88 protein-coding genes and 1 pseudogene are annotated in these 108,438 nt (G+C 64.5%); 39 read left to right on the forward strand and 50 right to left on the reverse strand.

All coding sequences use genetic code 11. From position 1 onward, the window contains the following. Nucleotides 1–251: 251 nt before the first annotated feature. Both Q6A48_RS13245 and Q6A48_RS13250 read left to right on the forward strand, forming a co-directional pair. On the forward strand, nt 252–674 hold the full coding sequence (locus Q6A48_RS13245; protein ID WP_304554557.1) for a phasin family protein: 423 nt from the start codon (nt 252–254) through the stop codon (nt 672–674). 10 nt (nt 675–684) lie between these two features. Beyond that, nucleotides 685–1,587 (forward strand): phasin family protein, encoded by a 903-nt coding sequence (locus Q6A48_RS13250; protein WP_304554558.1) that lies wholly within the window; start codon nt 685–687, stop codon nt 1,585–1,587. A gap of 110 nt (nt 1,588–1,697) precedes the next feature. On the opposite strand, the gene Q6A48_RS13255 is transcribed toward Q6A48_RS13250, so the two are convergent. From Q6A48_RS13255 to Q6A48_RS13300, 10 genes are all read right to left on the reverse strand, one after another. Then, nucleotides 1,698–2,318 carry a TetR/AcrR family transcriptional regulator gene (locus Q6A48_RS13255; protein WP_304554559.1) on the reverse strand — a complete coding sequence of 207 codons (621 nt, stop codon included), beginning with the start codon at nt 2,316–2,318 and terminating at the stop codon, nt 1,698–1,700. 59 nt (nt 2,319–2,377) lie between these two features. Then, the gene (gene phaC, locus Q6A48_RS13260) at nt 2,378–4,060 is read right to left on the reverse strand and encodes a class II poly(R)-hydroxyalkanoic acid synthase (RefSeq protein ID WP_304554560.1); all 1,683 of its coding nucleotides are present in this window, start codon (nt 4,058–4,060) and stop codon (nt 2,378–2,380) included. Between the two features lie 112 nt (nt 4,061–4,172). Then, nucleotides 4,173–5,030 carry a poly(3-hydroxyalkanoate) depolymerase gene (gene phaZ, locus Q6A48_RS13265; RefSeq protein ID WP_042730510.1) on the reverse strand — a complete coding sequence of 286 codons (858 nt, stop codon included), beginning with the start codon at nt 5,028–5,030 and terminating at the stop codon, nt 4,173–4,175. A 260-nt stretch (nt 5,031–5,290) separates the two neighbouring features. Then, entirely contained in the window at nt 5,291–6,970 is a 1,680-nt protein-coding gene (gene phaC, locus Q6A48_RS13270) for a class II poly(R)-hydroxyalkanoic acid synthase (RefSeq protein WP_304554561.1), read from the reverse strand. A 271-nt stretch (nt 6,971–7,241) separates the two neighbouring features. Further along, the gene (locus Q6A48_RS13275; RefSeq protein WP_304554562.1) at nt 7,242–7,619 is read right to left on the reverse strand and encodes a gamma-butyrobetaine hydroxylase family protein; all 378 of its coding nucleotides are present in this window, start codon (nt 7,617–7,619) and stop codon (nt 7,242–7,244) included. A gap of 194 nt (nt 7,620–7,813) precedes the next feature. Then, complete coding sequence (gene hslU / locus Q6A48_RS13280; protein ID WP_047736137.1) at nt 7,814–9,151, reverse strand: ATP-dependent protease ATPase subunit HslU; 1,338 nt, start codon at nt 9,149–9,151, stop codon at nt 7,814–7,816. A 54-nt stretch (nt 9,152–9,205) separates the two neighbouring features. Continuing rightward, nucleotides 9,206–9,736: an ATP-dependent protease subunit HslV gene (gene hslV / locus Q6A48_RS13285; RefSeq protein WP_007968352.1), complete on the reverse strand. Its 531-nt coding sequence runs from the start codon at nt 9,734–9,736 to the stop codon at nt 9,206–9,208. Between the two features lie 282 nt (nt 9,737–10,018). After that, entirely contained in the window at nt 10,019–10,714 is a 696-nt protein-coding gene (locus tag Q6A48_RS13290) for an SPOR domain-containing protein (RefSeq protein ID WP_042731501.1), read from the reverse strand. A gap of 1 nt (nt 10,715) precedes the next feature. Then, a complete protein-coding gene (gene argS, locus Q6A48_RS13295) occupies nt 10,716–12,452 on the reverse strand; it encodes an arginine--tRNA ligase (RefSeq protein ID WP_304554566.1) in 1,737 nt (578 codons plus the stop codon). Nucleotides 12,453–12,659: 207 nt separating this feature from the next. Continuing rightward, nucleotides 12,660–14,879 (reverse strand): primosomal protein N', encoded by a 2,220-nt coding sequence (locus Q6A48_RS13300; RefSeq protein WP_304554567.1) that lies wholly within the window; start codon nt 14,877–14,879, stop codon nt 12,660–12,662. A 291-nt stretch (nt 14,880–15,170) separates the two neighbouring features. On the opposite strand from Q6A48_RS13300, the gene rpmE reads away from it, so the two are divergent. The 3 genes from rpmE (at nt 15,171) to Q6A48_RS13315 (ending at nt 17,669) form a co-directional block, all read left to right on the forward strand. Then, nucleotides 15,171–15,392 carry a 50S ribosomal protein L31 gene (gene rpmE / locus Q6A48_RS13305; protein WP_047225972.1) on the forward strand — a complete coding sequence of 74 codons (222 nt, stop codon included), beginning with the start codon at nt 15,171–15,173 and terminating at the stop codon, nt 15,390–15,392. A gap of 41 nt (nt 15,393–15,433) precedes the next feature. Next, nucleotides 15,434–16,219: a thermonuclease family protein gene (locus tag Q6A48_RS13310; protein WP_304554568.1), complete on the forward strand. Its 786-nt coding sequence runs from the start codon at nt 15,434–15,436 to the stop codon at nt 16,217–16,219. A 181-nt stretch (nt 16,220–16,400) separates the two neighbouring features. Continuing rightward, nucleotides 16,401–17,669, forward strand: coding sequence for a malic enzyme-like NAD(P)-binding protein (locus Q6A48_RS13315; protein WP_042731496.1), 1,269 nt, complete (start codon nt 16,401–16,403; stop codon nt 17,667–17,669). Between the two features lie 298 nt (nt 17,670–17,967). Here Q6A48_RS13315 and Q6A48_RS13320 read toward each other — a convergent pair whose 3' ends face one another. After that, nucleotides 17,968–20,412: a penicillin-binding protein 1A gene (locus Q6A48_RS13320; protein WP_304554635.1), complete on the reverse strand. Its 2,445-nt coding sequence runs from the start codon at nt 20,410–20,412 to the stop codon at nt 17,968–17,970. Nucleotides 20,413–20,619: 207 nt separating this feature from the next. Between Q6A48_RS13320 and Q6A48_RS13325 the strand changes: the two genes are divergently transcribed. From Q6A48_RS13325 to Q6A48_RS13440, 24 genes are all read left to right on the forward strand, one after another. Continuing rightward, nucleotides 20,620–21,684, forward strand: coding sequence for a pilus assembly protein PilM (locus tag Q6A48_RS13325; protein WP_304554569.1), 1,065 nt, complete (start codon nt 20,620–20,622; stop codon nt 21,682–21,684). Then, entirely contained in the window at nt 21,684–22,250 is a 567-nt protein-coding gene (locus Q6A48_RS13330) for a PilN domain-containing protein (RefSeq protein ID WP_304554570.1), read from the forward strand. The genes Q6A48_RS13325 and Q6A48_RS13330 overlap by 1 nt, the downstream gene beginning before the upstream one ends. Continuing rightward, on the forward strand, nt 22,247–22,870 hold the full coding sequence (gene pilO, locus Q6A48_RS13335) for a type 4a pilus biogenesis protein PilO (RefSeq protein WP_304554571.1): 624 nt from the start codon (nt 22,247–22,249) through the stop codon (nt 22,868–22,870). Before Q6A48_RS13330 ends, pilO begins: the two co-directional genes overlap by 4 nt. Further along, nucleotides 22,867–23,412, forward strand: coding sequence for a pilus assembly protein PilP (locus Q6A48_RS13340; protein WP_304554572.1), 546 nt, complete (start codon nt 22,867–22,869; stop codon nt 23,410–23,412). The genes pilO and Q6A48_RS13340 overlap by 4 nt, the downstream gene beginning before the upstream one ends. Continuing rightward, a complete protein-coding gene (locus Q6A48_RS13345) occupies nt 23,409–25,481 on the forward strand; it encodes a type IV pilus secretin PilQ (RefSeq protein WP_304554573.1) in 2,073 nt (690 codons plus the stop codon). The genes Q6A48_RS13340 and Q6A48_RS13345 overlap by 4 nt, the downstream gene beginning before the upstream one ends. A 4-nt stretch (nt 25,482–25,485) precedes the next feature. Continuing rightward, nucleotides 25,486–26,004, forward strand: a complete 519-nt coding sequence (aroK, locus tag Q6A48_RS13350; RefSeq protein ID WP_042731985.1) for a shikimate kinase AroK — start codon at nt 25,486–25,488, stop codon at nt 26,002–26,004. Between the two features lie 144 nt (nt 26,005–26,148). After that, nucleotides 26,149–27,249 (forward strand): 3-dehydroquinate synthase, encoded by a 1,101-nt coding sequence (aroB, locus tag Q6A48_RS13355; protein WP_304554574.1) that lies wholly within the window; start codon nt 26,149–26,151, stop codon nt 27,247–27,249. 10 nt (nt 27,250–27,259) lie between these two features. Further along, a complete protein-coding gene (locus Q6A48_RS13360) occupies nt 27,260–28,849 on the forward strand; it encodes an AAA family ATPase (RefSeq protein WP_304554575.1) in 1,590 nt (529 codons plus the stop codon). A gap of 349 nt (nt 28,850–29,198) precedes the next feature. Further along, a complete protein-coding gene (gene gltB / locus Q6A48_RS13365; protein WP_304554576.1) occupies nt 29,199–33,647 on the forward strand; it encodes a glutamate synthase large subunit in 4,449 nt (1,482 codons plus the stop codon). 33 nt (nt 33,648–33,680) lie between these two features. Next, complete coding sequence (locus Q6A48_RS13370) at nt 33,681–35,099, forward strand: FAD-dependent oxidoreductase (protein WP_304554577.1); 1,419 nt, start codon at nt 33,681–33,683, stop codon at nt 35,097–35,099. 267 nt (nt 35,100–35,366) lie between these two features. Continuing rightward, on the forward strand, nt 35,367–36,434 hold the full coding sequence (hemE, locus tag Q6A48_RS13375; RefSeq protein ID WP_304554578.1) for a uroporphyrinogen decarboxylase: 1,068 nt from the start codon (nt 35,367–35,369) through the stop codon (nt 36,432–36,434). 332 nt (nt 36,435–36,766) lie between these two features. Continuing rightward, nucleotides 36,767–38,230 carry an N-acetylglucosamine-binding protein GbpA gene (gene gbpA, locus Q6A48_RS13380; RefSeq protein WP_304554579.1) on the forward strand — a complete coding sequence of 488 codons (1,464 nt, stop codon included), beginning with the start codon at nt 36,767–36,769 and terminating at the stop codon, nt 38,228–38,230. Nucleotides 38,231–38,297: 67 nt separating this feature from the next. After that, complete coding sequence (locus Q6A48_RS13385) at nt 38,298–38,846, forward strand: cytochrome b (RefSeq protein ID WP_304554580.1); 549 nt, start codon at nt 38,298–38,300, stop codon at nt 38,844–38,846. Beyond that, complete coding sequence (locus tag Q6A48_RS13390; RefSeq protein WP_304554582.1) at nt 38,843–39,367, forward strand: type II secretion system protein N; 525 nt, start codon at nt 38,843–38,845, stop codon at nt 39,365–39,367. The genes Q6A48_RS13385 and Q6A48_RS13390 overlap by 4 nt, the downstream gene beginning before the upstream one ends. A gap of 8 nt (nt 39,368–39,375) precedes the next feature. After that, nucleotides 39,376–41,277: a type II secretion system secretin GspD gene (gene gspD, locus Q6A48_RS13395; protein WP_304554584.1), complete on the forward strand. Its 1,902-nt coding sequence runs from the start codon at nt 39,376–39,378 to the stop codon at nt 41,275–41,277. Then, complete coding sequence (gene gspE / locus Q6A48_RS13400) at nt 41,274–42,746, forward strand: type II secretion system ATPase GspE (RefSeq protein ID WP_304554585.1); 1,473 nt, start codon at nt 41,274–41,276, stop codon at nt 42,744–42,746. Before gspD ends, gspE begins: the two co-directional genes overlap by 4 nt. A gap of 4 nt (nt 42,747–42,750) precedes the next feature. Beyond that, the gene (gene gspF / locus Q6A48_RS13405; protein WP_304554586.1) at nt 42,751–43,959 is read left to right on the forward strand and encodes a type II secretion system inner membrane protein GspF; all 1,209 of its coding nucleotides are present in this window, start codon (nt 42,751–42,753) and stop codon (nt 43,957–43,959) included. Nucleotides 43,960–43,962: 3 nt separating this feature from the next. Continuing rightward, the gene (gspG, locus tag Q6A48_RS13410) at nt 43,963–44,418 is read left to right on the forward strand and encodes a type II secretion system major pseudopilin GspG (RefSeq protein WP_304554587.1); all 456 of its coding nucleotides are present in this window, start codon (nt 43,963–43,965) and stop codon (nt 44,416–44,418) included. Continuing rightward, nucleotides 44,415–44,888: a type II secretion system minor pseudopilin GspH gene (gene gspH, locus Q6A48_RS13415; RefSeq protein ID WP_304554588.1), complete on the forward strand. Its 474-nt coding sequence runs from the start codon at nt 44,415–44,417 to the stop codon at nt 44,886–44,888. The genes gspG and gspH overlap by 4 nt, the downstream gene beginning before the upstream one ends. After that, nucleotides 44,881–45,267: a type II secretion system minor pseudopilin GspI gene (gene gspI / locus Q6A48_RS13420; RefSeq protein WP_304554589.1), complete on the forward strand. Its 387-nt coding sequence runs from the start codon at nt 44,881–44,883 to the stop codon at nt 45,265–45,267. The genes gspH and gspI overlap by 8 nt, the downstream gene beginning before the upstream one ends. Next, entirely contained in the window at nt 45,257–45,793 is a 537-nt protein-coding gene (locus Q6A48_RS13425; RefSeq protein WP_304554590.1) for a type II secretion system protein GspJ, read from the forward strand. The genes gspI and Q6A48_RS13425 overlap by 11 nt, the downstream gene beginning before the upstream one ends. Continuing rightward, nucleotides 45,790–46,638 (forward strand): type II secretion system protein GspK, encoded by an 849-nt coding sequence (locus tag Q6A48_RS13430; RefSeq protein ID WP_304554591.1) that lies wholly within the window; start codon nt 45,790–45,792, stop codon nt 46,636–46,638. The genes Q6A48_RS13425 and Q6A48_RS13430 overlap by 4 nt, the downstream gene beginning before the upstream one ends. Then, nucleotides 46,635–47,741 carry a type II secretion system protein GspL gene (gspL, locus tag Q6A48_RS13435; RefSeq protein WP_304554592.1) on the forward strand — a complete coding sequence of 369 codons (1,107 nt, stop codon included), beginning with the start codon at nt 46,635–46,637 and terminating at the stop codon, nt 47,739–47,741. The genes Q6A48_RS13430 and gspL overlap by 4 nt, the downstream gene beginning before the upstream one ends. Continuing rightward, nucleotides 47,738–48,193 (forward strand): type II secretion system protein M, encoded by a 456-nt coding sequence (locus Q6A48_RS13440; protein WP_304554593.1) that lies wholly within the window; start codon nt 47,738–47,740, stop codon nt 48,191–48,193. The genes gspL and Q6A48_RS13440 overlap by 4 nt, the downstream gene beginning before the upstream one ends. 147 nt (nt 48,194–48,340) lie before the next feature. Here Q6A48_RS13440 and Q6A48_RS13445 read toward each other — a convergent pair whose 3' ends face one another. After that, nucleotides 48,341–49,618, reverse strand: coding sequence for an MFS transporter (locus tag Q6A48_RS13445; RefSeq protein ID WP_369811696.1), 1,278 nt, complete (start codon nt 49,616–49,618; stop codon nt 48,341–48,343). Between the two features lie 119 nt (nt 49,619–49,737). Here Q6A48_RS13445 and Q6A48_RS13450 point away from each other — a divergent pair, with 119 nt between their 5' ends. After that, the gene (locus Q6A48_RS13450) at nt 49,738–50,652 is read left to right on the forward strand and encodes a LysR family transcriptional regulator (protein ID WP_304554594.1); all 915 of its coding nucleotides are present in this window, start codon (nt 49,738–49,740) and stop codon (nt 50,650–50,652) included. Between the two features lie 135 nt (nt 50,653–50,787). On the opposite strand, the gene queC is transcribed toward Q6A48_RS13450, so the two are convergent. From queC to Q6A48_RS13565, 23 genes are all read right to left on the reverse strand, one after another. Beyond that, nucleotides 50,788–51,558 carry a 7-cyano-7-deazaguanine synthase QueC gene (gene queC / locus Q6A48_RS13455; RefSeq protein WP_304554595.1) on the reverse strand — a complete coding sequence of 257 codons (771 nt, stop codon included), beginning with the start codon at nt 51,556–51,558 and terminating at the stop codon, nt 50,788–50,790. 351 nt (nt 51,559–51,909) lie between these two features. Continuing rightward, nucleotides 51,910–55,908 carry a dermonecrotic toxin domain-containing protein gene (locus tag Q6A48_RS13460; protein ID WP_304554596.1) on the reverse strand — a complete coding sequence of 1,333 codons (3,999 nt, stop codon included), beginning with the start codon at nt 55,906–55,908 and terminating at the stop codon, nt 51,910–51,912. A 248-nt stretch (nt 55,909–56,156) separates the two neighbouring features. Further along, entirely contained in the window at nt 56,157–56,603 is a 447-nt protein-coding gene (locus Q6A48_RS13465) for an excinuclease (protein WP_304554597.1), read from the reverse strand. A 41-nt stretch (nt 56,604–56,644) separates the two neighbouring features. Beyond that, the gene (locus tag Q6A48_RS13470; RefSeq protein ID WP_304554598.1) at nt 56,645–57,871 is read right to left on the reverse strand and encodes a beta-ketoacyl-ACP synthase; all 1,227 of its coding nucleotides are present in this window, start codon (nt 57,869–57,871) and stop codon (nt 56,645–56,647) included. Beyond that, entirely contained in the window at nt 57,871–58,599 is a 729-nt protein-coding gene (gene fabG, locus Q6A48_RS13475) for a 3-oxoacyl-ACP reductase FabG (RefSeq protein WP_304554599.1), read from the reverse strand. Before fabG ends, Q6A48_RS13470 begins: the two co-directional genes overlap by 1 nt. Continuing rightward, a complete protein-coding gene (locus Q6A48_RS13480) occupies nt 58,596–59,063 on the reverse strand; it encodes a hotdog family protein (RefSeq protein ID WP_304554600.1) in 468 nt (155 codons plus the stop codon). The genes fabG and Q6A48_RS13480 overlap by 4 nt, the downstream gene beginning before the upstream one ends. Further along, nucleotides 59,060–60,256, reverse strand: coding sequence for a beta-ketoacyl-[acyl-carrier-protein] synthase family protein (locus Q6A48_RS13485; RefSeq protein WP_304554601.1), 1,197 nt, complete (start codon nt 60,254–60,256; stop codon nt 59,060–59,062). The genes Q6A48_RS13480 and Q6A48_RS13485 overlap by 4 nt, the downstream gene beginning before the upstream one ends. After that, nucleotides 60,253–60,747, reverse strand: coding sequence for a DUF3261 domain-containing protein (locus Q6A48_RS13490; RefSeq protein ID WP_369811697.1), 495 nt, complete (start codon nt 60,745–60,747; stop codon nt 60,253–60,255). The genes Q6A48_RS13485 and Q6A48_RS13490 overlap by 4 nt, the downstream gene beginning before the upstream one ends. After that, on the reverse strand, nt 60,744–61,472 hold the full coding sequence (locus tag Q6A48_RS13495) for a class I SAM-dependent methyltransferase (RefSeq protein WP_304554602.1): 729 nt from the start codon (nt 61,470–61,472) through the stop codon (nt 60,744–60,746). The genes Q6A48_RS13490 and Q6A48_RS13495 overlap by 4 nt, the downstream gene beginning before the upstream one ends. Continuing rightward, complete coding sequence (locus tag Q6A48_RS13500; RefSeq protein WP_304554603.1) at nt 61,469–62,716, reverse strand: NAD(P)/FAD-dependent oxidoreductase; 1,248 nt, start codon at nt 62,714–62,716, stop codon at nt 61,469–61,471. The genes Q6A48_RS13495 and Q6A48_RS13500 overlap by 4 nt, the downstream gene beginning before the upstream one ends. Further along, nucleotides 62,703–63,860 (reverse strand): sodium:proton antiporter, encoded by a 1,158-nt coding sequence (locus tag Q6A48_RS13505; RefSeq protein ID WP_304554604.1) that lies wholly within the window; start codon nt 63,858–63,860, stop codon nt 62,703–62,705. Before Q6A48_RS13505 ends, Q6A48_RS13500 begins: the two co-directional genes overlap by 14 nt. Further along, entirely contained in the window at nt 63,857–66,193 is a 2,337-nt protein-coding gene (locus Q6A48_RS13510) for an MMPL family transporter (RefSeq protein ID WP_304554605.1), read from the reverse strand. Before Q6A48_RS13510 ends, Q6A48_RS13505 begins: the two co-directional genes overlap by 4 nt. Further along, nucleotides 66,177–66,770, reverse strand: coding sequence for an outer membrane lipoprotein carrier protein LolA (locus Q6A48_RS13515; protein WP_304554606.1), 594 nt, complete (start codon nt 66,768–66,770; stop codon nt 66,177–66,179). The genes Q6A48_RS13510 and Q6A48_RS13515 overlap by 17 nt, the downstream gene beginning before the upstream one ends. After that, complete coding sequence (locus tag Q6A48_RS13520) at nt 66,767–67,192, reverse strand: acyl-CoA thioesterase (protein ID WP_304554607.1); 426 nt, start codon at nt 67,190–67,192, stop codon at nt 66,767–66,769. The genes Q6A48_RS13515 and Q6A48_RS13520 overlap by 4 nt, the downstream gene beginning before the upstream one ends. After that, the gene (locus Q6A48_RS13525; RefSeq protein WP_304554608.1) at nt 67,185–68,729 is read right to left on the reverse strand and encodes an HAL/PAL/TAL family ammonia-lyase; all 1,545 of its coding nucleotides are present in this window, start codon (nt 68,727–68,729) and stop codon (nt 67,185–67,187) included. The genes Q6A48_RS13520 and Q6A48_RS13525 overlap by 8 nt, the downstream gene beginning before the upstream one ends. Continuing rightward, nucleotides 68,710–69,654 (reverse strand): lysophospholipid acyltransferase family protein, encoded by a 945-nt coding sequence (locus tag Q6A48_RS13530; RefSeq protein WP_304554609.1) that lies wholly within the window; start codon nt 69,652–69,654, stop codon nt 68,710–68,712. The genes Q6A48_RS13525 and Q6A48_RS13530 overlap by 20 nt, the downstream gene beginning before the upstream one ends. Beyond that, a complete protein-coding gene (locus tag Q6A48_RS13535; protein WP_304554610.1) occupies nt 69,651–70,385 on the reverse strand; it encodes a glycosyltransferase family 2 protein in 735 nt (244 codons plus the stop codon). Before Q6A48_RS13535 ends, Q6A48_RS13530 begins: the two co-directional genes overlap by 4 nt. A gap of 161 nt (nt 70,386–70,546) precedes the next feature. Continuing rightward, nucleotides 70,547–72,226, reverse strand: a complete 1,680-nt coding sequence (locus Q6A48_RS13540; protein WP_304554611.1) for an acyl-CoA synthetase family protein — start codon at nt 72,224–72,226, stop codon at nt 70,547–70,549. Beyond that, the gene (locus Q6A48_RS13545; RefSeq protein WP_304554612.1) at nt 72,223–72,768 is read right to left on the reverse strand and encodes a COG4648 family protein; all 546 of its coding nucleotides are present in this window, start codon (nt 72,766–72,768) and stop codon (nt 72,223–72,225) included. The genes Q6A48_RS13540 and Q6A48_RS13545 overlap by 4 nt, the downstream gene beginning before the upstream one ends. Further along, the gene (locus tag Q6A48_RS13550) at nt 72,765–73,019 is read right to left on the reverse strand and encodes an acyl carrier protein (RefSeq protein WP_030140951.1); all 255 of its coding nucleotides are present in this window, start codon (nt 73,017–73,019) and stop codon (nt 72,765–72,767) included. Before Q6A48_RS13550 ends, Q6A48_RS13545 begins: the two co-directional genes overlap by 4 nt. Nucleotides 73,020–73,028: 9 nt before the next feature. Beyond that, nucleotides 73,029–73,286 carry a phosphopantetheine-binding protein gene (locus Q6A48_RS13555; RefSeq protein ID WP_042727925.1) on the reverse strand — a complete coding sequence of 86 codons (258 nt, stop codon included), beginning with the start codon at nt 73,284–73,286 and terminating at the stop codon, nt 73,029–73,031. Then, nucleotides 73,267–74,076, reverse strand: a complete 810-nt coding sequence (locus tag Q6A48_RS13560) for a lysophospholipid acyltransferase family protein (protein WP_304554613.1) — start codon at nt 74,074–74,076, stop codon at nt 73,267–73,269. The genes Q6A48_RS13555 and Q6A48_RS13560 overlap by 20 nt, the downstream gene beginning before the upstream one ends. Then, nucleotides 74,052–74,771, reverse strand: a complete 720-nt coding sequence (locus tag Q6A48_RS13565; protein ID WP_304554614.1) for a beta-ketoacyl synthase chain length factor — start codon at nt 74,769–74,771, stop codon at nt 74,052–74,054. Before Q6A48_RS13565 ends, Q6A48_RS13560 begins: the two co-directional genes overlap by 25 nt. Before the next feature lie 358 nt (nt 74,772–75,129). Here Q6A48_RS13565 and Q6A48_RS13570 point away from each other — a divergent pair, with 358 nt between their 5' ends. Continuing rightward, a complete protein-coding gene (locus Q6A48_RS13570; protein ID WP_304554615.1) occupies nt 75,130–75,900 on the forward strand; it encodes a ParA family protein in 771 nt (256 codons plus the stop codon). 117 nt (nt 75,901–76,017) lie between these two features. Here Q6A48_RS13570 and trxC read toward each other — a convergent pair whose 3' ends face one another. After that, nucleotides 76,018–76,440 carry a thioredoxin TrxC gene (gene trxC, locus Q6A48_RS13575; RefSeq protein WP_304554616.1) on the reverse strand — a complete coding sequence of 141 codons (423 nt, stop codon included), beginning with the start codon at nt 76,438–76,440 and terminating at the stop codon, nt 76,018–76,020. Nucleotides 76,441–76,609: 169 nt separating this feature from the next. Continuing rightward, the gene (gene ycaC / locus Q6A48_RS13580; RefSeq protein ID WP_003186555.1) at nt 76,610–77,236 is read right to left on the reverse strand and encodes an isochorismate family cysteine hydrolase YcaC; all 627 of its coding nucleotides are present in this window, start codon (nt 77,234–77,236) and stop codon (nt 76,610–76,612) included. A 150-nt stretch (nt 77,237–77,386) separates the two neighbouring features. On the opposite strand from ycaC, the gene Q6A48_RS13585 reads away from it, so the two are divergent. Further along, nucleotides 77,387–78,292, forward strand: coding sequence for a LysR family transcriptional regulator (locus tag Q6A48_RS13585; protein ID WP_304554638.1), 906 nt, complete (start codon nt 77,387–77,389; stop codon nt 78,290–78,292). 82 nt (nt 78,293–78,374) lie between these two features. Beyond that, the gene (locus tag Q6A48_RS13590) at nt 78,375–78,656 is read left to right on the forward strand and encodes a hypothetical protein (protein WP_304554617.1); all 282 of its coding nucleotides are present in this window, start codon (nt 78,375–78,377) and stop codon (nt 78,654–78,656) included. Nucleotides 78,657–78,919: 263 nt separating this feature from the next. On the opposite strand, the gene selO is transcribed toward Q6A48_RS13590, so the two are convergent. From selO to Q6A48_RS26090, 5 genes and pseudogenes are all read right to left on the reverse strand, one after another. Further along, nucleotides 78,920–80,383, reverse strand: a complete 1,464-nt coding sequence (selO, locus tag Q6A48_RS13595) for a protein adenylyltransferase SelO (protein ID WP_304554618.1) — start codon at nt 80,381–80,383, stop codon at nt 78,920–78,922. A gap of 37 nt (nt 80,384–80,420) precedes the next feature. Next, complete coding sequence (gene mscK / locus Q6A48_RS13600) at nt 80,421–83,783, reverse strand: mechanosensitive channel MscK (protein WP_304554619.1); 3,363 nt, start codon at nt 83,781–83,783, stop codon at nt 80,421–80,423. A gap of 34 nt (nt 83,784–83,817) precedes the next feature. Next, nucleotides 83,818–85,560 (reverse strand): potassium/proton antiporter, encoded by a 1,743-nt coding sequence (locus Q6A48_RS13605; RefSeq protein ID WP_304554620.1) that lies wholly within the window; start codon nt 85,558–85,560, stop codon nt 83,818–83,820. A gap of 250 nt (nt 85,561–85,810) precedes the next feature. Then, nucleotides 85,811–86,683, reverse strand: coding sequence for a methyl-accepting chemotaxis protein (locus tag Q6A48_RS26085; RefSeq protein WP_369811698.1), 873 nt, complete (start codon nt 86,681–86,683; stop codon nt 85,811–85,813). A 30-nt stretch (nt 86,684–86,713) separates the two neighbouring features. Beyond that, nucleotides 86,714–87,436: pseudogene (locus tag Q6A48_RS26090) on the reverse strand (MCP four helix bundle domain-containing protein); the annotation flags it as partial. Nucleotides 87,437–87,691: 255 nt separating this feature from the next. On the opposite strand from Q6A48_RS26090, the gene Q6A48_RS13615 reads away from it, so the two are divergent. Next, entirely contained in the window at nt 87,692–87,922 is a 231-nt protein-coding gene (locus Q6A48_RS13615) for a hypothetical protein (protein ID WP_304554622.1), read from the forward strand. Beyond that, nucleotides 87,919–88,221 carry a cell division protein ZapA gene (locus Q6A48_RS13620; RefSeq protein WP_304554623.1) on the forward strand — a complete coding sequence of 101 codons (303 nt, stop codon included), beginning with the start codon at nt 87,919–87,921 and terminating at the stop codon, nt 88,219–88,221. The genes Q6A48_RS13615 and Q6A48_RS13620 overlap by 4 nt, the downstream gene beginning before the upstream one ends. Nucleotides 88,222–88,950: 729 nt before the next feature. Here the strand turns inward: Q6A48_RS13620 and Q6A48_RS13625 are convergent. Both Q6A48_RS13625 and putA read right to left on the reverse strand, forming a co-directional pair. After that, nucleotides 88,951–90,753: an acyl-CoA dehydrogenase gene (locus tag Q6A48_RS13625; RefSeq protein ID WP_304554624.1), complete on the reverse strand. Its 1,803-nt coding sequence runs from the start codon at nt 90,751–90,753 to the stop codon at nt 88,951–88,953. Between the two features lie 238 nt (nt 90,754–90,991). Then, a complete protein-coding gene (gene putA / locus Q6A48_RS13630; RefSeq protein ID WP_304554625.1) occupies nt 90,992–94,945 on the reverse strand; it encodes a trifunctional transcriptional regulator/proline dehydrogenase/L-glutamate gamma-semialdehyde dehydrogenase in 3,954 nt (1,317 codons plus the stop codon). Between the two features lie 458 nt (nt 94,946–95,403). On the opposite strand from putA, the gene putP reads away from it, so the two are divergent. The 4 genes from putP (at nt 95,404) to Q6A48_RS13650 (ending at nt 100,797) form a co-directional block, all read left to right on the forward strand. After that, nucleotides 95,404–96,888, forward strand: a complete 1,485-nt coding sequence (gene putP, locus Q6A48_RS13635; RefSeq protein ID WP_304554626.1) for a sodium/proline symporter PutP — start codon at nt 95,404–95,406, stop codon at nt 96,886–96,888. Between the two features lie 232 nt (nt 96,889–97,120). Then, nucleotides 97,121–99,175, forward strand: coding sequence for a type VI secretion system Vgr family protein (locus Q6A48_RS13640; RefSeq protein ID WP_304554627.1), 2,055 nt, complete (start codon nt 97,121–97,123; stop codon nt 99,173–99,175). Beyond that, a complete protein-coding gene (locus tag Q6A48_RS13645; protein WP_304554628.1) occupies nt 99,172–99,909 on the forward strand; it encodes a DUF4123 domain-containing protein in 738 nt (245 codons plus the stop codon). The genes Q6A48_RS13640 and Q6A48_RS13645 overlap by 4 nt, the downstream gene beginning before the upstream one ends. 48 nt (nt 99,910–99,957) lie before the next feature. After that, the gene (locus tag Q6A48_RS13650) at nt 99,958–100,797 is read left to right on the forward strand and encodes a 23S rRNA (adenine(2030)-N(6))-methyltransferase RlmJ (protein WP_304554629.1); all 840 of its coding nucleotides are present in this window, start codon (nt 99,958–99,960) and stop codon (nt 100,795–100,797) included. 98 nt (nt 100,798–100,895) lie between these two features. Here Q6A48_RS13650 and Q6A48_RS13655 read toward each other — a convergent pair whose 3' ends face one another. The 6 genes from Q6A48_RS13655 to Q6A48_RS13680 all read right to left on the reverse strand — a co-directional run. Further along, on the reverse strand, nt 100,896–101,588 hold the full coding sequence (locus Q6A48_RS13655) for an RES family NAD+ phosphorylase (RefSeq protein WP_304554630.1): 693 nt from the start codon (nt 101,586–101,588) through the stop codon (nt 100,896–100,898). Continuing rightward, nucleotides 101,582–101,992: an antitoxin Xre-like helix-turn-helix domain-containing protein gene (locus Q6A48_RS13660; protein WP_304554631.1), complete on the reverse strand. Its 411-nt coding sequence runs from the start codon at nt 101,990–101,992 to the stop codon at nt 101,582–101,584. Before Q6A48_RS13660 ends, Q6A48_RS13655 begins: the two co-directional genes overlap by 7 nt. A 124-nt stretch (nt 101,993–102,116) precedes the next feature. Continuing rightward, nucleotides 102,117–102,779 carry a peptide-methionine (S)-S-oxide reductase MsrA gene (gene msrA, locus Q6A48_RS13665; protein WP_304554639.1) on the reverse strand — a complete coding sequence of 221 codons (663 nt, stop codon included), beginning with the start codon at nt 102,777–102,779 and terminating at the stop codon, nt 102,117–102,119. Between the two features lie 78 nt (nt 102,780–102,857). Then, on the reverse strand, nt 102,858–105,551 hold the full coding sequence (locus Q6A48_RS13670) for a putative bifunctional diguanylate cyclase/phosphodiesterase (protein WP_304554632.1): 2,694 nt from the start codon (nt 105,549–105,551) through the stop codon (nt 102,858–102,860). A 194-nt stretch (nt 105,552–105,745) separates the two neighbouring features. Continuing rightward, the gene (locus Q6A48_RS13675) at nt 105,746–107,137 is read right to left on the reverse strand and encodes an alkaline phosphatase D family protein (RefSeq protein ID WP_304554633.1); all 1,392 of its coding nucleotides are present in this window, start codon (nt 107,135–107,137) and stop codon (nt 105,746–105,748) included. Between the two features lie 312 nt (nt 107,138–107,449). Further along, nucleotides 107,450–108,438: 2-oxo acid dehydrogenase subunit E2 (locus Q6A48_RS13680; RefSeq protein ID WP_304554634.1), on the reverse strand; the 989-nt coding region annotated here is incomplete at its 5' end.

The following is a 108,438-nucleotide window of genomic DNA, read 5'->3' on the forward strand; positions in this document are numbered from 1 at the left end:
GGGCGCCGAAACACAGCCCGCCCCACCGCCGGGGGGGGGGCGGGGGGGGGGGGGGCGGGGGGGGGGGGGGGGGGGGGGGGGGGGCCCCCCCCCCCCCCCCCCCCCCCCCCCCCCCCCCGCTCCCACAGGTGATCACTGCCTTGATCTTGGTCGTTTGTTAGGGTGCCGTTTCTAATTATTGTCACTACTTTGTGCCTGAGCCCGTCCGTGTGCGGGCAGTTCCTCAAATCCGTTTCCGAGTGAGGTGCACCATGGCCAAAGTTATCCTGAAGAAAAAAACCGACATTGAATCTTCCACGCTGGGCGAGGTGAAAACCTATGCCCGCAAGATCTGGCTGGCTGGCCTGGGTGCCTACGCGAAGGTGGGCCAGGAAGGCAGCGAGTACTTCCAGGAGTTAATAAAGGCCGGCGAAGTTATTGAAACAAAAGGCAAAAAGAACGTGGCCGGAAAACTTGAAGCCGCCAACAGCGAGTTGATGGAAGTCAAGTCCGACGTTAATACGTTCAAGGCCAGGGTTGAAGTTCAGCTCGATAAAGTAGAAAAGGTATTCGATGCTCGTGTTGCAAGTGCCTTGAATCGTATCGGCATTCCGTCTAAACATGACGTTGAGGCACTCTCTGTCAAGCTCGACGAGCTGACGGCATTGCTCGAGCGTGTTGCGCGTAAACATTAAGGAGAACGGGATGGCTGGTAAAAAAAGCACAGAAAAAGAAGGCAGCTCGTGGGCCGGGACGATTGAAAAGTATTCCCGCAAAATCTGGCTGGCTGGTTTAGGCGTGTACTCGAAGATCGACTCTGACGGCAGCAAACTCTTCGAGTCCCTGGTAAAGGACGGCGAGAAGGCCGAAAAACTCACCAAGACGGCGGTTGGCAAGCAAGTCGATGCCGCCAAGGGCTCTGCCGAGTCCGCCAAGTCGCGAATCGGCGGCGTGAAGGATCGTGCGCTGGGCAAGTGGGACGAACTGGAAGGGGCTTTCGACAAGCGCCTGAACAGCGCGATCTCCCGTCTGGGCGTGCCGAGCCGCAATGAAGTGAAAGCCTTGCACAGCAAGGTCGACACCCTGACCAAGCAGATCGAAAAACTCACCGGGGCCAAGGTCACCCCAGCGGCCAAGCCTGCGGCGAGCAAGACGGCTGCGGCCAAGCCAGCCAGCAAGACGGCGGCCAAGCCACTGGTCAAGGCCGCGGCCAAGACCGTCGCCAAGCCGGCGGCCAAGGCTGCGGCGAAAACCGCGGCGGCCAAGCCTGCTGCCAAGGCTGCGGCGAAACCGGTAGCGGCAAAGACCACGGCGGCCAAGGCACCCGCCAAGCCAGCGGCTAAAACTGCGGCGGCCAAGCCTGCTGCCGCCAAGGCAACGGCCAAGCCCGCGGCCAAGCCTGCGACCAAGGCGGCAACCAAGCCCGCCGCGGCGAAGAAACCTGCCGTGAAAAAACCGGCCGCAGCCAAAACCGCTGCACCCAAGGCTCCGGCCGCGGCCGCCAAGCCAGCCCCGGTGGCGAGCACGGCGAACTCTGCCTCGGCTCCGACACCGGTGGCCACCCCGACTCCAGCGCCGGCTCCAACGACGCCTACCAGTCAGTCCTGATTGCCAGGGCAATGAAAACGCCCGGCCTGTGAAGGTCGGGCGTTTTTTTATGCCCCTGGCTCGGGTGTGGGAGTGGGCATTTCATAATGGATCTCCCCCACTGCTGGTGGTCAGTCGTGCTCTTCCAGGTAGCGCAACGCCAGTTGCTCGGTCGCCACCTGGATCGCTGGCGGCAAGTGCGGGGCCACCAGCATCATGACCTGGTAGACCACCAGCCGGACCTCGCCCTCGCGGCCCAGGATGCGTTGGTAGTCCAGCGAGAACAGCAGCGTCATGGTGATCTGCTCCACCAGTTGCCCCAGGGCCTGGGTGTCGCTGACCAACAGGCCCTGGGCCTTGAGCTGCGCCAGCAACGAGGCGAGGGTGCGCTTGAGGGCGTTGAGCAACTGGCGAATGCCCTTGGCCAGCTTCGGCAGGCGCCCGGCCAGGTTCGACAGGTCCTGGAACAGAAACCGGTATTGAGCCAGGCGCTCGACGATCAGGTGCAGGAACAGCCAATAGTCCTCCGGCGCCAGTTGCACCTCCGCCGGTGGGTCCAGCAGGGGGGCCAGTTCACCCTGGAAGCGCTCGAACAGCCCGAGCACCAGCGGCTCCTTGCCGTGGAAATGGTAGTAGAGGTTGCCGGGGCTGATGCCCATTTCATTGGCAACCTCCAGGGTGGAAACGTTTGGCTCGCCCTTTTCGTTGAACAATTGCAGGGCGCATTCAAGGATGCGGTCGCGGGTTTTCATCCGGTCTTCTTAATGATCAAGTCGTGCCACGGCCAACGGCCGGCCGTGGCGTCAGGTCCTCAGCGCACGCGAACATAGGTGCCGGGGGCCGCTTCCAGGGGCGGATAGTTCGCGTTGCCCAGGGTCATCAGGGTTTCGCGCTGGGCGCCGGAGCGTTCCTGGATCCAGCCGAGCCATTGCGTCCACCAGCTGCCTTCGACGTGCTGGGCGTCGTAGTACCAGGCCCGGGGATCGCTGCTCAGTTTCGGGCTCTCGATGTAGTTGGCCTTGGGGTTGCCCGGTGGGTTGAGGATGCTCTGGACATGGCCGCTGTTGGACAGCACGAAGCGTCGGTCGCCCCCCAGCAGCAAGGTCGAGCGGTACACCGCATCCCACGGCGTGATGTGGTCGTTGATCCCGCCGACACTGAAGCTGTCCACGGTCACCTTCTGCAGGTCGACGGGCGTGCCGCATACTTCCAGTCCACCGGGACGGGTCAGCGGGTTGTGCTTGAAGAAGTCCAGCAGGTCGCCGTGGTAGGCCGCCGGCAACCGGGTGTGGTCGTTGTTCCAGTAGAGGATGTCGAACGCCGGCGGCTCCTTGCCCAGCAGGTAGTTGTTGATGAAGTAGCTCCAGATCAGGTCGTTGGGGCGCATCCAGGCGAACACCCGGGCCATGTCGCGACCGTCGAGGATGCCGCGCTGATAGGAGCGGCGCTTCGCGGCTTCGAGGGTCTGTTCGTCGATGAACAGCGCGGCCGGGCTGTCCATCTGGCTATCCAGCAAGCTCACCAGGTACGTGGCACTGGCGACCCGGCGCAGCTGGCGCTTGGCTTGCAGGTGGCCTTGCAGGGCGGCGATGGTCATGCCACCGGCACAGGCGCCCATCAGGTTGACCTCGCGGGCGCCGGTGATTGCGCGGCAGACGTTCATTGCTTCTTCCGTGGCCTCGACGTAGCTGGACAGGCCCCATTCCCGGTGGCGGACATCAGGGTTGCGCCAACTGATGATGAACACCTGCAAGCCGTTCTTGAGGGCGTACTGGACGAAGCTGTTGGAGGGGCTCAGGTCGAAGATGTAGAACTTGTTGATCTGCGGCGGCACGATCAGCAACGGCTTGGCGTACTGCTTTTCGCTCATGGGCCGGTACTGGATCAGTTCCAGCAGTTCGTTGCGAAACACCACCGAGCCGGGCGTGGTGGCCAGGGTCTTGCCGACTTCGAAGGCGTGGGGCGTGCTTTGCCGTGGCAAGCCATCGTTGTGCAGCAGGTCGTCCACCAGGTGGCCGATCCCGCGGACCAGGCTGCTGCCGCCGGAGTTGAACAGCTCCTTGATCGCCAGCGGGTTGAGCAAGGTGTTGGAGGGCGATACGGCGTCGTTGAGCAGGGCGAAGGCGAAGTGGGCGCGGGCCTGGTCATCCGGGGCCATGGTGCTTTCGTCGATCCAGCTCTTGACCTGTTTTTGCCAGCTCAGGTACGCCTGCAGGCTGCGCCGGTAGAACGGGTTGAGTTGCCAGGTGGGGTCGGCGAAGCGCGGGTCGTTGGGGTTGGCGGGGTGCAGGGTTTCCCCCAGCAACACGCGTCCCAGCTGGCCACCGAGCCTCAGCGCATGCCGGGCGCTGTGGACCGGGTTGCGCAGGCCGTGTGTGGCCACGCTGCGCAAGGTGGACAGCAGGTCCCTGCCCCGCAAGCCGGTGACCGCGCTTTGGGCGTTGATGAAGCTGGCAGGGGCGGGCATGGAATCCTTTGCCGGCTTGTCGCGCATGAGTCAACTCCTTCGTCATCAGGCTAAAAACTAACGCACCGAACCAGACACCATAGTCGCTGTTGCGGGTAGCTGCGCGATCCGGCGTCCTGCCAGGCGCGAATGGGCGGCGTCAGCCGCCACCCAGCGGCGACGGATGCGGGTGCATCACCGCGCGCTGACGTTCCTCCTGGAGGAATTTCATGATGATCGGCGCCACGGCCTCGGCCCGGGTGATCAGGAACAGGTGGCCGTCGTCGATGATGTGCAACTGGGCATTGGGGATGCGCCAGGCCAGCATGCGCATGTTGATCAGCGGGATCAGCGGGTCGTCGTCGCCGGCCAGCACCAGGGTTGGCTGGTGGATTTTGTGCAACCAGTGGATGCTGGTCCAGCCGAGGCCGGCGAACAGTTGCCAGTAATAACCCAGCTTGCCGGCCGAGCGGACCTTGGCCGCGTGGCTGGCCGCCAGGCCCGGGTCGCGACGGAACGAGCCGCCGTAGATCAGCGGCGCAATGCGCATCACATGGGAGGGCTGGACGTAGCGCCGGGGGCTGGCCATCATCCACAGCACCTTCGGCTTGCCCGGCACCATCACCGCGCCGGCCGCCGTGGCCGCCAACACCAGCTTCTTGCAGCGCTCGGGGTAGTCGTAGGCGAATTGCTGGGCCAGCGCGCCGCCCCAGGACACGCCGATCGCGTTGACCTGGCCATAGTCGAGGTAGTCGAGCATCCGCGCGGTGAGCTTGGCCAGGCCCGGAAAGCGATACGGCCGGCTGGGCGTCGATGACCCGCCGACACCGGGCACGTCGAAGGCGATGACTTCCAGGTCCGGGTCCAGGGCCTGGATGAACGGGAACACCAGTTCGAGGTTGGCGCCGATGCCATTGAAGATCAACAGGGGCGTCAGGTGAGGCTTGCCGGGACGTACCGCGGTGCGCAAGGTCTGGCCATCCAGGTCGACGGTACGGAAGATGTACGGTTGCGGCATGCTTCAAGCCCTGTGGGTTATGTCGCGATCTTTCGATGTATCCCGCTCCCGGGTGGGAGCGAGCTTGCTCGCGATTGCGATGTGTCAGCACATACAGGTGTTGAATGTGCCGCCGTCATCGCGAGCAAGCTCGCTCCCACAAGGGATCTGCTGTGAACATGAGTTTTATGTTCCCCAGCGCTGTGGGCCTTGCATTCAGTGTCGGCTGGCTGGATGTATTCGTGAGCAAGCCCACTCCTGCGCCAGACGAGTTGCATCTCTTACCGCTCATGCACATACGTGCCGGGCGCCGCCTCGCCGGCCACGTACGTCTTGTTGCCCAGCACCGTGGGCGCCTTTTTCAGCTTGCCCGAGCGTTCGGCCTGCCAGGCTTGCCAGTGCAGCCACCAGGAATCGGTGTGCTTGGTGGAGTTTTCCTGCCAGTCCTCGGCCTTGGCTGGCAGGTCTTCGCCGGTCATGTAGCGGGCCTTCGGGTTGCCCGGCGGGTTGAGGATGCTCTGGATGTGGCCGCTGCTCGACAGCACGAATTCCACCTTGCCGCCAAACAACTGCGCCGACTTGTAGCAGGACTTCCAGGGGGTGATGTGGTCGTTGGTGCCGGCCAGGGCGAAGATGTCGGCGCTGACCTGCTTGAGGTCGATGGGTGTGCCGCACACTTCCAGTGCGTTGGGCCGGGTCAGGGGGTTGCTCTTGAACATCTCGATCAGGTCGCCGTGGAACGCCGCCGGCAGCCTCGTGGTGTCGTTGTTCCAGAACAGGATGTCGAACACCGGCGGTTCGTTGCCCAGGAGGTAGTTGTTGACCCAGTAGTTCCAGATCAGGTCGTTGGGGCGCATCCAGGCGAACACCTTGGCCATGTCGCGCCCCTCGAGCACACCGGCCTGGTAGGAGTGGCGCTTGGCCGCTTCCAGGGTCTGCTCGTCGACGAACAGCGCCACGTCGGTGTCCAGGGTGGTGTCGAGCACGCTCACCAACAGGGTCATGGCGTTGACCTTTTTCTCGCCGAGGGCCGCATAGTGGCCCAGCAGCGCCGTGCAGGTGATGCCGCCCGAGCAGGCGCCGAGCATGTTCACGTCCTTGCTGCCGGTGATGGCCGTGACCACGTCCACCGCTTCCTTGAGCGCCTCGATGTAGGTCGACAGGCCCCATTCGCGCTGTTCCTTGGTGGGGTTGCGCCAGCTGATGATGAACGTCTGCACATTGCTGCGCAGGCAGAAGCGCGCCAGGCTCTTGTCCGGGCTCAGGTCGAATACGTAGAACTTGTTGATCTGCGGTGGCACCACCAGCAGCGGTCGCTCGTGGACCTGCTCGGTGATGGGGCGGTACTGGATCAGCTCCAGCACGTCGTTGCGAAACACCACGGCGCCTTCGGTCACGCCCAGGCTCTTGCCGACTTCGAACGCGCCCATGTTGACCTGGCTCGGCATCCCGCCGTTGTGCACCAGGTCCTTGGCCAGGTGGGACAAGCCGTCCAGCAGGCTCTTGCCGCCGGTTTCGAAGAAGCGCTTGACCGCCGCCGGGTTGGCCGCCGAATTGGTCGGCGACATGGCTTCGGTCATCAGGTTGATCACGAAATGCCCGCGGCTGATGTCCTGGGGAGGCAGGTTGCTGTCGTCGATCCAGGCGTGCAATTCCTTGCGCCAGGCCAGGTAGGTTTGCATGTAGCGTTTGTAGAGAGGGTTCTGGCTCCACGCCGGGTCGTTGAAGCGACGGTCGTCGCTGGCCGGTTGCAGCTCGGATTTGCCGAACAGGACGTTCTTGAGCTCGGCCCCGAAATGGGCCACGTGCTTGGCACTGTGCAACGGTTGCCTGAGGGTCTGGGCCAGCACCATTCGAGCAGAGGCCAGCAGGTCTTTCCTGCGCAGGCCGACGACAGGATTCAACCCCAGGGTGTTTTCCGAGGCCTGGTACTTCAGGTCATCGTTGTTCTTGTTGCTCATCTACGACGCTCCATTGTCAGACGAGTACTGGCGCCGTGCCGCAAGCCACACAGCCAATACCAGTACGCTGCTCGGGTGACCGTTAATTCCGCATCGTGACCAATGAGGAAACATGTGCAAGGAACTCGCCCGTTCCTTTGCAGGGAACTTGCCAGTTCCATTGGTTACCCGAGTTTAATTTTTTTCGCAAGCAGGCCAGTCATTGACCTCGCCGGGCGGACATTCAAGCAGATGAGTCTAGAAAATTCCCCCTAAAGCGCCAGCCCTTGGGCTAGAGCATCAGCTTGACGACGGAAGCGCTCGGGTCGCGGGTTTTTCCAGCGGCCTGGAGCTCGGCAAGATAATCGTTCCACAGGTCTTCCTGGCGCACGGCCAACTGGTAGAGGTAGTCCCAGGTGAACAGTCCGCTGTCATGGCCGTCGTCGAAGGTCAGTTTCAGTGCGTACTGGCCGGCGGGCTCGACCTTGGACAGGCCGACGTTGAGCTTGCCATGTTGCAGGATGGGCTTGCCGTGGCCCTGGACCTCGGCGGAAGGCGAATGCACCCGCAGGAATTCGGCGGGCAGGTGGTATTGCTCGTCCGGCGCGTATTTGAGCGTGAGGGTCCTGGAGGCTTTGTGCAGGTTGATGGCGATGGGGAGTTTGGTCATGGCCTGTGATCCGTCTTTGAAGGAAGCCTTGATCTGTAAACGACACAGACTAATGTGGGAGCGGGCTGTGTGGGAGCAAGGCTTGCCCGCGATGGAAACGCCGCGGTCTCTTGAGGGCCGCAGCGCCTGGATCGCGAGCAAGCTTTGCTCCCACACAGCTCGCTCCCACAGGTCCCGGGAAACCTGTCAGTTGGTTACAGGATATACCGCGACAGGTCTTCGTTCTGCGCCAGCTCGCCCAGGTGGCTGTTGACGTACTCGGCGTCGATGAGGATCGGCGCTTCGTCGTGGGTGCTGGCCAGGTCGCCAGCGCTGAACGACACTTCCTCGAGCAAGCGCTCGAGCAGGGTGTGCAGGCGCCGGGCACCGATATTCTCGGTCTTCTCGTTGACCTGCCAGGCGATCTGCGCCAGGCGCTTGATGCCTTCGGGCGTGAACTCGATGTTCAGGCCTTCGGTCTTGAGCAGCGCGCAATACTGTTCGGTCAGGGACGCGTGGGGCTCGCTGAGGATGCGTTCGAAGTCTTCCGGCGACAGCGCCTTGAGTTCGACACGAATCGGCAGGCGGCCTTGCAGTTCCGGCACCAGGTCGCTTGGCTTGCTCAGGTGGAACGCACCGGAGGCGATGAACAGGATGTGGTCGGTCTTGACCATGCCCAGCTTGGTGTTGACCGTGCAGCCCTCGATCAGCGGCAGCAGGTCGCGTTGCACGCCTTCGCGCGATACATCGGCGCCGCCGACATTGCCGCGCTTGGCGACCTTGTCGATCTCGTCGATGAACACGATACCGTGCTGCTCGACGGCCTCCAGGGCCTTGGCCTTCAACTCTTCTTCATTGACCAGGCGGCTGGCCTCTTCTTCGCGCACCAGCTTCAGCGCTTCCTTGACCTTGAGCTTGCGGCTTTTCTTCTTGCCCTTGCCCATGTTGGCGAACAGGCTCTGCAACTGGTTGGTCATCTCTTCCATGCCCGGCGGCGCGGAAATGTCGACGCCGACCATCTCGGCCACTTCGATCTCGATTTCCTTGTCGTCCAACTGGCCCTCGCGCAGGCGCTTGCGGAACAGCTGGCGGGTGTTGGAGTCCTGGGTCGCGGCGGAATCGGCGTTGAAACCCATGCGCGCCGGTGGCAGCAGCGCGTCGAGGATGCGCTCTTCGGCGGCGTCTTCGGCGCGGTGGCGGACCTTGGTGATTTCCTGCTCGCGCAGCAGCTTGATCGCCGCGTCGGCCAGGTCACGGATGATCGATTCGACATCGCGACCGACATAGCCGACTTCGGTGAACTTGGTCGCCTCGACCTTGATGAACGGTGCGTTGGCGAGCTTGGCCAGGCGCCGGGCGATCTCGGTCTTGCCGACGCCGGTCGGGCCGATCATCAGGATGTTCTTGGGCGTCACCTCGACACGCAGCTCTTCAGGCAATTGCATGCGGCGCCAGCGGTTGCGCAGGGCGATGGCGACGGCGCGCTTGGCATCGTCCTGGCCGATGATATGGCGGTTGAGTTCGTGGACGATTTCGCGGGGAGTCATGGACATAATAATTGGCGGTCCTCAAGCAGAAACGAGCCGTGGCGCTGGGCCGGGACAGGCTTATTCCGCGAGATCCTGCTCCTCAATGGTTTGGGTGTGGTTGGTGAAGACACAGATGTCGCCGGCAATGCCCAGGGCAGTCTCGACGATTTCCCGGGCCGACAGGTCGGTTTTTTTCAACAGGGCGCTGGCGGCCGCCTGGGCGTAGGCGCCACCGGAACCCATGGCGATCAGGCCGTCCTCGGGCTCGACGACGTCGCCGTTGCCGGTGATGATCAGCGAGGCGTCCTTGTTGGCGACCGCGAGCATGGCTTCGAGACGGCTCAGGGAACGGTCGGTGCGCCATTCCTTGGCCAGTTCCACGGCGGCACGAATCAGGTGGCCCTGGTGTTTTTCCAGCTGGCCTTCGAAACGCTCGAACAAGGTGAAGGCGTCGGCGGTGGCCCCGGCGAAGCCGGCGATGACCTGGCCGTGATACAGGCGGCGGACTTTCTTCGCGTTGCCTTTCATCACTGTGTTGCCCAGTGAAACCTGGCCGTCGCCGCCCATGACGACTTTGCCATGACGGCGGACTGAAACGATGGTGGTCAAGGGAAGAGTCTCCACGCAGCGGGGCGAAAATGCCCGGATGGAACTCATATGGGGGTGGCGCGGGGTTTTTCAACTGCGGGGTGGGGGAGGGGATGAGTGGTGCGTGGGTGGTGATTGTTGCGCGGCCCTTGTGGTGAGGGGATTTATCCCCGCTGGGCCGCGCAGCAGCCCAAAAAGCTTGATGCATTCGTCCCTGGTGCACCGAGGCGGCAGGTTTTTAGGGCCGCTTCGCGCCCCAGCGGGGATAAATCCCCTCGCCACAAGGGGGGCGTGTCGCCTGGGTCAGCGGCTCTGGCGTTGTTGTAACAACAAATTGCTGAACCCGCTGCCGGCCAACTGCTTCTGCGCCTTGGTCAGTTCTTCCCGGTTGCTGTACGGGCCGACCAATACCCGGTACCAGGTTTCGTCCTTCACGGTCCCCGATTCCACCGATACGGACTGGCCCAGCAGGATGATCTGCGCCCGGACCTTGTCGGCGTCGGCTTCCTTGCGGAACGAGCCGGCTTGCAGGAAGAACTTCGTCACTGGCGCGGCTTTCTGCACGGGCGGGGCCGGTGGCGGCGTGATGCCGGCCAGGGCCGCCTGGGCGCGGGCGGTGTCGATCTTCGCCGCTTCGGCCGGGGTCACCGGCGTGGTCGGTACCTGTGGCGTCGGCAGGGTTTTCTCCGGCACGGCGTCAGGCGGCACGATGACTTCCGATTCCGGCAGCAAGGTGTAGAAGTCGTATTTCGGCTTCACCGGTTGCGTCGGGCTCGGCGGGGTCTTGTTCGCCTCGGCGATGCGCGTGGCCTTCTGCTGTTCCTGCCGGACGCGCTTGACGTCATCGCCCTGGCCCGGCTCCAGCTTCATCAGGAACACGATGAACGCGCCGACGCTCAGGCCGATCGCCATCCACAACCAGCCCGGAATCGGCTTCTTGGCGGGGGGCTGGTAACGACTGGCGCCGCGTTTGGGTGCAGGTTTTTTCTTGGCGGCCAACTTACATGCGCTCCAGGGTTTCCAGGCCGAGCAATTCCAGGCCTTGCTTGAGCGTACGCCCGGTCAGCGCGGCAAGGCGCAGGCGGCTCTGCATTTGCTCCGGGGTTTCGGCGCTCAGGATCGGGCAGTTCTCGTAGAAGCTGGAGAACAGGCCGGCGACATCGTACAGGTAGGCGCACAGCGTATGGGGCGTGCCCTTGTCAGCGACGTTGTTCAGCACTTCGCCGAACTGCGCCAGCTTCGCCGCCAGCTCCTGTTCGTGGGGGGCTTGGAGCACGATGCGACCGTCCACTTCATCGAAGTTTTTACCCAGCTTGCGGAACACACCGGCCACGCGGGTGTAGGCATACAGCAGGTATGGCGCGGTGTTGCCTTCGAAGTTGAGCATCAGGTCGAAGTTGAAGCTGTAGTCGCTGGTGCGGTGCTTGGACAGGTCGGCGTATTTCACCGCGTCGATGCCCACGACCTTGGCGATCTTGCGCAGCTCGTCCTCGGCCAGCTCCGGGTTCTTGCCCTTGACCAGGTTATAGGCGCGGTCCTGGGCTTCGGTCAGCAGGTCGATCAGCTTCACCGTGCCGCCATCGCGGGTCTTGAACGGACGGCCATCGGCGCCGTTCATGGTGCCGAAGCCCATGTGCTCCATGTCCATCGGATGGCTCACGAAGCCGGCCTGGCGTGCCACTTCGAACACCTGCTGGAAGTGCAGGGCCTGGCGCTGGTCGACGAAGTACAGGACCCGATCCGCCTTCAGCACGCCGTTGCGATAACGCACGGCGGCCAAGTCGGTGGTGGCGTAGAGGTAGCCGCCATCGGCCTTGACGATGATCACCGGCAGCGGCTCGCCGTCGGCGGTCTTGAACTGGTCGAGGAACACGCACTGGGCGCCGTTGCTCTCCACCAGCATGCCCTTGGCCTTGAGGTCGTTCACCACGTTGATCAGGTCGTCGTTGTAGGCGCTCTCGCCCATCACGTCGGCCATGGTCAGCTTGACGTTCAGCAGCTCGTAGATTTTCTGGCAGTGGGACAAGGAAATGTCCTTGAACCGGGTCCACAGCGCCAGGCACTCGGCGTCGCCGGCCTGCAACTTGACCACCAGGCCGCGGGCGCGGTCGGCGAACTCCGGTGACTCGTCGAAGCGTTGCTTGGCGGCGCGGTAGAAGTTCTCCAGGTCCGACAACTCGTCGCTGGTGATCGGGTTTTCCTGCAGGTAGGCCATCAGCATGCCGAACTGGGTGCCCCAGTCGCCGACGTGGTTCTGGCGGATCACCGTGTCCCCGAGGAATTCCAGGACCCGGGCCACGCCGTCGCCAATGATGGTCGAGCGCAGGTGGCCGACGTGCATTTCCTTGGCGAGGTTGGGGGCCGACAGGTCGACCACGGTGCGTTGCAGCGGGCCGGCCTTGCGCACGCCGAGGCGTTCGTCGGCCAGGGCCGCGTCCAGGCGCGATGCCAGCGCCTGGGTGTTCTGGAAGAAGTTGATGAAGCCGGGGCCGGCGATGTCGGCCTTGCTGACGTTTTCATCGGCCGGCAGCGCGGCGATGATTTTCTCCGCCAGGTCCCGTGGCTTCATGCCGGCCGGCTTGGCCAGCATCATCGCGATGTTGCTGGCGAAGTCGCCGTGGGTCTTGTCGCGGGTGTTCTCGACCTGAATCGCCGGCGACAGGCCTTCTGGCAGCACACCTTCGATGACGAGTTGGGCGATGGCTTGCTGGATGAGCTGGCGAATGGTGTCTTTCATGGTCTTCTCTTTCAACCGCAGGCGCGGCGGCGCTCGAGGCGCAGGTGGAAAAACTGGGTATTATCCGTGGCCCAGGCGAGCTTGCCAACTATCGCGGGTCGCAAATCACTGTGGGAGCGAGCTTGCTCGCGATGACGGCGTATCAGCCGACATCAATGCAGCGGGCCGAACCGCATCGCGAGCAAGCTCGCTCCCACAGGGACGGTCTCAGTACAAATCCACCGGGTCCACGTCCAGCGACCAACGCACCGCCCGCCCGCTGGGCATCTGCTCCAGCACCAGCAACCAGGCGCTCAACAGGCGGTGCAGTGGCGCCCGGGCGTTGGCCTGCAATAACAGTTGGGCCCGATAGCGCCCGGCCCGCCGTTCCATCGGAGCGGGCACCGGGCCCAATAGTTCGATCCCGCTGAGATTCTGTTGCGCCAGCAAGCGTTCCGCCTCGCTGCACGCCTCGTCGAGAAAACCTTCGGCCTGCCCCGGCTTGTGGGCTTCGGCCCGCAGCAGCGCGAGGTGGGCGAACGGCGGCAGGCCGGCGCTGCGCCGTTCGCTCAAGGCCTGTTCGGCGAAAGCGAAGTAGCCTTGCTCGGTCAGTTGTATCAGCAGCGGATGGTCCGCCAGGTGCGTCTGGATGATGACCTTGCCCGGTTCTTCGGCACGTCCGGCGCGGCCGGCAACTTGGACAATCAGCTGCGCCATGCGCTCGCTGGCGCGAAAGTCCCCGGAAAACAGCCCGCCGTCGGCGTCGAGGATCGACACCAGCGTGACCCTTGGGAAGTGGTGGCCCTTGGCAAGCATCTGCGTGCCCACCAGGATGCACGGCTGGCCCTTCTGGATCGTGGCGAACAGCTGGTTCATCGCGTCCTTGCGCGACGTACTGTCGCGATCCACCCGCAGCACCGGGTAATCGGGAAACAGGATCCCCAGCCGTTCCTCGGCGCGCTCGGTGCCGGCGCCAACCGGACGCAAGTCCACCCGGCCGCACTGCGGACAGTGCCTGGGCACCCGTTCGCAGTGGCCGCAATGGTGGCAGCGCAGCTCGCCGGAGCGCTGATGCACGGTCATGCGCGCGTCGCAGCGTTCACAGCCGGACATCCAGCCGCAGTCGTGGCACAGCAGCGTCGGGGCGAACCCACGGCGATTGAGGAACACCAGGACCTGCTGGCCGGCGGCCAGGGTCTGGCCGATGGCTTGCTGCATGGGCCCGGAAATGCCGCTGTCCAGCGGACGACTCTTCACGTCCAGGCGCAGGAAGCGCGGCTGCTTCGCGCCGCCGGCCCGTTCGTTCAGGCGCAGCAGGCCGTAGCGGCCGGTGTAGGCGTTGTGGAGGCTTTCCAGGGATGGCGTCGCGGAGCCGAGGACGATCGGGATGTTTTCCTGGCGGGCGCGCACCAGTGCCAGGTCGCGGGCGTGGTAGCGCAGGCCTTCCTGCTGTTTATAGGAACCGTCGTGTTCTTCGTCGATGATGATCAGGCCGGGATGTTTCATCGGCGTGAACAGGGCCGAACGGGTGCCGATGATGATGTCGGCCTCGCCATCCCGGGCCGCGAGCCAGGCCTCCAGGCGCTCGCGGTCGTTGACCGCCGAGTGCACCAGGGCGATCCGGGCGTTGAAGCGTTGTTCGAAGCGGGCCAGGGTCTGTGGGCCGAGGTTGATTTCCGGAATCAGCACCAGGGCCTGCTTGCCGGCTTCCAGGGTCTGGCGGATCAGTTGCAGGTAGACCTCGGTCTTGCCACTGCCGGTGACGCCCGCCAGCAGGAACGCGTGATAGCTGTCGAAGCCGGCCCGGATCGCCTCGCAAGCGGCCCGTTGCTCGGCGTTGAGCGGCAGTTCCGGCTGGGCCAGCCAGTGTTCATGGCGCAGCCCCGGGGCGTGCCGGCGAACCTCCACCTGGACCAGGCCCTTGGCCAGCAACAGGTCGAGGCTGTCCTTGCTGAGCATCAGTTTGCTCAGTAATTGATGCGCCACGCCGTGGGGATGCTGGGCCAGGGTCGCCAAGGCCTCGCGCTGGCGCGGGGCGCGGGCGATGCGCGGGTCGTCCAAGGAAGCCCCGGGTGCCACCGACCAGAACCGCTCCTGGCGCGCCTCGGCCGGCTCGCCCTGGCGCAACAGCACCGGCAATGCCCAGCTCAAGGTGTCGCCGAGGCTGTGCTGGTAATACTGGGCGGTCCACAGGCACAGCTTGAACAGCGCCGCCGGCAGCGGCGGCGTGGCGTCGAGCAGCGCCAGGGCCGGCTTGAGCTTGTCGGCCGGTACCTCGCTGTGGTCGGTGACCTCCACCAGGATCCCGATCATCTCCCGCCGGCCGAACGGCACCCGCAGGCGCATGCCCGGCTGCAACTGGGCACGCGGGACCCCGGCCGGGGCGCGGTAGTCGAACAGGCGGCGCAGGGGCGAAGGCAGGGCGAGGCGCAGAATGGCGTTGGGCACGCGGGAGGATCTCGATAGGCGGACAAGTTCGCAAGGCTGAGCACGATTCAATGTGGGAGCGAGCCTGCTCGCGAAGTGGGCGTGTCAGGCGGCATCAATACCGACTGCTCCACCGCTTTCGCGAACAAGCCCGCTCCCACAAGGGATTGCGCATGTGGCCGGGAGCCTAGCAGACGGTTGGTACAAGGCATAGCTTGCGCGATTGGCGATGTCTGGTAGAATCCGCGGCCTAATTACGTGCGGTATTCAACAATCGTGTTGGGTGGCGGCACGCTAGCCTGAGGAAACACCATGAAAACCGATATCCATCCGGAATACCCAGAAATTGCCGTGACCTGCAGCTGCGGCAACAAGTTCGAAACCCGTTCGACCTACGGCAAAGCCCTGTCGATCGACGTTTGCAACGAATGCCACCCGTTCTACACCGGTAAGCAAAAGACTCTGGATACCGGCGGCCGCGTTCAGAAGTTCGCCGATCGTTTCGGCGCTTTCGGCGCTACCAAAAAGGCCTGAGGCTGATCATTTTGGAGGCTCGTCTCGGCGGCTCCAAACTGATGAAAAAGGCGTCCCTCGCGGGCGCCTTTTTTGTGTCCGCGATTTGGCTGGGGCCAGCCCAGGCGTCGTGCCCGGCACCGGTGGGCCTGGCCCAGGCGACGGTCCAGCGCGTGGTCGACGGCGACACCCTGCGCCTGGTCGATGGCCGCAATGTGCGCCTGATCGGCCTCAACAGCCCTGAACTGGGACGCCAGGGGCGTTCCGACGAACCCTTCGCGGTTGCGGCCAGGCGCCGGCTCGAAGCGCTGGTGGCTGCCAGCGATGGGCGCGTGGGCTTGCTGCCCGGCAAGGAAGGCAAGGACCGCTATGGCCGCACCCTGGCCCATGCCTACGGTGCCGATGGCCAGAATCTCGAAGCGCAATTACTCGCCGAAGGCCTGGGTTTCTACGTGGCGGTGGCGCCGAATGTCGATCTCGTGGCGTGCCAGCGAGCGGCCGAGCGCCAGGCGCGTGAGGCGGGACTTGGCCTGTGGAAGCGCTCGCCGGTGCTCAAGGCTCGGCAAATCCAGGCGCCCGGGTTCGCCGTGCTGAGCGGGCGGGTGAGCGAGGTCAGGCGCAATCGCGGCGGTGCCTGGATCGAATTGCAGGACTCGGTCGTGTTGCGCGTTGCACCTCATCTGCTGGGGCAATTCGACGGGGTTCGGCTTGAACGTCTCAAGGGCAGGCAGGTCGAGGCGCGGGGCTGGGTCGTCGATCGGACGCGGCGCGGCGCACGCGAACCGGGTCAGGCTCGCTGGATGCTGCCGCTGACCGATCCCGCGATGTTGAGCGTGACGGCTGAATAAAAAATTGTAGACATTTTTACTGCCGATTGTATGCATCTAGCCCTTGTGTTTCGCGGCTCTTGGCCCAAAGTCGTAGGGCAGGGCGCTTGACAGGGGTGACCGGTCAGTCTTGTGGGGACTTTGCGAGGCGCGTATCCTCGGCGGTCCGTCTGTCCAACACAGTAAAAAGCGGAATGCCCACATGTCTGATCTGAAAACTGCCGCTCTCGAATATCACGCCAATCCTCGTCCAGGGAAGCTGAGTGTCGAGCTCACCAAGGCCACCGCTACTGCCCGCGACCTGTCGCTGGCCTACAGCCCCGGCGTAGCCGAACCAGTGCGCGAAATCGCCCGCGACCCTGAATTGGCCTACAAGTACACCGGCAAGGGCAACCTGGTTGCAGTCATTTCCGATGGCACCGCGATTCTCGGCCTGGGTGACCTGGGCCCACTGGCCTCCAAGCCGGTCATGGAAGGCAAGGGCGTGCTGTTCAAGCGCTTCGCCGGTATCGACGTCTTCGACATCGAAGTCGACTCCGAGAGCCCGCAAGCCTTCATCGACACCGTCAAGCGCATCTCCATCACCTTCGGTGGCATCAACCTGGAAGACATCAAGGCACCCGAGTGCTTCGAGATCGAGCGCACCCTGATCGAACAGTGCGACATCCCGGTGTTCCACGATGACCAGCATGGCACCGCCATCGTCACCGCGGCCGGCATGATCAACGCCCTGGAAATCGCCGGCAAGACCCTGCCGGAAGCCAAGATCGTCTGCCTGGGCGCCGGCGCCGCGGCCATCTCCTGCATGAAGTTGCTGGTGAGCATGGGCGCGAAGATCGAGAACATCTTCATGGTCGACCGTACCGGTGTGATCCACTCCGGCCGTGACGACCTGAACCAGTACAAGGCCGTGTTCGCCCACGCCACCGACAAGCGCACCCTGGCCGAGGCGCTGGACGGTGCCGACGTATTCGTCGGCCTGTCGGGTCCGAACCTGCTGAGCCCGGAAAACCTGCTGCGCATGGCGCCGAACCCGATCGTGTTCGCCTGCTCGAACCCGGATCCGGAAATCTCCCCGGAACTGGCCCACGCGACCCGTAGCGACGTGATCATGGCCACCGGCCGTTCGGACTACCCGAACCAGGTCAACAACGTACTGGGCTTCCCGTTCATCTTCCGTGGTGCCCTGGACGTTCGCGCCAAGCGCATCAACGAAGAAATGAAAGTCGCGGCGGCCAACGCCCTGCGCGAACTGGCCAAGCTGCCGGTGCCCCAGGAAGTGTGCGACGCCTACGGCGGCATCAAGCTGGAATTCGGCCGTGAATACATCATTCCGAAGCCAATGGATGCCCGCCTGATCACCCTGATCTCCGACGCCGTGGCCAAGGCTGCGATCGAGACCGGCGTGGCGACCCTGCCATATCCGAAGAACTACCCGCTCAAGAGCGTGGATGACGTGTTCAACGGCTAAGCCGTTGTAGCGCTTCAACAAAAAGCCCCGGCTCCTGCGAGTCGGGGCTTTTTTGTGCCTGAATTGGTATAGGGGAAACTCTTTCCTGAACAGGCCGAAAACCTGTGGCGAGGGGATTTATCCCCGCTCGGCTGCGCAGCAGTCGTCATCCGGCTGGCGCGGTTCATTTATCCGCGCTGCCTGGATGAGGGGCTGCTGCGCAGCCCAGCGGGGATAAATCCCCTCGCCACAGGGTCCTTGCGCGATATAAAAAAAGCCCCGCGCTTCTCGCGAAGGCGGGGCTTTTGGATGGGGCTGGTCAGAACAGGTCGATCGGCGCCGCTTCGTCCGCCGGCAGCGGGCTGCCTGGTGCGACGCCGTTGCCCAGCTCGTTGACCGACGGCGGCGTGTCTTCGCTCTTGAACAGTTCGAAGTAGGCGCCAGGTGTCCCTGGAGTGGCTGCGCGGCCGCTGACCGGGTCGACGCGCAGGCTGAGGATGCCTTCGGGTTCCGGTTGGGTGTGTGGTGGCTTGTCCTTGAGGGCGGCGCCCATGTAGCTCATCCAGATCGGCAGGGCCACGGTGCCGCCGAACTCGCGGCGCCCGAGGCTTTCCGGTTGGTCGAAACCGGTCCAGACGGTGGTCACGTAGTCGGCGTTATAGCCGGAGAACCAGGCGTCCTTGGATTCGTTGGTGGTGCCTGTCTTGCCCGCCAGGTCGGTGCGGCCCAGGGCCAGGGCGCGACGACCGGTGCCCAGCTTGATCACGTCCTGCAGCATGCTGTTGAGGATGTAGGTGGTGCGGCCGTCGACAATGCGCTCGGCGATGGCCGGTGCTTGTGGCACGCCCGGGGCGGTCGTGGCTTCGCCCGGCAACGGGTTGACCGTGAACGTCCCGGAGGATGGCGCGGCGAGGCCGTCGCTGGCCTGCTCGCCGGTGGGCACCCGCGGCGGGTTGGCGACGAACAGCGTCTCGCCGTTGCGGCTCTCGATCTTGTCGATGATGTACGGCGTGATCTTGTACCCGCCGTTGGCGAAGGTGCTCCAGCCGGTGGCGATTTCCATCGGGGTCAGGGTCGCGGTGCCCAGGGCCAGGGACAGGTTGCGCGGCAGGTCCTGCTTGTTGAAGCCGAACTTGCTGATGTAGTCGATGGTGCGGTCCACGCCGAGCGCCTGCAGCAGGCGGATCGACACCAGGTTGCGCGACTTGTACAGCGCTTCGCGCAGGCGGATCGGGCCGAGGAAGGTGTTGGTGTCGTTCTTTGGCCGCCAGACCTTGTCCAGGTACTCATCGACGAACACGATCGGCGCATCGTTCACCAGGCTGGCGGCGGTGTAGCCATTGTCCAGGGCGGCGCTGTAGACGAACGGCTTGAAGCTCGAACCCGGCTGGCGCTTGGCCTGCAACGCACGGTTGTAGTTGCTCTGCTCGAACGCGAAGCCCCCGACCAGCGAGCGGATGGCGCCGTCCTGCGGATCGAGGGACACCAGCGCGCCCTGGGCGGCCGGGATCTGGCTGAACTTGAGGGCATTGTCCGCCTGGCGTTGCACCCGGATCAGGTCGCCGACCTGGGCCACGTCCGCCGGCTGGCGAGGGTTGGCACCCATGCTGTTGGTATTGAGGAACGGGCGAGCCCATTTCATGCTGTCCCAGGCGACATGCTCTTCCTGCTCGCCGTTGCGCGTCAGCACCTTGAGGCCGTCCTTGTCCACCGAGGTGACGATCGCCGGTTCCAGGCCGCTGATGGTGCGCTGCTTGGTCAGCTCCAGGGCCCAGGCCTCGCGGGTCTTGCCGGGCAGGCGCGATTCAGGGCCGCGGTAGCCGTGGCGCTGGTCGTAGGTCATCAGGCCTTCGTGCAGGGCGGTGTTGGCCATTTCCTGTAGGTTGCTGGGTACCGTGGTGGTGACGCGGAAACCTTCGGTATAGGCGTCGCTGCCATAGCGGCCGACCATTTCGGCGCGGGCCATCTCGGCGATGTAGGGCGCGTTCACCTCGGGGGTCGGTACGTGATAGCTGGCGTTCAGCGGCTCGTTGATCGCGGCGGTGTAGTCGCTCTCGCTGATCTTGCCGAGCTTGTACATGCGCCCCAGGATCCAGTCGCGCCGCTCCTTGCTGCGGGCCGGGTTGGCCAGCGGGTTGAAGCGCGACGGCGCCTTGGGCAGGCCGGCGATCATCGCCATCTGAGCCAGGCTCACATCGCGGATCGACTTGCCGTAGTACACCTGTGCCGCCGCCTCGATACCGTAGGCGCGGTTGCCCAGGTAGATCTTGTTCACGTACAGCTCGAGGATCTCGTCCTTGGTCAGCTGTCGCTCGATCTGCAGGGCCAGGAGGATCTCGGTGGTCTTGCGCGAGAAGCTGCGCTCGCTGGTCAGGAAGAAGTTCTTGGCCACCTGCATGGTGATGGTGCTGCCGCCGGACTGGATGTGCCCGCTCTTGACCAGTTGGCTGGCGGCGCGCATCAGGCTGCCGGGATCGACGCCGTAGTGGTTGGCGAAGTTGTCATCTTCAGCACTTAGTAACGCATTGATGAAATTGGGGGGAATATCGGCGAAACGGATCGGTGTGCGGCGCATTTCGCCAAATTCGGCGATCAATTTGTTGTCGCTGCTGTACACCCGCAGGGGAATCTGCAACTGAATACTTCTCAGAGCCTCCACGGACGGCAAACCCGGACTAAGGTAAAGAAACGCACCGCTCAGACCCAGGAGCAGTCCGCAGAAAACGGCGATGATGGACCATCCGAAAAATTTCAGCAGACGAATCAAGGCTTTTGGATATCCAGGCAAGGAATGAAAAAGGCGCCAGGTGCAGGGAAGGCCCCGTGCTTGCAACAAAGCGAAAAAAACGCTGGGCATTATAAGCATTTTTTTTCGCCAGGAATGCCATCCGGACGTCCGTCGGACCGGAGCGATTGAACGCAACGCATATTAGAGAGTCCGTAACTCACGGATAGTCATAGGGAATTGGTAGTGCTACGACTCTTCAATAAAAAAACCCATGCGCTTCTGGGGATCGACATCAGTTCAACGTCGGTGAAGCTGCTGGAGTTGAGCCGCCAGGGTGACCGCTACCGCGTCGAGTCCTACGCGGTGGAACCGTTGCCGGCCAACGCCGTGGTCGAGAAGAACATCGCCGAGCTCGAAGGGGTGGGCCAGGCGTTGTCGCGGGTGCTGGTCAAGGCCAGGACCCCCTTGCGCAGCGTGGCGGTGGCCGTGGCGGGGTCGGCGGTGATCACCAAGACCATCGAGATGGATGCCGGCCTGTCCGACGACGACATGGAGAACCAGCTCAAGATCGAGGCCGACCAGTACATTCCCTACCCGCTGGATGAAGTGGCCATCGACTTCGAGGTCCAGGGCGTGTCGCCGCGCAGCGACGAGCGGGTCGAGGTGCTGCTGGCGGCCTGTCGCAAGGAAAACGTCGAGGTCCGCGAGGCGGCGCTGGCGCTGGCCGGGCTGACGGCCCGGGTGGTCGATGTGGAAGCCTACGCGCTGGAGCGGTCGTTCGGCCTGCTCGCCACGCAACTGGCCGCCTCCCAGGAGCGCCTGACCGTCGCGGTCGTCGACATCGGCGCGACCATGACCACCCTGAGCGTGCTGCACAACGGGCGCATCATCTATACCCGCGAACAACTGTTCGGCGGCCGCCAGCTCACCGAGGAAATCCAGCGCCGCTATGGCCTGACCCCCGAGCAGGCCGGCCTGGCGAAGAAACAGGGCGGGCTGCCCGACGACTATGTCGGCGAGGTGTTGCAGCCGTTTCGCGAGGCGCTGGTGCAGCAGGTGTCGCGTTCCCTGCAGTTTTTCTTCGCATCGGGCCAGTACAACACGGTGGACCACATCCTGCTCGCCGGCGGCACGGCCTCGGTCACTGGCCTGGACCGGCTGATCGAGCAGCGCCTGGGCACCCCTACCCAGGTGGCCAACCCGTTCACCAACATGGCCCTGAGCAGCAAGGTCAACGCCGGAGCCCTGGCCAGTGACGCGCCGGCCCTCATGATCGCCTGCGGGCTGGCCCTCAGGAGTTTCGACTGATGGCGCGCATCAACCTTCTCCCCTGGCGCGAGGAACTGCGCGAAGAACGGCGCAAGCGCTTCCTGCTGGCGTTGGTCGGCGCGCTGGTCGGCGCGGTCGGCGTGACGCTGATTGCCGTGCAATACATCAACAGCGCCATCGACCGGCAAGTGGCCCGCAACAACCATCTCTCGGAACAGATCGCCGTGCTGGACGAGCGAATCAAGCAGATCGGCGACCTCAAGGCCCGCCGCCAGCAACTGCTGGAGCGCATGCGCATCATCCAGGACCTGCAAGGCAACCGGCCCGTCAGCGGGCGCATCTTCGACCAGTTGACCCGCACCCTGCCGGACGGGGTGTATTTCACCGAAGTGAAGATGGAAGACGGCACGCTCTCCATCAAGGGGGCCGCCGAATCGAACAACCGGGTCTCGGACCTGATGCGCAACCTCGATTCATCGGACCTGTTCGACACCCCCAGCCTGACCGAGGTCAAGGCCACCACGGCGGGGCAGCTTGACCAGGCCAACGTGTTCCAGCTGACCGTGCGCCAGACCCGTCCCGTCGACACGGAGGACGTCCAATGAAGCCTGGGGAGTGGCTGGAAGCCCTGCGCAAGGTCGACTTCCGCGAGCTCGACACCAACAACATCGGCTCCTGGCCGGCGCCGATCAAATGGCTGGCCGGCATACTGCTGGTGGTCCTCGTGCTGGGGTTGGGCTACAACTTTGCCTTGAGCGACCTGGAAAACCAGTTGCAACAGGTGCGCGAGGAAGAAAACACCCTCAAGGCGCAATTCGCCGGCAAGGCCCACATGGCGGCGAACCTGGAGCTCTACACCGAGCAGATGAAACAGATGGAAACGTCGTTCGGCGTGCTCTTGCGGCAGTTGCCCAGCGACACCGAGGTGCCGGGCCTGTTGGAAGACATCACGCGCACCGGCCTGGGCAGCGGCCTGGAGTTCGAGGAAATCAAGCTGCTGCCGGAGGTCACCCAGCCGTTCTACATCGAGTTGCCGATCCAGATCACCGTGACCGGCGGCTACCATGACCTGGCGACATTCGTCAGTGGCGTGGCCGGGTTGCCCAGGATCGTCACCCTGCACGATTTCGAGATCGCGCCCATGGAACCCGAGGCGGGGGCCAAGCTGCGCATGAGCATCCAGGCCAAGACCTATCGCTACAATGAGCAGGAGGCGCAGCCATGAGCCCGGCGTCTCGCGTTTGCCTGCTGGCAGGCCTGCTGGCATTGGCGGGTTGCAACGGCGGCGACGATTTCAGTGACCTGGACGCCTACATGAACGAAGTGCGCCTGCGTCCGCCCGGAAAGATCGAGCCGACGCCGACATTCAAGCCGGCGCAGACCTTCACCTACAGCGCTGCCAACCTGCGCAGCCCATTTTCCCGGCAGGTCCGGGTCGACCAGGCGGGACGCCAGCAGGGGGCGCGTAACGTGCGGCCTGATCCGAACCGGGTCAAGCAGTACCTGGAAGGCTTCAATATCGAGCAATTCGAAATGGTCGGCACGATCGCCAACGCCAGTGGCTCCTTCGCGCTCCTGCGGGGCGCTGGCGGGGTGCACCGGCTCAAGGTCGGTGACTACCTGGGACGCAACGACGGCCGGATCATCGCCATTGGCGCCACCGAGGTCGATGTGATCGAAATCGTTCCCGATGGCGAGGGCGCCTGGCTGGAGCGGCCACGGACCATTCCCTTGAAAGAGCACTCAATCGTGGAAGCCCAACAATGAACAGGATTTTTTCAGCCTTCGGTCTTTCGCTAGGGATAGCGCTGTTGTCACCGATGGTCCATGGGGCCGGCCTGAAGACCCTGGATGTGGCGGCGCTGCCGGGCGACCGCATCGAGCTGAAGCTGACCTTCGACGGGCCGCCGCCAACGCCGCGGGGCTACACCACCGAACAGCCGGCGCGCATTGCCCTGGACCTGCCAGGCGTCACCAACCAATTGGCGAGCAAGAACCATGACCTGGGCGGTGGCAATGCCCGCAGCGCCACCGTGGTCGAAGCGGGGGACCGCACCCGGCTGATCATCGGGCTGACCCAGTTGGCACCCTATGACACCCGCGTCGAGGGCAACAACCTGTTCGTGGTGGTGGGCAAGGGCGCGGCCCCCGCGACTGCCGCGGCGGCGCCCCGCCCAGCGGTGGCCAGCGCGGCGCCGGCGAAGGCCCGCGCCCCGGTGGGCAAGGCGATTCGCGGGGTGGACTTCCAACGCGGCACCCAGGGCGAGGGCAACGTCGTGATCGACTTGTCCGACCCCGCCATCGCCCCGGATATCCAGGAGCGGGAAGGCAAGATCATCCTCAATTTCGCCCGCACGCAACTGCCCGAGCCCCTGCGGGTGCGCCTGGACGTCAAGGATTTCGCCACCCCGGTGCAGTTCGTCAACGCCAGCGCCGGCACCGACCGCGCGACCATCAGCATCGAGCCCAGCGGCACCTACGACTATTCGACCTACCAGACCGACAACAAGCTCACCGTCAGCGTCCGGCCCATGAGCGTCGAGGACCTGCAGAAGCGCAATGCCGATCGCGCCGCCTACAGCGGTGAGAAGCTCTCCCTCAACTTCCAGGACATCGAGGTGCGCTCGGTCCTGCAACTGATTGCCGACTTCACCAACCTGAACCTGGTGGCCAGCGACACGGTGCAGGGCGGCATTACCCTGCGGCTGCAGAACGTGCCATGGGACCAGGCGCTGGACCTGGTGCTCAAGACCAAGGGCCTGGACAAGCGCAAGGTCGGCAACGTGCTGCTGGTGGCGCCGGCCGATGAGATCGCGGCGCGCGAGCGCCAGGAGCTCGAATCCCAGAAGCAGATCGCCGACCTGGCGCCGCTGCGCCGGGAGCTGCTGCAGGTCAACTACGCCAAGGCCGCTGACATCGCCAAGCTGTTCCAGTCGGTGACCAGTGCCGAAGCGAAGGCCGATGAGCGCGGCACGATCACGGTTGACGAGCGTACCAACAACATCATTGCCTACCAGACCCAGGACCGGCTCGACGAACTGCGTCGGATCGTCGCGCAACTGGATATCCCGGTGCGCCAGGTGATGATCGAGGCGCGGATCGTCGAGGCCAACGTCGACTACGACAAGAACCTGGGTGTGCGCTGGGGTGGCTCGCTTCAGAACAAGGGCAACTGGAACTCCTCCGGGGTCACGTCCGGGACGTCCACGACCATTGGCACGCCGGGCAGCACCGGCACCAACCAGCCGTTCGTCGACATGGGGGTGTCGGGCAATACCTCGGGGATCGGCATCGCGTTCATCACCGACAACGTCCTGCTGGACCTGGAGCTGACGGCGATGGAGAAGACCGGCAACGGCGAAATCGTCTCCCAACCCAAGGTCGTGACGTCCGACAAGGAGACGGCGAAGATCCTCAAGGGCACGGAGATCCCCTACCAGGAAGCCAGCTCCAGCGGCGCCACCTCGGTGTCGTTCAAGGAGGCCTCGCTGTCGCTGGAAGTGACCCCGCAGATCACCCCGGACAACCGCATCATCATGGAGGTCAAGGTCACCAAGGATGAGCCTGACTACCTGAACAAGGTCCAGGAGGTGCCGCCGATCAAGAAAAATGAAGTCAACGCCAAGGTGCTGGTCAATGACGGCGAGACCATTGTGATTGGCGGGGTTTTCTCGAATACTCAGAGCAAGGTTGTAGATAAGGTGCCATTTCTTGGCGATGTGCCGTATCTTGGCCGCCTTTTCCGGCGTGATGTGGTCTCGGAGAAAAAATCCGAGCTGCTGGTGTTCCTCACTCCGCGTATCATGAACAACCAGGCGATTGCTGTGAGTCGTTGATTCTGTGCGAAATTTGATTCTTGTAGGGCCGATGGGGGCTGGAAAAAGCACCATCGGCCGTTTGCTGGCCAAAGAGCTGCGCCTGCCGTTCAAAGATTCCGACAAGGAAATTGAATTGCGCACGGGCGCCAATATCCCATGGATCTTCGACAAGGAAGGCGAGCCGGGCTTTCGTGACCGTGAGCAGGCGATGATCGCCGAGCTGTGCGCGTTCGAAGGCGTGGTGCTGGCCACCGGTGGCGGCGCGGTGATGCGCGAAGCCAATCGTCGGGCGCTGCACGCTGGCGGACGGGTGGTCTACCTGCACGCATCGGTGGAACAGCAGGTCGGCCGCACGGCCCGTGACCGGAACCGGCCGTTGCTGCGCACCGCCGATCCGGCCAAGACCCTGCGGGACCTGCTGGAATTGCGTGACCCGCTGTACCGGGAGATCGCCGACCTGGTGGTGGAAACCGATGAACGGCCGCCGCGGATGGTGGTGCTGGACATCCTCGAGCGCCTGCAACAACTACCTCCTCGTTAATGCGCCTGGCGAAATGCGCTATCCTCGACGTCCCGTCCTGGCCTGCCTGTGGCGTGGCAGATGGCCATCGGACGGCGTCGGATCACCGTGGACTTTCGTTAATTGCAGGCAGGACGCCTGCTTCCATCTTCACTGTGGGGACACATGCAGACACTTAAGGTCGACCTGGGCGAGCGCAGCTACCCGATTCACATTGGCGAAGGTTTGCTGGACCAGCCTGAACTGCTGGCCCCGCATATCGCCGGCCGACAAGTGGCGATCATCTCCAACGAAACCGTCGCGCCCCTGTACCTGGAGCGCCTGGCTCGCACCTTGTCGGCCTACTCGGTCATTTCCGTGGTGTTGCCCGACGGCGAAGCGTTCAAGAACTGGGAAACCCTGCAGCTGATCTTCGATGGCCTGTTGACCGCGCGGCACGACCGACGGACCACGGTCGTGGCCCTGGGCGGCGGCGTGATCGGCGACATGGCCGGTTTTGCCGCCGCCTGCTACCAGCGCGGCGTGGATTTCATCCAGATCCCCACCACGCTGCTTTCCCAGGTCGACTCCTCGGTGGGTGGCAAGACCGGCATCAACCATCCGCTGGGCAAGAACATGGTGGGTGCGTTCTACCAGCCCAACGTGGTGCTGATCGATACCGCTACCCTCACTACCCTGCCGGCCCGCGAGCTCTCCGCCGGGCTGGCGGAAGTCATCAAGTACGGGCTGATCTGCGACGAGCCGTTCCTGGGATGGCTGGAAGAGCACGTCGACCGCCTGCGCGCCCTGGATCAAACGGCGCTGACCTATGCCATCGAACGCTCCTGCGCCGCCAAGGCCGCCGTGGTCGGTGCCGATGAACGGGAGTCGGGGGTGCGTGCCACGCTCAACCTCGGCCACACGTTCGGCCACGCCATCGAAACCCATATGGGCTATGGGGTCTGGCTGCATGGCGAGGCGGTGGCGGCGGGCACGGTCATGGCCCTGGAGATGTCCGCGCGGCTGGGCTGGATCAGCGAGCAGGAGCGTGATCGCGGCATTCGCCTGTTCCAGCGCGCCGGGCTGCCGGTGGTCCCGCCCGAGGAGATGACCGAGGCGGATTTCCTCGAACACATGGCAATCGACAAGAAAGTGATCGACGGTCGTCTGCGTCTGGTGCTGCTGCGCCGCATGGGCGAAGCGGTGGTGACCGACGATTATCCGAAAGAGGTTCTACAGGCCACGCTGGGAGCGGACTACCGCGCCCTGGCTCAGCTTAAAGGTTAATAAGATTCCGATGACTAGTTTGCATGCCGACGAGGCTTTCCTCGGCCATTTCCAGTTGAGTCATGACCCTTTTGCACCTCGGGTCCCGGGCTTCAAGTTCTTTCCTGCCCAGCGCAAGCCCGTACTGGGCCAGTTGCATCACCTGGCGCGCTACAGCCAGTTGCTGCTGGTGGTGACCGGTCCCCAGGGCAGCGGCAAGACCCTGCTGCGCCAGGCCCTGGTGGCCAGCACCAACAAGCAGTCGGTGCAGAGCGTGGTGGTGTCGGCCCGCGGCGCCGGAGATGCCGCCGGTGTACTGCGCCAGGTGGCCGAGGCACTGAATGTGGCCCAGGCCGAAATCGGTGCGATTCTCGACCAGATCGTGCAGCTGGCGCTGACCGGTCAGGAAGTCTACCTGCTGGTGGACGATGCCGAGCAGCTCGACGAATCGGCCCTTGAAGCCTTGCTGGCCCTGGCGGCCGGCGCGCCGGAAGGGCGTCCCCATGTGTTCCTGTTCGGCGAGTCGTCGCTGATCGCCGAGCTGGACCAGTTGAGCCTCGAGGAAGAGCGTTTCCACGTCATCGAACTGGCGCCCTACACCGAGGAAGAGACCCGCGAATACCTGGCCCAGCGTCTTGAGGGGGCTGGCCGGGGTATCGAACTTTTCACCGCGGATCAGATCTCTGAGATTCACCAAAGCGCCGAGGGCTGGCCTGGCAACATCAACCAGGTTGCCCGCGATGCCCTGATCGAAGTCATGATCGCCAGCCGCTCCGCGGTGAAGCGTCCAAGTATGGGGTTCAACATGCCGAAGAAACACGTATTGGCGATTTCCGCCGTGGTCGTGGTCGCGGTCGCCGCCGCCTGGCTGATGCCGGGTCGCAACAAGGCACCTGCCACCGGCACGCCTGCCAACGAACAGGCACAACTGCCCCTCGGCCAGGGCACGCCACAACCCAACGGTGGGGCGCCGGCGGTGGAATTCGCCGGCAATACCCAGCCGATGCCGCTGCCGCTGGTCGGCCAGTCGCAACCGGTCATGCGTGGCCCCCTGGCCGAAGCCGCCGGCGGGATTACCGAAGGCGACGATGGCGCCGCACCGCCGATCGACGACAGCAGCGACACGCCGCCGACCGTGACCACCACCGCGCCGCCTGCGGGTGTGCCGGCCGGCCCGGCCCCGACACCTGTGCCGGCTCCGGCCGCCAAGCCGACCCCGGCACCGACCCAGCTGGCCACCGCCAAGCCCGCGCCAATGCCGGTACCGGCGCCTGCAGCCAAGCCCGCCGCTCCGGCGGCCAAGCCTGCCGCCCCGGCCCCGGCCAAGGCCGCCGGTGGCAACTGGTACGCCGGCCAGGCGCCGGGCAACTACGTGGTGCAGATCCTGGGCACCAGCTCGGAAGCCACCGCGCAGAACTTCGTCAAGGAACAGGGCGGCGAGTACCGCTATTTCAAGAAAGTGCTCAACGGCAAGCCGCTGTATGTCATCACCTATGGCAGTTTCGCCAACCGTGATGCCGCCGTTTCCGCCATCAAGGCCTTGCCAGCGAAGGTCCAGGCTGGTAAACCTTGGCCTCGCACTGTCGCCAGCGTCCAACAGGAACTGGCTGCAACTCGCTGATGATTCGGCGGCCTTACCCAGGCCGCCTCTCCCGGCACCTCAACATTTCCACAAGGGCGAGCGACCTTTCGGGCCGCGCGCCTTGTGGTGTCTGCGTCACAGTAGCGTTTGAGTCGTAGCGGTCGAACCCAAAAAAGTTTTGACTAGCACAGCATATAGCTTTAAACCTTTCACAAATGCGACATGAATTTGCGACAGTTCGTCGTCAAATTTGTGGGGCCCTGTGTCGGTGTGTACAATGACCTCCCTTTTGCCCCCGCAAAGCTGGCGTACGTTCGGCGCGGCATGCAACTGGTTGAATTGAAAAGAAATTTGCCTCGGCAAGAGGCAGCCTGGTGAGAAAGTGTCTATGAAAGCAGGTCTGTACCAACCAGATGAATTCAAGGATAACTGCGGTTTCGGCCTGATAGCCCATATGCAGGGCGAGCCCAGTCATACCCTTTTGCAAACGGCCATCGAGGCCCTGACCTGCATGACCCACCGCGGTGGGATCAACGCCGACGGCAAGACCGGTGACGGTTGCGGCTTGCTGATTCAAAAGCCTGACGAGTTCCTGCGTGCCATTGCCCAGGAAACGTTCGGCGTGACCCTGCCCAAGCAATACGCCGTGGGCATGGTGTTCTTCAACCAGGACCCGGTGAAGGCCGAGGCCGCTCGCGAGAACATGAACCGCGAGATCCTGGCTGCCGGCCTGCAACTGGTGGGCTGGCGCAAAGTGCCGATCGACACCCGTGTCCTCGGTAGCCTGGCCCTGGCGCGCTTGCCGCAGATCGAGCAGGTGTTCATCGCCGGCGAAGGCCTGAGCGACCAGGAGATGTCGATCAAGCTGTTCAGCTCCCGTCGTCGTTCGTCCGTGGCCAATGCCGCCGACACCGACCACTACATCTGCAGCTTTTCCCACAAGACCATCATCTACAAGGGCCTGATGATGCCGGCGGACCTTACCGCCTTCTATCCGGACCTGAGCGATGAGCGCCTGAAAACCGCGATCTGCGTGTTCCACCAGCGCTTCTCCACCAACACCTTGCCGAAATGGCCGCTGGCCCAGCCATTCCGCTTCCTCGCCCACAACGGCGAGATCAACACCATCACCGGTAACCGCAACTGGGCCCTGGCCCGTCGCACCAAGTTCGCCAACGACCTGATGCCGGACCTCGAAGAGCTCGGCCCATTGGTCAACCGCGTCGGTTCCGACTCCTCCAGCATGGACAACATGCTGGAGCTGATGGTGACCGGTGGCATCGACCTGTTCCGTGGCGTGCGCATGCTGGTGCCGCCGGCGTGGCAGAACGTCGAGACCATGGACCCGGACCTGCGGGCCTTCTATGAATACAACTCCATGCACATGGAGCCGTGGGACGGTCCGGCCGGGATCGTCATGACCGACGGTCGCTATGCCGTGTGCCTGTTGGACCGCAACGGCCTGCGCCCGGCGCGCTGGGTCACCACCACCAACGGTTTCATCACCCTGGCATCGGAAATCGGCGTCTGGAACTACCAGCCGGCGGACGTGATCGCCAAGGGCCGCGTGGGCCCGGGCCAGATCTTCGCCGTGGACACCGAAACCGGCCAGATCCTCGACACCGACGCCATCGACAACCGGCTCAAGTCCCGTCATCCGTACAAGCAATGGCTGCGCAAGAATGCCCTGCGCATCCAGGCGACCATGGAAGACAACGACCATGGTTCGGCGTTTTACGACGTCGACCAGCTCAAGCAGTACATGAAGATGTACCAGGTGACGTTCGAGGAGCGTGACCAGGTGCTGCGTCCGTTGGGCGAGCAGGGCTACGAGGCGGTCGGCTCCATGGGCGACGACACGCCGATGGCCGTGCTGTCGCAGCGCGTGCGCACCCCGTACGACTATTTCCGCCAGCAGTTCGCCCAGGTCACCAACCCGCCGATCGACCCGCTGCGCGAAGCGATCGTGATGTCGTTGGAAATCTGCCTGGGCGCCGAGCGCAACATCTTCCAGGAGTCGCCGGAGCATGCGTCGCGGGTGATCCTCAGCTCGCCGGTCATTTCCCCGGCCAAATGGCGCTCGCTGACCAACCTCGACCGTCCGGGCTTCGAACGCCAGGTCATCGACCTGAACTACGATGAAAGCGTCGGTCTCGAAGCGGCGATCCGCAATGTGGCCGACCAGGCCGAAGAAGCCGCGCGCGCCGGTCGCACCCAGATTGTGCTAAGCGACCGTCACATCGCCCCGGGCAAGTTGCCGATCCACGCCTCCCTGGCCACCGGTGCGGTGCACCATCGCCTGACCGAGAAAGGCCTGCGCTGCGACTCCAACATCCTGGTGGAAACCGCCACCGCCCGCGACCCGCACCACTTCGCGGTGCTGATCGGTTTCGGCGCCTCGGCGGTGTATCCGTTCCTGGCCTACGAAGTGCTCGGCGACCTGATCCGCACCGGGGAAGTGCTGGGCGACCTCTACGAGGTGTTCAAGAACTATCGCCGGGGCATCACCAAGGGCCTGCTCAAGATCCTCTCGAAGATGGGTATCTCGACCATCGCCTCGTACCGTGGCGCGCAATTGTTCGAGGCCATCGGCCTGTCCGAAGAAGTCTGCGAGCTGAGCTTCCGTGGCGTGCCGAGCCGCATCAAGGGAGCGCGTTTCGTCGACATCGAAGCCGAACAGAAAGCCCTCGCGGCCGAAGCCTGGAGCCCGCGCAAGCCGATCCAGCAGGGCGGTCTGCTGAAGTTCGTCCACGGCGGCGAATACCACGCCTACAACCCGGATGTGGTCAACACCTTGCAAGCGGCCGTGCAACAGGGCGACTACAGCAAGTTCAAGGAATACACCTCGCTGGTGGACAACCGTCCGGTGTCGATGATCCGCGACCTGCTCAAGGTCAAGACGCTCGATGCGCCGCTGGATATCAGCGAAGTGGAGCCGCTGGAGTCGGTGCTCAAGCGCTTCGACTCGGCGGGTATTTCCCTGGGCGCCTTGTCCCCGGAAGCCCACGAAGCCCTTGCCGAAGCCATGAACCGCCTCGGCGCGCGTTCCAACTCCGGCGAAGGCGGCGAAGACCCGGCCCGCTACGGCACCCTCAAGAGTTCGAAGATCAAGCAGGTGGCAACCGGCCGTTTCGGTGTGACGCCGGAATACCTGGTCAACGCCGAAGTGCTGCAGATCAAGGTGGCCCAGGGCGCCAAGCCCGGCGAAGGCGGCCAGTTGCCTGGCGGCAAGGTCAACGGCCTGATCGCCAAGCTGCGTTATGCGGTGCCGGGCGTGACCCTGATCTCGCCTCCGCCCCATCACGACATCTATTCGATCGAAGATTTGTCGCAACTGATCTTCGACCTCAAGCAGGTGAACCCGCAGGCGCTGGTCTCGGTGAAACTGGTGGCGGAAGCCGGCGTCGGCACCATCGCCGCCGGCGTGGCCAAGGCCTATGCCGACCTGATCACCATCTCCGGCTACGATGGCGGCACCGGCGCATCGCCGCTGACCTCGATCAAGTACGCCGGCGCCCCGTGGGAACTGGGCCTGGCTGAAACCCACCAGACCCTGCGCGGCAACGACCTGCGCGGCAAGGTCCGGGTACAGACCGATGGCGGCCTGAAAACCGGCCTGGACGTGATCAAGGCGGCGATCCTCGGCGCCGAGAGCTTCGGCTTCGGCACCGCGCCGATGATCGCCCTGGGCTGCAAGTACCTGCGCATCTGCCACCTGAACAACTGCGCCACCGGCGTGGCGACCCAGAACGACAAGCTGCGCAAGGACCACTACATAGGCACCGTCGACATGGTGGTGAATTTCTTCACCTACGTCGCCGAAGAGACCCGTGAGTGGCTGGCGAAACTGGGCGTGCGTTCGCTTGAAGAGCTGATCGGCCGCACCGACCTGCTGGAAATGATCGAAGGCCAGACCGCCAAGCAGCATCACCTGGACCTGAGCCCGTTGCTGGGCAGCGATCTGATCCCGGCGGACAAGCCGCAGTTCTGCCAGGTCGACCGCAACCCGCCGTTCGACAAGGGTGAACTGGCCGAGAAAATGGTCGAGATGGCCGCCTCGGCGATCAACGACCTGAGCGGGGCCGAGTTCGCCCTGGATATCTGCAACTGCGACCGTTCCATCGGCGCGCGGATCTCCGGCGAGATCGCCCGCAAGCATGGCAACCAGGGCATGGCCAAGGCGCCGGTGACCTTCCGCTTCAAGGGCACCGCCGGCCAGAGCTTCGGCGTCTGGAACGCCGGTGGCCTGAACATGTACCTGGAAGGCGACGCCAACGACTACGTGGGCAAGGGCATGACCGGCGGCAAGCTGGTCATCGTTCCACCCAAGGGCAGCGTCTACAGGACCCAGGACAGTGCCATCATCGGCAACACCTGCCTGTACGGCGCCACCGGCGGCAAGCTGTTCGCCGCCGGCACCGCGGGCGAGCGCTTCGCCGTGCGTAACTCCGGCGCCCACACCGTGGTGGAAGGTACCGGGGATCACTGCTGCGAGTACATGACCGGTGGTTTCGTCTGCGTATTGGGCAAGACCGGCTACAACTTCGGCTCTGGCATGACCGGTGGTTTCGCCTACGTGCTCGACCAGGACAACACCTTCGTTGACCGGGTCAACCACGAACTGGTGGAAATCCAGCGGATCAGCGGCGAGGCGATGGAAGCCTACCGCAGCCACCTGCAACGCGTACTGGACGAGTACGTCGAGGAAACCGACAGCGAATGGGGTCGTGAACTCGCTGAAAACCTCGATGACTACGTGCGTCGCTTCTGGCTGGTCAAGCCCAAGGCGGCCAACCTGAAGTCGTTGCTTTCCAGCACCCGTGCCAACCCGCAGTGATATGCGCCTGAAGAGTTTGATGAGGTTTTAACAATGGCTGAACGTCTGAATAACGACTTCCAGTTCATCGATGTCGGGCGCAAGGATCCGAAGAAGAAACTGTTGCGTCAACGCAAGAAAGAGTTCGTCGAGATCTACGAGCCTTTCAAACCCCAGCAGTCGGCCGACCAGGCCCACCGCTGCCTGGGTTGCGGTAACCCGTATTGCGAATGGAAGTGCCCGGTGCACAACTTCATTCCCAACTGGCTGAAGCTGGTGGCCGAGGGCAACATCCTCCAGGCCGCCGAGCTGTCGCACCAGACCAATACCCTGCCGGAAGTTTGCGGCCGGGTCTGCCCGCAGGACCGCCTGTGCGAGGGTGCCTGCACCCTGAACGACGGCTTTGGCGCAGTGACCATCGGTTCGGTGGAGAAGTACATCACCGACACCGCGTTCGCCATGGGCTGGCGCCCGGACATGTCCAAGGTCAAGCCGACCGGCAAGCGCGTGGCCATCATCGGTGCCGGCCCGGCGGGCCTGGGCTGTGCCGACGTGCTGGTGCGCGGCGGGGTGACGCCGGTGGTGTTCGACAAGAACCCGGAGATCGGTGGCCTGCTGACCTTCGGTATCCCCGAGTTCAAGCTGGAAAAGACCGTGCTGAGCAATCGTCGCGAAGTCTTCACCGGCATGGGCATCGAGTTCCGCCTGAACACCGAGGTGGGCAAGGACGTGACCATGGAGCAACTGCTCGCCGAATACGATGCGGTGTTCATGGGCATGGGCACCTACACCTACATGAAGGGCGGCTTTGCCGGCGAGGACCTGCCGGGCGTGTACGACGCCCTGGATTTCCTCATCGCCAACGTCAATCGCAACCTGGGCTTTGAAAAGTCGCCGGAAGATTTCGTCGACATGAAGGGCAAGAAGGTCGTGGTGCTGGGCGGCGGCGACACGGCGATGGACTGCAACCGCACGTCGATCCGCCAGGGCGCCAAGTCGGTGACCTGCGCCTACCGTCGTGACGAGGCGAACATGCCTGGCTCGCGCAAAGAGGTGAAGAACGCCAAGGAAGAGGGCGTGAAGTTCCTCTACAACCGCCAGCCGATCGCGATTGTCGGTGAAGACAAGGTCGAAGGTGTGAAGGTGGTCGAGACCCGTCTCGGCGAACCCGACGCCCGCGGCCGCCGCAGCCCCGAGCCGATCCCCGGTTCCGAAGAGATCATCCCGGCCGACGCCGTGGTCATCGCCTTCGGCTTCCGTCCAAGCCCGGCGCCGTGGTTCGAACAATTCGAGATCCAGACCGACAGCCAGGGCCGCGTCGTGGCACCTGAGCAGGGCCAGTACAAACACCAGACCAGCAACCCGAAGATCTTCGCCGGTGGCGACATGGTGCGCGGTTCGGATTTGGTGGTGACGGCGATTTTCGAAGGCCGTAATGCGGCGGAAGGAATCCTGGACTACCTGCAAGTCTGATCAGGCAACACAAAAAACTGTGGGAGTGAGCTTTGTGGGAGCAAAGCTTGCTCGCGATCCAGGCGCCTCGGTACCCAAGAGCGCGCGGTGGTTTCATCGCGGGCAAGCCTTGCTCCCACAAAACTGCTCCCACAGTGATGTCGGGTGGTGACGTAAATATTGCGTACACCGCGACAAATTGCCCCGATAGATAAAAGGCACGGCTCTTGCCGTGCCTTTTGCGTCGCGCTCTGAGAAAATGCCCGCACTTTTTTTCCGGATGCCGACATGACTGCCCTGAAGAACGACCGTTTCCTTCGCGCCCTGCTCAAGCAGCCCGTAGACGTCACCCCGGTGTGGATGATGCGCCAGGCGGGTCGCTACCTGCCGGAATACCGCGCCAGTCGCGCCAAGGCCGGCGACTTCATGAGCCTGTGCATGAACCCGCAATTCGCCTGCGAAGTCACGTTGCAGCCGCTGGACCGCTATCCGCAGCTGGACGCGGCGATCCTGTTCTCGGACATCCTGACCATTCCCGACGCCATGGGCCAGGGCCTGTATTTCGAGACCGGCGAAGGCCCGCGCTTCAAGAAAGTCGTCAGCACCCTGGCGGATATCGAGGCGCTGCCGATCCCCGATCCGCAGAAGGACCTGGGCTATGTCATGGACGCGGTCAGCACCATTCGCCGCGAACTCAACGGCCGCGTGCCGCTGATCGGCTTCTCTGGCAGCCCATGGACCCTCGCCACCTACATGGTCGAAGGCGGCTCGTCGAAAGACTTCCGCAAGACCAAGGCCATGCTCTACGACAACCCGCAGGCCATGCACCTGCTGTTGGATAAACTGGCGCAGTCGGTGACGTCCTACCTCAACGGCCAGATCCTGGCCGGCGCGCAAGCGGTGCAGATCTTCGACACCTGGGGCGGCAACCTGTCGGCGGCGGCCTACCAGGAATTTTCCCTGGCCTACATGCGCAAGATCGTCAGCGGCCTGATCCGCGAGCACGAAGGGCGCAAGGTCCCGGTGATCCTGTTCACCAAGAACGGCGGCCTGTGGCTGGAAAGCATTGCCGATGCCGGCGCCGATGCCCTGGGCCTGGACTGGACCTGCGACATCGGCAACGCCCGTGGGCGCGTGGGTCATAAAGTCGCCTTGCAAGGCAACATGGACCCGACCGTGCTGTACGCCAAGCCCGAGGCCATTCGCGCCGAAGTCGGTCGTATCCTCGCCAGCTACGGCAGCGGCAGTGGCCACGTGTTCAACCTTGGCCACGGCATCACGCCGGAAGTCGACCCGGAACACGCCGGCGCCTTCCTGCGGGCGGTGCATGAGTTGTCGGCGCACTATCACTCGTAAATTCGCACCGTGACCCAGCCTGTCCGGACCCGCGCCGGACAGGTTTTTTATTGCCCGTTGTTTATGGGGTCAACATCAAACGCCTCTATGACGGATGTATCTGTTTGTTGGTGTTGGATAACTGTTTCCATGAGTAAGAGTTTTCTTTTGTTGTGTGGGGGGAAATCTATTCAGAGATCATTCCTTCCCCCTTGGGAGATTTGCCCTACATAGCGAGGTTTCGAATTTCTATAAGGTTTCGGCGCTTGCAAGGTGCGGCGCGAAACGATCCGGCGTGCCTTTCAAGATGACGGTTATACGTCCTCAATCTCGATGACTAGTCTGGAACTTATATGAAAAACAACTTCAACAAGCGCAGTGCATTAACGGGGTGTGCTTCGTCTTTGGTTCTACTGTCGGCCCTGGCCGCGTCCCAGGGCGCATTGGCCCACGGTTACCTGGAAGTGCCGCCTTCGCGGGCATTGCTGTGCCAGCAAGGTGTCAACCAGAACTGCGGCGGCGCGCAATACGAGCCACAGAGTACCGGCGAAACCTTCAAGGGGTTCCCCAACGGCGCCGGCGGCGCGCCCTTGCAGGGACCTGTCGATGGCAAGATCGCCAGTGGCGGGGTCGCCCTGTATTCGGCCCTGGATGCCCAGTCCGCCACGCGCTGGCAGTTGACTGAAATCACCGATCGCAACATCGCCTTCAAATGGCAGTACACCGCCGTGCACCCGGCAACCAAGCATGAGTACTTCATCACCCGCGACGGCTGGAACCCGAACGAGCCGCTCAAGCGCGCTTCGTTCGACAGCGCACCGTTCTGCACGGTGGACGGCGGCCATCAGACTCCGGTGGGCGGCACCCCGCATCACTGCGTCATCCCCGACAGCAAGTCCGGCCATCACGTCATCCTGGCCGTCTGGACGGTGGGCGACACCGACAATGCGTTCTACAACCCGGCGGATGTGAACATCCTTGCCGAAGCCGCGCTGCCAGGCGGTTGGTTGCCGGTGGGCAGCATCGCGCCGTCGACCCCATTGCTGGTGGGTGACAAGGTCAAGGCCCGGGCGTTTTCCGCGACCGGCGAGCGCACCGAGTACAGCGTCGAGATCAGCATCGACAACGCCGAAGAAGGCAAGCCCGAGAACTGGTCGTTCAAACTGGCCGAAGCCATCAACCAGGCCCAGCCCCTGATCCGTGCAGGCATTCGTGACGACGCGGGCGACATCACGCCGGTCCAGGGCACCAACAAGCTGTACGCGCAGAAAGAAAGCGGCGTTACCCGCTACGAAGTGCAACTGCAAATGCAGGAAGACGCCAGCGCCAGCCTGGCGATTTCGTCCCTGCAGCCTGAATACGCCCTGGACAAAGGCCGGGTCACCATGACCTTCGCCGCCCAGGCGAATCGCCGGATGAACCTCGAAGCCACCTTGCTGGATGAGAAGAACAAGCAGGTCGGTCTGGTGACGGCCACCGGCGAGGGCACCACCACTTTGAACATGGATGTGCGCAGCGCCCCGGGCGCCCACACCCTGACACTGGTAGGCACTACCGAAGACGGTCGCACCACGCGCCAGGACACCCGCGAAATCACCCTGGGCGGTGAAGGCGCAGGTATCGAGTACGACTTCGTCTTCCCTGAAGGCATCAGTGACTACGCCGCCGGTACGAAAGTGCTGCAGCCGAAAACCGATGAAGTCTTCGAATGCAAGCCATTCCCTGCCTCCGGCTACTGCAAGCAGTACAGCCCGACGTCCAACGGTTTCGAACCGGGTGTCGGTGCTTCCTGGCAGAGCGCCTGGGACAAGCTGTAAGTCCTGACAGGCATGGCCCCAGGCGATCCGAACGGGCTGCCTGGGGCCTTCAAGCGAGAACGCGACGATGCATTGCACTCATTACTCCGGCCGGCGGGTTCTGCTGCACTGGCTGTCCGCCGTCGTCATTCTGTGGGCCTTGGTGTCGGGCTTCTATGTGGCCTATTACCCGGTGTCCGCCGCCACCGAACAGTGGGTCGGTTCGCTCAATGTGTCGCTGACCACGTTGTTCATCCCGTTGTTCGCCTGGCGTCTCTGGTTGTTTGTCGAGGCCCTGGAAGCCCGGCCGCCGGCGCCCTCGCCGATCCACCGGCTGGCCCTGGCCGTGCACGCTTCGATCTACCTGGTCATCGGCGTCGTGCTGGTGACGGGGGTGCTGATGATGAAAAGCGCCATCAGTGTCTTCGGGTTGCTCCAGCTCCCCCAGCCGCTGGACGATCCGGCCTGGATCGAGTGGGCGAACGCGGCCCATGTGCTGTCTTGCGGGGTGCTGTCGGTGCTCATCGCGCTGCATCTCTGCGCCGTGGCCTGGCATGAGTGTTCCGGGCGTCGGGTGGTGCGGCGCATGACATTCCCGCGACAGCCGGGCACACCTGTGCCACGGGGGCCGCGGTGAATCTCCCATCCTGGGCCGGCAGCCGCTGGCCGAGCGCTCTGCTGGTGCTGGTACCGCTGCTGTACGCAGGCTTGCTGGTGGAGCGGGAATGGCGTTTTCGCCAGGACCTGGGTCGGGCTGTGCCAGCGCTGGCGCCGCCGCCCGCTGCCGCCCGGGATTTGCCCAACGTGCAGGCGGTGGCGACCGTGCTCGGCCTCGCCCCTGAAGGTGCTCACGCACCCAGCACGGAACCGCTGACGTTGCAGGCCAGCTTCGTTGTCGACCAAGGCCTGTCGCGGGCGCTGCTGGCTGATGCGACGGGACCGCGTATCTACCAGGTGGGCGAACGCCTGCCCGGTGGCAGCGTGCTGCGTCGGGTCGAGCCCGGCCACGTGATGTTGTGGCGCAACGGCCGCGAAGAACGCCTGGCCCTGCAACCCACGGCCCAGCCCTTGCTGCGCCCGGTGAATGCCGGGCACGCGCGCCAGGCCAAACAGTTTTCCTCGCAATACCTACGCCCTGTAACCGGGCAGACAGAGTGATCGAATTCATGAACAGCTTTATCCGGGGCCCTTTCTCGCGCGTCCTGTTCTGCCTGCTGGCATTTGCCGGTTCGCTGCGGGCCGAGGAGACCCATTGGCAACTGGCGATGAACAATGCCGAGTTGCGCGACGTGGTCGAGGAAATCTCCACGATCCTGGGCAAGACCGTGGTGCTCGATCCCAGGGTGTCCGGGCGGATCACGGTGATGTCGCGCCAGGCCCTGGACCGCGAAGGCGTGCGCCGGTTGTTCTATTCGGTGCTCGATGCCCACAACTTCACGGTGATCGATGAAGGCGAGCGGATCCTGATCACCCCGGTCGCCGACGCCAAGACCCGCGCCGGCGTCAGCGATGCCAGCGGTGCGACGCCTTCACAATTCGTCACCCGGGTGCTCGACCTGCATTCGAGCATTGCCGCCGATGTCGCCGGGCTGGTTCGGCCGCTGGTCTCGGCCAATGGTTACGTCGGGCCTTCGGTTTCTTCCAACGCGCTGGTGGTCACCGACACGGCCGCCAACGTCCAGCGCATCGCCGGGGTCGTGCAGCAACTGGACTCGGGGCGCAATCGCAATCATGTGGTACTGCCCTTGCGCCATGCCCAGGCCGGGGACATCGCGCCGGTCATGGAGGCGGCCGCCGGCAAGCGCGAGGGCGACACCGGCGGCGTGGTGATCGCCGACGCCCGCAGCAATCGCCTGGTGATCATCGGTGCACCGGCGGTGCGCCAGCGCCTGGCGGACCTGGCCCGGACCCTCGACGTACCGGCCGCCGCCACCCAGGGCAACGCACGGGTCATCCGCCTGCGGCACAGCGACGCCAAGCAACTGGCCGAGGTCCTGGAAGCGGTGGGCCAGGACCGGAAAACCACCCCGGCCCTGGCCGGCCAGCGGGAAAGCAGCGCCCACGGTACGTTCATGATCAAGGCCGACGAAAGCCAGAACGCCCTGGTGTTGCTCGCCGAGCCGGCCCAGGTGCGAACGGTGGAAAACATTGTCCGCGAGCTCGATCAACCTCGCGCCCAGGTGCTTATCCACGCGGCCATCGTCGAGGTCACCGGCGACATCGCCGAAGCCCTGGGGGTGCAATGGGACCTCAAGCGCGGCAATGCCACGGGCTTCATCAATTTTCCCGGTACCGACGTCCCGATCTTCGGCGGGCTTGACCCCAACGTGCTGAAGAAGGTCCCGGAAGGCGCGGTCCTGCAGTTGGGCGGCGACCGTTTCAGCGCGCTGGTCTCGGCATTGGCGAGCAATACCCGCAGCAACCTGCTGTCCACCCCCAGCCTGCTGACCCTGGATAACCAGGAGGCGGAAATCATCGTCGGCCAGAACGTCCCGTTCAAGACCGGCTCCTACGCCACCAGCGGCAACGGCGCCGACAATCCGTTCACCACCGTGGAGCGCAAGGACGTCGGCATCAGTCTCAAGGTCAAGCCGTACATCAACGAAGGGTCCACCCTGCGCCTGGAGGTCCAGCAGGAGGTCTCGGACATCGCGCCGTCCGTCTCCGGCGTCGACTCCTCCGACCTGATCACCAACAAGCGGGCCTTGAAGAGCACGATCCTGGCCGCCGACGGCGAGATCATCGTGATCGGCGGCCTGATCCGCGACAGCGTCCGCACCCAGGAAAGCGGGGTGCCGCTGCTACGCAGCATTCCCTACCTGGGCGCGCTGTTTCGCTGGACCCGCGACACCCAGACCAAAAGCAACCTGATGGTGTTCCTGCGGCCCACCATCGTGCGCAACCACGAAGACCTGGCCGACGTCAGCCGGCAGCGCTACGACGCGTTGCGGGAACTGAGCAAGCCCGGTTCGCGCCAGAACAATTCGCTGTTGCTGCCCCGGGACGCTCGGCAGTTGTTCGAGGCGTCGGACGCGGACCTGGCGCCAGCGCCATCGGGTGACTTGTGAGTGACCCGCAGGCCGTCTTGCCGTTTGGCTTCGCCAGGCGTTTCGGCGTGCTGCTGGAAGGCGCGGGCCCGACCTTGAGCCTGGTGATGCGCAACGACGCGCCGCTGACCGCGATCGCCGAGGTGCGGCGCCTGTGCGGGCGGGAACTGCCGATCCAGGTGCTGGAACCGGCGCCCTTCGCGACGCGCCTGGCCGCTGTCTATCGCCAGGGCCAGAGTGCCGCCGAGCAGGTTGCCCAAGGCCTGGACGAGGAACTGGACCTGCTCAGCCTGGCCGACCAGGTGCCGCAGACCACCGACCTGCTGGAGCAGCAGGGCGATGCGCCGATCATCCGCTTGATCAACGCCCTGCTCAGCGAGGCGGTCCGTGAACACGCCTCGGACGTGCACCTGGAAACGTTCGAGCAATACCTGTCGGTGCGCATGCGCATCGACGGCCAGTTGCAGGAAATGCTGCGGCCGCGCCGGGAGTTGGCGAGCCTGTTGGTGTCGCGGATCAAGGTCATGGCCCGGCTGGACATCGCCGAGAAACGCGTGCCCCAGGACGGGCGAATCGCCTTGCGCCTGGCCGGGCACGAAGTCGATGTGCGGGTCTCGACCCTGCCGTCGGCCCACGGCGAGCGGGTGGTGTTGCGCCTGCTCGACAAGCAGGCCGGGCGCCTGGAATTGCAGCGCCTGGGCCTGCCCGACGACACCCTGGCGAGCCTGCGGCAATTGCTCGGCAAACCCCATGGCATCGTCCTGGTCACCGGCCCCACGGGCTCGGGAAAAACCACCAGCTTGTACGCCGCGCTGAGCAGCCTCAACGACCAGAGTCGCAACATCCTCACCGTCGAAGACCCGATCGAATATCACCTGCCGGGCATCGGCCAGATGCCGGTCAACCCGAAGGTCGACATGACCTTCGCCCGTGGCCTGCGGGCGATCCTGCGCCAGGACCCTGACGTGGTGATGATCGGTGAGATCCGCGATCGCGAGACCGCCGAAATTGCCGTCCAGGCGTCCCTGACCGGACACCTGGTGCTTTCGACGCTGCACACCAACACCGCCGTCGGCGCGGTCACGCGGCTGGTGGACATGGGCGTGGACGCCTACCTGCTGGCATCGTCCCTGGCCGGTATCGTCGCCCAGCGCTTGCTGCGCAGGTTGTGCCCGGCCTGCAAGGTGCCTTATGTCGCCGACGCCGCCACTTGCCAGCGGCTGGGCCTGGACGCCGTTGCCGCGCCCGAGCTGTTCAAGGCCCAGGGATGCGAACAATGCCAGAAAGGTTATCGCGGGCGTTTCGGCATTTATGAACTGGTGCCCGTGGGCAACTCGCTGTCGCAACTGATCCACCAGGGGGCCACCGAGCAAGCGCTGGCCCGCGAGGCGCGCAAGCGCTCGCGCAGCTTGTTCCAGGATGGTTGCCAACGGGTCCTGGAAGGCTTGACCAGTGTCGATGAACTGCTGCGCGTCACTCAGGAGGATTAGCCCGATGCCGACCTTCGACTATCGGGCCGAAGATGCCCGGGGCCGGCGCTGCAAGGGCCGGGTGGAAGCCGACAGCGCACGCCAGGCCCGCCAGTTGCTGCGCGAGCGCGGCCTGTTGCCTTGGGAACTGCACGAGGGCGCGGAACAGCGAACCTTGCGCAGCGGCCCGGCGGGGGCGCGCTTGAGCCCGGCCGAGCTGGCCTTGCTGACGTTGCAGTTATCCACCTTGATCCAGGCCGGCCTGCCCCTTGAAGAGTCCCTGGCGGCCGTGGCGCAGCAGAACCAGAAACGCCGCGTCGTCCAGCTGTTGTCGGCGGTGCGCGGCCGGGTGATGGAAGGGCATGCGCTGGCGACCGCCCTGCGCGCGTTTCCCCGGGCGTTTCCCGACCTGTTCTGCGCCACGGTGGCGGCGGGCGAACAATCCGGCCACCTGGGCCAGGTGCTGGAGCAACTGGCGAGCTATACCCAGGCGCGCCAGGCATCGCGCCAGCGTATTCAATTGGCGTTGGTGTACCCGTTGATCCTGCTGCTGGCCTGTGTCGCGATCGTCGCGTTCCTGTTGGGCTACGTGGTGCCGGACGTGGTGAAGATCTTCATCGACAGCGGCCAGCCGTTGCCCTGGCTGACCCAGGCGCTGATCGCCGTGAGCGATGGCTTGCGTCGCCACGGTCAGGGGTTGCTCGTGGCGCTGGCCGGGCTGCTCGTGCTGTGGCGCTGGAGCATGCGCCAACCGGCGTGGCGCCTGCGCTGGCATCGCCTGTTATTGCGCCTGCCGCTGTTGGGCGAAGTATGGCGGGCGATGGAAGCGGCCCGCTTCGCCAGCACCCTGGCGATCCTCAGCAAAAGCGCGGTGCCCCTGGTGGAAGCCCTGCACATCGCCGCGCAAGTGATCGGCAACCTGACGATTCGCGCACGCATGGCCGATGTCGCCCGTTCGGTCCGCGAGGGCGGGACGCTGACCCGTGGCCTGGAGCGCGGCGGCGACATCCCGCCGCTGATGCTGCACATGATCGCCAGCGGCGAACGGGCCGGCGAGCTCGACGCCATGCTGGCCCGCGCCGCCGAGCAACAGGAAGCCAGCCTCGCGGCGCGCATCGCCCTGGTGGTGAGCCTTTTCGAACCGGCCATGTTGGTGCTGATGGGCGGCGTCGTGCTGCTGATCGTCATGGCCATCCTCCTGCCTATCTTGAGCCTCAACCAATTGGTGAATTGACCCATGCATCCTCGACACAACCGACCTGTACGCCTTCAACGCGGCTTCACCCTGATCGAAATCATGGTGGTGGTGGTCATCATCGGCATCCTCGGCGCCATCGTGGTGCCGCAGTTCATGAGCCGGCCCGATCAGGCCAAGGCCACGGCCGCCCGCACCGACATCCAGGCGATCGCCACGGCCCTGGAAATGTATCGGCTCGACAACTTCCAGTACCCCTCGACGCAGCAGGGCCTCGAAGCGCTGACCAAACGTCCGGGGGGCACGCCCGCGCCGCGCAATTGGAACCCCCAGGGGTATCTCAAGAGCCTGCCGATCGATCCGTGGGGCACGCCCTACCAGTACCTCCACCCGGGGCTCAGGTCGCTCGACGGCAGTTATGACCTGTACTCGCTGGGCGCCGATGGGGCGCCGGGTGGCGATGGGCTGGCAGCCGACATCGGCAATTGGGCCGAATGAACCGGGGCGCCCGTTGCCGGGGCTTCACCTTGCTGGAACTGATGGTGGTCATTGTCCTGATGGGCATCGCGGCCGGCATGGTCAGCCTCGCCGTGGGCCCGAACCCGGCCCGGGAAGCCCGGCAGCAGGCCGGGCAATTCATCCGCATGGTGCAACAGTTGCGCGAGCGGGCGGTGCTGGAAAACGAGGAATACGGGCTGCGCATACGCGTGCACGGGTACCAGGCGCTGCGGCTCGATGCCCAGGGCTGGACCCCGGTGGCGACGTTGCAGCGCCTGCCGGACACCCTGACCCTGGGGCTTGAGCAGGACGGCCACGCCGTGGCCCTCGACGACGCGCCCGGCGCGCCGCAGTTGCTGATGCTCAGCAGCGATGAGATCAGCCCGTTCCGGTTGTTTGTCCAGGCCGCCGGCCAGCGCTTGTCCCAGGTCTCCAGCGATGGCCTGGCGGAGCCGACGACCGATGAGTGATGCGCGCAGGTTGGCCGCCGACAGCCGTGGCTTCACCTTGCTGGAGGTCATGATCGCCCTGGCGATTTTTGCGACGGTGGCGGCGGCGGTGCTTTCGGCCAGCCAGTTTGTGCTCAAGCAGGGCGCCGGGCTGGAGGAGCGCCTGTTCGGCGCGTGGCTGGCGGACAATCAGTTGAGCGAGCTGCGCCTGCAACCTGCCCCGGTGCCCGGGCAGCAACGCCTGGACCTGCGCCTGGACCGCCGCGACTGGACGCTGCAGCAGCGCATTGTTCCGGCCCATGACCCGCGCCTGCTCCAGGTCGAGATCCAGGTCAGCCGTGCCGGCGACGCGTCGCTTGTGCACCGCACCCTGGGATGGATCCGCCAGCGTGACGAATAGACAGTCGGGCTTCACCTTGTTGGAGCTGGTCATCGCCATCGCCATTTTCGCCTTGCTCGGCCTGGCCAGTTGGCGGTTGTTCGACGGCGTCTTGCGCGTCCAGCAGGGCAGCGCCCGGCACGAGCAGGAGATCCGTACCTTGCAACGTGCGGTGGGGGTGATCGAGCGCGATGCCTGGCAAGCCGTCCTCGGTTCGGTCGTGCTCGCGCCGACCGGCCTCCAGTTGCAGCGCAGCCATTGGCGCAACCCCCAGGACCAACCGCGCAGCGAGCGCCAGGCGGTGACTTATCGACTCGAAGGCTCGGTGCTCTGGCGCGACAGCCGCGCCGAGGGAAGCACCGTCGTGCAGCAGCAGAAATTGCTCGATGACGTGCGCGCCCTGAGCTGGCGAGTGTTCGATGCGCAGCGCGGCTGGCACGGCGAAACCGTCCGCGACGGTGCGCCGCTGGCGCTGGAACTGGTGGTGTCCGCCGGGCGTTTCGAACAGATCCGCCGCGTGCTGCTGTTGCCGGGGGCGTGGCCATGAGTCGACAACGGGGCGTGGCGCTGATCAGTGTGTTGCTGGTGCTGAGCCTGGCGTTGCTGGTGATTGGCGGCATGTTGCACAGCCATCGGCTGTTGTTGCACAGCAGCGCGCAGCCGTTGCAGCAGGTCCAGCTGCGTCAATTGGGGTTGGCCGGCGAGGCCTGGGCGCAAGCGCGGCTGGAAGAGAGCCTGGCCGCGCCCTCCGGACCGGTGGACCTGAGCCAGGACTGGGCCCGGCGCGAACCGCCCTGGGTGCTGGAAGACGCCGAGGTCCATGTGGCGATCGAAGACCTGTCCGCGCGGCTGAACCTCACCCCCTTGCTGGCCCAGGGGCAGGTCGATCAGGTCACCCTCGGTCGATGGGCCCGTCTGCTTGCCTTGCTGGAGTTACCGGCGATGTCGTTGCCCCAGGTCGGCGTGGTGCATGAGTTAAGCCAGCTGCGCCTGTTGCCCGGCATCGATGGCCCTACGTTGCGGCGCCTGGAGCCCTGGGTGGCGCTGCTGCCCAAGGACGCCCGGCTGAATGTCAACACCGCGCCGCCACTGCTGTTGATGACCCTGGAGGGCATGGAGGCTGAGCCAGCAAGGGCGGTGGCCGAGCAGCGTCGGCAAGCCCCCTACGCCAGTGTGCAGGCGTTTACCGATGATCCGCTGTTGTCCGGCTTGGGCCTCAGCAGCCATGGTCTGGGCGTGACCAGTCGCTGGTTCCGTATCACCGTGAGCGTGACGCGTGCCGGCCACCGTCTGCGCCTGGCCTCCGACCTCGAACGAGACGCCGCTAGCGGACGCTGGACTGTACGCCAGCGTCGTTTCCTACCCTTCAGCCCTGATGAGCTTGCTCGATGAAAAACTGGCTTTACCTGACAGCCGAAGGCCTGGATGCGCCCTCTGCCCACTGGCCCTGCTGCGTCTGGTCGCCCGGAGGCGAGCGACGTGGCTTGCCCCTGCACGAGGCGGCGCGCGAACTGGCCGGGCGTGCGGTCGTGGTGCTGTTGCCGATGGAAATGTGCAGTTGGGTGCGCAGCGATCCATGGCCGTCCCGGCGCCAGCCACGCCCTCAGGCGCTGGCATTCGCCATCGAAGAACAACTGAGTGAAAACCTGGAGACGCTGCACATCGCCGTCGGCCCACGGGACCGCCAGCACCGTTACCCACTGCTGGTGACGCAACGCAGCCGGCTCCGGGCGCTGCTGACCCTGCTCGACGAACAGGGCGTCGACGTGCGTGCGGTGCATGTCGATGCCGATTTGCTGGCCGGTGACCAAGCGTTTGGCGTGCGCTGGTTTGGCCGCTGGTTGCTGGGCGGCGCGCTGGCGGCGCGGGTGGCGTTGTCGGGCGCGGCTCTGGCGGCGCTCAAGCCGGGCCTCGGCGAGGACATTCACTGGCTGGACGAGGCCCGCGACCGTCCGGGCATCGATGAGTGGTTGCTGAACACGGGCGGGCATCCCATCGACCTGTTGCAAGGTGACTTCCGGCGCCGCCGGCCGCGTCTGCCGTGGCGCGGCGCGGCGGCCATGGTGCTGGGCGTCCTGGTGTTGAGCTGGGCCTTCAGTGAAGCCCGCGTGGCTTTCCTGGAAAGCGAGACACGGCGGCTGTACAGCCAGAGCGAGCAGCGTTTCAGGGCGCTGTACCCCGAGCAAAGCCGCATCGTCGACCTGGCGGCGCAATTCCAGGCCCTGCAGAGTCGCGGCGGCGAGCGCCAGGACACCCAGGTCGGGCGCCTGGCCCAACTGGTGGAGCGGGTCATCGGCGCCAGTCATGTCGACGTACAGCGCATCGATTTTCGCGAAGGCGATGGCTGGAAGATCCAACTGACAGCCAACAGCTTCGTCGAGCTGGAACAACTGCGCGAACGCGGCCAGCAGAATGGTCTGCCCCTGGTCCTGGGTAGCGCGAGCAAACAAGGCAATCGCGTGCAAGCCGTCCTGACGCTGGAGAACGGTCGATGAAGATCAATGGAGCACGACGGTTGAAACAGGCCTGGGCCGGCATATCGCGCCGGGAGCAGGCGCTGTTGCTGGGGCTTGCCGGGCTGTTGCTGGTGGTCGTGGGTTATGGCGCGATCTGGCGCCCCACCGGGCAACGACTGGAGGTCGCCGAGCGGCAGTATCGCCAGCAGGCCGAACTGAACGTGCGCATCCAGCGTGCCGAACCGGCCCGGGACACTCCCACGGTGACGCGGCCGTTGTCGGTGCGGCTCAATGACAGCGCCACGGCTGCGGGGCTGGATATTGCCGAGATGGACGTCGATGGCGATGCGGTGCGACTCACCGTCACCGGCGACGCCAACCCGTTGCTTCTCTGGCTGGACCGCCACGAGCGCGATGGCGCGGCATTGCAGGCGCTGACCCTGGAGGTGCGGGACGGTGTGTTGGAGGCACGGGTGGTGTTGGCACAATGATCGGTTGAAAAAATAGCCTGTGGCGAGGGGATTCATCCCAGCCAGGCTGCGAAGCCGCCTCAGGCGCTATGGCGCAACGCAGGCCAATCGCGACGGGAATAAATCCCCTTACCACCAAGGCCTGGCCTGAACTGGGGCCGCGCCCGCCTAAGCCGGCAGGTTACCTGGCAACACCGGCAACTTCGCCAGCTTCACCGCCACCGTCAACGCCACCAGCAGCAACGCGCCGATGAACAGGCCGACACCGTTCCAGCCGCCCAGGTGCCAGGCCACGCCGCCCGCAGTGCCCGCCACGCTCGATCCGGCGTAATAGCTGAACAGGTAGAGCGAGGATGCCTGGCCCTTGGCGGTCAGGGCGCGGCGGCCGATCCAGCTGCTGGCGACCGAATGGGCACCGAAGAAACCGAAGGTGAACACCAGCATGCCCGGGATCACCAGCACCAGCGGCGTGGCCATGGTCAGTGCGAGGCCGGCCAGCATCAGGGCGATGGTGGCCCAGAGCATCTTGCGCCGGCCGAGCTTGTCCGCCAGCGCGCCGACTTTCGCCGAGCTGTAGATGCCCGACAGGTACACCACCGACAGCAACCCGACGAACGCCTGATCCATGTGGTAAGGCTCGGCCAGCAGGCGGTAGCCGATGTAGTTGAACAGGGTCACGAAGGCGCCCATCAGGACGAAGGCTTCAAGGAACAACAACGGCAAACCGGCGTCCCGGAAGTGCTGGGTGAAGCCGTCCAGCAGGCTGCGCGGGTGCAGCGAGCGGGGCCGGAAATTGCGCGACTCCGGCAGGATCCGCCAGAACACCGCCGCCGCGACCAGGGCCAGGCCGCCGATCACCAGCATCGCGGTGTGCCAGCTGACGAAGTCGATCAGTACGCCGGTGATCAGGCGCCCGCACATGCCGCCGATCGCGTTGCCGGCGATGTACAGCCCCATCGCCAGGCCGATGTGCTTGGGGTGGATTTCTTCGCTGAGGTAAGTCATCGCCACTGCCGCCAACCCGCTCAACGACAACCCCACCAGGGCGCGCAGCAATAGCACGCCGTGCCAGGTCGGCATCATGGCGCTGGCCAGCGTGCACAACGCCGCGGCGAACAGGGCGGCGACCATCACCGGCTTGCGGCCGATGCGGTCGGAAATCGGCCCGGTGATCAGCAGGCCGATGGCGAGCAGGCCGGTCGCCACCGAGAGGATCAGGCTGCTTTGCGCCGCGTTGACGGAAAACTCCCTGGACAGCAGCGGCATCATCGGTTGCACGCAGTACAACAGGGCGAACGTCGCGAAGCCGCCGCAGAACAGCGCCAGCACCGTGCGCATGAACATCGGCGTGCCTTTCTCGATGTAGATGTCCTTCAGTTCGGTGGCGACGTCATCCTGTACGCGGGGGGGTATTTCATGGGCCAGTGGCGCGACAGCAGTTTTCACGGTGGACCTCGCGGGAGCACGATCAGGCAGGCAGTAAAAAAAGCATATAGCCGGCTAATGTTTCTATCCAATATATTGTTCGACCTGTTTAAGACGTTTCGCGACTTGTTGGGTGGACCATGGAATTGCGTCATCTGCGTTACTTCATCGCCGTCGCCGAAGAACTGCATTTTGGCCGCGCCGCCTTGGCCCTGGGCATTTCCCAGCCACCCTTGAGCCAGCAGATCCAGGCGCTGGAACAGGAAGTCGGCGCGCGTTTGTTCGAGCGCACCAATCGTCGGGTCGAACTGAGCGAAGCCGGGCGGCTGTTCCTCGACGAGGCGCGGCGGGTGTTGGTGCAGGTCGACAAGGCCGCCGACGTGGCCCGTCGTGCGCAACTGGGCGAGTTGGGCGAACTGAAGATCGGTTTCACCTCTTCGGCACCGTTCAACTCGACGATCCCCCAGGCGCTCTTCACCTTTCGCCAGCGCTTCCCCGCCGTGCACCTGAACCTGCGGGAAATGAGCAGCACCCAGGTGGCCGACGGGTTGATGGAAGGGGATATCGAGGTGGGCATCATGCGGCCGTTGCCACTGCCCGAGTCCCTGAGCGAGATCGAACTCAGCCGCGAACCACTGGTGGCCGTGCTCAGCTCCAAGCACCCGCTGGCCCAGGGCAGCGATGCCGGCCTGTTCCTGTCGGCGCTGGCCCAGGAGCCGTTCGTGTTCTTTCCCCGCAGTTACGGCAGCGGTCTCTACGCGCAATTGCTGAGCCTGGCACGGGACGCCGGTTTCAGCCCGCACTTCGCCCAGGAAGCCGGCGAAGCCATGACCATCATCGGCCTGGTGGCTGCGGGCCTGGGCGTCTCGGTATTGCCCGCGTCCTACCAGCGCATGCGCATCGACGGCGTCGTCTACCGGCCGTTGCTCGATCCGGCGGCGGTGTCGGCGGTGTGGCTGGTGCAGCGCAAGGACCAGCGCTCGCCGATGGCGCGGGCGTTCGTGGCGTTATTGTGTGGCGATGCGCAAGACAGCCCCGCCCGCGACAGCCGATAAGCCGCGCGATCCTCCGTGGCGAGGGCGCGTGCTCCCGTTGGGTTGTGCGGCAAACTCGAATGGGCCGCTGCGCGCCCCAGCGGGAGCAAGCTCCCTCGCCACGAATTCCGAGTGGCGCTGGGCTTTCGCCCTCCTTCATTTGCGGGGCAGCATTTTCAAGTCTTGATCATTCGAGCTACAGCCTTGAGCAGTGTCGGCCGTGGGTAACCCCAGCTTGCGTTTCAAACTGTCCAGCACCTTTTCTCCATTCTTCAGGAACGCTTCGAGCCCATTGGCGCGAAGGTGACAGGCGTCGCAATTGCCGCACCCGTGTCCCTTGATCCCGTTATAGCAGGTCAAGGTTTCTTGATGGATCAGTTCCAATTGATTGTGATAGTAGGCCAGGGCCCAGGTTTCCGCCTTGGTCAACCACATCAGGGGCGTCTCGATGCGCAGCTTATAGTCCATGCCAAGCTCGATGGCACCGTTCAAGGCCTTGATGAACCCGTCACGGCAGTCCGGATAGCCGGAAAAGTCTGTTTCGCAAACACCGGTAATGACGGCCTGGGCGCCTACTTGATAGGCGTAAATAGACGCCAGCGTCAAAAACAGGATATTTCGGCCGGGGACAAAGGTGGAAGGTAGGCCGTTAGCGGCGCTGTTCGCAGGCGGGACAGCGATCGCGTCGCGGGTCAGACTGCTGATGGCCAACTCATTGAGCAGCGACGTATCCAGGACTTTGTGCGCGGTGACGCCGAGTTTCTCGCAAAGCTGCCGCGCCACTTCGATTTCCGCACGATGGCGTTGGCCGTAGTCGAACGTAATGCAATGGATTTCTTCATATCGCGGTAACGCGTGGATCAGGCAGGTGGTGGAGTCTTGGCCGCCGCTGAAGACGATGACTGCTTTTTGGGTGGGTTCATTCATTGGCTTGTCCCAGTAGCGTTGAGGGAGTGACCCTAGTGTCCTGTCTCGCAAATAAGCTGTTCACTTTTGGCGGCGTCCTGAGTGCCCGACCGGCATTGCCACTCCTCGCCATAGCCCTGCCATGACTCGTCGCGGCGCCTTGGCCGAACACCCAAGCCACTCGCCAGAAGAGAACGTATTTCCGAGATAGGACACTAGCCCTAAGGCTCAACGTTTTCCTGTGGGAATTTTCTGAAAATGCCAGCTCGCCTTCGATATGAGCTTTCACCCGTGCAAAGAGCCCTGGTCAGTCGGGCTCTTTGCAGAGAGGCTTTTGGGGATGTGAGTATTGAAGTCGCCCCGCCATGCGGGTCAGCCCTCCCAAACCGTCGCAGGGCCGTTGACGTGGTAATCATAGAAGCCCTGGAGGGTCCAGGTATCGCCCTTGCGTTCGAACGCGGCGCGCCAGGCGCCTTTGCCACCGCCCGGGGACAACTGGGCCATGGTGTACCAGTAATAGCGGTTGATCTTCTTGGTGGTGATCCTTCCTGCGCGAATATCTTCGGTGATCACCTTGATTCGGGTTTTCGCCGCCTCCGTGAAGGTGGCGTAGGCCATCTGGGCCTCGGCCAAGGGGCTGGGGGTGACGGTGAACTTGGCGGGTGCAGGCGTCGGGGTGGGCGAGGCCGGGGGTGTGACGGCCGGTGGTGGACCGTCCACTTTGTGGCTTCGGGCCTGGGTCACCAGCTCGATGTCGAACGGTTCGTAGTTGGCGAGCGTGCGGCTGAAGTGGCTGATGTCTTCCCCGGTGAGCAACATGACGTTGGGGTGTGACTGGCCTTTGTTGGCGATGATATAGGGCACTCGATTGTTCCTGATTTCCGTCAGCAACCCGGGCTTGTGCCTGCGCTGCTTCTCTTCCCGCAGGGCAGCGATGAACGCGTTGTGGTATTGCTCCGAGGCCTTGTGGTTTTTCCGGGCGGCCTGGGCGGCAGGGTCATTTCCCGGGAACAGGGCGTGCGTGCGCGCATCCATCTCGGCCTCCACGGTGTTCAACATGTCCCGGGTGTCCTTGGCTATTTTGTCCATGGCCATTTTCTTCCTCCCTCCCTGGGAGGTGAATGCCATGAAGACAGCGCCGGTAATGTTGTCTGTGATGACCGTGGTGTTGACCCGGATCCGGTCTTCGGTGAAGAAAATATTCTTATGGGAGAGGATCGTGTCGTAGATCTTTATTTTCTGGCTTTCGCCGAGGTTGATGTTGGAGACGTTTTGCTCGATGTTCTCGCTGCTGAGGACGACGATGCTCCAGGTGTTCATCTTGTCCAACAGGTGTTCGTAGGCGGTCTGGCGTCTGGCCGGGTCACCCTGGCCCCGGGTCAACTCGCTGACTTTGGTGCGATAAGCGTCGAGGTCGGCGGCACCGATATCCGCCATGCTCTCGCGAAGAATGCGTTCGGCCAGCGCTTCGGGCATGGACTCGAAAATGGCCCTGGCGGTGTCGACGGCTTCGCGGATGGGGTAGCGGTTCATGATCAGCACGCCTTCCACCAACGCGTCGCAGGTGCGTTGGTGAGGTGTTTGCGGTGCGCGGCTCAACAGGCTCTGGAGCGGCCCGCCGCCTCGCAGGCGCAGGGGTTCCATCACGCGCCAGCGGTCATTTTCCCAAACCACCGTGCGCTGGTTCGTGCGGTTGTCCGGCGCATAAATGATTCGTTCACCGGCCTGGATCGCCGATTTGTAATAGCCATCTCCCAGTTGCAAATAGCCCTGGCCGTCGGCGCCCCTGTAGCGGTGGCGTCCCTCGGCGATCAACCCGTGTCCGTCGAAGCCGTCGAGGCGATAGGGCTCCAGCTCAGGATCCGGCATGCGGGGCAGGGACGACAGGGTCGGGCGTGCCTGCCGTCGGCGTCCCGCGCGGGCCATGATCAGGTCCTGCCCGGCTTCGGCGACCACCTCTCCCAGCCCGCTTATGAAATCAGCGGTCCACTGGCTGACGCTGCCGCCCTGATCATCGATGGCCGACACCGCCGCACCCCCCGCCATGGTCGGCAGGATCGCCCGACCCAACAGGCCACCGAGCCGGCCCACCGGGAACATCGACATGGCGCCCGTCAGCAGCATGACGGCGTTGCGGCGTCCCTCCCGGGCGGACGCACTGTCGCGCTCGGCATTGGTCACCGTCAGCATCTGCGCGGTCTTGATCGCGTGGGCGATCTGCGTTTCGTGGAGCACCTTGAACAAGTCGGTTTCCACCGCAGACGCTGCGATTTTCCGGGCGAAGTCATTCTGTGCGCGGTCTTTCGTCCAGGCGAAGACGGAGCGCGTGACGCGCTTGATCTTCTGCTCCAGGGTCAGGTTTTCCGACAACGGCATCAGGCTGGCAAGCTGTTCGGCCTGTTCCAGCAACGGCAGCTGGGAAATCAGCCAGCGGGTCATTTGCGCCGTGGCGGTCAGCGCCTGCGCCACGGTTGCTTCCAACGTCCGGCTGCTCGCCGCATCCACATCGCGAAACACCTTGCCGTCGGGAGCTCCCGGTGTGTAGAGCGTCAGCGAGGGACGGCTTGCCAACGCCTTGACCCCAAACGCCAGGACTTCCTTCAACACACTGTCGCCCCAGTGCAACTGACGCACCACCACCTCATGCCCGCCGACCTTGGCCCGGCCTGTCGCCCCAGGGCTGTCCAGCGCCGCCAGCACCAGCTTCAGCCCGGTATTGTCACGGTCGTGGCGCAGGTCGCCGGAAATATGCGCCGCCCACACCTGCGCCCGCATCTGCTGCGCCTTGAGGGCCATCCATGGTGACTGGGTCCGCCAGGCCGCCACCTGCAGCTCGGTCGGCAGGCGGGCGCCGACATCGGCGCGCTCGATGACTTCGACAATCTGGGCAAAACTCAAGGGCCCGTCCACAGTGGTGGAGGGGGCATTGCGTTCCTCCAGCGTCAGGTTGGACATCGCCCATTGCGTCAGTGAGCGACGGTCATCGATGACCCCCCTGACACTGCCTTGCGAGACCCCCGAACCAAACGGCGAGCCGCCGGTGGGCGCGTGGGGATCGATCACTTCTTTCCTGATGCCCAGCCACACCTGGTCAGGGTCGACTGGTGGGTATTTCTCGCGGATGGCCCCCGCCAGCAGGGTGCGGGTGCGGGCATAAAGGGCGTCCGGGGTGGCCAGTGACACCGGGTCTGGCACCGGTGCCGTTTCCACCAGGCTGGCCTGCAAGGCCTGGGTCGCCTGCCACCACGCCAGGCGGTCGCTGCCGGTGACATCGGGGTTGGCGTGCAGCCAGTCGGCGAGCTTGTTCAGGCCCAGCCGCAGTTCGCGCTCGTCCATGGCCGCGGCCAGGTCCAGCCGATTGCCCAGCTGCGCGGCGGCGTCCAGCCTGCCCAGCCAGGTGTCGATCTCTTCCGCTTCTGCCGGGCCGCTCAAGAAGATGCTGGCGACGGCGTTCCTTTGTTCCACTAGCAGTTCGCTGACCAGGCGGGCAAGGAAATCCCCGGCAATCGGGGCTGTCTCGATCTCGTCCCCAGGCTCGCCGTCTTCCTTCAGGCTGGCCTTGAGCGCCGCCAGGTCCTGGTGGATGTGCAACGGTTCGCCGGGGCGATACAGCAACGCACCCCCCGACTCGTCGACATTGTCATGTTGGGTCAGCACCACCGCCATGGGGACCGGCACGCTGACCGCCCAGCCTGCCGGGGTCGTGCTCAGGCTATGGACGCCAGGCCGCTGATGGGCCGGCATCCGTCCACGGGCCGCGGCGTCCGGTGCCGACAAGGCACGCTCCGTCAACGCCTTGTGCATCGATGTGCCCAGCGTCCCGTCGAGCTTGTGGAGGTCCGCCTGGGCCTTGAGTTGCAGGGCCAACTCACCGGGCAGCCAGGCACCGACGCCCAGGCCCTGGCTGAAGTCGGCGGGCCCGGTACAGAAGTCATCCAGCGCCTGGCTCAGCAGTTGCTTGCACGACACCAGCGGCAGGCTGATCAAGCGCTCCAGGTCATCCAGGGCTTTGGGGGTGGGGCGGGTGTGATATTGATCGATGACCAGATCGATGCTGCCGGATTCGTCGAAGAACGCGCGGGCATTCAACCGGCCGGCGATTGCCTGGTTGAACAGCGTATCGAGGCGAACCCGGGTCTCGATCCCGTCCTGTTGCCTGCGGACCACTATGTCCTGGGCGGTGAGGCGCTCGGACAGGGCGGGCAGGGCGCTATGCAGCCCGTCATCCAGATACCGGGCCAGCACCTTCGAGGCGCGTGGAACGGCTTCGTTCAGGCGGATCATCCGCTGCTGCGAGGCCTTCAACAGGCTGGTCAGCGCGGCGCTTGGGTCTGCCGGGCCATCGGCCGGCGAGGTAGTGTTATCCAGCATGTGTTCTTCCTGGGAAAGTGTACGGAAGAACAACCTATTCAAGCGAGGTGGAACGCGGGCGGTAGATAGGTACCGCACGCGGCGGCATCGGGCCGGGTAGCGGGGCATCCCTGCGCAGCGGATCCCCTGCGTGGGAGCGAGCCTGCTCGCGAAGGCGATGGCACAGGCGATAGCGACCTACCTGATACACCGCTTTGGCGAGGAGGCTCGCTCCATGATGATTCAGCGAATCGAAAACCAGGCCTGACTCACTGCACCTTCGCCAAATCCCCCTTCAACGCCACGCCCGCCATGATCGCGCCGGCATGGCATTCATAGGTCGCAGGATCCTTGCGCTCATTGCTCTTGTAGAAGCTGACGATGTTGGTCACCGCATTGGCGCCGGCGTTCCTGGCCGCCTGGTGCAGGCTGATCAGGGCCGATTGCAGGACCCATTCGCAGGCCGCTTCGTCGGACTTGTTGAAGGCGTTGGTCTTCTTGTTGGTCACCGCACCAGGGCTGACCACGGTGACCTTGCCGGCCGGCTGGTTGCCCGCCAGGTAGAACTTCACGCTGCCGTCGATCTTGCCGGTGCGGATGGCGTCGGCGACGACCTTGTCGAACGGCAGGAACAGCGCGGTATCACGGGCCTGGCTGATGGCCGGCAGGGTGCCGAGCAACAGGGCGGCGGTCACGGCGATTTTCTTCAACGACATCATGGTCTCCTTGACGGGGGGAACGGGTATTTGAATCCGATTCAGCGCCAGCGGCGGAAAATCAGCGAAGTATTGACCCCGCCAAAGGCGAAGTTGTTGTTCATCACGTATTCATGGCTCATCGGCCGGAACTCGTTGCGCAGATAATCGAGCTTGCCGCACGCGGGATCAACCTCGTCGAGGTTGAAGGTGTGCACGTAGAGGTCGCGGTTGAGCATTTCGATGCTGAACCAGGACTCCAGCGCGCCGCAGGCGCCCAGGGTGTGGCCGAGGAAGCTTTTCTGCGAGCTGATGGGCATGTGTTCGCCAAACAGGCTGCTGGTGGCCAGGGTTTCGGCCACGTCGCCTTGCTCGGTGGCGGTGCCGTGGCCGTTGACGTAGCCGATGGCGCCGGGGGCCAGGCCGGCGTCTTCCAGGGCCAGTTCCATGGCCCGGCGCATGGTGCTCAGCTCCGGACGGGTGGCGTGCTGGCCGTCGGCGTTGCTGCCGAAGCCGACGATCTCGGCGTGGATCCGCGCTCCCCGGGCCAGGGCATGTTCCAGTTCCTCGAGGACCAGCATGCCGGCGCCTTCGCCGATCACCAAGCCGTCGCGGCCCTTGTCGTAGGGGCGCGGGCTGGTTTGCGGCGCATCGTTCTTCAGGCTGGTGGCGTAGAGCGCATCGAAGACCATCGCCTCGGTCGGGCAGAGTTCTTCGGCGCCGCCGGCGAGCATCAGCGGCAGGCGCCCGAACTTGATCGCCTCGTAGGCGTAGCCGATGCCGTGGCTGCCGCTGGTGCAGGCGCTGGACGTGGGAATCAGGCGGCCGGTCAGGCCGAAGAAGATGCTCAGGTTGGCCGCCGTGGTGTGGGGCATCATCCGGACATAGGAGTTGGCATTCAGGCCTTCGGCCACGCTGTTGAGCAGCATGTTGCCGAACGCTTTGATCTCGTCGGTGCTGCCGGTGGACGAGCCGCAGGACACCCCCATGCGCCCGTCCTTGATCGACTCGTCGCCCAACAGGCCCGCATCGGCCAAGGCCTGTTCCGCCGAGGCCACGGCCAGGCGCGAGACCCGGCCCATGCTGCGCAGTTGCTTGCGCGTCCAGTGGGCTGGCACCTGGAAGTCATCGATCGGCCCGGCCAGGCGGGTGTTCAATTCGGTGAAGCGGTCCCACTCGTCCATGCGCCGGATGCCGCTGCGGTTGGCGGCGAAGTTGGCGGCGATGGTGTCCCAATCGCTGCCCACGGAGGTGATGCCGGCCATGCCGGTGACGACGACGCGCTTCATCAGCACAAGCCTCCGTTGACGGCCAGGACCTGCCGGGTGATGTAGCCGGCTTCGGCGGACATCAGGAAATTCACCGCGCCAGCGACTTCTTCCGGGGTGCCCATGCGTTGGGCGGGGATCATCTTCATCAGTTCTTCCACGGGTACGTTTTCATCGAGCATGGCCGTGTCGATCAGCCCGGGCGCGACGCAATTGACGGTGATCTTGCGCTTGGCCAGTTCGATTGCCAACGCTTTGGCCGCGCCGATCAGGCCGGCCTTGGAGGCGCTGTAGTTGACCTGGCCGCGATTGCCGATCAGCCCCGATACCGAGGTCATGCAGACGATCCGTCCGGCGGCGCGCCGGCGGATCATCGGCATCATCACCGGGTGCAGCACGTTGTAGAAACCGTCGAGGTTGGTGCGCATCACCGTGTCCCAGTCGTCTTCGCTCAAGGCCGGGAAGGCGCCGTCGCGGGTCAGCCCGGCGTTGAGCACCACGCCGTAGTAGGCGCCATGGGCCTCGACATCGGCGTCGAGGATGGCTTTGCAGGCGGCGCGGTCGCTGACGTCGAATTGCAGCACCCGGGCCTGGCGGCCCAGCGCCTGGATGTCGGCCTGGACGGCGTCGGCTTCGGCGCGGCCGCTGCGGCAATGCAGCACGATGTCATGCCCGGCCTGGGCCAGGCGCAGGGCGATGGCGCGGCCGATGCCACGGCTGGAGCCGGTGACCAGTACGGATTCAGTCATGACAGGTTTCCTGTTGCGGGCGGTTCGTTGAGGTAATGGGCGGCCTGGGGCGGGCGGAACACGTTCAAGCGGGCGGTGGCATGGATGCCGGGGGCATGGATGTGGCATTCGAACACGCCCATGCCGTTGTCGTCTTCCAGCGAGCGCACGCCGTGGATGGCCAGTTCGGTGCCGGCAGGAAAGTGCTCGACGTTGCATTCGAACTTGCGAGTGCCGAGCAAGAAGCCCAGCGCCACCGCCTCGCCCCGTTGGCGCGCATGGCAACCGGCGAACGCGGCGACGCTCTGGGCCATCAGCTCGATGCCGACCCAGGCCGGCAAGGCGCCGTCTTCGCGACTGAACAGGCCGCCGGGCTTGACCAGGGTACGGGTATGGATCTGCTCGTCATCGAAGGCGACGATCCGGTCGATCAGGATCATGTCGCCGGCGTGGGGCAGCAGTTCGGCGAGCGGCCAGTCAATCATGGGGCGTCTCCGATTATCAGGCTGACGTTGTTGCCGCCGAAGGCGAACGAATTGCTCATCAGGCGGCGCGGGAAAGTCGGGTTCAGGCGGCAGCCGGCCCGGGTCAGGGCCAGCGCCGGCAGGTCGGGATCGGCCTGGCCGTCCCACAGGTGCGGTGGCAAGGCCTGGGCGGCATTCTCGGCGCTCAGGGCCAGCCAGCAGAATGCCGCTTCCAGGGCCCCGGCGGCGCCAAGGGTGTGGCCGGTCATGGGCTTGGTCGACGAGCAGGGCACGCCCGCCGGGAACAGCCCGGCCACGGCCTGGCTTTCCATGGCGTCATTGTGTTGGGTGGCGGTGCCGTGCAGGTTCAGGTAGTCGATCTGGCCGGCGTCGAGGCCGGCGCTGCGCAAGGCTTTTTCCATCGCCTGGCGGGCGCCGCGGCCGCTGGGTTCCGGGGCGGAAATATGGTGGGCGTCGGAACTGGCGCCGTCGCCCAGCAAGGCAATCGGAGTGCCGTCGGCGGGCGTCCTGCTCATCAGGAACAGCACCGCCGCTTCGCCGATGTTGATGCCGCTGCGGTTCACCGAAAACGGATTGCAGCGTTCGCTCGACACCGCTTCCAGCGCCGAAAAGCCGTTGAGGGTCAGCTTGCACAAGCTGTCCACGCCGCCGCAGATCACCGCATCGCACAGGCCCAGGTCCAGCAGGCGCCGGGCACTCATCAAGGCGCGGGCACTGGAGGTGCAGGCGGTGGAAATCACGTAGGACGGGCCACCCAGGCCGAGCCAGTCGGAAAGGAAATTGGCCGGCGCGCTGAGCTCCTGCTGCTGGTAGTCGTAGCCGTCGGGGAAGCGTTGCTCGCGCAGGTAGTGGGCGATGCCCTGGCTGGCTTCATCGATGCCCGAGGTGCTGGTGCCCAGCACGATGCCGATGCGCGCGCGACCGTAGGCCTCGATGGCCCGGTCGATCTCGGGGCGGATCTGCAGGCCGGCTTCCAGCAGCAACTGGTTGTTGCGGCTGTTTTGCGCAACCAAGGCATGGGGAATGGCCGCCAACTCGCCGGTCACCGAGGCCACCGGCAATGCCCGTTCGGCGACCCAGCCGGCCTCGACGCGCATGCCCGAGCAGTCGCCTGCAAACAGGTTGCGGGCAACGGTGTGCTTGTCGCGGCCCAGGGCGCAGATCACGCCGAGGGCATTCAAATAGGCGGTCATGGCGCGTTCTCGGTCAACGGTGTGATGCGGTAGTGCAGGCCTTCGGGCAGGCTCAGGTCAAAACCCTGCGGTGGCTGGTAGCGCACTTGCCAGCGCGGATCGAGGCGCCGTTGCCCAGCCTGTTGCCGGGCAGTCGGGTAGTTGCCCGCCAGTTCGGCGGCCGGCGTCAGGGCGAACAACAGCGCGGCGAACAGCTCGCGGGCCTCGGCGTTGGGCGGCAGCAGGCCATCGGCTTGCCACTCGCCGTCGACCAGGCGCTGGCGGGCCACGGGAATGCCCAGCGGGTCCATCATCGACCAGCGGATGCCGGCGCCTTCGCGCTGGACCACCAGCAACCAATCCAGGCGCTGGCCGGCCAATTGCCGCTCGACATGCAGTTGCATCGGCAAGGCCAGGGTCGGCGTGTGCGCAGGCAGCGGCACACGGCTGGCGCAGGCGCCGAGCAGCAGGCAGCCGAGCAGCAGGCCGTGACGCAGCGCGCTACGCATCATTGGCCCGCCCCTTCGAAAGGCTTGCGGGCCACCACGTTGACCAGGGTTTCCTCGCGTTCGCCAAACGGCTTGGGACGGCGCAGGCCCAGGCGCTCCAGCAGGCCGAAGTCCTTGGCGCGACTCCACCACAAGTAGGGGTAGGACACGTGACGCGCCTCGAACTGGAAGCCCTGGTTGCGGATCATCTCCAGGTATTGCGCGGCGCTTTTCTGCACGTGCATCGGATGCCGGAACAGCCAGCGGATCACCCAGGTATCGATATAGGCTTCGGTGGATTCGGCGAACATCAGGTAACCGCCGGGCTTGAGCACCCGATGGAACTCGGCGAGGGCCTTGTCCTGCTCCACCAGGTGGTGGAAGGTCTGGTGGCAGAACAGCAGGTCGACGCTGGCATCCGGCACCGCCAGTTGCGCGCAGTCGCTGCCGATCAATTCCACCGCCATGCCTTGGCGCGCGGCTTCCTCGGCACTCAGTGCCAGGCTGTGGGGGTCGGCATCGACGCCAATCAGGCGTTGCGGCGCGAAGGCCTGGCGCAGGTACTGGAACGACTTGCCCTGGCCGCAACCGGCGTCCAGCAACACCGGGTCGACCGGCAGCGGATCGCTGAACAGGCGGCGCAGGTCATTGATCGCCACCCGCAGGACATGGTGCTGCCAGGTGTGGCTGCGCAGGAACCAGAACCCGAAGCGGGTTTCTTCGACGTAGTTGTCGCTCAGGTAGCTCATGGGGCCGGGCTCGCGCAGATTTCCGAGAGCATGCGCAGGCGGCGCTTGGGCTCGCTGACGAACGGGTTGCGCTCATCCCAGGCGTAGCCGGCCAGGATCGAGCTGATCATCCGGCGGATGTCGGCCGAGCCCTCGGTGTAGAAGATCACGTCCTGGAAGGTGCCGGCGTACCAGCCCTCGACGTAGCAGCGGAAGGTGTCGACGCCGCGCTTGAGGGGCTCGGCGAACTCGCCTTGCCAGTCCACGGTTTCGCCTTGCAGCTGGCGGTGCAGCACGCCGGCGGCCATGCTCGCCGAGCGCATGGCGATGGTCACCCCGGAGGAGAACACCGGGTCGAGGAATTCCGCCGCATTGCCCAGCAGCGCGAAGCCGGGGCCGTGCAGGGTTTTGACATTGGCCGAATAGCCACCGATGGTCCGCGCCGGGGTGTCCCACACCGCGTTATGCAGCACGCCGGCCAGGCTCGGGGTTTCGTCGATGAAGCCGCGCAGGCAGGCATCGAGGTCCTCGGTGCGGCCGGCGAAATGTTCCGCGGCGGCAACCACGCCCACCGAGCAGCGCCCGCCGCTGAACGGAATGGTCCAGAACCACACGTCGCGGTGCGTCGGGTGGGTGGTGATGAGGATCTTTTCGCGGTCGAACGTCGGCGCGTCGATGCGATCCTCGATGTGGGTGAACACCGCTTGGCGCACCGGGAAGTTCGACGGTGCCTCGAGGTCCAGCAGGCGTGGCAGCACCCGGCCGTAGCCACTGGCGTCGAGGACGAAGTCGGCCTGCACGCGGTACTCGCTGCCGTCCTCGCGCTGCACCGCCAGTTGCGGCCGGTCGAGGCTGAAATCGGCGTGGGTGATGGCCTGGCCGTAGCGGATCTCCACGCCTTGCAGCGCGGCCTGGTCGGCCAGCAGCTTGTCGAAGTCGGCGCGCTGCACCTGGAAGGTGGTTGGCTTGCCGGCGCTGAACGTGTCGCCGAAATCGAAGGCGCTGTAGCGCTCGCTCCAGGCGAATGCCGCGCCATTCTTGCGCTGGAACCCGGCGGCGTTGACCGCGTCGAGCATGCCGGCTTCCTCGACGAAGTCCAGGCAATGGGACAACAGGCTCTCACCGATGGAGAACCGTGGGAAATGCTGGCGCTCGATGACCAGCACATCGTGCCCCTTGCGCTTGAGCAAGGCACTGGCGATGGCGCCGGAAGGGCCTGCGCCGATGATGACGACCTGTCGACGTTCCATTTCAACTGTTGGCACGGGGGCTCCTGGCCGGGGCGGCAATCGAGGGTATACGGTGGAAACCGGCCACGGCCGGCAGCAATGTCGCGATCAGTCCCATCAGCATCAGCGTGAAGTACAACGCCGGGCTGATGAGTTGTTGTTGCAAGAGCAGGTTGAGGAAGACGATTTCGCTCAAGCCGCGGATGTTCAGCAAGACGCTTTCGCGCCAGCGGCTGGCACCGGCGAACGACGCGCCGGCCCAGCCCAGGCCCAGCCAGTTGCCCAACAGTTTGCTGGCAATCGGCAACAGCAGCAACGCCGCCAGTTGCACGGCGCCGAGGCTGTCCAGGACGCTGTGGACATCGATCTGGACGATGCCGAAGGTGAGGATCAGCGGGATCGCCAGGTAGGTCTGCAAGCCTTGCATCCAGGCGGCGTTGAGCGGCAGCACCAGCGGCACCTTGAGCGCGGCCATGCACAGCAGGTAGCCGATGCCGACGATCAGGGCATTGAGCCGGTAGTGCTCGGCCACCACCAGCAGCGCAAAGAACACGCCGCTGTGCAGCAACGGCTGGCGCAAGCGCAGCAGGCGCAACCCCAGTGGCACGCAGGCGCCGGCCAGGGGCAGCAACAGGCTACCCAGGTGCAGGCTGCCCTGGGCCAGGCCGAACAGGCTCCAGCAGGCCAGGTCGATCAGGATCGCCGTTTGCACCAGTCGCCGGGTGGCAGCCGGCGGGTAGTCGATGTGGCGCAGGTACAGGTACAGCACCGGGATCGCGGTGATGGCAAACAACAGGCCCACGGCCAGGGAGCTGATCCAGGGCTGTGGCGGCAACAACCAGCATGCCGTCGCCAGGCCGCAGGCAAACGGCACGCCGAAGCTCGGCAAGGCGATCTTCACGCTCTGGCGGTCCAGGCGCAGGTCGATCACGTCGCTGAGGATGTGCCCCAGCAGCAAGGCGAACGCGATGCTGTAGAGGTTCTTCAGCCACAGCGGCGACACCAGTTGTGCACCACTGAGCTGCCAGCCGGGCTCGACCCAGCAATACATCAGCAATGGCAGGCCAAGGCTCGCCAACAGGAGTTGGCTGACGATCGGGATCAGCCCGAGGCGCCGGCCCATGAGCGTCGCGGCGGCGAACAAGGCCAGGGTCATGAGCCAGAACGCGAGGATCATCATGAGGCGGGCTCCAGCACAGCCGCATGGGCCCGGTGCCCGGCCCAAGGCGCGAGCAGGAAGCTGAAGGCCAGCCCCAGGCTCACCGCCAGGCCGAAGTTGCTCACCGCCGGCGTGCTGGACAATGCCAGCAGGCCGAACGACAGCCAGGTGGTGACCGCCGCCAGCAGGGTCCCCAGCAGGCTCACGGCGGCGCCGCCGATCTGTTCGCGCATCAGGATCGCGTAGTCGACGCCGATGGCCGTCACCAGCAACAGCCCGAACAGGCTGAACAGGGTCAGCGGCTGCCCCAGCCAGCCGAGGCTCGCCAGGCTGCACATCGCCGCCAGCAACGGCAGGGCGACGATGCGCAAGGCAGCGCCGAGGCCGAACGGCCAGATCAACACCAGCACGATCAGTACGCAGGAAGCCAGTTTCAACTCGGCGGCGCTGATCTGCGTGGCGGCGAAGACCCGGTTCAAGTCCCCCAGGCGATCCACCAATTGCACGCCAGGCAGGTCCACCGCCTGCACCCGCAGCAGCGCAGCGTCGTTCAAGCCTTGCAGGCTGATCGTGGCGGCCACGCCTTGCGCGGTCGGGCCGAGCCAGAGCGTGCGATACGGCTCGGCCAGCGGCCCGGCCAGCGCCGCGTCGATGTCTTGCACAGGCAGCGCCTGCAATCGCGCCAGCTCCGCTTGCAGGGCCGCGACCGGCACGCCGAGGTCGAGCAACGGTTGCCAGAACGCCGGTAGCCGGGCCAGGGCCTCCCGGACTTTCTGCTGTTCGACCGGCGGGCTGACCAGTTGGTTGAGCGACAGGTAACCCTGGAGCTTTTCCAGGCCGACCAATTGGTCCAGCCGTTCGTTGAGGGCGGTCTGGCGCTCCAGCAACTGGGCCTGGTTATCGGCACGAATCAAGAAGAACTGGCTGGTGGGTTGGAAACCGGTGATGCGCGCGATGGTGCGGGCTTCGTCGGTCAGGTGCTGGGGGGTGCCGATCCACTGGCGGATATCGTTTTTCGTGGACAGGTGCCAGAGGCCACCGGCGCAAAAGACCAGCAGCAGCCCCAGCAGAATGGGCGTGGGCACCCGTGCCAACAACGCTTCGCGGGCCTGGAGCAGGCCTTCGCACAGGCGCAACGGCCATTGGGCCGGGCGCAGTTGCGCACCCTTGAGCAGCGCCGGCAGCAGGCAGACCGCGGTCAGGTAGGCGCCGAGCAGTCCGGCGGCGGAAAACACCGCGATCTGGGTCAGGGCCGGGAACGGTGTCCAGGCCAGGGCCAGGTAGCCGATGCAGGTGGTGGCCAGGCTCAGGCTCAGCCCCGGCAGGGTCAGGCGCAGGGCCGGCCAACTGCGCCACGGCTTGAGGCTCCAGCTCTTGGACAGGTAGTGCAGCGGGTAGTCGACCGCCACGCCGATCAGGCTGGACCCCAGCACCAGGGTCATCACGTGCATGCGCCCGAACAGCGCCACGCACGCCACCGCGCCGAACAGCATGCCGACCAGCACCGGAACGAACGCCAGCCACACCCGCAGGCGTCGGAAGGCCAGCAACAGCAGCAACAGGATGCCCACCGTCGCGCCACCGCCGACCCAGGTGATTTCCCGCGAGGCTTGTTGCTGGCCGGCGGCGGCATACAGCAGGCCGCTGGCCGCTAGCAACTGGCCCTGGGCCTGGGTGGCCTGGTCGCGGCTGCGTTGCAGCAGCTCGGCCACTTGCAACGGCAGGTTCATGTCGAAGGCGTTGCCTTGGGTGCGGGCCCGCAGCATCACCCAGCGCTTGCCGTCGGCGTCGGCGATCAACGCGCCGCTGCCCACGTCCAGTTGTATCGCGCCGCGCTGGGGCTGGCTGTTCTGGATGCGCCCGGTCAGGCCCAGCCAATCGTCCTGGCTGGGCACCAGGCTGAAACCGCTGAACGGATCGAACAGCGCCTGCACCCGCTGCTGGATGAATGCCTGGGGTTGCTCGATCAATTGCTGCCGGTCCGTTGCCGACAGCATCGCCAGGCGCCCGTCGAGTAGTTGGCTGCGCAATGCCGGCAGGTCGGCCTGCAACGTCCACTGGACCTTGTCGAACAGGCCGCTGGCCTGCCATTGCTGGCCGAGGGTTTGCGCCAGGGCGATGGCTTGCTGGCGGTCGGCGTGACCGACCAGCACCAGCACCTCGCGGTTCAGCGGTTCTTGCATGCGCTGCTCGGCGACCAGCTCCAAGGCGCCGGGGGACACGCCCGGCACCAGTTCCATCAGGTTGGCCGACAGTGGCGCGCCGTGGCGCCATTGCCAGCCGGCAAGCGCCAGCACCGCCAGCAGCAGGATCAGGAACAGCCTTGGAAGCCTGCGCTCACTGGGCAAAGTCATGCTGCTCCGCTTCGCTCAAGGGTTGCGTGGCAACGCTGTCCTGCATGCGCAGCACCGTGCGGTCGCCCTGGGTCTCCAGCAGTTCGATGCGTTGCACCAGCTCGCCGCCGTCGATGTTGATCTGGTTGAACACCTGCTTGAGCAGCACCGAGCGCGGGGTCAGCGTCAGCTTCCATTGCTGCGGCTCGCCCGCCAGGCTCAATTCGAAATCCCGCAGCAGGCCACTGCTGTCGCCCTGCAAGACCGCCAGGAACAACCGGTTCTGTTCGGCGCCGGCACTCTTGTTCGGCAGCATTTGCCAGGCATTGCCGTCGCGTCGGGCGATGCCCTGGGCGGTGATGCGGTAGTCCTGTTGCAGCGGGGTTTGCAACAGCCAGAGCAGGCCGTGGTTTTTCGCCAGGACGAAACGGCCCTTGCTGACGAGGGGCTGGGGCAGGGCGCGCAGGTGTTTTTCCTGGATGAACTGGCCGTGGATCACTTCCGGGCGGGCCAGTTGTTCGCTCAACTGTTGCAAGTCGAACGCCTGGGCCAGGGGCGCCAGGCAGCACAGCAACAACCAGGTGCACAGGCGTTTCATGGCAGCCTCCTTTCGACGGCTTCGACGAAGACCCGCGGCGAGGCCAGCAGCATTTCGCGGCTGGCGATCTCCACAGCCACCTGCACCGAACTGGCCCGGGTCAGGCGTTCGCCAGTGCTTGCGTCGCTGATCAGGTAGTTGATCTTCAGGCGGTTTTCCCACTCCACCAGGCTGGCGCGCACGGTCAGCGTCTGGCCGAACACCGCGCTGCGCACATAGCGCAACTGCAGGTCGATCACCGGCCACGCATGGCCGGATTCGAGCATGTCGTTGTAGTTGTGGCCGATCGCATCGAGCAAGGCGCAACGGGCCACTTCCAGGTATTTGACGTAGTGGCCGTGCCAGACCACGTTCATCGAGTCGACGTCGAAAAACGGCACGACGATTTGCGTTTCCACGTGCAAGACGCCTTGGCTACGCATGCAGCCTCCAGTGTTGTTCGGCGATGCGTTGCAGGCACAGGCGCAGTTCGCCTTCGAGGGCACGGTCTTCGATCACCGGCGCAAAATCCTCGGCCAACTGGGCGTGCATGGCGGCCAGGGCCGGCGGCAGCGGTCGCGCGTCTTCGGCACGGCTGCGCAGCCACACGCCCTGGTGGGCCGCCAGCAGCGTGGCGGCGGCGACCTGTTCGGTCAGTTCCAGCACCCGGATCGCGTCCCGGGCGGCAATGGTGCCCATGCTCACCTTGTCCTGGTTGTGGCATTCGGTGGAGCGCGAGAACACGCTGGCCGGCAGGGTGTTTTTCAAGGCCTCGGCGGTCCAGGCGCTGGTGCCGATCTGCACCGCCTTGAAGCCATGGTTGAGCATCGCCCGGTCGGCACTGGCGCCGGACAGGTTGCTCGGCAGGCCATGGTTGTAGCGTTCGTCCACCAGCAGCGCGAGCTGCCGGTCGAGCAGGTCGGCGACGTTGGCCACCAGGTTCTTCAGGCTGTCCATGGCGAAGGCAATGTGGCCGCCGTAGAAATGCCCACCGTGCAGCACCCGCTCGGCTTCGGCGTCGATGATCGGGTTGTCGTTGGCGCTGTTGAGCTCGGTTTCGATGAACGCGCGCAGCCAGTTCAGGCTGTCGGCCAGCACGCCGAGCACATGGGGCGCGCAACGCAGGGAGTAGCGGTCTTGCAGGCGATGCAGCGGCGCGGTCGGCGCGTCGATCGCCAGGTCCTTGCGCAGCCACGCGGCCACCTGCATCTGCCCCGGGTGCGGCTTGGCGGCGAACAGGCGCTCATCGAAATGCTCCGGGTTGCCTTGCAGGGCGACGACGTTCAACGCGGTGATGCGGGTGGCCAGTTGCAGCAGGTAATCGGCACGGGCGAAGGCCAGGCACGCCAGCCCGGTCATCACGGCGGTGCCGTTCATCAGCGCCAGGGCTTCCTTGGGCCGCAGCACCAGTGGGGTCCAACCCAGCTCACGGTGCACCTCGGCGGCCGGCCGGCGCTCGCCACGGTACATCACCTCGCGCTCACCGGAGAGGGTCGCGGCCACATAGGACAGCGGCGTGAGGTCGCCGCTGGCACCCACCGAACCCTCTTCGGGGATCAGCGGCAGGATGTCGTGTTCGAGGAAAGCCTGGAGCCGTTCCAGCAATTCGACCCGCACCCCGGATACGCCGTGGCACAGCGACTGCAAGCGCGCCGCCAGCACCGCGCGGGTGGCCTGGGCATCCAGCAGCTTGCCCAGGCCGCAGCCGTGGAACGTGTAGAGGTGACGGGGCAGGGCCTCGACGTGGTGCAACGGCACGGCCACCACGCAGGAATCGCCGTAGCCGGTGGTCACGCCATAGATCACGCCTTCCTTGTCCAGCAGCGAGTCGAGGAACTGCGCACCCTTGGCGATGCGCTGGCGAAACGCCGGGTCGTCCTGCAACTGCGTCGGCGCCTGACGGTTGGCTAGGGCCAGCACGTCTTCGATGCGCAAGGGGCGTTCGCCAAAGATTACCGGCTCAAGAGTGGGCATCGTCATCGGTCTTCCAGAAAGGGTAAAAGTTGAACCACTGTTGGGGGCCCTGGAGGCAGAATTGCGCCAGGCGCTCGGCGTAGCGGCCGGCCCAGTGGGCGATCACTTGCTCGCGCTCGCTGCGTTTCCACACCACGGCATCGGTAAAAGGCTCGAGGGTGACGCGATAGCGCCCCTCGTGCTTGAGGCACATCAGCAGGTTGACCGGGCATTTCAGCAGGCCGGCCAGCAGCCATGGGCCCTGGGGAAAGGCGGCCGGGTGGCCCATGAAGTCCACGGTGACGCTGCGTCCGCCGTGCAGGGGCACGCGGTCGCCGGCAATCGCCAGCCACTCGCCGCGCTCCAGGCGTTCGCTCAGTTGCAGCATGACGGCCGGGTCCAGTTCGCTGACCTGGATCAGGCGCAAGTGCGTGGCCCCGGCTTCGCCCAGCAGGCGGTTGAATTGCTCGGCGTGCTTGGTGTGCACCAGCACGTTCATGGTGACTTTCTCGCCCAGCTCGGCGAGGGCCCGGCACATTTCCAGGTTGCCCAGGTGCGCGCCCACCAGCATTTGCCCGCGGGCGTCGCGCAGGTGATTGCGCAGCCGCGCGGTGTCGACGATTTCGATCTGGTCGATGCTCAGCTTGCCGTTCCAGACGTCGAGCTTGTCGAGCAGGGAGTCGGCAAAGGCCATGAACTGTCCGAACACCCGCCAGCGGGTCGGGCGCAGTTCGGGGCGCGCGCTCCAGTCGGCCAGGCGTTGCTGGTATTGCCAGGCGGCCTGGCGCGCACTGCGGCCGAAGATGAAGAAGTACAGGACGATCCCGTACAGCACCGGGGTCAGCAAGCGTCGGCCCAGCACCTTGGCGGCGAATGCGGTGAGCTTCATCAGCCAGAAACTGCCGCGCTCCTGGCGGTCGGCCCAGTGCTGCTTGTCTGCGTCGAGGCTCATGCCCGCCACCGTCGCCAGAGGATCAGCGGCAGGCGCACCAGCATGCCGAAGAACAGCCGGGTGTGCATGCTGGAGATCAGCACGTTGTCGTGGAACAGGCGAAAGTGCGAGACCCCGTCCTGGGGGTAATGCACCCGGGTGTGCAGCCAGCGCATCGGTTGATTGCGCCAGGCCAGGCGCACCAGGATGTCCGAATCGAAATCCATGCGCTTGCCAATGTTGGCCGAGCCGATCACCGCCAGGGTCGGCGGCAGCGGATAGACCCGGAAGCCGCACATGGAATCGCGGATTTGCAGCGACAGGCTGTTGATCCAGACCATCACGTGGGTCAGGTAGCGGGCGTACAGGCGACCTTTCGGCACGCTGGCGTCGTAGCGCGGATAGCCGCAGATCAGTGCGTCGGGGTGGGCGCGGGATTGTTCGATGAAGGTCTGCACATCGCCGAGGTCGTGCTGCCCGTCGGCATCCACCTGCAAGGCGTGGGTGAAGCCCAGGCGCGATGCTTCCCGCAGCCCGGTCATCACGGCGCCGCCCTTGCCCTGGTTGACCGCCAGCCTGACCAGGTGCACCCGCTCATCCTCGGCCAGTCGCTCCAGCACCGCCGCGCAGGCCGGGCTGCTGGCGTCATCCACCAACACGCACGGCAGGCCATTGGCGAGCAACGCCTGGACCACCGCCGGGAGGGCGGTTTCGTGGTTGTAGACCGGGATGACGGCGCAGGGGTTATGCATGAGTTTCTTCCTGCCCCACTCTATTGTGGCGAGGGGATTTATCATTGTGGCGAGGGGATTTATCCCCGTTCGAGCGCGAAGCGCTCGCCATCAGTCTGTGTTGCTGCACAGAGTTTGGGGTTGCTGCGCAACCCGGCGGGGATAAATCCCCTCGCCACAGATCAGTCATCCGCCATCCCCAGCACAATTCGCCCACTGGAACACGCCGCCGTATCGTTGCGGTAGGCGAAGTACAGCTTGCCGCGTTCGCGGTCGAAGCGCAGGTGCAGTTGGAGTTCATCGCCGGGACGCACCAGTTGCTGGAACTTGAGCACTTCCATGCCGCCGAACCGGGGTGGCAGGTCCAGCAGTTGTCGGCCCAGGCCCATGGCCCAGTCGACCTGCACCACCCCAGGCAATACCGGTGCGCTAGGGAAGTGGCCGCTGAAATAGGCCAGGTCTGGCGGCACGAGCAGTTGCAGGTTCCACTCGCCGTCGCTTTCGACCTGGCCCAGCACCTCGGGGGCCTTGGGGCGGGGCGCCAGTAGCAAGGCTTCGACCTCGGCCTGGGGGAGCTTGCCCTGGGCGTTGAGTGGCAATTGCCGCAGCCAGCGCCAGCGCCGTGGCAGGGCCAGGGTTTCGCAATGCTCGGCCAGGTGGCGACGCAAGCCTTCGGTCACGGCGCGACGCCCCTGGTTGCGCAGTGCGTGCAGGCCGGTTTCGCTCAGCACCACCAATGCGCCGAGGGACGCGCGATTCTCCTGCACCACCCCCAGCCGGGCTTCGCTGACCCAGTCGTGGGCCGCCAGGGCGTGTTCGAGCATCGGCAGGGAGATGCGTTTTTCTTCGAGCTTGACGATCCGGTCCAACCGTCCGAGCAACTCGAAGCGTCCGTCCTCGGCGATCCGTGCCGCGTCGGCGCTGTGTTCGACGTGTCCGGCCGGCAGATAGGGCGAGGCGATCAACAGGGCGCCGTCAGGGTCCTGGCTCAGTTGGACGTCGGCGAAGGGTTGCCACAAGCCACCGCCCTGGCGCCAGGCGATGCCGCCGGTTTCGGAGCTGCCGAATATCTCCGTCGGCCATTGCCCCAGGCGTTGCTGCAAGCGTTGCGCGGCGTCGGATGGCAGGGCGCCGCCGGAAGAAAATACCCGGCGCACGGCGCTCAGGGCCGTCCAGTCGAGGTTGTCGCCCATGCGCTTGAGCAGCGCCGGGCTGGCGACCCAGGCGAAAGCCGGGTGCTCGCGGCTGGCCCTTTGCAGGTCTTCCGGGAACGCCAGCTGTCGACGCACGAATGGCCGTCCGGCGCACAGCGGCCACAACACCCGGAACAGCAAGCCGTAGATGTGCTGGGCGGCGACGCTGCCGATGATGCAGGCCGGGCCCAGGTCGGGCCCCCACAGTTGCTCCAGGGCGTGGACCTCGTTGCTCATCTGGCGCAGGGTTTTCTCGATGCGCTTGGGCTCGCCGCTGGAACCGGAAGTGCACAGGCTCAATCCGCAGTGATCCAGGTCCAGTCCGGCGGCTTCCAGCGGCGCCTGCCGCAGGTCGTCGAGGTGAGTGTCGCCGGGCTGGTCGGTCAGCCACAGGTCGACGTCCGCCGCCCAGCGCTGGCGTGTCTGCGCTTGCAGGTCGGCGGGCAACAGCACGCGCACCCCGGCGCGCCAGGCACCGAGCAGGGCGATGGCCAGTTCGGCGGCGTCTTCCAGGTGGACGGCCACGTGCCGTACGCCCCGGGCTTGCAGGCCGGCGGCCAGGCGCAACGCGGCGTCGCGCAGTTGCGCATGGTCCAGTGCCGGCGCGACCGCGACGGCCCGCTCCGGTAGAGCTTCGAGCAACATCTGCTCAAGCGTTATCCAATTCATGGGCGGCCTCTTACCCGTTGTCGTATGAGCCATTCAATGGCAAACAGCAGCCCCATCAATCCGTAGGAAATCAGGCCGGTGTACAACATCCACCAGCTCAGCGGCGCCCAGAGGGTCAGGGCGGCGGCGAGCAAACCGTTACACAGGAAAAACATGCACCAGGCCCACGTGACCTGGCGCGTATACACCACGGCCCTGGCCGGCAGTTGCGGCTCGCGCAGCCGCGCCAGGCGTTCGATCATCGGCGGGCCGTATCCCAGGCTCAGGGCGAACAGCCCCAGCATGAACGCGCTGATCAGCACCGGGTACCAACGCAGCAGGGCCGGGCTGTCGAACCAGGCGAGCAATCCGCAAAACCCGATCGCCGTGGCCGCCATCCAGTGGCTGCCGGGGCCGCCCTGGCCGAGCAACGCCCGGGCCAGCCACAGGCTACCCAGCAGCAGTCCGAACTGCCACGGGGCGAAATGCTCCATGCCGAAATACACCGCGAAGGGGTACAGCAGGCCCGCCAGCAGCAGGCCGAGGCCAACCAGCCGGGTCATGCGGCCGGTTGGACCAGGCGATAGACCGCCTCGACCACGTCGTTGACGGTGCGCACCGACTTGAATTCCTCGGCGGCGATCTTCTTGCCGGTCTGGCGCTTGATGTGATCGATCAGGTCGACCGCGTCGATGCTGTCGATTTCCAGGTCCTGGTACAGGTTCGATTCCAGGGTCACGCGTTCGGGGTCCAGCTCGAACAGTTCCACCAGAGCATCGCGAAGGGTGTTGAAAATGTCGTCACGAGTTTGCATGGTCCGGTCTCAGGGGCGTTTTGCAGTGACGAAGGCCGCAAGGCTTGCCACGTTGCTGAAATGGTTACGGGTGTCCTTGGCGTCGGCGTCGATCTTGATGCCGTACTGTTTCTGGATCGCCAGGCCAAGCTCCAGGGCATCCACCGAGTCCAGGCCCAGGCCTTCGCCGAACAGGGTCTGGTGGTCGCCGATGTCGTCGATGCCGATGTCTTCCAGGCCGAGGGCGTCGATGATCAGCTGTTTGATGTCACGGTGCAGATCGCTCATCTTCGGCGAGCTCCTTGATGAAATAGTGATGCAGAAAATCGTTGAGCCTGCGCGATGCCTGGGGGGGCGGGCCGAGCGCGGCGAATGCCTGTGGGTCTATATCGGCACCGACCCGGAAACTGAAATGCACGCGGCGCGCGGGAATGCGATACCAGGGTTCGGCCTTGGTCAGGGTGGTGGGGCTGACCTTGATGGTCACGGGCGTGAGGATTCTCGCACCCCGCAGCGCGATGGCCGCCGCCCCCCGATGGAAGGCCGGCGCCTGGCCGGGCTGGGTGCGCGTGCCTTCGGGAAAGACGATCAGGGTCTGGCCCTCTTGCAGGGCGTGGCTGGCGGCATCGAGCATGTCCATGCTGCCATCGTTGCTGATGTACTGGGTCGAGCGCACCGGACCGCGGGTGAAGGGGTTGTCCCACAGGCTGCGCTTGACCACGCAATTGGTGTCGCGCACCAGCCCGATCAGGAACACCACGTCGATCAGCGACGGGTGATTGGCGATGATCATCTGCCCGGGCCGGCCGAGTCGTTCGGCGCCGTCGATCTGGTAGGTGAGCACCCCGGTGCGGGCCATGAACCGGATAAAGCACCAGAACAAGCGCCCGACCGTGCGACGGGCTCTCTGCCGATGGGCCTGGGCATCGCCGGGCAGGCAGGCCAGCAACGGGAAGACCAGGACGCGCAGGCACAGCCCGCCCAGCCCGAACAGGGCAAAGCTGGCGGCGGTCGCGAGCAGGCGCCAATAGTAGGCGTCGCGTGGTTTACCGGTCACCGGTTGCGTTGCCAGGTCCATAGACGATTCTTCCAGGCATGTTGGCAAGTGGTTTCGTGGTTGAACAGCGTACGCAGCAGATCCAGGGCATGGGGCCAGTCGCTGCCCGGCGGTTGTCCGACCTGGGCGGCCAGGGTCAGTTGCCAGTCGTCGCCGGGGGTCAGCAGCAGCGCCAGCGCATAGGGAAACGGTACATCGTCGACCCACGGCGCATAGACCTGCGGCGGTTGTTCTTCAGTGATCACCAGCAACACGGCCGGCGCCCCTTCGTTCAGCAGGGCGGCCGCTTCCAGCATGCCATGCTCCAGCCCGTCGCCGGTGGCGGCCAGGGCGGTCATCTCGCTGGTTTCGCCGCGCATGATCGACCACAAGCCGATCACGGCGTTGTGCACCGACAAGCTGAACTGGGTCGGCGACAGGGGTTGGTCGGCCGCCAGGTCCTTGAGAATCTCGAAAGTGCGCGGGGTTTCGCCATGCCGGGAAATAAAGACCAACGGCAGGTCGGGCCACCCCTCGGCCAGGGGCCAGCCGACGCTGAAGGCCATCCGCGCCAGGCGGCTGAGGCGCCGGCGTTGCATGGCGGGCAGGAACGACACGTCCGGGGCGGTATCGCTGGCGGCGAGCACGACCGGCTGTCGGCTCCACGCCTGCCAATCGTCCACGCTTTCGAGCCCAGGGGCCCACGCGCGCCATTGGGCGATGTTGAACTTGATCAAAAGAAATCCACCCCACCCCTGCGGGCTTTTATTGTCACGGCCAGTGTTTGACCCGCGCCCAACCCTGCATGGTCCTGCGACCGAGTGGCGCGCATTATCCCGGTGCGATTGGCTTGTAGCAAATACTGGTTACATTTTGTCCAGCAAAATGTACCGCTTGGTCCGCTTAATGTGAGGGACGGCTCATTCTCGTCATCCGGGCCTGGCTGTCTGCCGGCGTTTTCCCTCGTTTCCGGGGCTTATGGACGTCGCTTTGTTGGAAAAAGCCACTGGCGCTGTAGTCCTTCTACGTAGAAGGTAGCGAAGCGGTGCCACGGCCAACTACACTCGGGCATCTTTGATACACGGAGGTCTTGTCATGCGGCGTGTGGTGTTCAATCAGAAAGGTGGCGTGGGCAAGTCCAGCATCGCTTGCAACCTGGCAGCGGTCAGCGCCAGCGAAGGTTATCGCACGTTGTTGGTGGACCTGGACGCCCAGGCCAACTCCACCCAATACCTGACCGGCCTGACGGGCGACGAGATTCCCATGGGCATCGCCGACTTCTTCAAGCAGACCCTGTCGTCCGGGCCGTTCTCGAAAAAGAACAAGGTGGATATCTATGAGACCCCGTTCGACAACCTGCACGTCATTACCGCCACCTCGGAGCTGACGGACCTGCAGCCCAAGCTCGAGGCGAAGCACAAGATCAACAAGTTGCGCAAACTGCTCGAAGAGTTGGAAGACGACTACGATCGGATTTACCTCGATACCCCGCCGGCCCTGAACTTCTATGCCGTTTCAGCACTGATCGCCGCCGATCGGGTACTGATCCCCTTTGACTGCGACAGTTTCTCCCGTCAGGCCCTGTACGGCCTGCTGGCGGAAATCGAAGAGCTCAAGGACGACCACAACGAAGGCCTGGAGGTCGAGGGCATCGTGGTGAACCAATTCCAGGCCCGCGCCAGCCTGCCGCAGCAGATCCTCGACGAACTGATCGCCGAAGGCCTGCCGGTGCTGCCGGTGTACCTGAGCAGTTCGGTGCGCATGCGCGAGTCCCACCAGGCCAGCCTGCCGCTGATCCACCTGGACCCACGGCACAAGCTGACCCAGCAGTTCGTGGAGTTGCACGGAATGCTGGAAGGCGTCTGACGGATAGCGATCCATTGTGGGAGCGAGCTTGCTCGCGATAGCGGTCTGACAGTCGATCCAGTACTGACTGGTACACCGCCATCGCGAGCAAGCTCGCTCCCACATGAATGCTTTGATTCAAATCCCCTGGCTGCGCAGCCAGGCCATCAACTGCGGCAACGGCAGCGCGCCGCTCTGGCGCGCCACTTCCCGACCGTCCTTGAACAGGATCAGGCTGGGGATCGAGCGGATCCCCAATTGCGCCGATAACCCCGGGTTGGCCTCGCTGTCGAGCTTGGCCAGCCGGCATTTGCCGGTCAATTGCGCAGCGGCCTGCTCGAACACGGGCGCGAACGCCTTGCACGGTCCACACCAGTCGGCCCATACATCCACCAGCAACGGCAGGTCGCCCTTGATCTGGCTGGCGTAATCGCCTTGCTGGAGTTCGAACGGCTTGCTCGACAACACCGGCGCCTTGCAACGCCCGCACTTGGGTTGGTCGCCGAGGCGTTCGTCAGGTATGCGGTTGAGCCCGTTGCAGTGGGGGCAGGGGATCAGCATCGGGTCAGTCTCCAGAAAATCATTGGCACAGATTGAACACTATATAGAAACCACCGCAAAAACCTGTGGGAGCGAGCTTGCTCGCGATGTCGGAATATCAGTCAAGAATGCATTGACTGTCAGACCGCTATCGCGAGCAAGCTCGCTCCCACAGGGTGGATGGTGTTGATTACTTGCCGTTGGTCAGCGTGTTGTAGCTGGTCATCAGGTTGCGATAGTCCGGGATGTGGTTGGAGAACAATGTCGCCAGGCCTTCCACGTCGTTGCGCCAGTCGCGGTGCAGTTCGCAGGCCAGGCCGAACCAGGTCATCAGTTGGGCGCCGGAGGACGACATGCGGTCCCAGGCCGATTGGCGGGTCAGTTCATTGAACGTGCCGGACGCATCGGTGACGACGAACACATCGAACCCTTCGGCCAGGGCCGACAGTGCCGGGAAAGCCACGCAGACCTCGGTGACGACGCCGGCGATGATCAGTTGCTTCTTGCCGGTGGCCTTGATCGCCTTGACGAAATCTTCGTTGTCCCAGGCGTTGATCTGGCCGGGACGGGCGATGTACGGCGCGTCCGGGAACAAGGTCTTGAGCTCTGGCATCAACGGGCCGTTGGGGCCGGTTTCGAAACTGGTGGTGAGGATGGTGGGCAGCTGGAAGTATTTCGCCAGGTCGGCCAGGGCCAGCACGTTGTTCTTGAAGCGGTCCGGATCGATGTCGCGCACCAGCGAGAGCAGGCCGGCCTGGTGGTCCACCAGCAGAACGGCGGCGTTGTCTTTGTCCAGGCGGTTGTAGGAAGTGGTCATGGCGTAGTCCTCTTGAGTGTGGGTGCCGATCGATTCGGCCTGATTAACGGTTGTGAAGGTGTTCCTAAGCGATGGATATAGATTAAAAGCGGCACCTTTGATGCGCTAGACTGCAAAAATCCGCCTTAGCGTTCTATTTGGAGAACGATCATCGAAGACCTCAACACGCTGTACTACTTCACCCAAGTGGTGGAGCACCGTGGTTTCGCCGCCGCTGGCCGGGCACTGGACATGCCGAAGTCGAAACTCAGCCGGCGCATTGCCCAATTGGAGGAGCGGCTGGGGGTGCGGCTGATCCATCGCACCAGTCGCCATTGCACGCTGACGGAGATCGGCCAGGCCTATTACCAGCGGTGCCTGGCGATGCGGGTCGAGGCCGAGAGCGCCGCCGAAGTGATCGAGCGCAACCGCTCCGAACCCCAGGGCCTGGTGCGCATCAGTTGCCCGACGGCGCTGCTCAACAGCTGGGTCGGGCCGATGCTGACCCGCTACATGCTCCAGTACCCGCGGGTGGAGCTGTTCATCGAGAGCACCAACCGCCGGGTCGACCTGATCCACGAAGGCTTCGACATTGCCTTGCGGGTGCGCTTCCCGCCGCTGGAAAACACCGACATGGTCATGAAGGTGCTGGGCAACAGCACCCAGTGCCTGGTGGGCAGCCCGGATTACCGCGAGCGCCTGTCATCGCCCGCATCCCCGGCGGACCTCAACGGCCTGCCCAGCGTGCATTGGGGCTCGGCGCAGCGGGAATACCAGTGGGAGCTGTTTGGCCCGGACGGTGCCAGCGCGCTGATCCGCCATGCGCCGCGCATGGTCACCGATGACCTGCTGGCCCTGCGCCACGCGGTACTGGCGGGTGTAGGCGTCGCTCATTTGCCCACCGTAGTGGTGCGCGAAGACATCGCGGCCGGTCGCCTGGTGGAACTGGTGCCGGGCTGGACGCCCAAGTGCGGGATCGTCCATGCGATCTTCGCCTCGCGGCGCGGGTTGCTGCCGTCGGTGCGCACGCTGATCGATTTCCTGGCCGAGGAGTTCAGTCGCAGCGACATGGCCTAGTCCATTCGTCAGGTGCGCTGCACGGAATGGCCCTCGGGCCCTCAAAAACCACGATGGTCCTGTCACAAGCCCAGGAGGTCCCATGAGCGATCCACAAGACCCACGCCTGTCCAAACCCCGGGAAAACCCCAATGACGACGGCTTCGTCCTCGGCACCGCCGGCCGCGACGAAGACCCCAACGCCGCCCCGTCCTACGCGATCGACCGCCGCCACGACCGCGACGAACTGACCCCCGAAGACAGCCGCGGCATGCCCGGCTACCCCGAGGAAAAACCGCCGGTAAAACCGGCCGGCAAGGACAAAGACGCCGAAGCGGAGCCAGGCATCGAAACCCCGGAGCAGGGCAACGATAAGGTGGGGTGAGCCGAGACCCGACTTGGGCTGGCGATTAACCACTCAAAGCTGGTGAGGAACATTGTGGCGAGGGGATTTATCCCCGCTCGGCTGCGAAGCAGTCGCAATCCGATTGACGCGGTTTATCTGCTGCACCGCGTCGGCTGTTTGGGGCCGCTTCGCAGCCCAGCGGGGATAAATCCCCTCGCCACAAAATTTCGTGCGCTTTTGTCACGCTTGCTGGCGAGGGAGCAAAGCTCCCTCGCCACAGGGTTATGTGTTTGGCGGGAAGGTCACGACGAGCAACTGATCTCCAGATGCTTGCCCCAGTCCGGCGGCCGTTGGGCGTAGCGGTCCATGCCCGGTTGTTCCTCGAACGGGTTGCCCAGCACTGCGTGCAGGCGACGGACTTCTTCGTAGTCGCCTGACTCGGCGGCTTCGATGGCGGTCTGGGCCAGGTAGTTGCGCAGCACGTACAGCGGGTTGACGGCGTGCATGCGGGTCTGGCGCTGCGCTTGATCGACAGGGCCTTCGCGGTGGGTACGGGCGATGTAGAGCTCGCCCCAGGCATCGAAGCCCTTGAGGTCGACAAAGTCGTCCCGCAGGGTCGCAATGGCCTGCGCCGGTGCTTGGTCGCCCAGCCGGCGGAAGAACAGGCTGTAGTCGACGCCGCTGTTCTGCATCAATTGCAGCAGCCGTTCCACCAGTTTCTGGTCGTCGTCCTCGGCGCTGGTCAGGCCGAGGCGGCGGCGCATGAGGTCCAGGTAATGGGCCTGGTACAGCGGCAGGAACAGGCCGAGGGTTTCGCGCAGGGCCTCGACGCTGATGAAGGGCGTCAGGGCCTGGGCCAGGGCGCTGAGGTTCCACTGGCCGATGGGCACCTGGTTGCTGAAGGAATAGCGGCCCTGGTCATCGGAGTGGTTGCAGATGAAGTGGGCGTCGAAGTCATCGAGGAAGGCGAACGGCCCGAAGTCGAAGGTGATGCCCAGGATCGACATGTTGTCGGTGTTCATCACGCCGTGACAGAAACCGTAGGCCTGCCATTTGGCAATCAGCTCGGCGTTGCGCTCGACGATTTCGCGGAACATCGCCAGGTACGGCTCGGGCTGTTCCCGGCATTCGGCAAAGTGCAGGTTCAACACGTGCTCGGCCAGGGCCGCCTGCAATTCGGGCTTCTTGGTGTAGTAGAAGTATTCGAAATGGCCGAAGCGCACATGGCTGGGGGCCATGCGCAGCACCATCGCGGCGCGCTCCTGCTTCTCGCGCCAGACCGGTGTGTCCGAGCCGATCACGCACAACGCGCGGGTGGTGGGAATGCCCAGGGCGTGCAGGGCTTCGGAGGCGAGGAATTCGCGGATCGACGAGCGTAATACCGCGCGACCATCGCCCATCCGCGAGAAAGGCGTCTGGCCGGCGCCCTTGAGGTGCAGGTCCCAATGCTCGCCGGCTTCGTTGTACACCTCCCCCAGCAGCAATCCGCGACCATCGCCCAGTTGCGGGTTGTAATGGCCGAACTGGTGCCCCGAGTACACCATCGCCCGAGGCTCGGTTTCGGCCCACAGCTTGTGCCCGCCGAACAGCTCGGCGAACAACGGCGACTGGGCCTCGGCCGGGTCCAGGTCGAGCAACGCCATGGCGGCCGGGCTGGCGACCACCAGCCGTGGGTTGTCGATCGGCTCAGGCAGTACATGGGCCGAGAAACCGTCGCCCAGGCGGGCGAAGCGGTTGTCGAAGGTCAAGGTTTCCAGCGTTTTCATGGCCGTCTCCGGCGCGATGCCCCAAGGCACCCCGCGATCAGTCGAGTGTCTGCTGCGGTGGTTCTGGTACCGGCTTGATGCTGGCGACGGTCGAAGGCACGGGCGCGAGGGTCTTGTTGTCGGGCTCGGCGGGGACCAGCTTGTACTCCTGGCCGTGCAGGTTCTTCAGGTAGATCTCCATCTGCCGGAACGAAATGTTGATGTGCTCTTTCTTGAATTCACGGTTGATGAAACGGTTGATTTCGTCCAGCACCGGGTTGCGGTCACCGAGGTCGCGCACGTGCATGCGCAGCTCGTGGTCCAGGGTGCTTTCACCGAAGTTCAGGAAGTACACGATCGGTTCCGGCTCCTTCAGCACCCGTGGGTTTTCGCGGGCGGCCTTGAGCAGCAGCTCGCGGACCCGGTCCAGGTCCGAGCCGTAGTCGACGCCCAGTTTCAGCGTCACCCGGGTGACGGTGTCGGTCAGCGACCAGTTGATCAGTTGCCCGGTGATGAAGGTCTTGTTCGGGACGATGATGTCCTTGCGGTCGAAGTCGGTGATGGTGGTCGCACGGATGCGGATCTTGCTGACCGTGCCCGACAGGTTGCCGATGGTGATGGTGTCGCCGATGCGCACCGGGCGCTCGAACAGGATCATGATCCCGGAGATGAAGTTGGCGAAGATCTCCTGCATGCCGAAGCCCAGGCCCACCGACAGCGCGGCCACCAGCCATTGCAGTTTGTCCCAGCTCACGCCGAGGGTGGACAGGGTGGTGACGAAGCCGACGCCGGCGATCACATAGGACAGCAGCGTGGTGGTGGCATAGGCGCTGCCCTGGGCCAGGTTAAGCTTCGACAACACGAAGACTTCCAGCAGGCCCGGCAGGTTGCGGGCCAGGGCGAACGTGATGCCGATGATGATCAGCGCGCCGAGCATGTCGCCGATGCTGATGGGCACCATGCTCATGTTCGCGCCGGTGCCGCTGGTGTATTCGTAGAGGGTGATGTTGTCCAGGTACGAGAACACGCTGATCAGGTCCGACCAGACCCAGTACAGCGCGGCGATGAAACCGCCCAGCAGGGCCAGGCGGATCAGGCGCAGGGACTGTTCGTTGACCTTCTCGATATCCAGCGTCGGCTCCTCGACCACCGCCTCGCCGTCGCCGGCCTCCTTGGCGGCCTGGCGCTTGGCGAGGGCGCGCTGGTAGGCCAGGCGCCGCGCCGCCACCGACAGCCCGCGCACGAACGTGGCTTCGATCACCAGCCAGAACATCAGCAGGTACAACGTGTTGATCAGGCGGTCGCTGAGCTTCAGCGCGGTGTAGTAGTAGCCGAAGCACACCGCCACGAACAGCGCGATCGGCAACGCGGTGAACATCACCCCGACGGCCTTGCGAAACAGCGAGGTGTTCTGGTGCGTCGGGCTGCTCAGCAGCAGGCGACTGAGCAACCACGCCATCAACGCGTAGCAGGTCAGCACCACCGGCATGCCGAGCACGTCGTCGGCCAGGGCCGCGGGTTGCAGCTCGGCCACCGCCACCACGGCCACCAGCGCCAGCACCACCAGCCCGAGGCGGCGGATCCAGCCTTGCAGGAATTCGACCTGGGGCTTTTCCCAGCGGAAATGCAATTCAGCCACGCCGCCGGGCGCCAGGACCCGATAGGCGGTGTAGAACACCAGCCAGGCCTGGCCGATCTGCAACAGCGCGGCGCCAAGGTTGGCATTCTGGCCACGGGCGTCGATCTGCAGGGCGTAGCCGCACAGGGCCAGCGCCAGGGCCACCGGCATCGCCAGCAGGATATTGATCAGGATCGCCTGGGGGGTGTGCAACTGGCTGTCGCGCTTGAAGTGGCCGACGTCCTGGTGAACCTTGTTCAGGCGCGCATACAGACTCTTGCGCCGCCACAGCAGGGCGCCGATCAGCAACGCCAGGGGCAGGAACAGCAGCGGTCGCTGGGTCAGGCCATCGGCCAGTTCGCTGAGGCTTGAGGCCCAGGGCAGCGAGTCGACCTGCTTTTCCAGGCGCATGGGCACCGCGCGCAACCATTCCAGGTCCAGCGGCTTGTTGCTGGGAATCCAGAACATCTGCTCTTCCAGGGTGGCCCGCAGGTTCTGGGCGGTGCTGAGCAATTGCTTCTGGTTGAGCTGCAAGGTAATGGATTCGTTGAGGACCGCGCTCAACTCACGGTTCAGGCGTTCCAGCAGGTCGACGCGGGTCAGTGCCAGGTCCAGCAGGGTCTTGCGCAGTTGCGGCGTGACCTGCTCCGCCGGTTGCGACGCCAGCAGGTTGTCGACATAGGCGCTCGGGTTGTTCAGCAGTTCGCGCTGCTGGCTGACTTCGAACTGGTACAGGCGGATGTCGGCGATCTGGTCGGCCAGGTTCTGGTCCAGCTTCAGCCGGGGCAGGGTCTGGCGCTGCTTGTAGAGGATCTTGGAGAGCAGCAGGCTGCCCTTGAGCACGCTGATCTGTTCGTCCAGGGCGGCGTCGGTCTGGGTGACGCTGTCGAGCAATTGCTTGGTCTGCAGGTTCTGCTGGGTGACTTCGTTGAGGCGGTCGGTGCTCTTGAGCAGGTAGTCGGACAGCTTCAGGTTGGCCGCGCTTTCGGTTGCCAACAGGCTGCTGCTACCGGCTTTCTGGGCCTCGATGGATTGCTGGGTCACGGTCTCCTGGGATTGGGCCAGGCGCTTCTGGTTGATCAGGTTTTGCAGGTCCTGGATCTCCCGCTCCATGCGGTCGATCTTTTCCATGAGCAGATCGTGCTGGCCGTTGCCCAGGTCCTGCAACTGGCTGTTGCCGGCCAGTTCCTGGCGGCGCAATGGGATCAGGGCGTTGAGGGCGGCCAGTTCGGCATTGAGCTGGTCGCGCTGCTCGCTGCTCAGGGGTTTGCCGGAGTCCCTGCCGGCCTTGAGGATGGCGTTGATCTGCTGGATCCGGGTCTGGCTGCTGGAAATTTCAGCCTGGGCACGTTCGGGGCGCGTCTGTGCGGTGATGATCAGGCTGTTGGCGTCGGCCAGGGCCTTTTGCAGGTCGCCTTGTTGGGTGGAGCGCTCCGCCAGCATCTGTTCGAGCTGGGGAATCGGCAGGTTGGCGTAGCGCTGCGCCACTGGCACCACGTTGGTGGCCTTGAGGCGTGCCAGCTCGCGCTGGTTCTCGATGTTCTGTTTCGGCGCGTTGGCCAACTGCTGCTTGAGGGCGTGCAGCTTCTGCTCGTAGTCGGCCTTGTTGTTCAGCTGGGTCAGCGTACCTTGCAGCACGGCTTGCAAGGCCTTCTGGTCAGCTTCCGGCAGCTTGCGGTCGGCGATCTTGTCCAGGCTGGCCTGCACTGACTCACTGGTGGGCACTTCGGCCGCTTGCAGGGTGCAGACGGAGAGACTCAGGCCCAGCAGGGCGATGGCGAAGAAGGAACGCAGGGTAGGCATAGAGACCGGTCGAGCAAGTGAGAATGGGAGCAGTTTAGAGGAACAAGCCGGGACCCGGGCGACTTCCTTCGGGGAATCTGACGCCCACTTTGCCGATCTTGTTCCCGTCCATGGCCGCGACGGTCCACAGGGTATTGTTCCAGTCCACCTGGTCGCCGACCACCGGCGCGCCGCCCACTTTCTGGGCAATGAAGCGGCCCAGGGACATGTCTGGATCGATGCCGTCGAGCTTCAGCCCGTAGAGCGCCGCAACCGCCGCCAGCTGGGCGTCTCCTTCCAGTACGAAGTCGCCGAAAAAGCGCAGGTCCAGGCCGCGTTGCGGGGCCTGGCTGAACAGTTTTCCAAGGGCCGGCAGATCGTGTTCGTGGCCGATGACACAGAGCAGATCGCCGACTTCCAGCACCGTGCTACCCGACGGATGGAGCAATTGCTGGCCACGAAACAGGGCGGCGATGCGGGTACCTTCCGGCATCTTCAGGTCCCGCAGGGGCGAGCCGATGCACCATTTTTCAGCGCCCAGGCGATAGATGAACAGCTCCCACTCGCTGGTGACATGGACCTCCAGCGCGGCGCGGGAGATCGGCAACGGCTCGGGCGGGACGGTGACGTGCAGCAACTTGGCGACCCACGGCAGGCTCGTGCCTTGCACCAGCAGCGACACCAGCACGATGAAGAACGCCAGGTTGAAATAGAGCTGGGCGTGGGGCAGGCCGGCCATCAACGGGAACACGGCCAGGATGATCGGCACCGCGCCGCGCAGGCCGACCCAGGAAATGAACGCTTTCTCGCGACCGTGGAACGCCTTGAACGGCAACAGCCCGACCATCACCGACAATGGGCGGGCAAACAGGATCATCCACAAGGCCAGGCCCAGGGCGGGCAGGGCGATCGGCAGCAGGTCGTGGGGCGTGACCAGCAGCCCCAGCACCAGGAACATGCCGATCTGTGCCAGCCAGGCCATGCCGTCGAGCATGTGCAGGATCCCGTGGCGGCTGCGCACCGGGCGGTTGCCCAGCACCAGGCCGCACAGGTACACCGCGAGGAAACCGCTGCCGTGCAGGGCGTTGGTCAGGGCGAACACGGCCAGGCCGCCGCTGATCACCAGGATCGGGTAGAGGCCGTTGGCCAGGTGGATGCGGTTGACCAGTTGCAACATCAACCAGCCACCGCCCAGGCCGAGCACCGCACCGATGCCGAACTCACGCACCAGGTGCCCGAGCAGGCTCCAATGCAGGCCGGTTTCGCCACTGGCGAGCATGCCGATCAGGGTGACGGTCAGGAACACCGCCATGGGGTCGTTGCTGCCGGACTCGATTTCGAGGGTGGCGCTGACCCGCTCGTTCAGGCCCTTGCCGCCCAGCAGCGAGAACACCGCCGCGGCGTCGGTCGAGCCGACGATGGCGCCGATCAGCAAGCCCTGGATCAGGTTCAGGTTGAATAGCCAAGCCGCCGCCAGGCCGGTCAGCCCGGTGGTGATCAACACCCCCACCGTGGCCAGCGACAACGCCGGCCACAGCGCCACGCGAAAGCTCGACACCCGCGTGCGCAAGCCGCCGTCCAGCAGGATGACGGCCAAGGCGAGGTTGCCGACCAGGTAGGCCGTGGCGTAGTTGTCGAAAAGAATACCGGCGCCGTCGATGCCGGCGGCCATGCCCACGGCCAGGATGATCACCAGTATCGGGATGCCCAGGCGGGATGAAAGAGAACTGACCAGAATGCTCGCACTCACCAGCAACGCGCCGATCAAGAACAGGCTGTTGATGGTCGTCGCAGTCAAAGGCAATACTCCGGAAAAGCTGAAGGACGGGCGCAAACTGACCATGCAGTCTGCGTGCCAGCGATTCTAACCTGTTGAAATGCGATGCTGTCAAAAAAGGTTGGGGATCGGAGCCATGGACGCAGCCCTTGTGGCGAGGGGATTTATCCCCGCTCGAGTGCGAAGCGCTCGCCCTTGGACTGCGGGGCAGCACGGTATTGGGGCTGCTTTGCAGCCCAACGGGGATAAATCCCCTCGCCACAAAGATAAATCAGAGGCTGAACCGCCCGACCATGCTGTTGAGGTCCACGGCCAGGCGCGACAGTTCGGCACTGGCGGCGCTGGTCTGGTTGGCGCCGGTGGCCGATTGCACCGACAGGTCGCGGATGTTCACCAGGTTGCGGTCGACTTCGCGGGCCACCTGGGCCTGTTCCTCGGCGGCGCTGGCGATCACCAGGTTGCGTTCGTTGATCTCGACGATGGCGGTGTTGATCGTGTCCAGCGAAAGGCCGGCACCGCGGGCGATGTTCAGGGTCGACTCGGCGCGTTCGGTGCTGTTGCGCATCGAATCCACGGCCTGTTCGGTGCCGCTCTGGATGCTGCCGATCATGCGTTCGATTTCGCTGGTCGACTGCTGGGTGCGATGCGCCAGGGCACGCACTTCGTCGGCCACCACGGCGAAACCGCGACCGGCTTCACCGGCACGGGCGGCTTCGATGGCGGCGTTCAAGGCCAGCAGGTTGGTCTGGTCGGCCAGGCCGCGGATCACGTCCAGCACCTTGCCGATGTCACGGGATTCGTCAGCCAGGTTGCCGATCAGCGTCGCGGTGCTTTGCACGTCGGCGCTCATGCGTTCGATGGCCCCCACGGTTTCCTGCACCAGGTCGCGACCGTCGCCGGCGGAGGTGGTGGCGTTCTTCGACGCTTCGGAAGTGCTGACCGCGTTGCGGGCGACTTCTTCCACGGCGCTGGTCATCTCGTTGACGGCGGTCGCGGCCTGTTCGATTTCGTTGTTCTGCATCGTCAAGCCACGGGCGCTCTCGTCGGTGACGCTGTTGAGCTCTTCCGCGGCGGAAGCCAGTTGCGTGGCCGAGCCGGAGATCCGCTGCAGGGTGTCCCGCAGTTTGTCCTGCATGGTTGCCATCGCCCGCAGCAGGCGACCGGCTTCGTCGCTGCCGTCGACGGTAACGGGACGGGTCAGGTTGCCCTTGGCGATTTCCTCGGCGGCTTCCAGCGCGCTGCCAATTGGCCGGGTGATGCTGTTGGTCAGCAGCCAGGCGAACAGCAGGGTCAGGCCGGTGGCGATGACCAGCAGCGTGACGACCCAGTTGAAGGCCGTCGAATACTGTTGCGCGGCCCCTTGGTTGAGGTCCTCGGCCTGCTGGTTGTTGATGTCCAGCAGGCGATCGATCACCACGTTGATGGCGTCGGAATTGGTCAGCAGTTCGGTGTTGAGCAGGGTGCGCAGTTCATCGATCTGATTGTTGCGCGACAGGGTCTTCATCCGCTCTTCGAGCTGGCGGTACTGCCCCAGCAACTGCACGTACTGATCGTAGGCGGCCCGTTCTTCCGGCGCGCTGATGAGCTTCTCATAGGCGGTCTGGGCGGCACGGAGCTGCTGGTTGCGTTGCTCGAACAGATCGTAGGTTTTCTGCTGGATGTCGGGTTCGCGGTTCACCAGCAAGCGATAGGACAGCACTCGCAGGCGCAGGGTGATCTGGCTGAACTCATCCAGGGCCTTGATGCTGGGCACGCTGTTCTGGACGATGTTTTCGCCGGACGTGCGGATCTTGCTCATCTGGGTCAGGGCAAACACCCCGAGGACCAGCATCAGGGCGCCGATCAGGGCAAACCCCAGGAACGCCCGCGGCGCGATGTTCATATTACGTAGAGACATGGAAAGTACCGGGTGGGAGCGCGTCCGTGCGGGCTGTGACGGGTATACCGGACTTATCGGTCATGGGGCTGAAGTCTTGAGCTCGCCGCGCGCTTTTGTCGCTGCTCGGAGGGGGTGGCGCGACGAAGGGTAGGAACCAGATTTCGCAAATGCAGTCTCTAAAACTCGTCAGCGAACCACCGCTGCCTGTAACCGTGGCGTCGCCGATGACTTTTCTTTATCGTACGCGCCCCCTGAAAAACCCTGGAAATCAATATGTTGGAAACATCCCTCAGCCAGCTGGAGCAACTGGTCAACGACCTGGTGCAACAGAACCGCCACCTCACTGGCCTGAACGAAACCCTGAGCGCGGACCTCGCCAGGGCCAAGGATGAAAACGAGAGCCTGCAACTGAGCCTGTTGGAGCAGGAAGAACTGCACGGCACCGCCGCCGCCCGCATCCAGGCCTTGATCGAGCGCGCCAGCGCCGGTCCTGTCGGCGCATGAGGCACGGCGCCGAGGGCGTGACCGTCGTCTCGATCCTGGGAGAGGATTATTCGATCAAGGCACCGGCCGGGCAGGAGCAAGCGTTGCTGGACGCCGCTGCGATGCTCAAGGCTGCGTTGGCCGATACCAAGGGCAAGTATCCGACGCTGATCGGTGATCGCCTGTTGGTCCTGGCGGCGATGAACCTGTGTTCGCGGCAGATTGAAATGCAGAAGCAGCATCAGGCGGAGCTGGAGCGTTACCAGGAGCAGGTGAGTGCTACGGTCGATGTGATTGCCAAGACGATTCAGCGGGCTTGAACCGGGTTTTCGGGCTCTGGCCCATTGTGGAGCGAGCCTGACAGGCGACCGCACTCTTGCAGTGGTACCTGGTCCCCTGTGGGAGCGAGCTTGCTCGCGATGGCGGTTTTGGGTTGGGTGCATATCCATTGCTGCGGTAACGGCGGCTTATGGTTCCGCTCTTACAGCGGGTCACTTTTGGCAAACGCCCGGAATGCCGGCCCAGCCAAAAGTAACCAAAAGGTCTTCGCCCCACCACTCGGCACCTCGCCTGCGGCTCGGTGTGCCCGAACGCCGGCATTGCTCCATGGGCCCGCCGCGAAGGGCCATCCATGGCCCAGCGCGGCTATCCCGGCATCCATGCCGGGATGCCCACTGCGCAACGCCGGCGTTCGGCCAGCGTGGTTGATGGGGCGCTGAAGATCAAAAGCAAAGCAAAGCAAAGCAAAGCAAAGCCAAAGCAGCACTGCTTTTCGCGGGTGTACCCGTCCCAGTTGTGGGAGCGAGCCTGCTCGCGAAGGCGGCCTGACCGCCGACCGGATTTTCGCAGTGGTACTCGAACCCCTGTGGGAGCGAGCCTGCTCGCGAAGGCGGCCTGACAGCCGACCGGATTTTCGCAGTGGTACTCGGACCCCTGTGGGAGCGAGCTTGCTCGCGATGGCGGCGGCACATCCGGAGTCCGTTCAACTGACCCACCGCTTTCGCGAGCGGATCACTCTACATGGGCTCGGGCGTCCGCCGGCCCCAGGTTCAGAACCACTCGTCCCGCATCCCCAGGCACGTATCATCCCGCGCTTCCAGCAACGCCAGTTCATGATGGCACCCCGGGACTTCCCACGTCAGGAAGTAGCGCGCCGCCTGCAACTTGCCTTTATAGAAGTCGCTGTCCGCGGCATTCCCCCTGGCCAGGCCTTCTTCGGCGCGGATCGCCTGTTCCAGCCAGCGCCAGCCGATCACCATGTGGCCAAACACCTTGAGGTACAGCGCCGAGTTGGCAAGGCTGCCGTTCACTTTGCCTTGGGCCAGGTCGGTCAGTAGCCCGAGGGTGACGGTTTGCAGGCGCGCCACGAGGGCTTCCAATGGCTGGCGCAATGGCGTCAGCGAGGGGTTCGCCTGGGCGCGCTCGGTGGTGTCGGCCACCAGGCGGATCAGTTGCTTGAGCCCGGCGCCACCGTTCTGCGCCAGTTTGCGCCCCAGCAGGTCCAGGGACTGGATGCCGTGGGTGCCTTCGTGGATCGGGTTCAGGCGGTTGTCGCGGTAGTACTGTTCCACCGGGTATTCGCGGGTGTAGCCGTGGCCGCCGAGGATCTGGATCGCCAGTTCGTTGGCCTTCAGGCAAAACTCCGAGGGCCAGGATTTGACGATGGGCGTGAGCAGGTCCAACAGTTCATGGGCATGCCGGCGCTCGATTTCGTTCGTGAGGGTGGTGGTGTCGTCGAACAGCCGTGCCGCGTACAGGCCCAGGTCGAACGAGCCTTCGACGTACGCCTTCTGGGTCAGCAGCATGCGGCGCACGTCGGCGTGCTGGATGATCGCCACGGGGGCGGTAGTCGGGTCCTTGCTGTCGGGGACGCGGCCCTGCGGGCGTTCGCGGGCGTATTCGAGGGAGTACAGGTAGCCGGCGTACCCCAGCATCACCGCGCCCATGCCGACGCCGATCCGCGCCTCGTTCATCATCTGGAACATGTAGCTCAGGCCATGGTGCGGTTTGCCGACGAGGTAGCCGACGCAGTCGCCGTTGTCGCCGAAATTCAATGCCGTGGAGGTGGTGCCGCGCCAGCCCATCTTGTGGAACAGGCCGGCCAGCAGCACGTCATTGCGGCGACCGAGGCTGCCGTCGTCGTTGACCAGGAACTTGGGCACGATGAACAGCGAGATGCCCTTCACCCCCGGGGGCGCGTCCGGCAGTTTGGCCAGGACCATGTGCACGATGTTTTCCGACAACGGGTGATCGCCGCCGGAAATGAAGATCTTGTTGCCCTTGAGTCGATAGGTGCCGTCGGCTGCCGGCTCGGCGCGCGTACGAATATCCGACAGCGAAGAGCCCGCATGGGGTTCGGTCAGGGCCATGGTGCCGAAGAAGCGGCCGTCGATCATCGGCTGCAGGAAGCGTTGCTTCTGTTCCTCGCTGCCGAAACTTTCGATCAGGTTCGCCGCGCCCATGGTCAGGAACGGGTAGGAGGTGGAGGCGGCGTTGGCCGACTGGAAATGCGCGAAGCAGGCCTGGGACAGCAGGGTCGGCAGTTGCATGCCGCCAGCGTCGAAGCTGCGGGCGGCGTTCAGGAAGCCGGCTTCCAGGAAAGCGTCCACCGCCGGTTTCACCTCGGGGATCAGGATGGCCTGGCCGTTCTCGTAGCGGGGTTCGTTTTCGTCGTTCTTGCGGTTGTGCGGCGCGAAATACTTCTCGGCGATGCTGCGGGCCGTGCCGATGGCCGCGTCGAAGGTTTCGCGGTTGTGCTCGGCGAACCGCTCGCGCTGGGTCAGGCCTTCGGCATCAAGGACTTCATACAGCTCGAAAGCCAGATTACGGGAACTGAGCAGCGTCTCGGACATGGCGGCCTACCTTGTTTGGAATGGGCCGAGTCTAGGCGCGCTGATAAAGGCTGAACAGGATGATTGATGGGGATGATGGAGCGGTACAAGTTGTCAGCTACAAGCTACAAGCTACAAGCTACAAGCTACAAGCTACAAGCTACAAGCTACAAGCTACAAGCTACAAGCTACAAGCTACAAGCAGGAGCAGGGCACCCGCTTTTACTTGCAGCTTGTAGCTAACAGCTTGCAGCTGCCTTTACCCGATGGTCATCAGGCTGGCGTTGCCGCCCGCTGCGGCGGTGTTGACGCTCAACGCCCGCTCGATCACCAAGCGTTCCAGCGCGATGCCGGTTTCGCCTTGCGACAGGCCATGGACCCCGACGATGGCGCCGGCACGCTTGGCCACTTGCTGGCACACGCCACGCAGTTGGTCAGAATCGCCATGGTGCAGGACCGCGTCGAATACCACCTCGTCTTTGGTCCAGTCGGAAACCCGCTGGATGCGCGACTGGATATCCTTCGGCAAGCGTGCGAACAAGGCCTTGCTGGTGTCGGTTTCCGGCCACACCGCCGAGCCGCCCACGGCCAGCACGGCCGCCAGTTGAGTCAGCAGGTCGCCTTCCACATCGGCCAGGCACAGCACGTGTTCGCGCGGCAGGATCGCGTAGCTGTTGCGTTCGCCGGTCGGGCCGGTCAGCTGGCGGGTGATGCCGCTTTGCGATTGGGCCGCGAACTGCACGCACAGGGCGCTCAGCTCGGCGAGCTTGTGGCTGTCGGCCCAGGCTTGCAGGGCGGTCAGCGGTTTGCTCATGGCGTCGCGCAGGCGCAGGTCCGGCGCATTGAGGGCGTCGCCGCGGGCGAAGGACTGTTGGATCGCGTCGGTAGGACGGGTCGACAGCAGGCGGTACAGGTACAGCGGACCACCGGCCTTCGGCCCCGTGCCCGACAAGCCTTCGCCGCCGAACGGCTGCACGCCGACCACGGCACCGACGATGTTGCGGTTCACGTAGACGTTACCGGCATGGACGTTGTCGATCACCTTGGCGATGGTTTCGTCGATGCGGGTGTGCACGCCCAGGGTCAGGCCATAGCCGGAGGCGTTGATCTGGTTGATCAACTGATCCAGTTCCTTGCGCTTGTAGCGCACCACGTGCAGAACCGGACCGAAGATCTCGCGCTGCAATTCGTCGAAGCTTTCCAGCTCGATCAAGGTTGGCATCACAAAGGTGCCGCGCTTGCATTCTTCGCTGTCGGCGATCGCCATCTGGTACACCGTGCGGCCTTTGTCGCGCATGGCCTGGATGTGTTTCTCGATGCCGGCCTTGGCTTCGGCATCGATCACCGGGCCGATGTCCACCGACAGGCGCTCGGGGTTGCCGAGGCGCGATTCAGCCATGGCACCCTTGAGCATTTCGATGACGCGGTCGGCGGAATCTTCCTGCAGGCACAGGACCCGCAGGGCCGAGCAACGCTGGCCGGCGCTGTCGAAGGCCGAGGACACCACGTCGATGACCACTTGTTCGGTCAGCGCCGAGGAATCGACGATCATGGCGTTCTGGCCACCGGTTTCGGCGATCAGTGGAATCGGACGACCCTGGCTGTCCAGGCGACCGGCGATGTTGCGTTGCAGCAGGCGGGCGACTTCGGTGGAGCCAGTGAACATCACGCCTTTGACCCGCTCGTCACCCACCAGGCGGGCACCGACGGTTTCACCGCGGCCCGGCAGCAGTTGCAGGACGCCTTCGGGGATGCCGGCTTCGAGCATCAGGCGCACAGCCTGTGCCGCTACCAATGGAGTCTGTTCGGCAGGCTTGGCCAGGACCGGGTTGCCGGCGGCCAGCGCGGCCGCCACTTGGCCACTGAAAATGGCCAGGGGGAAGTTCCACGGGCTGATGCAGACCACCGGGCCCAATGGGCGGTGGGCATCGTTGGTGAAGTCGTTGCGCGCCTGCACCGCGTAGTAGCGCAGGAAGTCCACCGCTTCACGCACTTCGGCGATGGCGTTGGCGAAGGTCTTGCCGGCTTCGCGGGCCAGCAGGCCCATCAGCGGCTGGATCTCGCCTTCCATCAGATCGGCGGCACGTTCGAGGATCGCGGCGCGTTCGGCCGGCGGCGTGGCCTGCCAGATCGGCGCGGCATTGAGGGCGCACTGGATGGCGTTGTCGACATCGGCAACGGTGGCTTCCTGGACATGGCCGACCACGTCGCGATGATCGGACGGGTTCAGCACCGCTGCCGGGGTTTCCTCGCTGGCGGCGCAACCGAGCATCGGCGCGGCCTTCCAATCGTTATGCGCGGTGGCCAGCAGCGCGCAGGACAGCGAAGCCAGGCGATGCTCGTTGGCCATGTCGATGCCGCTGGAGTTGGCGCGCTCGCTGCCGTACAGGTCGCGTGGCAGGGGAATGCGCGGGTGCGGCAGGCCGAAACCACCTTCCAGGGTCGCCATCTGTTCGATACTGGCGACCGGGTCCGCCACCAGTTCCTGGATCGAAATGGACTGGTCGGCGATGCGGTTGACGAACGAGGTGTTGGCGCCGTTTTCCAGCAGGCGACGCACCAGGTAGGCCAGCAGTGTCTCGTGGGTGCCGACTGGTGCGTACACGCGGCACGGACGGTTCAGCTTGCCTTCGGAAACCTTGCCTACAACCTGTTCGTACAGCGGTTCACCCATACCGTGCAGGCACTGGAACTCATACTGGCCCGGGTAATAGTTCTGTCCGGCGATGTGGTAGATGGCCGACAGCGTATGGGCGTTGTGGGTGGCGAATTGCGGGTAGATGACTTCCGGTACCGACAGCAGCTTGCGGGCGCAGGCGATGTAGGAAACGTCGGTGTACACCTTGCGGGTATACACCGGGTAGCCTTCCAGGCCTTCAACCTGGGCGCGCTTGATCTCGCTGTCCCAGTAGGCGCCCTTCACCAGGCGGATCATCAGGCGGTGACGGCTGCGGCGGGCCAGGTCGATGACGTAGTCGATCACGTACGGGCAGCGCTTCTGGTACGCCTGGATCACGAAACCGATGCCGTTCCAGCCGGTCAGTTGCGGCTCGAAGCACAGGCGTTCGAGCAGGTCGAGGGACAGCTCCAGGCGGTCGGCTTCCTCGGCGTCGATGTTCAGGCCGATGTCGTATTGCTTGGCCAGCAGGGTCAGCGACAGCAGGCGCGGATACAGCTCGTCCATGACGCGCTCGTACTGGGCGCGGCTGTAGCGCGGGTGCAGGGCGGAGAGCTTGATGGAGATGCCCGGGCCTTCATAGATCCCACGTCCGTGGGAGGCCTTGCCGATCGAATGGATGGCTTGTTCGTACGAGGCCAGGTACTTCTGGGCGTCGTGCTCGGTGAGCGCGGCTTCACCCAGCATGTCGTAGGAATAGCGGAAGCCCTTGGTCTCGAATTTGTTGGCATTGGCCAGGGCTTCGGCGATGGTCTCGCCGGTGACGAACTGCTCGCCCATCAGGCGCATGGCCATGTCGACGCCCTTGCGGATCATCGGCTCGCCGCTTTTGCCGATGATGCGGCTCAGGGATGACGTCAGGCCGGCTTCATTATGGGTAGCCACCAGCTTGCCGGTCAGCAACAGGCCCCAGGTAGCCGCGTTGACGAACAGCGATGGGCTGTTACCCAGGTGCGGCTGCCAGTTGCCGGTGCTGATCTTGTCGCGGATCAACGCGTCGCGGGTGCCTTTGTCCGGAATCCGCAACAGGGCTTCGGCCAGGCACATCAGCGCGACGCCTTCCTGGGACGACAGGGAAAATTCCTGCAGCAAGCCCTGAACGATCCCGGCACGGCCGCCGGCGCTTTTCTGGTTGCGTAATTTCTCGGCGATCGAGGCAGCCAGCTTGTTGGTGGCCTCGGCCATTTGCGCAGGCAGGCGAGCCTGCTCGATCAGCATCGGCACCACTTCCGGCTCGGGGCGACGGTAGGCGGCGGTGATGGAGGCGCGCAGCACCGATTGCGGCAGGATGCTCTCGGCAAATTCCAGGAAGCACTGGTGGGCGTGATCGGCCTGGACTTCGCCGGCGTCGTCGCCGTCGGCGCGGGTCGAACCGTTCAGCTCGGTCAGGGTTGCACCACCCTCGAGTTTTTCCAGGTAATTGAAAATTGCCTGCTTGATCAGCCAGTGAGGTGTGCGATCAATCGAGGTTGCGGCGGCCTTGAGGCGTTCGCGGGTCGGGTCGTCGAGTTTGACCCCGAGGGTGGTGGTAGCCATATTTTTATCCTCATGTTTACCACGTAGGCGTGGCATCAGCTGGCGGCAAGATTAGCCGTGCGCCGAATGAGGTGCAACCGGGTGCAACCCTTTTTTGGATGAAATACTCGGCAGCTCATCAGGAAACAATCGTTGGTCTGTCGGTGCTGCACCTTATTGGTGCCGGAAGTTGAGGTGCGACACACTTTTATGCACTAAAACGGAGCAAATTCGCGGGTTTTGCCGATAAAACCGATCAGGTGCAACTTATTCGAACGAAACTGGTTGCACCTCATTTCGTTTGTTGAATAGCATTCGCGGCCAAGGTGCAACCGGTTTAACCGGGGGCATCGGCCGGTGGCTTTCCTGGGGAAACATCGGTCATACATTCGCGGGCCTGCCCGTCGTCACCACACCGTCTGTGTAGTCGACGCAGGTATCTGCCACCGCACCATAAAAACAAAGCCAGGGCGTAACTCATGAGTGTTAGTAATCCTACCCTGATCACTTTCGTGATCTACATCGCAGCCATGGTCCTGATCGGCCTGATGGCTTACCGCTCCACCAACAACCTTTCCGACTACATCCTGGGCGGTCGCAGCCTGGGCAGCGTGGTCACGGCCTTGTCCGCCGGTGCCTCCGACATGAGCGGTTGGTTGTTGATGGGCCTGCCGGGCGCCATCTACATGTCCGGCCTGTCGGAAAGCTGGATCGCCATTGGCCTGATCGTCGGTGCCTACCTGAACTGGCTGTTCGTGGCCGGTCGCCTGCGGGTGCAGACCGAGCACAACGGTGACGCACTGACGCTGCCGGACTACTTCGCCAGTCGCTTCGAAGACAAGAGCGGCCTGCTGCGGATCATTTCCGCCGTGGTCATCCTGGTGTTCTTCACCATCTACTGCGCCTCCGGCATCGTGGCAGGCGCCCGTCTGTTCGAAAGCACCTTCGGCATGTCCTACGAGACTGCGCTGTGGGCCGGCGCTGCCGCGACCATTGCCTACACCTTCGTCGGCGGTTTCCTGGCCGTGAGCTGGACCGATACCGTCCAGGCCACCCTGATGATCTTCGCGCTGATCCTGACGCCGATCATCGTGCTGCTGGCCACCGGCGGCGTGGACACCACGTTCCTGGCCATCGAGGCGAAAGATCCTGCGGCCTTCGACATGCTCAAGAACACCACCTTCATCGGCATCATCTCGCTGATGGGCTGGGGCCTGGGCTACTTCGGCCAGCCGCACATCCTGGCGCGCTTCATGGCCGCCGATTCGGTCAAGTCGATCGCCAACGCCCGCCGTATCTCCATGACCTGGATGATCCTGTGCCTGGGCGGCACCGTGGCCGTCGGTTTCTTCGGCATCGCCTATTTCTCGGCGCACCCTGAAGTGGCCGGCCCGGTGACCGAGAACCATGAACGTGTGTTCATCGAACTGGCCAAGCTGCTGTTCAACCCATGGATTGCCGGCGTGCTGTTGTCGGCGATCCTGGCGGCGGTCATGAGCACCCTGAGCTGCCAGTTGCTGGTGTGCTCCAGCGCCCTGACCGAAGACTTCTACAAGACGTTCCTGCGTAAAGGCGCCTCGCAGCGGGAACTGGTCTGGGTCGGCCGCGCCATGGTGCTGTTAGTGGCATTGGTCGCCATTGCCCTGGCTGCCAACCCGAACAACCGTGTACTGGGCCTGGTGAGCTACGCCTGGGCCGGTTTCGGTGCCGCGTTCGGTCCTGTCGTGCTGATCTCGGTAATTTGGAAGCACATGACCCGCAACGGCGCGTTGGCCGGCATCCTGGTGGGCGCGATCACCGTGATCGTCTGGAAACACTTCGAACTGCTGGGCCTGTACGAAATCATCCCGGGCTTCATCTTCGCCAGCCTGGCCATCTATTTCGTCAGCAAGATGGGCGCGCCTACCACCGGTATGCTGCAGCGCTTCGAAGCGGCCGAGAAGGATTTCCGCCTGAACCAGTAAGCCGCCCGGCGAGGCCTTGATGGCTCGCCAAGGGTTTGCGAGAACGGCTCGTCTCCTGTGGAGGCGGGCCGTTTTTTTTATGTCGGGTTGAATGTCTGTCGGAAAATCCTGTTTGTCTCGCGGCCTCTTTTGCGTCCTGGTCGTAGGGCAAATCTGTTTTTCCGGGTGAGGCGGCTGTTCCCCCGATGGCTCGTGCAGAATCGCCAGCCTCCCTTCAACAGAGGCACATCGGATGTTCCCGCCTGCCCACTCAGCCCGTTTCACCCTGACCCTCGACGGCGCGCGCCATGAGCTCAAGGTGCTCGAATTCAAGGGCAAGGAAGCCATTAGCCAGCCCTATCGCGTTGACCTGGAGCTGGTCGGCGAGCGGCCTGACCTGGCATTGGAAGAACTCCTGCATCGCCAGGCCTACCTGGCGTTCGATGATCGCGGCCGGGGCCTCCATGGCCAGGTCTACAGCGTGGCCCAGGGCGATTCGGGCCAGCGCCTTACCCGTTACCGAATGACCTTGGTGCCGCGCCTCGCTTACCTGCGTCATCGCCTCAACCAGCGGATTTTCCAGCACCTGAGCGTGCCCGCGATCATTGCCCGGATCCTTGGCGACCATGGCATCCAGGGCGACGCGTTCCAGTTCAGCCTCGGTGGGCAATACCCCGAGCGCGAGTATTGCGTGCAGTATGCCGAGAGCGACCTGGCCTTCATCGAGCGGCTCTGCGCCGAGGCGGGCATCCATTACCACTTCCGGCACAGCCCCGGCGGCCATTTGCTGGTGTTTGGCGACGACCAGACGGCGTTTCCCCGTTTACCTGGGTCGACGGCTTATCTGCCGGGCGATGGCATGGCGGCCGGCGAGCCGGCGATCACGCGCCTGGCGGTGCGGCTCGAAGCCCGGACCACCGCCGTCACGCTGCGCGACCATGACTTTCGCAAGCCCGGGCTGCTGTTGCAGGTCGACCTCGACGCCCAGCGGCCGCCGGCGCTGGAAGACTATCGCTACCCCGGCCAGTTCTCCGATCGCGAGCACGGCCGACACCTGGCCCGGTGCGCACTCGAACGCCACGGCGCCGACTACCAGCTGGCCGAAGGGCGCAGCGACCAGCGAGCCCTCGCCAGCGGACATTTCCTGCACATCCAGGGGCATCCTCGTACGCAGTGGAACGATCTCTGGCTGGTCACGGCCATTACTCACCACGGCCGCCAGCCCCAGGTGCTGGAGGAAACGGCCGGTGACGGCGCGGATGATTTCCAGGGCTACAGCAATACGTTCCAGGCCACGCCCTGGGATGTGCCCTACCGTCCGCCTCTGTTGCAGGAAAAACCGCGGGCCCACGGTTACCAGTCAGCGGTGGTGACCGGGCCGGCGGACAGCGAAATCCATTGCGACGAGTTCGGTCGGGTCAAGGTGCAATTGGCCTGGGACCGCGACGGCCAGCATGATGAACATGCCAGTTGCTGGCTGCGGGTGGCTTCCGGCTGGGCCCATGATCGCTATGGCGCGGTGATGATTCCCCGGGTTGGCACGGAAGTGCTGGTGGGGTTCATCGATGGCGACGTGGACAAGCCGGTGGTGACGGGGTGCCTGCCCAATGGCGCCAACCCGCCGCCACTGGACCTGCCAGCAGACAAGACCCGCAGCATCTTGCGCAGCCAAAGCAGCCCGGGTGGCGCTGGCTATAACGAGTTGCGCATCGAAGACCGCAAGGGCGCCGAGGAGATCTATCTGCGGGCCCAGCGCGATTGGACCCAGCACGTGTTGCATGACCAGCGGGTGCAAGTCGATCACGAGCGCAGCGTCGTGGTCACGGGCACGGCGCGGCACGAGCTCAAGGCTGATGAGCTGCGCATGACCCAGGGTCGGCGCCAGGTTGAAGTGGGTCGGGACGATCACTTGCGGGTGGTCGGCGAACGGCATATCCAGGTCACCAGCCAGGCCCTCGGCGCCAGCCAGCACTACCATGTCGGCGCCGGCCAGCAGGTGGTGCTGGACGCCGGCGTCAGTGCGACGATCCAGGCCGGTGGGCACTGGATCACCCTCGGCGCGGGCGGGATCTTCAGCAGCGTGCCCATCGAGGTGGGCGGTGCGCCAGCGGCTGTCATGGCGGCTGCGGGTGCGCCCGACGCCCCTGGGAATCCGCTCGCCATCGCGGCTTCTCGACTGACCCACGCACAGGTCCTGAGCCTGCAAGGCCAGGCGCCGTTCTGCGAGGAATGCGAGCGTTGCCGGATGGGCGTTTGCAGCCTCCCGCCGGGCCTCCATTCGCCCATGGCTTTTCCGGTGCGCCCATGACACCTCGCGCCTGGCTCCAGGACCATCCGTTACAGGCTTGCGAACAGCTTTTCGCCATTGTCAGCAACGCCAGTGGCGCGGCGCCGATGTCCGCCTGGAAGCGTTCGATGAGCGCACCGGCGAGTCCGATCTGGGCGACGACGCCTTACGCCGAGTGGGAATCGGTCATGCCCTATGTGGGGCTTGTCACCCCGGACAGCGAGTTTCTTGATTGGATTGCGAGCACCGAAGCGCTCGACTGGGGCTGGCTGGCGGTGGCTTCCGTCAGCCAGCAAACCGTTGTCGAACACCTGCGGGGCCTGACCCAAGTGCTGTTGCCCGGCGGCAAGGCGGTATTTTTTCGCTTCTGGGATGGGCGCTTCGTGCGGCCGATCCTGCAATCGGCCCACGTCGATGCGGGCCAGCTGTTGCCGATATTCAGCCGCTGCCTGATCAATGGCCAGTCGCTGTCGCTCCAGGGCAATGCCCGGCGCGAAGCCCCGGTGTTTCCGTGGTGGACAGTACCCGGGGAGGTGCTGGAGTCACTGGCGGACGAGTCGACGCAATGCCTGCTGGATAACCTGCTCAGGTGGTTGGACGAAACGCATCCTCACCTGGTCGAGCAGGTCGACGAGCGCATCCTGCGGCGCAAGGTGGCGCATTTCCTCAAGGCGCCCGGCCAGCCACTGAAGGTGGCATTGCTGGACTACCTGGCGCTGGAGGTGGGAGCCCGTCCACTCGGCTGCGAACCCTGACGTTCGACGCACTTCAAGGTAAACTCGTCGCCCTTCGCAGGAGCCGCCATGAATTATCGCCATGCCTACCACGCCGGCAATCACGCCGACGTGTTCAAACACCTGACCTTGACCCGCCTCATCGCCCTGATGTCGCGCAAGGAGCAACCCTTCGCCTACCTCGACACCCACGCCGGCATCGGGCTGTACGACTTGCAGGGCGACCAGGCCAATCGCACTGGTGAATACCTGGAAGGCATCGCGCGTCTGTGGGGCCAGGATGACCTGCCACCGCTGACCGCCGACTACATGAAAGTCCTGCGCGACATGAACCCGGACGGGCAGTTGCGCTACTACCCGGGCTCGCCGGAACTGGCGCGGCGCCTGACCCGTGGGCAGGACCGCGTGTTACTCAACGAGAAACACCCCGAAGACGGCGTGCTGCTCAAGGACAACATGAAGGGCGACCGTCGCGTGGCGGTGCACCTGGGGGAAGGATGGCACGTGCCCCGGGCGTTGCTGCCGGTCGCGGAAAAGCGCGCCCTGATGTTGATCGACCCGCCCTTCGAACAGCTTGACGAGATGCAGCGCTGCGCCGCCTCCCTCAAGGAAGCCATTGGCCGGATGCGCCAGACAGTGGCGGCGATCTGGTACCCGGTGAAGGACCAGCGCCTGCTGCGCCGTTTCTACCAGGACCTGGCCGGGACCGGTGCGCCAAAGCTGCTGCGCGTGGAGTTGCTGGTACACCCGCTTGCCACCCCCAACAGCCTGAACGGCTCCGGCCTGGCGATCGCCAATCCGCCGTGGGGCCTGGAGGAAGAATTGCGCGAGTTGCTGCCATGGCTGTCGAAGAAGCTCGGGCAGACCCAGGGTGGTTGGCAGATGGATTGGTTGATCGCCGAGCGTTGAGTCGTGCCCTGGAGGCGCCTGGCAGGGCGCTTTCGCGAGCAAGCTCGCTCCCACAGGATAGGCGGCCGTGTGGGAGCGAGCCTGCTCGCGAAGTTTTCTCAGGCCCCGGTGATCTGGTTGACGCTGGTGATCCTGCCGTTCCAGATCATCTCGTAATGCGCGGCTTGAAGGATCGATGACACCGGGCGTGGGGTCATCAGTGCCCAGCAATGGCTGCCGGGATTGCGCACGGATCGGTAGCGCAGCCCCGGGCATCCCTCGGCCCTGATGGCCTTGCCCAGCCGGTGGGCCTGGCTGTAGTCGTCGGGGTCATAGATGGGATCTGCCAGGGGGACGACCAGGGCGTTTTTCATCGCCGCCTCCGTGAAGTGGCAGGACAGCTCCCGGAAGACAAAGCGTTCATAGTTGAGGCCTTGCACCTTCGACCAGTAGTGATTCTGATGGTATTGCACTTCGGCCAGCGCGGTTTCCGCGGTGTCGGCCAGGTACAGCACGCCAAAGCTGCCGTCGCTGAAGCGGGACCCGGCGGGGTTGACGTGGGTGAACGGCGCCGTTGCGTAGGCGCAGCCCGGAATGCCGAAGGGAATTTCCCGGCGGGCGATCAATTCCAGTCGGCCCACTTCGTTTTGCAACCTCGGATTGGTCAGGGCCTGGATCTGGTACAGGACGTCGAATTCATCCGCATCGGCCACGTCGTCGAACAACGCAATGGGGGGGAACTTGGAGTTCACCAGCCGGTGAGCCGTCAGGTGCTCGCCGGGCAGTACGGGCAGTTCATCTGCCGTCACCATTGCGCGCCTCGCAACGCATCGATCCTGCGAAACGTCTCGTAGAGGGAAATCATGTCGCCCCGGGCCATGATCTCCAGCGGGGCGTGTCCATTGAAAAACTCGTTCTGGTTCGGCATCGCCACGAAGCCGTAGACGTTGTCCGGGTTGTCGAAGATAAGGCGCAGGGCGGCGTGGATATTCAGCACCAGGCTGATGCGTTGCATTTGGTCCGAGTCCAGGCTGACGGACCAGTCGGTCTCGCGCTGCTTGGCCCGTGTGTAGGTGCTGCGGGAGATGCGCAGGATGCGACAGGCCTGGTCACCGGATGCCTGCCATTTTTCGAGGATGCCCAGCACGGCCCGAAGACCGGTGACGCACTGGTCCTTGGTCAAGGCTGGGGCTGAAGCTGAAAGAGCAGGGGTCATAGCAAATACCTTCTGGGTCTGTAGAGCCAAAAGTATCAATATGTATTCTATAGATCAAGTTTGCGCGCCGGGCAGGGAAAGGCGATGAACGGGCATCGTCTTCCCTGTGCGCGAGGTGCCGGGCTCAGTTGCCCGCGAGGCTCGGCGGCATGCAGACGCCTGTCCCACCGATCCCGCAGTACCCCTCGGGATTCTTGGCCAGGTATTGCTGGTGGTACGCCTCGGCGTAGTAGAACGTCGGCGCTTCGGCGATCTCGGTGGTGATGGCACCCAGGCCAGCCTTGCCCAGTTCCGCCTGGAACACGTCCTTGCTCTTCTTGGCCGCTTCCAGTTGCTCAGGCGTGGTGCAGTAGATCACCGAGCGGTACTGGGTGCCGATGTCGTTGCCCTGACGCATGCCCTGGGTCGGGTTATGCAGTTCCCAGAACATCGCCAGCAGCGCTTCGTAGCTGACCTTCTCCGGCTCGTAGACCACCAGCACCACTTCGCTGTGGCCGGTCAGGCCCGAGCAGACTTCTTCGTAGGTCGGGTTGGGGGTAAAGCCGCCGGCGTAGCCCACCGAGGTGCTGTAGACGCCTTCACGTTGCCAGAAGCGGCGTTCCGCGCCCCAGAAGCAGCCCAGGCCGAAGATGGCGAATTCGACGTTGCCCGGGAAGGGGCCGAGCAGCGGGTTGCCGTTGACGAAGTGTTCGTCCGGTACCTTGATCGGGGTTTCGCGGCCAGGCAGGGCTTGTTCTTGAGTAGGGAGCACGTTTTTGTTCACCAGGATTTCCGAGCGCAAGACCATCATCAGTCCTCTCAGTCAGATTGAGTTGAGCGAGTTCACGCAATAAGACTGTCAGTGTGCCCGAGTGTTACAGCGCTGTCAGTCAATTGGTCCGCGTGGGTAGCGCTTGAGCGTTTCGATCAGCTCGGCGCCGGGGATCGGCCGGTCGAACAGGTAGCCCTGGCCGACGTCGCACCGGTGACGGCGCAGGAAGGTCAGTTGCTGGGCGGTCTCGATGCCTTCGGCCACGACCTTGAGCTTCAGGTTGTGGGCCATGGCGATCACCGCCGAGGTGATTTCCATGTCGTCCTGGTTGTCCGGGATTTCATGGATGAAGCTGCGATCGATCTTGATGATGTCGATCGGGAATTTCTTCAGGTAGCTCAGGGATGAATAGCCGGTGCCGAAGTCATCCATCGCCAGGGTCAGGCCCAGGCGCTTGAGTTGGTCGAGTTGCAGGTGGGTGTCTTCGGTGGCTTCCAGCAGCAGGCCTTCGGTCAGCTCCAGTTCCAGCAGCCGGGCCGGCAGTTGCTCTTCCTTGAGGATGCTGGCGATGGAGGCGACCAGGTCCGGGTCGGAGAACTGCTTGGGCGACAGGTTGATCGCCACCTGCAGGTTGCCCAGGCCGGCGGCGGTCAATTGCTTGCTCATGCGGCAGGCCTGGCGGGCGATCCACTTGCCGATGGGGATGATCAGGCCGGTTTCCTCGGCCACGCTGATGAACTGGTCGGGACGGATCATGCCTTTTTCGGGATGGTTCCAGCGCAGCAGCGCTTCCATGCCCAAGAGGCGTCCGCTGCGCAGGCACAGCTTGGGCTGGTAGAACACGTCCAGCTCGTTCTGGGTCAGGGCGCGGCGCAGGTTGTTTTCCACGAACAGCTTGTAGCTGGCCTCGGCATTCAAGGCCTCGGTGAAGATCTGCACCTGGTGCTTGCCGTTGGCCTTGGCCTTGTGCAGGGCGAGGCCGGCGTTGCGCATCAGGGTCTGGGGATCGCGCCCGTGCAACGGCGCGCAGGCCAGGCCCACGGAGCCGGTCACGCTGATCAACTGGTTGTCCACGAACATCGGCTTGTCGAGGGTCATCAGCAACTGGCTGGCGACTTGCTGCCCGGCTTCCAGGTCGGTGTCGTCCAGCAGCACGGCGAACTCGTTGCTGGCGAAGCGCGCCAGGCTGCCGCTGGGGCTCAGGCTGTTGCGCAGGCGCCGGGCCAGGCTGATCAGCAGCTTGTCGCCAGTCTGGTGGCCGAGGCTGTCGTTGATGCGCTTGAAGTTGTCGATGTCCACCAACAGCAGGCTGATGGGCGTATCGCTGTCCCGGGCGAAGCGTTCATCGAGGTTGCGGATGAACGCCGGGCGGTTGCCCAGGTTGGTCAGGTTGTCGGTGTAGGCCAGGCGCTCGATACGCTGCTGGGCCAGCTTGGTCTGGGTAATGTCTTCGTAGATGCCGATGTAATGGGTCAGTTCGCGGTTGTCGCCGTAGACCTTGGAAATCGACAGCTGGCCCCAGTAGGGTTCCAGGTTCTTGCGCCGGCTCTTGAACTCGCCTTGCCAACTGTTGCTCTGGGCCAGGGCGGAGGGCGCGTCGAACAGCAACTCGCTGAGGTTCTCCAGGGCCGGCAGTTCCGACAGGCGCTGGCCATGGACTTCCTCGGTGGAGTACTGGGTGATCGCCGTGAAGCTCGGGTTGACGTATTCCACCACACCGTCGCAATTGACCAGCAGGAACGCGTTGGCGCTCTGTTCCACGGCCCGCTGGAACAGGTGCAGGGCGCTGGTGGCGGTGCGTCGGTTGTGATTGTTGATGACCTGGGCGAACTGGTCCGCCAGCTCACCGGCAAAGGCGATCTCGTCGGACTGCCAGGCGCGAGTGACGCCCACCTGCTCCAGGCACAGCACGCCCACCACCTGGCCATCGATGCGCACGCTGGCGTCGAGGATCGCGTTGACGTCGCGGGCGCGCAGGCTCTCGGCCATTTCTCGGGTGCGCGGGTCGCGCATGGCGTTGTGGGCGTCGATGGCGCGGCACGATTGCAACGCCTCCATGTAGTTGGGGTACTCGTTGGCGTCGATGGCCGCCGGCAGGAAGTGCGCCTGGGAAGCACGGTTGAAGGCGGTGATCGGCACCAGTTTGCCGTCTTCGAGGTTCCACAGGCTGGCGCAGTCGATCTGGTAGATGTCGCAGGCGCTGCGGGTGATGAGCTCGGCGGCTTCGAGCAGCGAGTTGTTGGCGCTGTAGCGTTGCCGGGTCAGCAACAGGATCAGGTCCTGCTGGGCGCGCACCCGGTCCAGGTGCTGGAGTTGCTCTTGCTGGGCACGCTGGTTCAATTCCAGGGCGATCTGCAGGCGGGAGTTCTGGGTTTCCAGGTCCAGCGCCGGCAGGGAAGGCTCGCTTTGCAGCCGGCTGTCCACCACTAGCAGGTAGCCGCGCAGCAGGTGGCGGTTGTGCTGCTTGTAGGCTTCGCCCGTTTCCAGCAGGTTCATCGGGCCCTTGGCGGTGTGCAGCGTGTAGCAGATCTGGTAATGCGAGCCCTGGGCCAGTTGTGCCTGGATGGCGTCGTGCAACTGGTAGCGCGCTTCGGGTTCCATCAGGCTGGCATAGGGCGCGCTGACCAGGGAACAAAGCTCCACCGCCGGCAGGCCGAAGTAGCGTTCGCAATTGGGGTCGAGGAACAACAGCGCCCAGCTTGCTTCATTCAGCCGTTCGAAACGCAGCATACCGAGCCGCGAGGGCACCGGTAACTGCGTCACTACCTCGGCCGCCATACGGCTGGCGGCATCGGGTTGGCTTTTCATGGGGAAACTCGCTTCGAAAATGCTGATCGCGCCGGGCTGACGCCCTCGTTCTTACGGATTGCCGCAAGGTTGCATCATTGCGGCACTGGCTGACAAGAGACATGAAGGCCAAGTGCTATAAACCTTATATCGGCCGACGGAGGGATTTCTCCAGTCGACGGCCGATCAGAGGCCATGCAAGAGGGCACCGTCCATCATCGCAAGGGGATCCCGACGGTCTGCAGGGGGTTGCCGTCACGGTCGTGGAACGTGACCTGTACGTGCCGGGCCGTGATCTCCAGGTGCGCGAAGTTATCCTGGCTGACGACATTGCTGGTCAGTTCGTAACGGTAGGCGCCGTCGTCCGTGCGGGCCATGGGTCTGTCGAAGATAAAATCCGCGGCCTTGGCGTAGGGCAGCCACTTGCTGTTGCAGAACGGCGAGGCCACCAGGGTGTTGACTTCAAAATCAGGGTCCTCGCTGTGGCGCAGGCGGCTGGTCATGGAGCCATGGACATCGCCCGAGACGAAGATCACGTTCCTGATCCGCCGCTTGCGCAGGGTTTCCAGCAGGCGCAGGCGCTGTTCCGGGAAGGCCTGCCAGGCGTCCCCGTCATTGCGCTTGCTGTCGGGGTAGAACATCACGCTGGTCACCACGAACTTGACCCGGGCGGGGCTGGTGACGAGCCATTCGAGCAGGGCCTGTTCCTGTTTCTCGTCCAGCAGGCGCCGATCATCTGCCGACAGGGTGCGCTGGGTACGGCTGTCGGTGACGAACCAGCCGACATCGCCGTGGGCAAACCGGTACCAATAGCGCTTCAGCGATCTATCCAGCGTGCCGTCGGCCAGGCGCTCATGGGCCGGGCCATGGCTGGCCTGGTAAAGCGCATAGGCGCTCATGGCGTTCGCGTAGAGCACGTCATCCTTGCCGGACCGGTTGGCGGGCCAGTTGTCCTCGATTTCATGATCGTCGAGGATCATGTAGGTGGGCGCGTGCGCCATCAATTGCCGGATGTGCGGCTGGGAGAACGCCGTGCGGTACTTGAAGAGAACGTCCTTGTAGGCCCGGTCCGGGGCGACCACGTTCAAGTCATCGAGGTAGACCTGGTCGCCGGTCATCAGGACCGCATTGATCGGCGGGTCCGCCCGGGCCATGACGCGGTTGATGCCGGCGAAGGTGCGGTCGCCGAGGTCTGGCCGCGAAGGTACGCCGGCGGTGATCCGCAGGTAGCGGCAGGAGCCGACGATATAGGCGCGCGGCACGCCGGGCTCGCTGGCCGGCGTGCGCAGGCGATAGGTTGTCCTGGGCCATTGCAGCGGCAGCTCCTGGACGCTTTCCACGGTATGGGTCGGGCTGAGCGGGCTGAACCAGCCGGCCTGGTATTCATAGGCGGTGCCAGCTTCGAGGCCATTGAGCACGATGACATCGGTCATGTCGCGATAGGCCTTCAATTGGACGAAATGACCTTTGGACCAAGCCTCGTCACCCTGGCGTCGGTAGCGAACACCGGCGAATACCAGGCTGTTGTCGTGATCACCGCGCAGGAATATCCGCGCGTGATCCGTCGTGGTGTGGCCAACAATCGGGCCGACGGTAGGTGTGAACATATTCGAATCCATTCGAAATGCAGCGTTTTCAAAGTGTGGGTGAGCGCGCCAAGGTGGCGTGCTGTGTCGATGCTAAGGCTCGGCGCGGAAGAAATATCGATCGGCGAGGGGGCGCAGGTTGTGGGCAATGACTGATAGGCGATGTAGTCATTCAGGCAGGGAGGGGTAGGAAAGTTTTCCCGCAGGCCAGGCGCTGTTCGCTCCCTGGATGCCAGGCAAAAAAAAGCCCCGTCAGATGGACGGGGTTGAGGTACGAGCGTGGCGCTCGGAAAACCGTGCCGGAAGGCCCTCCCCAGGGAGGGCCGGCCGGTGTTACAGCAGGATGGTGCGGATGTCGCCCAGCAGGTCGCTCAGGCGCTTGGTGAAGCGCGCGGCGGCGGCGCCGTTGATCACACGGTGATCGTAGGACAGCGACAATGGCAGCATCAGCTTCGGCTGGAAGGCCTTGCCGTCCCAGACTGGCTGGATGGTGGCCTTGGAAACACCCAGGATCGCCACTTCCGGCGCGTTGACGATCGGCGTGAAGCCGGTGCCGCCAATGTGGCCGAGGCTGGAGATCGTGAAGCAGGCGCCTTGCATGTCGTCCGCGGTGAGCTTCTTGTTCCGGGCCTTTTCGGCCAGGGCAGCGGCTTCACCGGCCAATTGCAGCAGGCTCTTCTGGTCGACGTTGCGGATGACCGGTACCAGCAGGCCTTCCGGGGTGTCCACGGCGAAGCCGATGTGCACGTACTTCTTGCGGATCACGGCCTTGCCGCTTGGCGCCAGCGAACTGTTGAAGTCCGGCAATTCCTTGAGCAAGTGGGCGCAAGCCTTGAGCAGCAGCGGCAGCACGGTCAGCTTGACGCCGGCCTTTTCCGCCACGGCTTTCTGCGCAACGCGGAACGCTTCCAGCTCGGTGATGTCAGCCTGGTCGAACTGGGTCACGTGGGGAATGTTCAGCCAGCTGCGATGCAGGCTCGATGCACCGATCTGCATCAGGCGGGTCATCGCCACTTCTTCGGTTTCGCCGAAGCGGCTGAAGTCCACCGCCGGGATTGGCGGAATGCCCGCGCCGCCGGTGGCGCCTTCGGCCGGTGCATTCTTGGCTTTCTGCATCATGGCCTTGACGTAGGCCTGCACGTCTTCCTTCAGCACGCGACCGTGCGGGCCGCTCGGGCCGACGGCCGACAGCTCGACGCCGAACTCACGGGCCAGCTGACGCACGGCAGGGCCGGCGTGCACCTTGGCACCGCTTGGTGCGGGCGCCGCGGCGGCAGGCGCCGGTGCAGGTGCCGCTTCGGCTTTGGCGGCCGGTGCGGCAG

Origin of the sequence: Pseudomonas citrullilanati (assembly GCF_030580855.1) — a bacterium.
GTDB classification, from domain to species: Bacteria; Pseudomonadota; Gammaproteobacteria; order Pseudomonadales; family Pseudomonadaceae; genus Aquipseudomonas; species Aquipseudomonas citrulli.

Excerpts from the sequence above, each read along its gene's own strand:
- Q6A48_RS13245 (WP_304554557.1), top strand. The coding sequence starts at position 252 with ATGGCCAAAGTTATCCTGAAGAAAAAAACCGACATTGAATCTTCCACG.
- Q6A48_RS13250 (WP_304554558.1), top strand. The coding sequence starts at position 685 with ATGGCTGGTAAAAAAAGCACAGAAAAAGAAGGCAGCTCGTGGGCCGGG.
- Q6A48_RS13255 (WP_304554559.1), bottom strand. The coding sequence starts at position 2,318 with ATGAAAACCCGCGACCGCATCCTTGAATGCGCCCTGCAATTGTTCAAC.
- phaC (WP_304554560.1), bottom strand. The coding sequence starts at position 4,060 with ATGCGCGACAAGCCGGCAAAGGATTCCATGCCCGCCCCTGCCAGCTTC.
- phaZ (WP_042730510.1), bottom strand. The coding sequence starts at position 5,030 with ATGCCGCAACCGTACATCTTCCGTACCGTCGACCTGGATGGCCAGACC.
- phaC (WP_304554561.1), bottom strand. The coding sequence starts at position 6,970 with ATGAGCAACAAGAACAACGATGACCTGAAGTACCAGGCCTCGGAAAAC.
- Q6A48_RS13275 (WP_304554562.1), bottom strand. The coding sequence starts at position 7,619 with ATGACCAAACTCCCCATCGCCATCAACCTGCACAAAGCCTCCAGGACC.
- hslU (WP_047736137.1), bottom strand. The coding sequence starts at position 9,151 with ATGTCCATGACTCCCCGCGAAATCGTCCACGAACTCAACCGCCATATC.
- argS (WP_304554566.1), bottom strand. The coding sequence starts at position 12,452 with ATGAAAGACACCATTCGCCAGCTCATCCAGCAAGCCATCGCCCAACTC.
- rpmE (WP_047225972.1), top strand. The coding sequence starts at position 15,171 with ATGAAAACCGATATCCATCCGGAATACCCAGAAATTGCCGTGACCTGC.
- Q6A48_RS13310 (WP_304554568.1), top strand. The coding sequence starts at position 15,434 with ATGAAAAAGGCGTCCCTCGCGGGCGCCTTTTTTGTGTCCGCGATTTGG.
- Q6A48_RS13315 (WP_042731496.1), top strand. The coding sequence starts at position 16,401 with ATGTCTGATCTGAAAACTGCCGCTCTCGAATATCACGCCAATCCTCGT.
- Q6A48_RS13330 (WP_304554570.1), top strand. The coding sequence starts at position 21,684 with ATGGCGCGCATCAACCTTCTCCCCTGGCGCGAGGAACTGCGCGAAGAA.
- pilO (WP_304554571.1), top strand. The coding sequence starts at position 22,247 with ATGAAGCCTGGGGAGTGGCTGGAAGCCCTGCGCAAGGTCGACTTCCGC.
- Q6A48_RS13340 (WP_304554572.1), top strand. The coding sequence starts at position 22,867 with ATGAGCCCGGCGTCTCGCGTTTGCCTGCTGGCAGGCCTGCTGGCATTG.
- Q6A48_RS13345 (WP_304554573.1), top strand. The coding sequence starts at position 23,409 with ATGAACAGGATTTTTTCAGCCTTCGGTCTTTCGCTAGGGATAGCGCTG.
- aroB (WP_304554574.1), top strand. The coding sequence starts at position 26,149 with ATGCAGACACTTAAGGTCGACCTGGGCGAGCGCAGCTACCCGATTCAC.
- Q6A48_RS13360 (WP_304554575.1), top strand. The coding sequence starts at position 27,260 with ATGACTAGTTTGCATGCCGACGAGGCTTTCCTCGGCCATTTCCAGTTG.
- gltB (WP_304554576.1), top strand. The coding sequence starts at position 29,199 with ATGAAAGCAGGTCTGTACCAACCAGATGAATTCAAGGATAACTGCGGT.
- Q6A48_RS13370 (WP_304554577.1), top strand. The coding sequence starts at position 33,681 with ATGGCTGAACGTCTGAATAACGACTTCCAGTTCATCGATGTCGGGCGC.
- hemE (WP_304554578.1), top strand. The coding sequence starts at position 35,367 with ATGACTGCCCTGAAGAACGACCGTTTCCTTCGCGCCCTGCTCAAGCAG.
- gbpA (WP_304554579.1), top strand. The coding sequence starts at position 36,767 with ATGAAAAACAACTTCAACAAGCGCAGTGCATTAACGGGGTGTGCTTCG.
- Q6A48_RS13385 (WP_304554580.1), top strand. The coding sequence starts at position 38,298 with ATGCATTGCACTCATTACTCCGGCCGGCGGGTTCTGCTGCACTGGCTG.
- gspD (WP_304554584.1), top strand. The coding sequence starts at position 39,376 with ATGAACAGCTTTATCCGGGGCCCTTTCTCGCGCGTCCTGTTCTGCCTG.
- gspF (WP_304554586.1), top strand. The coding sequence starts at position 42,751 with ATGCCGACCTTCGACTATCGGGCCGAAGATGCCCGGGGCCGGCGCTGC.
- gspG (WP_304554587.1), top strand. The coding sequence starts at position 43,963 with ATGCATCCTCGACACAACCGACCTGTACGCCTTCAACGCGGCTTCACC.
- gspH (WP_304554588.1), top strand. The coding sequence starts at position 44,415 with ATGAACCGGGGCGCCCGTTGCCGGGGCTTCACCTTGCTGGAACTGATG.
- gspI (WP_304554589.1), top strand. The coding sequence starts at position 44,881 with ATGAGTGATGCGCGCAGGTTGGCCGCCGACAGCCGTGGCTTCACCTTG.
- Q6A48_RS13430 (WP_304554591.1), top strand. The coding sequence starts at position 45,790 with ATGAGTCGACAACGGGGCGTGGCGCTGATCAGTGTGTTGCTGGTGCTG.
- gspL (WP_304554592.1), top strand. The coding sequence starts at position 46,635 with ATGAAAAACTGGCTTTACCTGACAGCCGAAGGCCTGGATGCGCCCTCT.
- Q6A48_RS13440 (WP_304554593.1), top strand. The coding sequence starts at position 47,738 with ATGAAGATCAATGGAGCACGACGGTTGAAACAGGCCTGGGCCGGCATA.
- Q6A48_RS13450 (WP_304554594.1), top strand. The coding sequence starts at position 49,738 with ATGGAATTGCGTCATCTGCGTTACTTCATCGCCGTCGCCGAAGAACTG.
- queC (WP_304554595.1), bottom strand. The coding sequence starts at position 51,558 with ATGAATGAACCCACCCAAAAAGCAGTCATCGTCTTCAGCGGCGGCCAA.
- Q6A48_RS13460 (WP_304554596.1), bottom strand. The coding sequence starts at position 55,908 with ATGCTGGATAACACTACCTCGCCGGCCGATGGCCCGGCAGACCCAAGC.
- Q6A48_RS13465 (WP_304554597.1), bottom strand. The coding sequence starts at position 56,603 with ATGTCGTTGAAGAAAATCGCCGTGACCGCCGCCCTGTTGCTCGGCACC.
- Q6A48_RS13470 (WP_304554598.1), bottom strand. The coding sequence starts at position 57,871 with ATGAAGCGCGTCGTCGTCACCGGCATGGCCGGCATCACCTCCGTGGGC.
- fabG (WP_304554599.1), bottom strand. The coding sequence starts at position 58,599 with ATGACTGAATCCGTACTGGTCACCGGCTCCAGCCGTGGCATCGGCCGC.
- Q6A48_RS13480 (WP_304554600.1), bottom strand. The coding sequence starts at position 59,063 with ATGATTGACTGGCCGCTCGCCGAACTGCTGCCCCACGCCGGCGACATG.
- Q6A48_RS13485 (WP_304554601.1), bottom strand. The coding sequence starts at position 60,256 with ATGACCGCCTATTTGAATGCCCTCGGCGTGATCTGCGCCCTGGGCCGC.
- Q6A48_RS13490 (WP_369811697.1), bottom strand. The coding sequence starts at position 60,747 with ATGATGCGTAGCGCGCTGCGTCACGGCCTGCTGCTCGGCTGCCTGCTG.
- Q6A48_RS13495 (WP_304554602.1), bottom strand. The coding sequence starts at position 61,472 with ATGAGCTACCTGAGCGACAACTACGTCGAAGAAACCCGCTTCGGGTTC.
- Q6A48_RS13505 (WP_304554604.1), bottom strand. The coding sequence starts at position 63,860 with ATGATGATCCTCGCGTTCTGGCTCATGACCCTGGCCTTGTTCGCCGCC.
- Q6A48_RS13510 (WP_304554605.1), bottom strand. The coding sequence starts at position 66,193 with ATGACTTTGCCCAGTGAGCGCAGGCTTCCAAGGCTGTTCCTGATCCTG.
- Q6A48_RS13515 (WP_304554606.1), bottom strand. The coding sequence starts at position 66,770 with ATGAAACGCCTGTGCACCTGGTTGTTGCTGTGCTGCCTGGCGCCCCTG.
- Q6A48_RS13520 (WP_304554607.1), bottom strand. The coding sequence starts at position 67,192 with ATGCGTAGCCAAGGCGTCTTGCACGTGGAAACGCAAATCGTCGTGCCG.
- Q6A48_RS13525 (WP_304554608.1), bottom strand. The coding sequence starts at position 68,729 with ATGACGATGCCCACTCTTGAGCCGGTAATCTTTGGCGAACGCCCCTTG.
- Q6A48_RS13530 (WP_304554609.1), bottom strand. The coding sequence starts at position 69,654 with ATGAGCCTCGACGCAGACAAGCAGCACTGGGCCGACCGCCAGGAGCGC.
- Q6A48_RS13535 (WP_304554610.1), bottom strand. The coding sequence starts at position 70,385 with ATGCATAACCCCTGCGCCGTCATCCCGGTCTACAACCACGAAACCGCC.
- Q6A48_RS13540 (WP_304554611.1), bottom strand. The coding sequence starts at position 72,226 with ATGAATTGGATAACGCTTGAGCAGATGTTGCTCGAAGCTCTACCGGAG.
- Q6A48_RS13545 (WP_304554612.1), bottom strand. The coding sequence starts at position 72,768 with ATGACCCGGCTGGTTGGCCTCGGCCTGCTGCTGGCGGGCCTGCTGTAC.
- Q6A48_RS13550 (WP_030140951.1), bottom strand. The coding sequence starts at position 73,019 with ATGCAAACTCGTGACGACATTTTCAACACCCTTCGCGATGCTCTGGTG.
- Q6A48_RS13555 (WP_042727925.1), bottom strand. The coding sequence starts at position 73,286 with ATGAGCGATCTGCACCGTGACATCAAACAGCTGATCATCGACGCCCTC.
- Q6A48_RS13560 (WP_304554613.1), bottom strand. The coding sequence starts at position 74,076 with ATGGACCTGGCAACGCAACCGGTGACCGGTAAACCACGCGACGCCTAC.
- Q6A48_RS13570 (WP_304554615.1), top strand. The coding sequence starts at position 75,130 with ATGCGGCGTGTGGTGTTCAATCAGAAAGGTGGCGTGGGCAAGTCCAGC.
- trxC (WP_304554616.1), bottom strand. The coding sequence starts at position 76,440 with ATGCTGATCCCCTGCCCCCACTGCAACGGGCTCAACCGCATACCTGAC.
- ycaC (WP_003186555.1), bottom strand. The coding sequence starts at position 77,236 with ATGACCACTTCCTACAACCGCCTGGACAAAGACAACGCCGCCGTTCTG.
- Q6A48_RS13590 (WP_304554617.1), top strand. The coding sequence starts at position 78,375 with ATGAGCGATCCACAAGACCCACGCCTGTCCAAACCCCGGGAAAACCCC.
- selO (WP_304554618.1), bottom strand. The coding sequence starts at position 80,383 with ATGAAAACGCTGGAAACCTTGACCTTCGACAACCGCTTCGCCCGCCTG.
- mscK (WP_304554619.1), bottom strand. The coding sequence starts at position 83,783 with ATGCCTACCCTGCGTTCCTTCTTCGCCATCGCCCTGCTGGGCCTGAGT.
- Q6A48_RS26085 (WP_369811698.1), bottom strand. The coding sequence starts at position 86,683 with ATGGCAACCATGCAGGACAAACTGCGGGACACCCTGCAGCGGATCTCC.
- Q6A48_RS13615 (WP_304554622.1), top strand. The coding sequence starts at position 87,692 with ATGTTGGAAACATCCCTCAGCCAGCTGGAGCAACTGGTCAACGACCTG.
- Q6A48_RS13620 (WP_304554623.1), top strand. The coding sequence starts at position 87,919 with ATGAGGCACGGCGCCGAGGGCGTGACCGTCGTCTCGATCCTGGGAGAG.
- Q6A48_RS13625 (WP_304554624.1), bottom strand. The coding sequence starts at position 90,753 with ATGTCCGAGACGCTGCTCAGTTCCCGTAATCTGGCTTTCGAGCTGTAT.
- putA (WP_304554625.1), bottom strand. The coding sequence starts at position 94,945 with ATGGCTACCACCACCCTCGGGGTCAAACTCGACGACCCGACCCGCGAA.
- putP (WP_304554626.1), top strand. The coding sequence starts at position 95,404 with ATGAGTGTTAGTAATCCTACCCTGATCACTTTCGTGATCTACATCGCA.
- Q6A48_RS13640 (WP_304554627.1), top strand. The coding sequence starts at position 97,121 with ATGTTCCCGCCTGCCCACTCAGCCCGTTTCACCCTGACCCTCGACGGC.
- Q6A48_RS13645 (WP_304554628.1), top strand. The coding sequence starts at position 99,172 with ATGACACCTCGCGCCTGGCTCCAGGACCATCCGTTACAGGCTTGCGAA.
- Q6A48_RS13650 (WP_304554629.1), top strand. The coding sequence starts at position 99,958 with ATGAATTATCGCCATGCCTACCACGCCGGCAATCACGCCGACGTGTTC.
- Q6A48_RS13655 (WP_304554630.1), bottom strand. The coding sequence starts at position 101,588 with ATGGTGACGGCAGATGAACTGCCCGTACTGCCCGGCGAGCACCTGACG.
- Q6A48_RS13660 (WP_304554631.1), bottom strand. The coding sequence starts at position 101,992 with ATGACCCCTGCTCTTTCAGCTTCAGCCCCAGCCTTGACCAAGGACCAG.
- msrA (WP_304554639.1), bottom strand. The coding sequence starts at position 102,779 with ATGGTCTTGCGCTCGGAAATCCTGGTGAACAAAAACGTGCTCCCTACT.
- Q6A48_RS13670 (WP_304554632.1), bottom strand. The coding sequence starts at position 105,551 with ATGAAAAGCCAACCCGATGCCGCCAGCCGTATGGCGGCCGAGGTAGTG.
- Q6A48_RS13675 (WP_304554633.1), bottom strand. The coding sequence starts at position 107,137 with ATGTTCACACCTACCGTCGGCCCGATTGTTGGCCACACCACGACGGAT.